Origin of the sequence: Pseudoalteromonas sp. KG3 (assembly GCF_030436385.1) — a bacterium.
In the GTDB taxonomy this organism is placed as follows: domain Bacteria; phylum Pseudomonadota; class Gammaproteobacteria; order Enterobacterales; family Alteromonadaceae; genus Pseudoalteromonas; species Pseudoalteromonas prydzensis.
The window spans coordinates 1,176,502-1,291,844 of the sequence record NZ_CP098523.1; the positions used below are offsets into that span (position 1 = coordinate 1,176,502).

Here is a 115,343-nt window from a genome sequence, read left to right on the forward strand (position 1 = left end):
TCGCTTACTCACTCCTAGGCGCTGGGCTTCAAATAAAATATAGCTAGATAAAATAAGCCCAGCTAGGTCTCCAACGCCTGGTAAAATACCGATCAGTGCCTCTACACCAAACTTAAATCGAGTAAAAGGGATGCCAATACTGCTGTCGGTAAAGCGACTAAACTTCTCTAACCGCTTTAAAGCAGCTTGGTGTGATAATTTAAGATCTTCCATACATCCTCATAACTTTAGCGATTAGCAAGTTAGGTTAAATAGCATCAATCCCTGCTTCATCGCAAGCCACAATATCCGTTTCTTTACTTGATTCAGTGATCCACTGTTGTAGTGTAGGGCAATTTAAAACATGCTGACAATATTGCTCTGCAGCTGTAGATAAGGATATTTGGTAAGTTTTTAATCTAAACACAACCGGTGCATACATAGCATCGGCAATACTAAATTCACCAAACAGCCAGGCATTTGGGTAACGTGCTTGTTGTATAGCAAAAATTTCATCGATGCGAGCGAGATCTTTTTTCGCCGCCGCAGATAACTCAACTTCACGCGTTGCACGAATATTCATAGGCATTTCATTACGAAGTGCCATAAAGCTTGAATGCATTTCTGCGCTTAAGCTACGGGCTGTCGCTCGCTGCGCACTATCAATCGGCCAAGCGGCATTAGATAAATAAGCATCATTGATGTATTCACAAATTGCTAGTGAATCCCATACCTGCAAGTCGCCATCAATTAAGGCTGGCACTTTTTGCACTGCAAAACTATTTTTAAGCGTGTCATAAAACTCAGGGGTATCGAGTACTAACTGCTGCTCAGCAAATTTAATATTGAATTTACTCATTAAATACCATGCTCTGAGCGACCAGGTCGAATAGTTTTTATTACCGATAAATAATTGCATTGGTGTTCCTTAGTAGTGTTTAATTACACTACTATAGAGCAGTAATAAACTAATTACTTGCCAATAGTTTTTATACAATACATAAACAAAATTGATAGGTTAGTTAACTATGGATTTAGATGCCCTACGTACTTTTTGCGCTTTTGTTGAAACAGGCAGTTTTACCCGTGCAGCGCAGCAAGTATGCCGCACCCAATCCGCAGTGAGCATGCAAATGAAAAAGCTCGAACAAGAGCTGGGTAATCCATTGTTTATCAAACAAGGCAGACAGCTTGTACTCTCTACCAGTGGCGTTCATTTAGCCAGTTATGCTAAACAATTATTAGCACTGCACGATGAAGCCTATAAGCAACTTAAAACCGGTGGCGGGCAAACCCGAGTACGTTTAGCCTGCCCAGACGATTATGCAGGCACTGTATTACCTAAAGTGGTGGCTTTATTGCATCAGCATATTACGCAACTTGATTTACAAATTAGCTGCGCTCCCACTAATCAACTCAAAGCACAGCTCGACCAAGGTTTACTTGATATAGTGATAGCAACGCGCTCGCCCAACTCTGAAGAAGGTTATTTTTTACAATCAAGTAAAGGTGTGTGGGTTAAAAGTGCCGAGTTTAACTATCAAGCTGATATGCCCTTGCCAGTTGCCATATTTCAACGTGATTGTAAATTTCATCAAGCAGCTGTTGAAGGGCTATTAAAAGCTGAACGCCAATTCAATATTATTGCTTGCTGCGGCTCAGTAAGCGCACTTACTGCACTGGTTAAAGCTAACTTAGCCGTAGGTGTATTGGCTGAGGTAAGTAATACCCAGGAGCTGGTGCTGGTTACTGACTCAACTCTGCCGCCCTTGCCCGTTATTGATATCGTGCTATTGCATGCAAATCATACTCATAACCCAATCAAACGAGAATTAGTAAAGCTAATTGCAGCAGACTATGCACTTACCTTCTGAACCTCAGTGTTTAAAGACTATCGCAGCCTTACCAAGGTGCGCGTTCTTTTTGGCTCAGTAAGATATAAAAACTGCGTACTATCGTGCGAGGCATTAATTAGCATATTGCCCTTTTCATTTGCTATATGCCTTATTTCTGAGCGGGCAGTTTGTAAATTAAGCTGATTGAGCTGATAGCCCGCTTCTTGCTCTAAGGTAATGTTCAATATTTGCTCATCGACCGCTAGACCAATAATATCGTGGTGATCAGTGCGCCATACTTGTGCAAACTTGCCATCTTGATCAAGCCGAAACACCTGTTTGTTGTTAGAAAAGTAAATCTGATCGTGTTTATCTAAAGCCATTGCATAACAAGCCAATCGCTCTCCTTGGCCTGTGAATGGTGTTAAGCTTAATGTTTGTAAGTCTAATTTTGCTGGGTGAAATGTAACGCCATCATCAGCCCGGTATGAGACCAAGATCGCCTCTTCATTATAAAACTTCTCTCTGAGGTAAAACGAATGATGGGGATGAGCCACTTCTTGATAATCACCTGTATTTAAATCAATTCGAAACAGTTTGTCTTTACTTGCGGTGATCACCTCTTCGCCATTTTTTGACCAAATAACCCCAAACAACTCTTCGTTATTAGGGTTTGCAAAAATCAGCGTTTGTGTACCCTTATCATATAAAAACAGCTGTTTTAAACCAAAGCGATGGGATTCAAAAACAAACCTCGATGAATCGGGCGAGAATACCGGTAAAAAATCCACCGAAGAGGTATCGACTAGTTTTTCATACTGCTGCGGTGCTGTATTTGTTGCCCGAATAATATCCACATCAATATTAACAAGCTCCATTAAGATTTCCTCACCAGAGGGCGTGAAGGCGGCATCGCGAATAATTTGATAGTTATTAAAGGCGATATCCGTTGAGTTACCTAGGCGATCAATGAGCAGTAAATTATTTCTTTTACTTAACAATAAATGCTCTCCATTAGGATGCCAACTAAGCCCTAGTATGCCATCTTCAACAGTAGCAATCGTTGCAGTACTAGCATCAGCCAGAGTAAGTAACTCAATTCGATACTGATTTTGCCCCGCCTCATAGCCCAGCGCTAACTGTGTTTGATCTGGCGATAACGCATGTAACAGCAACCAATCTTGGCCAACTGAGGGTTTAATTACCTGCTTTTGTTTCGTTTCTAAACTGACAACTGATAGCTGCGTAGCGTTATCGGCTTTTCGCCGTTCAATAAAATAAATCTGATTGCTATTCGTCCACTGTACTTGCTGACTGGTAACTACATATTCTTCGAATTCAATTACCTTGGCGTAATTTAAACTCGTTAAATTAACCAAATCCAAATTAAAATATGCAAGCTGACTGGTGTTATTTTGTTTATTAATAAACGCAAGCGCCCGATCGTCAGGGCTCCAACCTAAGCCATAATAAGTCGATGGATTTTCTGACAGTGGTACTTCTTTTCCCGTTGTTAACTCTTTTAACCAAATTTGCTGATGACCTTCATCACCGCGTACAAATGCTAAATACTTGCCGTTATGTGATTGCGATTGGTAGGATTCATTTTCTTCATGAGACGTGACCGGCACCAGCACGGAGAAGTCAGTTTTAACAGCCTGCGTTGCAAAAGCGAACCAACCACCGACTAAACATACGATTGTCACCGCAATAAAAACCAACAGAGGCCATTTTACTGTCTGCGAATTTTCTTCTTCATTAAGTTCAAGGCAGTAGCCCCGTTTTGGGTGAGTAATAATATATTGTGGTTTTTTAGAGTCTTCTTTTAATGCCTTTCGCAGCAGGGCAATACTGCGTTGCACATTACTCGGGCTAAACACTGAATTTGGCCACACAGCGGCAAAAATGTCTTCTTGGCTAACCACATTGCCTCTGTGAGAGTAAAGAAATTGCAGCACAGCCATGACTTTAGGTTCGACAATTTGCACGCCTTCAGCAGATGAAACTTTACCACGGCTGGCATCGACAGCAAAACGCCCTATTCGAAATTGACCCACTTAACAATCCAATAAGTTTTTATAAATCAAAGATTAAGGTTTTCTTAAGATAAATTCAAGGGTTATTACATTGCCCTGTAAATTAACTCGCAGAATGATTAGCCATCGTTTAATAATGAACTAAAAAGATGCAACGTATTCTATCCACATTAATCATTTTTGTAAGCGCGTTTTTACTATTTCAAATTCAGCCTATCCTCTCAAAAGAATTACTTCCCATGTTTGGTGGTGGCGCTTCAGTTTGGTCTAGTAGTATGCTTTTTTATCAAACTATGCTGTTAGTAGGCTATTTATATGCTCACCTATTGAGCCGCTATCCACTCAAACGACAATTACTCATTCACACGCTACTCGTTGTTTTATCAAGTATGATCACGTTTAACAAACTTGAACTCGGCTCCTTTTTTATACTGACACCTGCTTGGTCAGTCATTGCCAATTTATTCTCTCAAATTGGTTTGGTTTTTATGTTGCTCTCGGCGACGAGTGTACTCATGCAGCGTTGGTATATTGAATCGACCGATATGGCTGTGCCGTATCATTGGTATTCGTTTTCTAATCTAGGGTCATTGCTTGCCTTAATGAGCTACCCATTTATTTTTGAAGTGCTGTTTTCATTAGATGAACAAAAAAACTATTGGTCCATAGGCTTATTTGCTCACTGTTTTTTATTACTCACACTCGTTGCTGTACTATTTAAAAATAGTCATACTAACCAAAAACCAGTAACACCGCCAAAAACCATACGCTGGGTAAAACCAAATTATTTATGGATTGTGTTATCCGCAACAAGCTCAATCATGCTTATTGCGACAACACAAATGATCAGTACTAATATTCCACCTATGCCACTTGTGTGGACCTTACCATTAGCAATTTATTTACTGACCTTTGCTTACACTTTTGCATCAGCAAAAAACTACTGCCGTACTCATTGGCTATACTTATTATTGTTCGCAGCATTTGCTGGGCTGATCATGTTTTTCCTCGGTAGCCAGTTTAATGCTTTAGCTCAGCTTTTAATGTATAGCTTTATTTTATTGATTGTTTGTATGGTCTGTCACGGTGAACTTCGTAAACTCGCTCCAACAGAGTCATTACTTACCACATTTTACCTATACATCGCGCTTGGTGGGGCTATTGGCAGTTTACTCAGTACCTTACTCGCACCGCTACTGTTTGCGCAAATAACGGAGTATATTGTCGCGTTAGCTGCTGTACTTGCACTGGCTAGCTATATTCAGTTTACACAATGCAAGCAGCCATCAGCGCTATTCAAAATAAACCTACTTACTGTTGTCGCTATTTGGGGTGGCTGCTATGTCTATCTTTTTCTGAGCTTTAATCAATACAATTTAGCATCAGAGAGAAATTTTTATGGCTATGTGACCGTTAAAGACATTAACACCGCGACTCTTGCTGAGAGACGTTTAATCGATGGCACAACCATTCACGGCTCTGAGCCACTTAATCCTCAAGATGAGCTCACAAATAGTTATTACCATCAACATACTGGGGTTGCAAAATCACTGGCAATTCTGAAACAACAAGGCAATTTAAACATTGGTATTGTCGGCTTAGGGGCCGGTGTATTAGCAAAGTTTGGCGATCAACATGATAAAATCCGCTTTTATGAGCTAAACCCTGCGGTGTATAGCATGGCGCTAAATTATTTTTCATATTTAAAAGATAGCCCTGCACAAATTGAGGTTGCCATTGGCGACGGTAGAATAACCTTAACGGAAGAAGTAAAAAATAAAGCACCATTGATGAATGCACTGATCATTGATGCCTTTTCTAGTGATGTAATTCCAACTCACTTACTAACAGAGGAAGCATTTGCAGTTTATTGGCAACGTTTAACACAGGATGGTTTATTGATCCTGCATATATCCAATAACCATATAGATTTAATGCCAGTACTTAAAGCCCATAGTAAGCGCTTTGATAAGTCTCTGATCAAATTTAAATATACTGGCACACAGCTAGGCTCTGAATGGGTCGTAATGACTAATAACCAAGCATTTTTAAATTCGATTACGCTTAGTGACTTATCCCCTATTACAGCTTATTCAACAGCACCTTTAGCTCAGTGGACTGATCAAAAACATAGCCTTATTCCACTTATAAAACTTTAATCTTGTATTTTATAACCACAAAAAAGCGCGACATAATATCGCGCTTTCAATTAATGCATCAAAGCTCAAATAATTAAATTGAGCCTTTAATTGGCCCATGCTCATGATGAACATGCGGGTTTTGCCCGCGTTGGCGCAATAAATGGTCCATTAAGGTAATCGCCATCATGGCTTCGGCAATGGGGATTGCGCGAATGCCCACACAGGGATCGTGACGACCCTTAGTGATCATTTCCACCGCTTCGTTTTCAGTATTAATACTGTTACCTGGGATGGTAATACTCGATGTCGGTTTGAGTGCTATTGAAGCAATAATATCTTGCCCTGTAGAAATACCTGCCAATACGCCACCCGCATGATTTGAAGTAAAACCATCAGGTGTTAACTCGTCGCGATGCTCTGAGCCTTTTTGTTCGACCACATCAAAGCCATCGCCAATCTCAACACCTTTAACCGCGTTAATGCTCATTAGTGAATGTGCAAGTTCAGCGTCAAGCCTATCAAATACCGGTTCACCTAACCCAACAGGTACATTTTTAGCCACTACTTTTACTTTCGCACCGACTGAGTCACCTTGCTTTTTAAGGTCACGCATATAGTCGTCAAGGGCTTCAAGCTTGCTAGCATCAGGGAAGAAAAATAAATTGTTTTCAACTTCATCCCAATCGTAACTTTGTGCTTTAATTGGTCCTAACTGACTTAAACACGCACGTACTTCAATACCATGAAATTGTTTTAGGTATTTTTTGGCAATCGCACCTGCGGCTACACGTATTGCGGTTTCACGGGCAGATGAACGGCCACCACCGCGATAATCACGCAATCCGTATTTATGCCAATAGGTATAATCGCCATGCCCTGGACGAAAAACGTCTTTAATTTTGCCGTAATCTTTTGAGCGTTGATCGGTATTTTCAATCAATAAACCAATGCTGGTGCCTGTGGTTTTACCCTCAAATACACCAGAGAGAATTTTTATTTGATCGTCTTCGCGGCGCTGCGTGGTATAACGACTTTGCCCTGGCTTGCGACGATCTAAATCGATTTGTAAATCGGCCTCGGTGATTTCAAGACCTGCGGGCGTACCATCCACAACACCGCCGAGGGCGACGCCGTGGCTTTCGCCAAAGGTGGACACTTTAAATAACTGCCCAATACTATTACCTGCCATTAACTTTCCTCATTCCTAATGACTACTAAGTACCGAGCCTAAGGCTCGGCTTTAATTCTTGCTGTGACTAATCTGCGAAGTATTCAACCAACTGCTTTTTGCTGATCACAAATACGCCAAATCCACCTTGCTCAAATTCAACCCATTCAAAAGGCGCATTTGGATAAAGGGCATCCATGTGTACCATAGAATTACCAACTTCGACAAATAACAAACCGTTATCAGTTAGATGATCAGCCGCTTCACTCAAAATAGTACGGGTTACATCAAGACCATCATGGCCTGATGCTAAACCAAGCTCTGGCTCATGGTGGAACTCACGCGGTAAATCAGCCATGTCTTCGGCGTCTACATACGGAGGATTTGCCACGATCAGGTCATATTTTTGCCCGGGTACACCGCTGAATACGTCAGATTGAATAGGTAATACACGGTCACTTAACTGATAATCAGTGATATTGATATCAGCCACTTCGAGTGCTTCATAAGAAATATCAACAGCATCAACCTGCGCTTCTGCAAAAGTTTGTGCTAATGCAATGGCAATACAACCAGAGCCGGTACATAAGTCTAGAATACGAGTTACCGATTCAGGCTCAGCTAACCAAGGTGAAAAACGATTATGTATTAGCTCAGCAAAGGGTGAACGTGGGATCAATACGCGCTCATCGACATAAAATGGCATATTGGCAAACCATGCAATATTGGTTAAGTAAGGTACTGGCGTGAAATCGTTAATACGCTCTGCGATTAAGCCCGCAAGGCGATTCTTCTCAGTGCTAGTTAGCCTTGCATGCATTAATTCTTTTGGTGCATCAATGGGTAAGCTTAACGCGGGCAGTAATAGACTTACCGCTTCATCCCATGCATTATCAGTACCGTGACCAAAGAAAATACCACTGCTGGCAAACTGGCTAGTTGTCCAACGAAGCCAATCGTGTAACGTTGACAGTTCTGCTACAGCTTCATCTAAGGTTGCTTCTTCTATTAATAATTCGCTCATGTTCGTTATCTACCTGCTGCTTTAGAAAATATCAATTCAATCGAGGCGCAATTAAGGCCCCATGATTGCCCTATTGTAACGCTTTTTCACACAGTTTTTACTCTGTTTTATCTCGATTTTTAGCGTTTTTTTGTTTAGACTGCCGCTATGAAAAAAGATCCTCTCTCAAACGCAGATATTAGCCCTGACGACATCGATATGTTTCGTCAAAGTATTAATGGTGCCCGTATATTTAAACAAGACACGCATCGCTTTGCTAATAAGCCTAAAATCTCACAAGCTAAGCTGTTTGCCCAGCAAAAAAAACAACATCAGGCAGAATTTTTCTTTTCTGATGAATATGTGCCAGATATTGATACCAACGGTACGGTTAATTATGTGCGAGAAGGCGAAGATCGCTTTTTAGCAAAGCAATTACGCCGAGGTGACTTTATCCCTGATTTAACTCTTGATTTACATGGTTTAAATAAGGAATTGGCAAAAGATGAACTTGCTGGACTGATCCATGAATGCAAAAAAAAGCACTATTACTGTGCCTGTATAATACATGGTATTGGTGGCCATATCCTCAGACACAAAGTGCCGCAATATTTAGTACAGCATCCCGATGTTATTGCGATACACCAAGCGCCGCTTGAATACGGTGGTAAAGGTGCAGTACTTATTTTAATAAACTTACCACAAAGTGATGAATTTAGACGCTAAGCGTTAACGTTATCCCTATTTCAAGGCAACAGTGCAGTGCATATTTTCTCTATCATCTTTCCGCTGATTTTCATTGTTGCGCTTGGTTTTAGTTGTTGTAAATTAAAGTTTTTTCAGCAACAACATATAGCTGGACTCAGTAAATTTACTTTTTACATTAGCCTACCGGCATTTTTGTTGTTAAATATGTCGCAAATCGATTTACAGCAAAGTATTAGTTTATCGGCCTTTCTGAGTTTTTATATTCCTGTACTGTGCATATTTGCCTTAGGTATTTTGGTTGACCGCTTTTATTTAGCGAAACAAAAGAACTATCAGCAACACAGTGTGTTTGGCTTAGCAGCAAGTTACTCAAACATGGTGTTGGTGGGCATTCCTATCATCATCGCCTCGCTTGGCAAAGAAATGATCGCCATCGCTTTTATGATCATTACCTTTCATAGCACATTGCTGTTTGCACTCACATTTTTAATCGGTGCAAAAGGCAGCCAACATGCTTTTTCATGGTCAAATTTTGCGAAAAGTATGGTACTGAATCCGATTGTGTTGAGCATCGGCTGCGGGTTAGCTTTAAATGTCTTAGGGATTAAATTATTTACCAATTTAGCCAATAGTTTAGAGCTATTAGCAACCCCCGCTATTGCCTGCGCGTTATTTGTACTTGGTGCAAACCTGGCATTTTATAAAATTGCAGCAAACTGGCAACCAGCATTAGTAGCCTCGCTGTTAAAGATATTTTTGCTGCCAGCGTCTGTGCTGTTAATTGGTAGTTATGTATTTGCGTTAGAAACACAAATATTGACGGTATTGGTATTACTCAGCGCCTCTCCGGTAGGCGTAAACGCTTACCTTATTGCCTGCCAAGTAGGCCAACATCAAGTGACCCTTGCAAGCGCTGTGGTGTTATCTACGGTGCTGAGTGTAATTAGTTTTACATTTTGGTTAGCAATACTGTTGTGATCTATTACCCGTTAAAGCGGTCGTTAGCATGCAATCTTACAAACCGCCAGCAACATCGATAAAGCTACCTGTTGTAAACGAAGCTTGCGCTGAGGCTAAGAAGTAAATGGCAGCGGCAACTTCTTCTGGTGTACCACCTCGCCCTAGTGGTAAGTTCGATTTTAATCTATCAACTCGCCCCGCTTCGCCGCCATCACGGTGCATATCGGTGTAAATTAATCCAGGCCGTACTGAGTTAACGCGAATACCTAACTTAGCCACTTCTTTAGCTAAGCCAATTGTTAAAGTATCCATTGCCCCTTTAGAGGCGGCGTAGTCGATATACTCATTCGGCGAGCCTGTTTTAGCAGCCCCCGATGAAACATTCACGATACTGCCGCCACTGTGCATGCGCTTAATCGCTTCTCGCGCACATAAAAAAGCGCTCGTTACATTGGTTGTTAGCACTTCATTTATACGCGTGGCATCCATCTCAAGCAATGGCATTTGCGGCTTTAAAATACCGGCATTATTTATAAGCACGTCTAATTTGCCAAATAACTCGTCTACTTTTGCAAATAAAGCCAACACTTGCGTTTCTTCAGACACATCAGCTTAAACTGCTCACACACCAAAGGCATTTCAGGATGACATTGATAACCACTGCCTTCGAGCTCTCGCTGATAATAATCCCAATGCACACGCTGTCTATTACTTAACGGCTGCGACAACGGAAATCTCAACTAATAAGGCATCGCGTGCCATTTTAGCTTCAACACAGGCGCGTGCTGGTGCATGCCCCTCAGGCACCCAGGCATCCCATACCGCATTCATATCAGCAAAATATTCCATGCTTCTTACGTAAATAGTGGCACTGAGCATATGCTCTTTAGAACTACCCGCTTCGGTAAGTAATAGCTCGACTTTATCAAGCATAGTTTGCGTTTGTTCGGTGATGTTTTTTTCTGCGTCAGCACACACTTGGCCGCATAAATACACGGTGCCATTGTGCTTAACGATACGGCTCATTCGCGCACCTGTTTGCAGGCGTTCAATTGTCATAGTAAGTCTCAACTAAATTAATGTGGCGCTAATTTAGCAAATTTAAAAATCAACGCAAGGTTGGACAGTACTAAACTTCAACGTTATTAGGTGCATGAATACTGAGGTATTGGCTTTTTTGATTGTTTTCGTCGTAACTTATCACCGCAACGGCGCCAGTATTAAAGATAGGCATATTTCCGGCACTTAGTTGATCAACTAAATAACTCACAATTGGCATATGTGCCACCACTAACCAAGTATCACATTCAGGGTGCATGGCTATTAGGGTTTCTAAATAGTCCCCTGCAATTTGTGGATTGCCTTCTGGTACTATGTCCGCGCAGGTTTCTTCAAATAAAAATGCATTGTGCTTTTTTACACCCGCAGCCGTTTGTTGAGCACGAATGTAAGGACTCACCAACAAAGCGTTTGGTGCATGGCTTGCTTGCAACCATAAACCCATTTTTTCAGCCTGTTGCTGGCCAACCGAGGTCAAATTTCTACTTGCATCGTCAGCTTGCATTGGAGTCGCTTCGCCGTGGCGCATTATTAGGATTGTTTTCATAAAAAATCAACCAATTAAAGAATATAAAACAGTAGCCAGTTTGCCTATTTGTCCGCTATATTAATACAACGTCATACATTTTCGCTTATGGTATTCAGGTAGAAATCGCTAAGCAATTTAACCGCAGCCCTGAAGCTATCATTGTTGTTAACGAGTAAACTTAACGTTTCAGGAGCATCATTTGAATATCAGCCGCAATGATAACAGAACCTACCGTGCCCTTACACTGGACAATGGTCTAAAAGTACTGTTAGTGCAAGATAAAGATTCAACTAAAGCCGCCGCATCGATGGCTGTCAATGCCGGACACTTTGACGATCCGCTTGACAGGCAAGGGCTAGCGCACTTTTTAGAGCACATGCTCTTTTTAGGAACAGATCAGTTTCCTGAATCGGGTGGCTTTGGCAATTTTGTTTCCCAAGCAGGCGGTAATACCAATGCGTGGACAGGCACTGAACACACCTGTTATTTCTTTGATATTAACAATCAAGAATTTAAGCAGGCACTAAAGCAATTCAGTCGCTTTTTCATTGCCCCTTTGCTCAGCCCTGCCGAAACAGAAAAAGAACGAAATGCCATTGATGCGGAATTTAAATTAAAAATAAAAGATGATGGCCGCCGGATTTACCAAGCGCATAAAGAAACCGTTAACCCAGCCCACCCTTTTGCAAAATTCTCCGTGGGCAATCAGCAAACTTTGGCCGATCGTGATGGCTGTGTGAGCAAAGAGTTACGTCGCTTTTTTGACGAGCATTATCAAGCACAGTGGATGAGCTTAGTGATCTGCTCCGACGCAGCCATAGACACGATGGCGCAATGGGTCTACACCCTGTTTAGCGACATTAAAGGTCAACCACAAGCAAAGCCCGTTATTGCCGCATCGCTATATCGTTCACAAGATCTTTGTAAAGTGCTGCATATAGAGCCACATAAGCACATGCAAAAACTCATTGTTAGTTTTGCAATGCCAAATATTGATGAGTTCTATCGCCATAAAACAGTGAGTTTTATTGCCCACTTATTAGGTTACGAAGGGCAAGGCTCGCTGTATTCTATTTTAAAAGCGCAAGGATGGATCAATGCCCTCTCTGCGGGTGGTGGCATTAACGGCAGTAATTTTAAAGATTTTAATATCAGCATGGCATTGACCGACGAAGGCATTGAATATTATGAAGACATTGTGGAAATGGTGTTTGAGTATATTTGTTTAATTAATCAAAACATCGATAAGTTGCCACGCTTATATCAAGATAAAAAAAATCTGTTGCAAATTGCCTTTGATAACCAAGAAAAAGCACGATTGATCGATTGGGTTAGTAACCTAAGTATTAATATGCAGCACTATGATGAAGCCAATTATGTGCAAGGTGACTACCTGATGGATGGCTTTAATCAAACCGCGCACCAAACCGCAATGCAATGGTTAACCCCACATAATATGCGCTTAGTGTTGATCCACCCAGACGTTGAGCCTGAACATACCACTCAGTGGTACCATACACCTTATCGGATCGAAAGCATTTCGAGCTGCTGGCTTGAAGCATTATGTGAAATTAATACCCCATTACCGGAAATGCTGCTGCCCACTGCCAACCCTTATTTGAGTAAAGAAGTGTCGCTGTATGATGTTGAGCAACCGCAGTCAAAGCCACGACTGTTAGTAAAAGAGCCGGGCTTTGATTTTTGGTTCAAGCAAGACAACACTTTTCGAGTTGCCAAAGGTCATTTTTATTTAGCAATGGACTCAGATTTTGCCGTTAAAGATATTAAACATATGGCACTGACGCGGTTATTTGCCGATTTATTTATGGACAGTGTCGCAGAGCAGTTTTACCCAGCAGAATTAGCCGGTTTAAGTTACCATTTAACGTCACATCAAGGTGGCTTAACTTTACACACTGCAGGGCTTTCATCAAGCCAGTTAGAATTAGTTAATGAGTTGCTTGAAGCTTTATTTAATGTCGATATTTGCGCCAAACGGTTTGCTGAGTATAAAAAACAGTTAGTCCGTCATTGGCGTAACAGTAATCAAAATAAACCCGTTGGCGAATTATTTAGTGTGCTTGGTGCAAAAATAATGCCCTGGAATCCTGAACCAGAACAACTTGCTGTTGCACTTAAAGATACTAGTTTTCATCAGTTTAATTGTTTTCGTCGTGAATTTTTTAATGCCTTGCATGTGGAATCATTTTTACATGGTAATTGGCGCGAAAGTGATGCAATAGAGTTTCAAAAGAAAGTGGCTCACCATTTAGCCAAATCAGCCACTATCGAAGATTTGACGCGACCATTGTTTGAAATTGACCAAATTACTCGCTCACAACTAAGCCTTAATTGTAACGATTATGCGATGGTGATTTATTATCAAGCACAAACCGATGACGTTATTGAAAAAGTTAAAATGATGGCGCTCAATCATCTTATTAATCAAGACTACTTTAACGAGTTACGAACCAAACAACAGTTAGGCTATTTAGTGGGTGCCGGTTATGCACCTTTTAACACCCGCGCTGGGATTGCGTTTTATGTGCAATCACCAAATTATTCAGCAACCGCGCTACTTGAACGTCACAATGCATTTATTGAACACTATCTTGGCTCATTACAACAACTCGACGAAGACCAATGGCAGCAACAAAAGCATGGTTTAATCACTCATATTGCCGAAAAAGATAAAAATTTACGGCTGCGTTCACAACGCTTATGGCTTGCAATTGGTAATCAAGATCATCATTTTCATATGCAACAAAAACTGCTAGCGGCACTAGAGGATCTCAGTTTAGAGCAAATAATCTCCTATATTCGCCAGACTTTTTCTGAAGAAAGGCCAAGATATGAGCTAACGAGCGAGCCGAAAACAACTAAGTCAAAGAAAACAATGCTTTCTTCGCAATCTCTTTGACACAACCGCGCGCTTCAATTAGATTATCAGGTGCAAAAAACAGAAGTGCATAATGATAATAAAAAAAATAATAACTAACACATTCATATTCGTCATATTGTTGCTGTGCTATAGCCCATTGGGTTATAGCGAGCAGCTGGTCGATCTAGAAACCTTAATGGTGTATTTACCCAGTGCCTTCGTTGCACTGGTATTGCCGTACCTGTTATTCATAATTCATAAATTACGTCGCTCACGACAGCAATTAAGTATTTCTGAACGACGCTTAAAAAGTACAGTTGAAGGCAGTGGTGATACCCTTTGGGATTGGAATATAAAAACCGGTGAAGTACTGCGCATTAACGATAAATATAGGATGGATAAAAATACCATCATTGACGTCCCCCCAAACAAAGCACTGATCCACCCAAATGATATCGCCCATGTAGAGCTGCTCTTAAAGCAACACTTTGCAGAGCAAACCGCGTTCTTTGAAGCCAGCTATAGAATAAAAGACAGTTTTGACCGCTGGCATTGGGTGCTCGACAGAGGCAAAATAATTGAAAAAGACACCAATTTAAACCCGCTACGAATGACCGGCACAGTGCGTGATATCAGCCAATTAAAGTCAACCGAAGCACGACTTAACCTCTTTGCTAAATGCGTTGAATCACTCACTGATGCGTTGGCTATTTATGATAAAAACTTTAATCTAGTTGACCTTAACCCCAGTTTTTTGACCCAGTTTGGCGGTAACCGCGATAATTATTTAAATAAACCATTTACCCTACCCGGCTACGAACAAAGCTATATTGATGATATTAAAGACACTGTGCGTGCTACTGAGCACTGGCAGCAAGAAGTAAAATTACGTAACAGTGAGCGTAAATTACTACCGATTGAAATTTCAATTGATGAAATTAAAAACGAGCATAATCAAATTTGTAATTATGTAATTGTTTTTTCTGATTTAACCGAGCGGAAAAAAGCCGAGTCGCAGCTGCATAACTTATCAAATCGAGACCGTACTACTGGCCTGCCAAACCGCAATCTATTTTTTACCGACTTAAAAAAGCTGGCAAAAAAAGACAACCATCATGCGTTACTGGTGTTTGATTTAGATAACTTTAAAAAAATTAATGACTCTTTAGGCCATCAACTGGGCGACAGTTTACTTGCCAAACTGGCAATGCGGCTAAATAAACTGACCCGTGAAAAAGATGTATTTTACCGTTTAGGCGGCGATGAATTTGCGCTGGTAATGTCCGGCACTAACGATATTCATACCATCACCCGCATGGCAAAACAGTTTTTAGCCGCCATTGCCACACCATTCAAAATGGCTGGCCATGAATTGGTGATCACCTCCAGTGTGGGTATTGTGCTATTTCCTGAAGACGGCAATACCCCCGAATTGCTGCTTAAAAATGCCGACACGGCGATGTACCATGCGAAAAAGAAAGGCAACAGTTACTTATTCTTTAACGACACCATGAACCGCCAAGCTGTTAAACGTTTACAGATTGAAAACCTGATGCGCTTTGGTTTAAAGGAAGATCATTTTGAAGTGTACTATCAACCGAAAATGAATATTCGCACGGGTAAATTTACCGGTATGGAAGCCTTAGTCCGTTTTATTACCCCGAAAAAAGGCATTATCAGCCCTGGCGTGTTTATTCCTATCGCTGAAGAAACCGGGCAAATTATTGAAATTGGTGAAGTGGTATTACATAAAGCCTGTCGCGACGTTAAAGCTTGGCTAGACGAAGGTTTATTCAATGGCCGTGTTGCGGTGAACTTATCAGCTAAACAATTTAGCCTACCGGATTTAACCACCCGCATTGATGTGATTTTGCAAAACCATGCCTTACCATCGTACTTTTTAGAGCTTGAAATTACCGAAGGAACAGTAATGGACGATCCACAAGATGCGATTGCCATTATGCGCTCCCTCAGTGCCCGCGGTATTCATTTAGCGATGGATGACTTTGGTACTGGCTACTCTTCACTGGCGTATTTAAAGCAATTTCCACTGAATACCTTAAAAGTTGATAAAGCATTTATCGATGATATGCACAGCGAGCGCGGCCGTAATATGGTGGATTCTATCGTCACTATCGCCCATAACTTAGATTTGCATGTTGTGGCTGAAGGGGTCGAACAGGCGGATCAAATTGCGATTTTAAAAGAACTTAACTGTGAAACGATGCAAGGCTACTATTATTCAAAACCGCTTTCTCGTGCTGAATTTACTGAATTTTTAAAGAAGCAGCAAAACCAAGCTGCACTGAGTTTAGTGCACCAAGCATAACGCGCTTCCATTTAAGGTCGCCAAACACATGCTTGTATACCCACACAACGCAGCAATGCCCGACGATAATGTAAATTAAACAAACACCATGCAATTGGGCCCAATAACCCGCCAAGCACCACCCAGCGCTTAACTGGCATGCCTTTTTTGATCGCCTGTGAATACATAACAACAATAGATACTACACTGAGTAAAAAGTACAAAAGCAGCCTCGTTTGTTCTGTTTTAAAAATAAGCGCGCAGTGTAGCCAAAGCATGCACTGATTTAAAGTACTACGGACAAATAAGGAGCATAAATCATAGTCATATAAAAAAACCGACAATTGTCGGTTTTTTCAATGCACAGGCGTACTTTTACTTTTCAGCACGGCCCATAAATTTGTGCTCAGCGGTATTAATACGGATGCGGTCACCAGTAGAAATATGCTCAGGTACTTGAATTGTTAAACCCGTTGATAAACGAGCTGGTTTTGAACGAGCGCTTGCCGAAGCACCTTTGATTGATGGGTCTGTCTCTTCAACCACAAGTTCAACGCTTGAAGGTAAATCTAAGCCCACAGGCGCGCCATCAATAACAATAACGTGCACACCTTGGGTTTCTTCGTTTACGAATAAGATTTCTTCGCTGATCGCTTCTTTACTCAAGTTATATGGCGTGTAATCTTCGTTATCCATAAACACATACTCTTCGCCATCCACGTAAGAGAACATAGCTTCGCGACGCGTTAAATCAGCAAGCTTAAGCATGTCGCTGTCTTTAAATGTTTCGTCTACTTTGCTACCTGTTACAACATCGTACAAACGCATGCGATATAAGCTTCCACCAGCACGGCCTTGTGGCACAGAGCGAACAATATCCTTAACCACTAAAACGCGGCCATTAAACTCAATAGCAGTACCTTTTTTAACTTCACTTGCCTTTGGCATCAGTGTCTTCCTATAATTTATAAATCCCGAGAAACATACCACGAACTGGGTTTTCTTCAATAAGAAAATAGCGCTTATCACTGTTTTTCTATCCGCTGAGTAGAAAATAGAGCCAAGCCGCCCAGTGCCCAATAAAAACCCAAATATCTGCTAACAATTCAACCTCGAAAGATAAACAACCTTTTTATACCCAAACCACCTCAAGATGCAGAGTTCAGCGTTTCACAGGGGCTTAATATCAAGGCGTTACTTTGCAAGAATGGCTGTCCCTTTTAAGAAGTAACAACGATGAGAGTAAGTGCCTGTGAAGCGCCCTACGGGTTGGTTTAAAAGCGATTTATACTGCGTTATTGATTTTAACAAGGGAACAACCATTATTTGCAATCAATGCCTTGCCTAAATCGCTTTTAATTCCAACGACGCTCGCATATTGAGGTGGCTTGGGTATATAGCTTGTATTTACTAATAAATTTTACCTATTGGCCGATTTTTCATGACTAAACTACGAAAAAGCTGCTATTGTTAATTTACCATAAATGACTTCAAGGACTGGATCATGGATCAGCACACAGCACACGAGTATTTATCTAAAAAACCTCTGGTTATGGTTACCAAACCTTTTGGCCAAGAAGTTGATGTATATAAAGTAAACCACAAAATGTTTGCCACTTTATCGGTTGGCAACGAAGGGGAAACCGACGAAGACGGCAACCCTATTTGGTGGATGAATTTAAAATGCGACCCGGATGAGGCGCAAGCTTTACGGGATATTTTTCCTGCGGTAATACCTGGCTATCATATGAATAAACGGTTATGGAATACTGTTATTCTAGATGGTTCTATTCCACAAGGCGAAATCGAACGCATGATTGATAATTCATTTAACTTAGTGGTTGCTAACATGCCTGAAAAAGATCGTAAAGCGATTGAGATTCATATGTAATAACCCATTGTACTGTTCAGGCGATTGAACAGTACAAACTTAACTGTTATCTGTACAGTCTAATAAAAAATGATGATCATCAAGTAATACCCCAGCAATTTCGTAAGCTAACGGCTCAACCCTGACTAATTTAAAACCACATTTTTCCAGCACTTTTTCAGACCCTCTATTACCGGCACTGACAACGGCTTTTACCATCTGGATATTAAACTCTCCTCTGGCCCATGTTAAAAACGCTTGAAGTGATTCCGTGGCATAACCCCGCCCATAAAACTCAGGCAATAATAAGTACCCGACTTCTTGAATATCTGGCAATTGTGACGCGGTAAACCCAGTAACACCAACTTGCTTGCCACTACTCTTTTCGCTAATAACTAGACACAATGGGTGATTTGAAGCGGGCCGCCACGGCTTTAAACGTTCATTAAACTTTGCCCGTATTTGCGCCTCAGATGGCTTATTAAAGCATTTTTTAATCACCACAGAGTTATTATGCAATGCAAAGAACAGTGGCCAATCGTCGGCCGTGAGTAACCTGAGGGTGAGTCTAGCTGTAGAGAGGATCATAATAACCTTCCTTAGTTGCCCACTATGTAATCGTGAGTGTAGAGTCTATAAAAGTAATAAGCATAAAAAAACGCACTGTAATAAGTGCGTTTTTATAACAAATAAAGCCAAAAGACTATTTATTTTCTTTTGTACTCTCGTCGGTATCAGTGACTGCAACTTCTTCAGTTTCAGTTGTTGACACCTGCGTATTTTGCTCTTCAAGCTGTTCGCTATCTGTTTCACTGGTTGTACTTGGCTCAACAGTTACTTGCTCTGCCTCATCAAGCTCTGCTGCAGGTTTAGCCTGTTGTACAGGTGTTAGCTGGTAAAAGCTTGCCCCAGCATCCGCCATCGCAACTAAAGGCGCACACGGTGCGAACACCGAATTATAATTAGCAAAGGTAGCCATTTCTGAGCATACTTTATCGGCACCAAGCTTATCCATATAACTAAATGGCCCACCTAAAAATGGCGGGAAGCCAATACCAAATATAGCGCCAATATCGCCATCACGCGGACTTGCGATGATACCTTCATCTAAACAACGAGCGGCTTCATTAAGCATTTGCGATACACAACGTTTCGCAATTTCGCTTTTATTTAAGCGTGGCGATGGGCTAACACCTAGCAATTCATAAACTGATTCATCCACTTTTTTGCTCTTTTTATCATAAAGATAAAAGCCACGACCTGTTTTACGGCCTAAGCGTTTGGCGTCAATTAAACGTGCAAATGCATCTGGTGCTTTAAAACGCTCACCGAGTTCTTGTTCAAGAATTGGCGCAATCTTAGAGCCAATATCAATACCCACTTCATCCAGTAGCGCTAATGGCCCAACCGGAAAACCAAACTCGACTAATGCCGCATCAATCTTTTCAATTGGCTCACCTGCTAATAATAAATTAGCGGCTTCATTCACATATGGCGCTAAAATACGGTTCACATAAAAACCGGCTTTATCTTTAACCACAATAGGTGTTTTACCTTGCTTACGAGCAAAGTTAACAATTCGCGCTATGGTCTGTTCGGAGGTGCCTTCATGTGGAATGATTTCTACCAATGGCATTTTCTCAACGGGTGAGAAATAATGCAGACCAATAACATTTTCAGGACGCGCCGCTTGGGCTGCAATTTGTGAAATTGGCAGTGATGACGTGTTACTAGCAAAAATAGTGTTGCTTTGGCATTCTCGCTCAACATCCGCAACCATGCCTTGTTTTAGGCTGAGGTCTTCAAATACCGCTTCGATAACTAAATCAATGTGCTTAAAGCCACTGTAATTCGTCGTACCGGTAATTCTATTCATAGTCTGTTGCAGTTCAGCTTTAGATAAAATACGGCGTTTTTGCTTTTTATCTAAAATTTTATAACTGTAGTTCATGGCATTACTAATGCCCTGCTCGGCTACATCTTTAATGCGTACAGGCACACCGGCTTTAACAGCAGTTACATGCGCAATACCTGCGCCCATTAAACCGCCGCCTAACACCGCTGTTTTAGTGATTGCTGGCGCGTCATCATTGCGCCATTCTTTTTTCATCTCAGTGGTTGCAAAAAAGATCCCACGTAATGACTTAGACTCACTACTCATTACTAACGTAGCAAAGCCTTCAGCCTCTGTTTTATAGGCTTTAAGCTCATCAAGCTCAACACTTGCACGTATTGCTTTAATGATAGCCAGTGGTGCTGGATAATGACCACCGGTTTTTTTCAGCACATTTTCTTGGGCTTTTTTAAAGATAATATTACGGCCAAACGGATTAGACTCGAGTAATTGGCTTAAGCGGTCCAGCTTTGGCTTAGTCGCTTTTGCTTTACCTTTAACGGCAAATTCTTTGGCAACACGCAGTAACACAGTTTGCGGAACGCAGTCATCAACCAAGCCTGCTTTTTTGGCTTGTTTAGCACGAATTTGTTTACCTGTTAAGGTCCACTCAAGGGCTTTTTGCAAACCCACTAATTTAGGTAATCGTTGTGTACCACCGCCGCCAGGTAATAAACCAAGTTGCACTTCAGGCAAGCCAAGTTTAGTGATGTCGCTGTCAGAGCAGATACGGTAATCACAGGCTAACGCAAACTCTAAACCACCACCAAGCGCTGCACCATGAATGGCACTAACAGTTGCAAATGGCAATGCCTTCATATCAAAAAAAGCGCGGTGACATAGTTCGCTGATAGCCAATGCATCATCACGGTGCTCAACATTATCAAGCATTTTTACATCAGCACCGGCGATAAAGTTATCACTCTTGCCACTGATAAAAACCATGCCTTTCACTGACTGCTGCTTAGCCTCATCAAGCAATGCTTTTAAATCATCAGCAAAGCTGTCGCGCAGGGTATTCATTTTTTCACCCGGCACGTCGATAGTTACAACAGCAAGCTTTTGCTCATCTATTTCTAAACTAAATACTGAATCTGTCATTACGCACTCTCCAATACAAAGGCTGCACCTAACCCGCCTGCAGCACATGCAGTCGTTAGTGCTAAACCACCGCCACGGCGGTTAAGTTCATGTAAACTTTGGGTGATAAGTCGTGCGCCGGTTGCTGCAAATGGATGACCATATGCCAGCGAGCCGCCTAATACGTTAAACTTATCCATGTTAATTTCACCGATCGCTTTACTGCGACCAAGCTTTTCTTGAGCAAACTTATCAGACGCAAACATTTTCATATTCGCCAGCGTTTGCGCTGCAAATGCTTCATGCATTTCGATTAAATCAAGATCTGCCAGTGTAATACCCGCTCTCGCTAATGCAATTGGTGTTGAATGAGCAGGACCCATTAGCATATCTTCATGTACACCAATCGCTGAAAAGGCAAAGCTGCGCACATAACCTAAAATGTTATAGCCTAAAGCTTTGGCTTTGCTTTCACTCATCATTAGCACTGCTGCTGCACCATCTGTTAAAGGTGTTGAGTTGGCAGCGGTTACTGAGCCATGTTGGCGATCAAAGGCTGGCTTTAATTTAGCGTAACCTTCAACGGTTGAATTATGGCGAATGTTGTTGTCTTGCTCAATAAAGCTTTTATATGGCGGTACATGCGCGGTCATAACTTCTTCGCTAAGCTTACCATCTGCCCAAGCTTGACTTGCAAGCGTGTGTGAGCGATGAGCTAGCGCATCTTGATCTTCACGGCTAATGTTATGGGTTTTTGCCATTTGCTCAGCAGTTTGACCCATAGATAAACCCGTCGAATACTCAGCCACTGCAGGTGGAACTGGTAATAAATCTTTTAAACGCAGCTTTGAGAATATTTTTAAACGCTGGCCTAAAGTGCGTGCTTTATTTAAATCAACCAAACTACCCGCTAATTTTTTACTCACTCCGATTGGCAATACAGATGATGAATCAGCACCACCAGCAATACCCACTTGCACAGAGCCTGCCATAATCGATTCAGCCACATTAGCAATCGCTTGAAAACTGGTTGCACATGCACGCGATACTGAATAAGCATCAACAGAAACTGGCATACCAGTTCCTAACACGATTTCGCGGGCGATATTTGGTGCTTCTGGCATTTGCACTACTTGACCAAATACTAATTGATCAATTTCAGATTTATCAAAGTTAAGACGTTCTAGCATTTCGTTAACCACTAACTTGCCCATATCAAGGGCTGGTACATGGTGAAATGCAGTCGCTTGTTTAGCGAATGGCGTACGTAAACCACTGACGATGGCGATACGATCGCCCTTTGCTGTTTTTAGTATGTTTTGCTCAGACATTAATGCTCTCCCGCTGACAGGTCTGACCTGTTTGTTTTCCTCGATTCTAAACAACCCGTGTACTAAAGCCAATAGCGAAATTGAAAATAGTATAATTAGTTATCAACAATAGGCTTTTTTTAACGTATTTACAAAAAATAGTTTAATTTCTATGCTAGGGTAAAAATCCTTAAAAAATAACGAACTATTTTGTAAATTCAGGTCTAACACTTGTGTTATAAACTATTTACCCATATTACTAGTTAAGCTTTTATAAACCTTGCAAATCAGGACAGTTTTTTTACTATGGCCACTAACGTATTTTCACAATTAAAAACTTATTTAGATAGCCAAATCATTGGTCAGCCAGAATTAACGCAAGCACTACTTATTGCTATTTTAGCCGATGGTCACTTATTAGTTGAAGGCCCTCCAGGGCTTGCTAAAACCCGTGCAGTCAATGCCCTTGCTAAAGGGGTTGAAGGTTCATTCCAACGCGTCCAATTTACACCCGATTTATTACCTGCGGATGTTACTGGCACAGATATTTATCGTCAACAAACCAGTGAATTCGTGTTCGAAAAAGGCCCTTTATTTCATAACCTTATATTAGCCGATGAAATCAACCGTGCACCCGCTAAAGTACAATCTGCCTTATTAGAAGCGATGGCTGAACGTCAGGTTACAGTTGGCAAAAATACCTATCCGCTGTCTGATTTATTTATGGTAATGGCAACCCAAAACCCACTTGAGCAAGAAGGCACCTATCCGCTGCCTGAAGCGCAATTAGACCGCTTTTTGTTGCACTTAAGCATTGATTACCCAGGCGCCGAGCATGAGCTAGATATTTTACGTCTGACCCGTGGGGAAGCCTTGAGCGAACACCAAGCCCCTGCGCAACAAATTAGTCAAAGCGATTTATTTGCTTCTCGTAAAGCCATTTTAGGCCTGTATTTAGCTGAGCCACTTGAGCAATATTTAGTGCAACTTATTATTGCTACGCGTGAAGGCGCAAAACTGGACGCTCAATTAGGCAGTTGGATTGAATATGGTGCAAGCCCGCGTGCGACTATCGCGCTAGATAAATGTGCTCGTGCCCACGCATGGCTACAAGGCCGTGACTTTGTTGCACCGGATGATATTCAAGCCGTACTGCACAACGTGTTGCGTCATCGTATTATTTTAAGTTACGAGGCCCAAGCTGATGGTGTTACTAAAGACCAAGTCATTAGCCGTATTTTAGAACTTGTTGCCGTGCCATAAACTATGCAAAGCCAATTAGATAATCAACAGTGGCTGAATTTAAGTCATAGCCATGGGGTTGAGCTTGGGCTAAAAGAGCTAATGTATTATAAAGCAAAGGCTCGCTTACTCGAACTTGCCCCAAAAGTAAAAATTAGAAACAGCCTAACCGGCCAATATCTTGCCCCTCATAAAGGCCGCGGTATGGAATTTGCCGAAGTACGTCATTATCAGCAAGGTGATGATATTCGCTCGATTGATTGGCGCGTTACAGCACGTACAGGCGAAACCCACACTAAACTTTTTCAAGAAGAAAAAGAACGCCCGGTATTTGTGTTTAGCGATTTTTCTAATTCTATGTTGTTTGGTTCAAAGTTATTACTTAAGTCAGTGCAAGCTGCACATATTAGCGCTTTAGTTGCGTGGTCGGCGTGTCAACGCGGCGATCGCATCGGTGGGATTGTATTTAATCAACATTCTCATTTAGAGCTCAAACCCAGTGCTCGTGAAAAAGCCGTGTTAAAACTGTGCCACAATTTATGTGCCAGTCACCAACAAGCTCTGCATAAAATTGACGATGAAGTCCCCAACAAACTCAGTGATAACTTAAAGCGTTTAAATCATTTAGCCAAACCTGGTAGCTTGGTTTATCTGGTGTCAGATTTTAGTAGCTTAGATGATGCCAGCTTTAAACAACTCGAAATACTGAGTCGCCATTGTGAGTTAATTGGTTGCCATATTAGCGACCCATTTGAACACCAATTGCCTGCATTTAAACAAACAGTAACCGTGAGCGCCAACGGCAGTGACTTTGCCCTGCCGCTGATGGATAAAGGGTTTCGTGATAAGTTTGCGAAAACGGCCGAGCAAGCCTTCGCTTCACGTTTACAACGCTTAACAAAATCAGGCCTTAATTTAATATCATTCAATGCAGCCACACCGCTAGAGCTGCAATTAGTGAGAAAGTAACATGCAAACCTCCCCATTAGATGGCCTACATGATGTGATTGTGCCAAGCCAAGTTTCTTGGTGGCCATTGGCACCGATTTGGTGGGTCATTATTGCTACATTATTATTAGCTATTGGCTATCTCAGTTACACCTTGTATCGAGCTTATCAATTTAAAAAAGCCAAGCGACACGCGATTTTATTGAGTAATCAATATGATGACGATGCCCAACAACTGCATATTTTAATTAAACGGTTAGTTTTACATTACTACGCGCAAAGTGCGGCATCACAAGGGACTAAACAATGGTGTAACACGCTAAATAAGCTGACCGGACAACAATTTACTGAGCTTGAATTAATGAGCCTCTATCAAGAGCAAAGTAATCAAACTGCGTTGGCTACTAAATTAAAACTCGCCATTGCGCAATTTAAATTAAAGGAGCCGCTGAATGTTTGAATTTAGCTGGCCTTGGCTATTTATATTATTACCCTTACCTTGGTTATTGCGCTTACTTAAGCCTTTAGCGAGTGAGGGCAGCACCCGCTTACGTATACCAGGTTTTGCCAAGCACAACTTAGCATCACAGGTTGCCCAGCAACATACAAGCGGTATCAGTGTGTTCGAATGGTTAGTGTGGGCATTATTAGTATGCGCTATTGCGAATCCAACCTGGCTTGATGAACCTATCACCCTGCCTAATGAAGGCCGTGATATTATGCTTGCAGTGGATTTATCAGGTTCAATGACCGAGCAAGATATGGCTTATCAAGGCCAGTATGTTGACCGTTTAACGATGGTAAAAGCGGTATTGAGTGACTTTATAGAGCAGCGCCAAGGTGATCGTTTAGGATTGATTTTATTTGGTGATACTGCATTTTTGCAAACCCCCCTAACGCGGGACGTAAAAACAGTGAGTCAAATGCTGTCAGAGGCACAAATAGGTCTAGTAGGCCGCGCCACTGCCATTGGTGATGCACTGGGTTTATCAGTAAAACGTTTTGCCAGTAAAGATGAAAGTAACCGTATTGTGGTATTGCTTACCGATGGCCAAAATACCGCTGGAAACTTAGACCCAGAAGAAGCCCTACTGCTTGCCCGTGAAGAAGGCATTAAAGTGTACACCATCGGCGTAGGCTCAGATAATCCTCGTGGTTTTAGTTTATTTAATATGGGTGGTATGAGTGGCGGTAGCTTAGATGAATCGCTGCTAAAGCGTATTGCTGAGCAAACAGGTGGATTGTATTTTCGTGCCAAAGACGTCGCCGGCTTACAACAAATTTATCAAGAGCTTGATAAGCTTGAGCCTATCAGCGCAGATGAACAAACGTTTCGCCCGCAAAGTGCATTATTTTATTACCCATTACTCATTGCACTGGCCTTGATTAGTTTACGCGTTATATTCACCACCGCCAAAACATTTAGACAGGAGGCCTAATGGACTTTGAATTTATTCGCCCTGCAGTATTATGGCTATTGGTGCCGGTGTGCTTAATGTTTACTATTGCAATGTTGAAACACAAAAAAAGTAATCAAGGTGAATTAATTGCGCCTCACTTAGCTAAATTTGTGATCAGCACAAACAGCCAACAACATAGCCAACCTATTTGGCTGATTGCATTATTTGCAGTTTTGGCGGTTATTTTTAGCGCAGGCCCCAGCTTTGAAGAAAAACAAGTGCCGGTGTTTCAAAGCAAAAATGCCCGGGTGATTGTGATGGATATGTCACTATCGATGTACAGCACCGATATCGCGCCCAGTCGTTTAGTGCAAGCGCGCTTCAAGGCGCTGGATATGATCAAACTTTTTCAAGAAGGTGACACCGCTTTAGTCGCCTATGCCGGCACCGCGTATACTATTTCTCCGCTGACCAATGATGCTGCCACACTGGAAAATTTAATCCCCAGTTTAAGCCCAGAAATCATGCCCGATAAAGGCTCTAATGTGCTTGCGGGCCTTGATGCTGCAAAAGAGTTATTGACCCAAGCAGGCTACCTTGAAGGTGACATTATTTTAGTCACCGATGGTATTGAGCAAAGTGAACAAAGCGATATCAGTCAATTTACTAGCAACAATCCCTATCGCCTCAACATTTATGGTGTGGGGACCGAGCAAGGTGCGCCCATCAAACTTCCCGAGGGTGGTTTTTTAAAAGATAATTACGGACAAATTGTAGTGCCTACCATCAATATCAGTATGCTCAATAACCTAGCTAAAAACAGCGGTGGTAAATTTACCACTTATCAACCAAGTGAGCGTGATATTCAAGTATTTGCACCGAGTGCCAACAGTGAAATGCTAAAAAATGAGAAACAAAGCCAAGCGTTATGGCGCATTGATGCAGGCATTTATGGGCTCATTATTTTATTACCTATGATGATGTGGATTTTTCGCCGCGGTGCTTTTGCAGCTGCAATATTAGTGTTCAGCTTTTTACCACAGCAAAATGCTTATGCGCTCGAGTTACCTTCGGTCTTTAAAAATCAAGATCAACGCGCACTGGATGCCTACCAGCAAGGTGAGTATGCGCAAGCTACAAGCGCGCAATCGAGCCAATTAAAAGGCGCAGCGCTTTACCAGCAAGGTAATTTTGATGCTGCACTATCACAGTTTAACGAAGATAAAAGCGCCACTGGTTTATATAACTACGGCAATGCATTGGCCAAAGCTGGCAAGCTAGAAGAAGCAATTAGCGCCTACCAGCAAGCACAAAAGTTGCAAGATAACTTTACCCAAGCCAAAGAAAATCAGGCATTAGTTGAGCAATTACTGCAACAGCAGGAGCAACAACAGCAACAAGGTCAAGACGGCGAACAAAATCAAGATCAAGACTCACAAAATGGCGAGCAAAATCAAGATCAGCAAAATAAAGATAAGTCACAACAAGGTGAGCAGCCCTCAGAAGATCAGCAATCTCAACAAGGGGATGAGTCTGAGCAAAATGATCAGCAACAAGATGGTAAACCTGGCGATCAGCAATCTGGTGAAAAAAATGAGCCGCAAATGGAAGCTGAACCTGAGCAAACTGACAGTAATGATGCGCAGCAACAAGACAAGCCAAATGAGTCTGAGCAGGATCCCACAAGCGAAGAGCAACCAGCACAACCGCAAATGACCCCTGAGCAACAGCAACAAGCAGAAGACGCGGCGAAACAGCAAGCTATGCAAGCGCAAACTGCTGAGCTGACCAACGAGGAAAAAGAAAAAGCACAACAGTTAAGTCAATTGTTGCGCAAAGTACCCGATGATCCCGCTATTTTATTACGTAACAAAATGCAATTAGAAGCCCAAAAACGAAACTATCAACGCCGTCCACAAGGAGTCGAAAAATCATGGTAATGCGATTAATCTGTTGTTTATTGCTTATCAGCGCTATGCCCTCGTGGGCTGTTACACAGTTACAAGCCAGTGTTGATAAAAACCCAGTATTAGCTGGTGAGTTTTTTATGCTCACTATCAGCGCCGACGACACCATTAAAGATGATCAACCCGATACATCGGTGCTATTAAAAGACTTTGTGGTCGGCCGTACTACAGTCAGTACGCGCACCAATATTGTCAATGGCAGTATCTCTAAACAGACAAACTGGTCAGTTAAACTCATGACTCGCAGTGCTGGAGATTACACTATTCCTGCATTCAGTGTTGCTGGTGTCAGCTCTGAGCCGATCGCATTAAAAGTTGCACAGCGCAGTCAAGATACTGAGCAAAACAACGATATCTTTATCAAAGCCTCACTCTCTAGTGACAGTTTATTTGTACAAGAAGCCGGTGTTTATACGGTAAAGCTCTATCTTGCCAAAGAGTTACTTGATGGCAATTTAAGCACGCCCTCTATGCCTGACGCACAGCTTAGCCAAATTGGTAAACAAACTGAAAACTACGAGCTGATTGATGGCAAACGCTATTTAGTCATCACTCGTGAATATTTAGTGCAACCGCAAAAAAGTGGCAGTTATACAATTCAGGCTCCCGCCTTTCAAGGTCGCATTCGTCAGGACTACCGTCAGCTAGATGTCTCTGCCTTGGGCGAAGACGTAAACATTGAGATAAAACCCATTCCAAGTGATTATCAAGGTGCGTGGTTACCAAGCGAATTGGTGAATTTAGATGAGCAATGGCAGCCAGAGGATGACACTGTCGAGGTTGGCACCCCTATTACCCGCACGCTAACTTTAACAGCACTTGGTATTACCAAAGAGCAATTACCTGATATTGAACTTCCTGAAATAAAAGGGATCCGTAGCTATCCAGATGAAAAAGAAAATAACCACTTAGTTAGAGATGGTCGTGTTATATCACAACAAACCGCATCGTATGCCTTACTACCACAAACGCCTGGCACATATACACTGCCAGAGGTCAGCGTACCTTGGTATAACACTAAAATTAACCGTATTAGTTATGCAACATTACCTGCGCGTACCATTACCGTAACACCAAGCAGTAACGATGCAGTAAATCAGCTACCAGCAGCGCCGACCTCAGCATTGCCAATCACAGAGGATCCATCCTCGCTAAATCAACAGTCTATATTGGTAAATAACACCCCTACTTGGTTAATTATTGTTAGTGTGATTGGTTATTTACTGTGGTTGATCACATTAATTTTATGGTTACGTAGTCGCACTCAGCGCACTGTAGTTAGCAATCAGCCTAAAGTAGTAAACACAAAAACGTCAGGGTCATTTGATGAGCTTAAGAAAGCAAGCAAAAACAATGATATAAATAGGTTCTACCAAGCATTAAACCGTTACGCAATACAACAGACAAAACAATCGCATAGTGCGATAGACAAGTTAGTATTAGAGGTTGATAATATTCAACTTAGTCAACATATTGCTAAACTGCAGTCTGCACTCTATAGTCCTAGTAGTGCTGAGGTAGACTTAGCTGCGATTGTAAATCTGCTAGAAGCGCAAAGAAATCTCCAGGGAAAATCTCAACAAGCTGTATTAAAAGGACTTTATAAATAGAGTTTGAGTGTATTGGAATTATCCTCGCACTTAGACAGCGAATTACTTAAAATAAATAAAAAGTGCTTATGCTTGGAAATAAAAACGCTAATAGTCAGGTCTTAGTTGATATGGCAGAGAAAAAAACACGCTATGAAAAACTTGTTCATGTTTATCATAGCGAATTATATCGCTTTGCGTATTGGTTATGCCGTGACCCTAATATTGCCGAAGATCTTGTCCAAGAAACGTTTTTACGTGCTTGGCGTTCTCTTGATTCATTATTAGATCAAAAAGCAGCAAAACCATGGCTATTGACGATATTGCGCCGGGAAAATGCCCGTCGCTTTGAACGCAAACAATTTGATTATAGCGATGTTGAAAACGATACCTTAGTTGATGATAAGAGCGTCACTTTAGATGACGAAATGGAGCAAACAGTGATCCAACGTCAAATCGCTAAGCTTTCTGATGAATACCGTGAACCATTACTCCTACAAGTAGTTATGGGGTGCTCTGGTGATGAGATAGCTGAAATATTAGATTTAAATAAAAACACCGTGATGACGCGTTTATACCGCGCCAGAAACCAGTTAAAAGAGGCTTTAAGCCGTGATGATGAACAACTTAAAGGGGCATCATAATAATGGATGATCTCGAGTTTCGTCGCCGAGTTAGCGCACAGCCAAACAGCACAGATAAGGAACTTTTGGAGTTTGCAAAGCAACATCCTGAGCGACAAGCATATTTAGATGAGATGCAAGCGTTTGATAAACAGCTTTCAGACGCACTAGATATCCCAGTGCCTGCAGGCCTTGCTGAGCGTATTTTAGCAAATACCGCAGCACACGCACAAAACGAAGCGCCTGTTAGTGAGCCGCGTTTTACCGAGCAAACTGATGTAACCAAACAACAGCCTATAAATAATGTAGTTGAGGCAAGCTCACGATTTAAACTAGGTCGTTTACCTCTTGCTATGGCAGCGTCATTATTAGTCGCAGTAGGCGCATTTATCTTTAGCGGCAAACAAAATGTTGCGTACGCTGCTGGTGAACATGCACTTGCTCATGTTTATCATGAAATCAATTCATTGCAGAAAACACAAGCGATCAGCTTAGAAACGGTTAATGAAAAATTTGCAGTACTTGGCGGCCACTTAGATGAGCTCCCAGGTAAAGTAACGTATTTAATGTTTTGCGACTTTAAAGGCCAAAAAGGGCTGCATCTAGTTTTTGAATCAGAGCACGGCCCAATGACAGTATTTATTGTGCCATCAAAAGATCAATCGTTTGGTATCGGTGAAGATGATTTTCAAGATGATCGTTTTGAAGGCCATATAAATCGAGGCCCCGATGCTGACACTATTTTGGTTGCTAGCTTAGGCACACCATTAGAAAACTATAATGACCGCATTAATCATGCAATCCGCTGGTTACATTAATCTACTCACGCAACTTGTCGTTAATCTAAGGTAAGTATCGTGATCTTGGTGATAATCAAGAACAGCCTATCTTAGAGATATGGCATTTAGAACGTGCCACCAGCGCAGATGCACCTTGGCTAATTGTTGGCGTTGAAGACTTAATCGACGCGTAGTTCTAGGTTCTAGGTTCTAGGTTCTAGGTTCTAGGTTCTAGGTTAAAAAATAAAACCGCACAACAATAAGTTGTGCGGTTTTTTTGTTAATAAACATTATTTAAGTAAATTACTTACAAACGTCTGCAACAGCATTTGCAAAGTAATCGATATTTGCTTGGCTGATACCTGCCACGTTTACACGGCTAGAACCAACAATATAAATACCATACTCTTTTTGTAGGCGATCGATTTGCTCTTTATTAATTCCTAAGAAAGAGAACATACCGTGTTGACGGTCAATAAACGAGAAATCTTGCGCAATACCTTTAGTCGCTAAACTATCTTTGATCAATGTACGTAATCCATTGATACGGTTACGCATTTCATCAAGTTCGCTGTGCCACTGCTGTGTAAGCTCGGTGCTGCTTAAAATAGTGTTTACAATATCGGCACCGTGCGCAGGTGGCATTGAATAAATACTACGTACCACACTTAGCAATACTGAGTTTGAAATATCAGCTGTTGCGCTGTCTTTCGCAATAATTGAACAGGCACCAATACGCTCACGGTATAGACCAAAGTTTTTCGAACATGAAGAACAAATAATTAGTTCATCAACCGCATTAGCTAGAACACGTAAACCATTTGCATCTTCTTCAAGGCTTGAGCCAAAACCTTGGTACGCAATATCAACAAGTGGAGTAAAGCCAACATCTTTTGCCAGTTCAGCAACTGTCTTCCACTGCGTTTCGTTTAAGTCCATACCACTTGGGTTATGACAACACGCGTGTAATAAAACAACGTCACCTTTAGGCACTTGGCTAAGGGTTTCGATCATTTCATCAAATAATAAGTCTTTGTTTTCATAATCGTAGTATGGGTATTCTTTAACAGTCAGGCCCGCTGCTTCAAACAAGCTAATGTGATTTGCCCACGTTGGATTAGTCACCCACACTGTCGCACCTGGATTACAACGCACGATAAATTCAGCTGCAACACGCAATGCACCTGTACCACCTGGCGCTTGTGCTGTACGAACACGATTAGCTAATAATGCTTGGTGCTCACCTAATAATAGGTTTTCCATTTTTTGACAGTAATCTAAGTTACCTGCCAAACCAATGTATGATTTGCTGGTTTCGTTTTCAAGACGGAACGCTTCCGCTTTTTTTACTGCTTTTAATACTGGCGTATTACCTTGCTCGTCTTTATAAACACCAACCCCTAAGTCAATCTTATTTGGGTTAGTATCTTGCTTATAGGCCGCCATAAGGCCAAGAATAGGATCAGTTGGTAATGGTTTTAATACTGAGAACATTGACTATCTCTTTCATTATTTAGGGGTTAGCTGTTGCACTTAGCTTAACATAAAAGCTCACTAGATTGACTAGTGATATTTACACTAAAAAGTGAGGAATTTTAATACAGCACGCAATTAATAGCGCTAATGTTTGTTGATTGAAAAAATCGTTATTAAAGGCTTCACCATCGACAATACCAACGCAGCGATTTGCACTGTCAAAAAGCGGCAAACACGCTTCAGATTTTACTTTCGGATCGCAAGTATAGTATTCACCACCGCCAGCTAAATACTGCTCAACATTATTGATCACTCGGCCTTTACTACTTAGTGCCACCTGCACATTATTACTCCCGGCTGCAAATGCTTCGGTAAGTGGAAAAAGCGGTCGACTTGGCGCGCCAAAATAAGCCAGTTTAAGTAATTGCTCACCCTCAGGCGTTGCCGTACTTTGGTAAATACCGTACCAATCAACCTGAGTTTGCGCTACCACGTAGTCAACTATCAATTGTAATTGGGCAAGTTTCTCTGTGGTGTGTTGATCTTGCTTTACATAATCAGTGAGTTTAAACGGCTCATCTTGTAAATACCCAAATAAACTGCACGCGCCACCCTCGCCCAACTCTGGGATTTGGTACTGCCAACGCACAGCGGGGAGCGAATGGTTTGATAAATAATTTTCGAGCCGAGTAAGCTCATCAGTCACTAACTGAGCTGGCACATCTAGTTGTGCAAGAGATAAATAAGAAGAAACCATTTAGCCATCCAAACATCTAAAAAATGCATCATAGCATGGCTAAACTACCACGACTAGCTTTGTTGTGGCTGCAATTTATAACACATTTCAATTTGATTACCCGATGCGTTATAAGTCACTTGTTCGGCTATTTCTTCTAAAATAGATAGCCCACGCCCATGCTCTCGATTATTGCTGTTAGCAGTGCTATCCATACTTGCAAAGCCATTACCTGAATCACAAATGGTAAAGTAAAGGCTCAACGTATCAGGACAATATCGCATATCAACAATTATCAACGCATCTACCAGCTTAGCTAGCGTGGCTTCTCTGAGTTGATAATACTCAATAAAACCATCCTCTTTATTTTTAATTTCTGAGTCGAGCCCTAACACGCCATGATCGAGCGCATTATTATAAGCCTCAGACAGCAGCAAAAAAATATCCGAGCGATGCGCTTTTAATCCACCAACTTGGGTTATTACTTCAACAATTTCCAGCACCGGATCAGTTTGTTTGATCTGCCGAGAGTTAAGCGTTAAAGAAAAATTAAACGGTAATTTTGAGTATGGCTCTTGCTCTTCAGCCAAAGGAGGGATTGCTACACAATTAAACAGCACTAAACTGAGGTCATCCTGTTGTTCGCTACCATGGGCAAATTGTGTAACTTGGCTTATCACATCGTGACTGGTCACTTTGCGCTTACTCGCAAGTGTTTGGATAAAACGCTGCTCGCCAAAAAATTCATCCTGCGCATTGGTGGTTTCTATTATGCCATCAGTCGCTAATACCAAGCGCATACTTTTATCGACTTCAAAATGCACTAATTCGCGTTCAAATTCATCACGCTCTAAAATTCCCAGCGCCATATGTTGTGACTCTAAGGTTCTTAGTACTTTACCTTGTTGATCAATTAAGTAAGCATCAGGTAAGCCACCAAGCCAAGCCGAGACACTTTTCCCAGAACTGCTCAACTCAATAATCGTAGCTGCACAAAACATATGTCCAGGCAGTAATTGCGCTAATACCGCATTCACTTCCGCAGCAATATCACTCACCGCCATGCCTTTATTAACCATAGTATAAAACACTTTTGATGCTGGCATAGCTCCTACTGCAGCGGCCAAACCATGTCCGGTAAAATCGCCAAGCATACAATACAGGCTACCAATAGGGCTTTGCCCAACTAAGCACATATCACCGTTAAACATAGACGCGGGCGACAAATGAAAATCAATATTATCGGTAAACTGATGTTGGTTCTCAAGCGCATTGTTAAAGATGTGTTCAACTATTTCGTGTTCACGCTCGGTTTGATTGTAATGATATTCTAATAACTTATTTTGCTCATGAGTTTTGAGGCTTAATTTGCGAGTACGACTATGGGCTTTTATTTTTGCGGTTAAAATTACTTTATCAAATGGTTTATGAATAAAGTCATCGCCACCGACTTCTAAGCAACGTTCAATACTGCTCTGATCATCTAATGACGTTATAAAAATAATAGGGAGATGAACTTCATTATGGTGCAGCTTAATTTTAGCTGCCGTTTCATAGCCATCCATAATTGGCATTATGACATCAAGTAATACAATATCAATGCTTTGCTGATCTAATATTGCTAACGCTTCAACCCCATTGCTAGCAACAGATACCTGATAGTTTTGTTGCTCCAGCATCACTTTTAACAGCGTACAATTGAGTGGCTGATCATCAACAACAAGAACGTGCATCAATCAATATCAAACTTTTTATCGAAGCGAGATATTTGCAGGATCTTTTTCAGTTGCGGCTGACAATTACTAATTTGAATTGCGTCAACCGAACTGCCTAAGGTTTTTTTCATATTCAACAGCATGCCCAGCGCAGAGCTGTCCATGTAATCGGTTTCGCGTAGATCAATCACGATCTTACCGGTCTTGTCACTTATATCGGCGTACGCCTGTCGAAACGACTGTACTAAATTAAAGTCAAACTTCCCTTTAATTTGAATAGTCAGCGTAGCACCATCAGCTGATGCACTCTTACTTAGACTCATTTACTTCACTCCTGCTCAGATTATCCATTCTTATTGCTTTAAATATAACTGCTTAAAAGTAATTAGCCAAAAATAAAAACACCTAAGCGCAAATTTGTGATTAGATTTGATATTATAACTGCCATTGTTATTTAACTTTTTCAACGCAGGTTAAGCATGAGTGATAGTAATTTAGTTTATTCAACCGAAACAGGCCGTATCAGCCAACCAAAGCCCAGCAAAGAAGTGGCAGGTAAGGTATTTAAAGACGGCGCCCTGCGCATTGAACGCCAAACCAAAGGCCGTAAAGGTAAAGGCGTGATGCTAGTAACGGGTATTGACAGCGAACAACACGACTTAAAAAAGCTCGCCAAAACCATTAAAAGCAAAATGGGCCAAGGCGGCGCAGTAAAAGACGGCATCATCGAAGTACAAGGCGACGACCGCGAAAAACTCAAAGCCATCCTAGAAGCTCTGAAATTCAAAGTAAAAATTGCCGGCGGCTAAACCCCGGCTTCTGCGGTTTAGTGATATAAAATGAGTTGTTCATGACAATCTGAAATGCATCGTATTTTCACGTATCAATATTAGCCTTCAAGTTCATCCTCATTTACTTCTCATTCTCTTCTCTTTGTGCAAAAGATCTTTAATTGAATTATTCACAAAGAAGTTAAGAGGTGCTGCGCTTTAGAGTAATACAGATTCTAAATCCAGATGTATTTACTCGGTTGAAATACTATTACCTAACAGCCAACGCTTATCAGCTAACGGGAGATTTAGAACACTGGATCTGTAGGCAATGACTACTTAGCTTCACAAGGTTTAGTGTCATTGAGGGATATTTGGAGCAATATTCATTACTGGAGATGAACCGCCCATTGCACTTACTATTAATAAAAAGCACATATGGTTGGTGTGGGGGCTGGAGGAGACCTCCGGCTACCCGATTATACGAATTTACATTTGCTTTGTTCATGGCTGCCACTTGCTTTTAGGTGCACGTCTTTAACTGAAGGGTTTGCATTTGCAATTGCTACATAAACCTCAGCAACCATAACTGGGCCCGCACAATAATCAACGTCTAACGTTACCAATGAAAACTTAAGTTGTTTCAGCTTGCTTTCCAATTCTGCTGAGTTCAGCTTTTCATCCGAGGTGTTTATTGAATAGCTGGTTTCCTTTACAAAAATTGTGACTGACTGTTCGGCAAGTGCTTTGCCACTCGTTATGAAAAGAAAAACTAAAACCAAAATGTAACGCATGAATCCCCCTTAAACTTATAGACATAATGACTCCCACACGGTGTTAGCCTCCGCTTTTCGTGGGTTAGCTTAATTCAAAGCCAGAGCCATAATTAGTTTGTCAATTAACTAAACAGCAGAGGCTAACATGAATAAACATAGCATACTTTTTATCGGACTTGATACACATAAAGAATTCAATGAAGTCGCCTATATTGAAGGGTCAAAAAGGTCCAAAAAAGGGTCAAATCTTGACTTCAAAAAAGGGTCAAATCTTGACTTCAGATATCAAACACTCTCGAAGTTTTTCCAATTGTAATTTAACCTTTTTATCTTCAATCATTAATTCATTCAATCTACCGACAGTTTTTGATATCGCCGAATAATGTTTAACATTAAAAACATCTGCTAATGCCTGTAAATTTAACCCCGTTAAATCTTGACATAATTTTATAGCAAACCAGCGTGGTAAGTTTTTCTCTTTTCGCCCCTTTTTAACCGTTATAATGCCATCTACTTCAACACTAAAATGTTTAGCTAAGTAAGCAATAACATCATCTGCTGAATGCTTTTTACTAATCAGCTTTCTTTCACTATCTGATGTTGTAATATGTTCCTTTATGTTTTCAATAAAGTCCTCACAACCTAAAACCGACAATAACTTTTTAGCACTATAAAAAGCGCTTATTTCTTTATTGTTTTCAAATTCAACAAATTGCTTATAAGCCTCATATTTACGCTTTTTGCCTTGCAGCGAAAATATAAAGTCTCGAACGAGCCATTTAGGCGTCGCTCCCCTTTTAATGAAAGCGGGATAGCTAGACCATTTATACTTAGCAAGGTCTTCTACCAACGGTGTGTTCGTTTCAATTGGGTTACGATGAATATACCGACTAACATGTAATAAGTAGTTATCAGCATCCACCAGCACCGCTTTGTAGCGCCCTCTAAACAGGGCACCATCTGTGTTATGTGATCTATTAAAGTATTGAGTATAAAGACCATTAATATGCTTCATGGCTCGACCTAAATTAGCATCAGGGGTTTTGATTAGCAGATGGTAGTGATTGGTCATTAAACAATATGAATGCACTTCAATATTAAAGCGAAGGCTTGCTTGCTCAATGCAATATAAAAAATACTTAAAGTCGTCATCGCTCAAAAAGGTATTCTCACGTCCCCTTCCACGATTCATTACATGATAAAACGCATTCTCATACTCTATTCGCAGCGGCCTAGACATAATAATTAACTCAATGACCAACACACAATAAATCTAGACTATAAATGTCTGAAGTCAAGATTTGACCCTTTGGTTTTGACCCAATATTAAAGCGAAGGCTTGCTTGCTCAATGCAATATAAAAAATACTTAAAGTCGTCATCGCTCAAAAAGGTATTCTCACGTCCCCTTCCACGATTCATTACATGATAAAACGCATTCTCATACTCTATTCGCAGCGGCCTAGACATAATAATTAACTCAATGACCAACACACAATAAATCTAGACTATAAATGTCTGAAGTCAAGATTTGACCCTTTGGTTTTGACCCTTTGGTTTTTTTTGCCGAGTTAAGTGAACAACTTGCTGAAAAATAAAACGAACTGTTTATAGTTAAAATCTATCGGCACCGAGTGAAGATAGACTTTAAGTACGCCTTCTGCTTAAATAACCTTGGAATAAATAACTTTATGATGTAAACGGAGATTAAATGACAGATATAAGAGCTGAACTACGTGAGTATTTACTGGGGTGGTTTGGCCAATATTTACCCGCCAACCCTCTTTTATGGTACGACATTTTAGTACTTTGCTGGCTCGCCATTTTTGCCATAATTTTACATTTAATTATCAGAAACTCAGCTAAGCACTTTCTTAAAGGTCGCTTTAGCGAAAGAATTGTTCAGCCTGATGCAAAAACTCCCGCCGATTTAGCATTTAAACTTGCAAAACATATCTCTTTTGTAATTCAAGGTGCGGTTGTCGTTATTCAAGCTAGGCTTTGGATCCCCGAAGGGAGTAGCTTTTTACATATTATTGAAATGGTTACCGACCAATGGATCATTCTCTTCTCTTTACTATCACTGTTTTCGTTGCTCGATATTTTTCAGGTTATTTCTGATAGGCGCGCAGTCAGAGCCCACTTCCCGATACGAGGGTTATTTCAAACCATTAAGTTAATTGCCAGTGTATTAACCGGTATTTTAGCTGTGTCGGTATTAATGAATAAATCACCATTAATTTTATTAAGTGGTTTAGGTGCGTTATCAGCCGTTATGCTGTTGGTGTTTAAGGATGCTATTTTAGGTTTAGTGGCAGGTATTCAGCTCTCTGCTAATAATATGTTAGCGGTAGGTGATTGGCTAGAAATGCCCAAGTATGGCGCTGATGGCGATGTAATTGACATTGCACTTACCACGGTAAAGGTAAGAAACTGGGATAAAACCATCACTACAATACCTACGTATGCGCTTATTTCTGATTCATTCAAAAACTGGCGCGGCATGTCGGAATCGGGCGGTCGTAGAATAAAACGTAGTATTCATTTAGAAATGAACAGTGTGCGCTTTTTAAATGAACAAGAGCTCACTGAGCTTAGAAAAGCAAATTTACTAACCAAATATATAGATACCACAATATCATCTATTAGCGCCGAAAACGCTAGCAAAGATATGAGTTGCCTACTTAATGGCCGCCGCTTAACTAACGTCGGTACCTTTAGGCATTATTTAATAGAACTGTTAAAACAACACCCTAAAATCCATCAAAATATGACCCTAATGGTAAGGCAATTAGAGCCAACTAATAAAGGCTTACCTATCGAGATTTACACCTTTACCAACACCACAGTGTGGGCAGAGTACGAAGGTATTCAAGCTGATATTTTTGACCATATACTGGCTATTTTACCGGTGTTTTACCTTAAAGCACATGAGTCGCCAACAGGTAACGATGTGCGATCTTTGTCGATAGGTAAGCTCTAAAATTACGGCTTACTTTATCGTTAGCTCCTTATATTAGCGAGTAACACTATAAAACGAGTGTTGCTCGCTAAAATTTATTCACACTTCAAATTACTTTTAATTGCTCCAGTATCCAGCGATGAATTGGGCTTTCACTGGTACGTGGATGCCATGCAGCGTAAGCGTCCGGCAATCCACACCTAGCTTTTGATATTCCAAAACGAAGAAAAAGGACAGGCATATATTTTGTCAAATAAACTAACAACTGTATCGTTATAGGCCACCTTACCAGTGTTTTTTAAACACTAACTTATAACAAACTGAAGAATTGAGTAGCTTGGAAGGGAGTTTAGCCAACAAATATAGTTTAGAGATTTAATTTTTCATCAACTACTTAAGGAAGCTGCAACTCTTCTATCAGCCTGCGCCTTTGTACCATTTCACATCGTTGTTGGCAGCTTGTTGTTTTAACCGTTGTTTGCTGCCTGCGAAATTTGAGTACTGCTGCCTAAATCGCATTATTGATTCAAGCCATTGCGCTTCTTCTATATTTAAAGTGAGTAGCATTTTTGGTACAGCGTTCTTGATATGCCCTTTTTTCTTTGGATCTATGTGACGACCACTCCAATCAACTAATTCAATGTAATCAAGTAAGGCAAAAGGGATCGTGTTTTTGATATGGTTGCCACCAAATGGTTTTAGCTGAGATGGCTGGCTTTCATACTGAATATTATCTTTTTGTTTGATAGGCTGATCCACTTTAACTTTGTCCATAGTGAAGGCTTTGAAATGCGCTATACGCTCTTGAATTGAGGTAAAATCACTGTCTTCAAGCGTATCGGCTATGTTTGCTCTGATAGGATTCAAATCAACGTAGGCCATGCAACTAAGCACTGCGGTTTCATCTAATAATGCTTGTGATTTATAGCGCCCTTCCCAGTACTTGCCCTTGCAGTTATCTTCTTTATTGGCTTCGCGGGCAATGTATTCATTGAGGTTTTTCATATACCAGCTTATGTCATACAGTCTTTCTCGCCATTTAGCGATGATCTCGTTGAAAAAGAGTAAACTTACCTTATCTAACTGCTCTCCATTTAAGTAGCGATCAACCAAAACATGGCCATTATAAAGCTGATACCAACGGTTAATTACTTCATCATCAGACCAATCAAGTGCTTGACGCCGATTAACGTTCACAACAAGATGGTAGTGATTGCTCATAATCGCGTAGGCTGCTATTTCTATGGCAAATACACTACTTAAAAACTTTATTCGCTCTACTAACCACTCCCGACGATGATCAAAGTTTTTACCTGTGTATTTATCGTCACCACACAAAAACGCTCGCCTAACGCATCGTGAGATTAAGTGATAATAAGGTGTGGACGCTAAATCAATAAGCTTTTTTCTTGCCCGGGTCATACATATCAACTCCAGTCAAACTGTATATAACAACAGTGGTTGATACTATGGATTTTGCAAAAAATTTGCAAAGAAATGTGCCTGTCCTATTTTTCTGCTTTAAAATATGGCTAATAGGTTGCTGCATAGATAACGCTTTAGGCGTTGGCACCATGCTATTTCCTTGGCGAATAAACAAACGATCGTCAAATAAGTCACGTAGTTTACGCAGTTGCTCGCTAATTGCTTGCTGGGTTAAGCCCATTTTACGTGCAACCTGCGACAAGCTTTTTAAATCAAGCAAGGCATTTAGTACCCTGAGCTGTTTAATATCGAGCCTATTAATACCATTCATAATTGTATCTAAAACAATAAAGTGTTGTTTCAAATTGTACCCATAAAGCTCTACGCTTACCAACATTGCTTAAACAGCTAAGCATCAACATACTTTGCCCTCCAATTCTCAACATGGAATAACGCCTTAGTTCAGCCGCCGCGTAGGCGGTCGGCTGGAACGATTTGTGTACGCCCGACATGGGCATTGACTTATGAGGTGAAAGTCCTCTGTAGGAAGATCACCGTTTAAATAACATACTGTTATTAAACGATAACTACTAGCGAATGGCAAGGGCTAAATCGCGAGAGATAGTCTGAAGGAAGCCGCTAGCAAATCTGTGAGCTGATGAACAAAAACATCATATGAGGCGTAGGCTGGAGACGAGCTAGCACAAGATAGCGAAGTCATGTGATCTAACGGCCACCGTAAATGATGCAGTTGTGCAGAGAAAGTCGATGCATCTTATTCGGGGAGATCTGATAAACACGCATCCGCGCTAACGCTTGGAGATTACCAGTTAGGGACTGGTTGTTCAACCCTTGGCGCTTTGGTTGCTGCGACCTACAGCGAGCGAAATAGCAGTAAACAAGCGTTAGTTTTAGACGCGCTTTATCGAGTAATCGCTAGAGTGATTTATCAGAAGTCAGCAGACGGCATAGTAGCCAAACGCCCATCGTAATGGAGGGGACACGGTGAAGGCCTGAACATCTTAACCAGAGGAGACACTACAAATGAACTTGAATTCACATAGATCACCGTGTTGTGATAGTGATGAACAGCGTTCGACTGTGAATAATACCTCGAATGAATATAACCAAATAGATCATGACCTTATGGCAAAGGTACTAAGCAACCACAATATTAGCGCAGCATGGCAACATGTTAAGCGCAATAAAGGGGCTGCGGGTATTGATAATATGAGTATTGAGGAATTTAATGACTTCGCTAAGTTACATTGGCTGGGTATTAAACAACAATTACTTAACGGCACTTATCAACCCTTGCCAGTCAAACGCGTGATGATACCCAAACCTGATGGCGGTGAGCGAATGCTTGGGATCCCTGCTGTTATCGACAGAGTGATCCAACAAGCCATTGCTCAAGTGATCAGCCCTTACTTTGAGCCTCAATTTTCACCACATAGTTATGGTTATCGCCCTCATAAAAGAGCCAGTCAAGCAGTGAACCATGTTCAGTCTTGTGTTAAACAAGGTTATAAAACAGCGGTTGATATCGACTTGTCTAAGTTCTTTGATGAAGTAGATCATGACATGCTGATGAATCGTGTTAGCCGTAAAATCAAAGACAAAGCACTCATGCGCCTACTCGGTAAATACTTACGAGCGGGGATCGCAGAGCGCGAAACAGGTCTGTGGTTTGAGTCAACCAAAGGAGTCCCTCAAGGTGGGCCATTATCCCCTTTGCTTTCCAACATCTTACTCGATGAATTAGATAAGAAGCTAACCTACAAACACCTTAAGTTTGCACGTTACGCTGATGACATAATCATTTTAGTAAAAACGAAAAGCGAAGGATTAATAATCCAGCGGGAAATTACTGCGTTCATCACTAAGCGATTAAAGCTCAAAGTGAACGAATCGAAAAGTCGAGTGGGTCCAGTATCAGGCTCAAAATTTCTCGGGTTCACATTCCGTTACGGTCAAGTGCAGATCCACGAACAGGCGCTAAAGAAATTCAAAGCAAATGTCAGGGAACTCACTAACCGCAACTGGGGGATCTCAATGACCCTACAAATTCATAAACTCACGCAGTATTTGCGCGGCTGGGGACACTACTACCTGATAGCCAACGCTTATCAGCTAACGGTGGATTTAGATCATTGGATCCGACGTAGGATAAGAATGTGCTACTGGCGGCAATGGCGTAAACCTCGCACCAAAGTACGCAGTTTAATGAAATTGGGTGTTAGCGAACGACTCGCCATAGCCTGTGGTATCACCAGTAAAGGCCCTTGTAGAAGCTCAAAAACAAAAGGTATTAACATTGCGCTAGGCAATAACTACTTAGCTTCACAAGGTTTAGTGTCATTGAGGGATATTTGGATCAACATTCATTACGGGAGATGAACCGCCCATTGCGGACCCGCATGATGGGTGGTGTGGGGGCTGGAGGTTAGAGACCTCCGGCTACCCGATTAGGTGTTTGAACTGATTAGAGTTTATGCCACCTAAACTTACCAAACCACAATAAAGTAATTGGCAAAGTCTTGCACGAAATTTTGCAGTAAAAACTGAGAAATTAACGCACCAGAAAGTTAAATAAACTGCTTTGCTCAATTTTATGTAACACCGCGAAACAATAATATACGTGCGATAATCACAAAACTTAATGACGTTTTAGAATACGTAATTGATGCACTAAACGTGAATCAAATAATAAACTTTACGCAAATAACCCAATACACCTAACGCCTCAATCACGCGCTTGTCGCGTGCATTGAATTGTTAGCCGAAAACTGACGCGAACCTAGCATGTAAGCAGCAATACCGAACCAACCCATTGTTGGGATGGCCCACATACGCTGTACCAACCCATTAATTTCTGACGGGATGAAGCCAGCATAAATCAGCCAAAACATGAACACATGCAGAAACGACACTGCTGCTGAAAAAAGTTCAAACGAAGGCGACTTGATGATGTTTTTGAACTCAAGTGAAAACGAAAGAGGTGCGATAATCATGAAGATTGACAGGTTGTAGAGCAAGTGCAGGGGTGTCTCTAACGTCCAAATTCCCGCACTGATCATGCTAAGACCAAGCAATAAAACAGATGCCATGGAAAAAGAAATGCGACTGGGTGAGGTCAGCTGTATTCCAATGGCAAAAAAGCACATGGAGATTCCGATCATGATATCAGCAATCCTGTGAGTATATGCAAATACAGGCGCTTCAAGTGCGACATGACTGATGCTCTTGGCAAAAACATCAAACCCAGGGATAACAAAGCCAAGGCCAATGTTGATAATCGAAGCGATCCAAATCAGGTGCGCCTGCTTTACTGAAGCTTTTGTAAAAAAATTCACTGGGTATCCTTTTCGGCTAACAATTTTATAGTGCGCGAAGGGCGGATCTTTCTGCCAACGATACGCTCATGTATTTTATAAATCATTTTTACCAAATAACTTAACACATTGCTATATATATTTTTTTATTAGCACTCAAACTCTCAATAAAAGAGAAAATGCGCTCGCCGCTCATTTTCTTGAATATGTGAGCATCACAACTACACTGTATATTTATACAGCATTTTGTATTGGTGATGACATGAAAACGCGCTCCCCATTTTTAAATTATATCGCTGATTATATATTGGTACGTCAGTATTCATTACGTACCGTGGACACGTACCTGAGGTGGATTGCATCTTATATCCATTTTCATGATAAGCGCCACCCCGCCTCAATGGGAGACAATGAAGTCGAACGCTATCTAGAACACTTAGTGTTAAAGCAAAATGTTGCACCACGAACGCAAGCCACAGCACTCAATTCATTGTCATTTTTATACAAGCATATAATAAAAAATGAACTGTCGTTAAACTTAAATTTTGCCCGCAGTAAGAAACAAGCAAAACTACCTGTAGTTATGACGCCAGAAGAAGTTAAGCTGCTTATGACTCATTTGAATAAGCGCTATTATCTTATTGCAGGCCTTATGTATGGTAGTGGTTTAAGAGTAATGGAAGCGGTGCAATTAAGAGTGAAAGATATTGATTTTGATTATAAATGCATTCAAGTATGGAATGGCAAAGGTAATAAACACCGTATTGTAACGCTAGCCACAGAGCTAATTCCTATGCTGAGAAATCAAATTTTGCACGTTGATGACTATTTAAAACTTGATTTAAAGAATACCGATTATGCTGGCGTATGGATGCCATATGCTTTAACAAAAAAATATCCTTGCGCCGCAAAATCACTTGCGTGGCAGTATTTATTTCCCTCTCATATATTAAGTACAGATCCTCAAAGTGGGGAGATAAGGCGACATCATTTTCATCACTCGTGTATAAGAAAAGAAGTAAAGAAAGCCGTTCAGAAATCGGGATTAACAAAAATTATAACACCGCATACCTTGCGTCATTCATTTGCAACGCATCTATTGCAAAGTGGCGCCGATATCAGAACAGTTCAAGCTCAGCTTGGCCATTCTGATGTCAAAACAACACAAATATATACGCATGTTTTGCAGCAGGGAGCGAGCGGTGTTGTAAGCCCATTAAGCAAAATTTTCTAGTTAACATTACTATGAGGCGGAAAATGCGTTAGCGGAACGTCCGCTTTGTAGAATGGCCAGTCGCTCACTAACATCCAATTACATTAAACTGCGTACTGCGCGAGGTAAACTCGCGCCTACGAGTCACTCCCCTAACACCTAGTTACCTAGCCCCTAAAACCTTTTTGTAGCTGGGCTTGGCTATGCTCAACCCAACTACAACCGCTTAATTTAACACCGTGCAAACTTACAGCTTACGCCTAACCACTTAAAGCTGCGATCAAAACACCATCGCTTTACCGCGCCCTGACGCTTCTGAGCCGGCATCTAGTTTGCCATCACGTTCGATGATCACATGCATATCACCAAAACGGCGCTCGTCGAGTGTATAACCCATTTTCTCTAGTGCTTTAACAACGCCTGTATCTAAACCTGGATGATGGCGGATCACATTTTTAGGCCAAAGTTGATGGTGAAAACGCGGGCTATTCACGACCTGCTCTGCGGTCATATTAAATTCCACAGCATTTAAAATAGATTCATACACAGAACTAATAATGGTGGTACCACCTGGTGAGCCGGTGACCATTTTCACTTTATTGTCTTTGAGTAAAATGGTTGGCGTCATTGAGCTAAGCATACGTTTATGCGGCTGGATTTCATTGGCTTTACCACCGAGCGCGCCAAACACATTCATCACCCCTGGTTTGGCACTAAAGTCATCCATTTCATCGTTGAGCAAAAAGCCTGCGCCTGCGACCACTACACCGCTGCCATAACCTAAATTAATGGTGGTGGTATTCGATACTGCATTGCCCCATTTATCAACTATAGAAAAATGCGTGGTTTGTTCGCTTTCATGTAACCCAGGTTTGATGTTTTCAGTCGTCGATATTTTATCGAGTGTGATGCTGCTACTGCGCTGTTTAAGATAATCCATGGCGATTAGTTCGCTCTTTGGCACATCATAAAAGTCTGGATCGCCTAAGTACTCTGCTCTATCAGCAAATACGCGTTTGCCAATTTCTGCTAATAAATGAATATATGGAGTGGAGTTATGCTCAAGCCCTGCTTTGGGTTTAGTCAGCTCGTACATTTTTAACCATTGAATTATTGCAATACCGCCTGAGCTTGGTGGTGGTGATGTAAGCACTTGGTAACCGTTCCAAGCCGCTTTCATGGGAGTACGTGATTTTGCTTGATAGGCTTTTAAATCAGCTTGCGTGATGATGCCGCCATGTTCAGCCATAAAGTCGGCAATGATCTTGGCAGTTTCGCCTTCATAAAATCCTGCCTTACCTTGCTCGCGAATTCGTTTTAACGTGGCTGCAAGCTCAGGTTGCTTAAAGTTTTGCTTCGCTTTAGCGCTGGCAAAATAATCAGCAAAGTTAATTGTTACGTCTTTTTTAGCCATGCGGGTAATGTAACGTTCAATACTGCTGGCTAATTTAGGATGAACAATAAAACCCTGCTCGGCTAACTTTACTGCAGGTTCAACAAGGGTTTTCCAATCAAGTGTGCCGTGTTTTTGATGAGCAAGCCACATGCCAGCCACACTACCGGGTACACCACTGGCGTGAATGCCGTATACCGATTTATTGGCAACCACATTGCCTTTGTCATCCAAGTACATATCGCGATGCGCGGCAGCTGGGGCTGTTTCGCGGTAATCAATAAAATCACCTTGCCCGTCTTTTTGGATCAGCATAAAGCCACCACCGCCAATGTTCCCCGCTTCAGGCAAGGTAACCGCTAACACAAATTGGGCTGCAATTGCTGCATCAACCGCATTTCCGCCTTGCTCTAAAATAGCTCTGGCTGTATCACTACTATAACTATCAGGCATGGCAACAGCGGCTTGCGCGGTTTTATCTGCCGCTAATACCGTTATTTGTAATTGCATAACGACCATACTGAAAATCAGTAAATACTTAATGCCTGACAACATATTAAATTCCTTATAAACTCTATTCTTTAATTACTTTATTACACCCATTGATACACGCTCTGTGAACATGGGTCAAACGACTCTGCGTTTGATCAGACAGATTTACGGTATAACACAGCCGGTAACTCGCCGAACTCGTCGCTATGGGTATAGTGTTCAACAAATTGCATACCCAGCCTTTTCATCACTTTAATCGAGCCGTTATTGTCTTTTAGTGCAGTGGCGCTGAGTGCCTTGATATCAGCATTAGCGGTGATCACATCGGCTACGGCTTGCGCGGCTTCACTGGCGTAACCTTTACCCCAACTTGTTCGTTTAAAGCGCCAGCCTATTTCGATATCGCTATAATCAGCTTGCTCTGTAAAAAAGCCCATGGGTCGAATGAGGATCCAGCCGATAAAAGTATCACTTTCGTTAAGGTTAACTTGCCATAACCCCCATCCTTGCTGCGGGTTTCGATAAGCTTGCATTCTCGGAATAAATACTTCTTTGATGGTGTTCATGGTGCTTACCTTGCCCCGCGTGAGGTGCTCCATGACCGCAGGGTCATTGTCCAGATCAAATAATAATGCGCCGTCATTTTCATCCATTAATTTAAAATTAAGTCGTGCTGTTCGAGGTATGTTCATTTTCCAGCCTGTATATTGCTTGTTTTGAGATTGTCATCAATACTGTACCAGAGGAAATATTCCTTGGGACATAATTATTATACAAGGGAACAAATATGAACAAATTAGCAAGTTTAGTTTTATTAGGCTGTGTAGCGCTAACAGGTTGTGAAGATGCCAAAGAAGTAAAAGAAGATGCAGCAGAAGCCAAAGCTGAAGCTCAACAAGCATTAGGTGATGCATGGGACGAAGTTAAAGAAACCACCAATGAGTTTAAAGGTGAGTCTCTTGATGAGCTACTGCAAGAAAGTAAAAAACTAGGCCTTGATATGTACGACGATGGCAAAGAAGTTGCCCTTGATGCTTGGCTGGAAAGTAAAGAAGCCGCTGGTGAATTAACAGAGAAAACCAAGCAAAAAGCGCAACAGCTCGTTGACGAATTACAAGCTGCACGTGAAGAACGTGAAAAAGAAAGTAATAACTAATTTCAATAGGCTGCCTATTGTAGGCGAGCCTGTAACGGATTCTGTGTAACTGCCCGTTTTACATTTTAAATATGCTTGCTGAGTCGTTCCTCAAATTCAATGATAAAACGACTCATTGCATTTCGCCAGTCACGAATTGGCATCGTCCATTTTTTCGATGCCTCTTTTATTGCCAAATAAATCATTTTTCTCGCAGAGTCGTCATTTGGAAATATCTTACGCTTTTTAATCGCTCGGCGAATAACGCTGTTGAGTGACTCAATGGCATTCGTTGTATAAATGGCTTTTCGTATTGCATCCGGATAATTAAATAACGTGTTTAAATTGTCCCAATTCGCACGCCATGACTTTGCTATTTGAGGATATTGATTGTCCCATTTCTCTGCAAATCGCTCCAACTCCAGCAACGCCTCCTCTTCTGTCGACGAGCGGTAAATCAGCTTCAAATCAGCCGTCACGGCTTTATAATCTTTCCATGAGACATATTTCAATGAGTTGCGAACCATATGCACTATACACAATTGAACATGAGTTTGCGGGTAAGCAGTATTAATTGCATCAGGAAATCCCTTCAGGCCATCTACGCACGCGATTAAGATATCTTCAACGCCCCGTTGGCTTAATTCGGTGAGCACGCTCAACCAAAACTTAGCCCCTTCATTTTCTGAAATCCACATGCCAAGCAATTCTTTATGGCCGTCAATATTAATACCTAAAGCAAGGTAAATAGACTTTTTGATAACGCGCTTATCTTGGCGTATTTTTACAACCAGGCAATCCAAATAAACAATAGGATAAATCGCATCCAGGGGGCGAGATTGCCATTCAGTGACCTGCTCCATAACAGCACTGGTAACACGTGACACCAATGTGGGAGAGATATCAGCGCCATACCACTCATGAAAAGCATTCACGATATCGCGTGTGCTCATTCCTTGGGCATACAGCCATAAAATTTTATTATCCATTGAGGTGAATCGAGATTGATGCTTTTTAACAAGCTGCGGCTCAAAAGAGCCTTCACGGTCGCGGGGCGTATCAAGCTCAAACTCACCGTCTTCTGTCTTGATACGCTTACTTGTTTTACCGTTTCGGCTATTACTGCTCGTGGATTTACTGTGTTTTTGATAGCCTAAATGTTCATCCATTTCTGCATTAAGTGCGGCTTCAACGGTTATCTTTTTTAACATCTGACTAAATTGATTTAAATCGTCAGGTGTTTTAATGCTTTTAGCTGCTTCTTTTGCAAACGCTTCAAGTTCTTCTTTATTCATGTTCATCGCCTAATCCTTAAACTCTTGATAGAGTAAATTATGATAGGCATTTACACAAAATTAGTTACATCCTCTTGTAGGCAGCCTATTTTGATCATAAATAAACATTATTTGTTACCCACACACTTCCCTTTCAAGTTAAAAAACACAAACACTTTCCACCCAGCTGGAATAAACCAAAGCAGTGTTTATTGAACATATGCTTATTGCATCCAAATAAAGCAAACTAAATTTTTAAAACTACCGCTTACTTTGTGATTTATAGACTATTCTTTAAGCGTTGAATTATTTGCAAAGATTGGCAATATAAACCGCCTCAATAAATATAAATGACTATTGAGATTGTGTAGAGATTATTACTCTGCTGGAAATATAAATGAAAGGAGTATCACCTTGGCTATTAAACAATTTTTAAAACCTTTGCTGTTAAGCGGCGCGTTAGCTGCTGCTTTAACTGGCTGTCAGCTTACGCAAATCAGCTTACCCGCTATCAGCGATAGTGGTACTAAACAGCTAGGACATGTTGTTTGGCATGACTTAGTTACACCGGATCTAAAACAATCCCAAGCTTTTTACAAAGCGGTCTTTGATTAGCAATTTCAAGCAGTTAACGAAGACTATCTGTTAGTCAGCAGCAATGGCCAAATTATTGCCGGTATGGCTGAGCTTGATAACAGTCAAAATAATAGCCATTGGTTAGCGCTGGTGTCTGTCGCTGATGTTGATGGCGTGGTCAAAGCCACAAATTCCGCTGGTGGTAAAACATTGATTGCTAAAACAACCATTGAAGGACGTGGCGAGGTTGCAGTATTAGAAGACCCACAAGGTGCTTTATTCTCAGTGATAAATACAATCAATGGCGATCCAGCCCTAACAGTAAATAATAATAGCTGGATCTGGCAAGAAGTCTGGAGCGGTGATCCCGCTGCCAGCAGCGCCTTTTACCAACAACTTGCAGGTTATAGTACGGCACAAAAAACCCTGTTTGGCACTAACTATTCGTTCTTAAAAATCAACAATAGCCCTGCTTTTGGGTTTGTCAAAAAACCGGATGCTGAAATAGGCAATACGTGGGTTAACTACATTAAGGTAGCCGATGTGGATGCAACTATATTAAAAGTAACCGCTGCAGGAGGGCAAGTGCTGATGGCCCCTGATGATGCAGTGCGTAACGGTACTGTTGCAATAATTCGTGATCCAGCGGGCGCTGGTTTAGTAATTCAGGAGACTCTAAAATGAAAAAACGATTGATAAAAATAGCCAGCGTAAGCGCTATGACACTGTTGTTAGCTTCGTGCAGCCCTTACGCTAGCCTAAATGTTAGCGCCCCTTTTAAAGTGGGCCCTGTTTATGTAAACCCAAGCATTGGTATGGGTGGTTCATTATAAAAATAGCGGGCACTTAAACTATGAGCCAACTGAAAGTAATAATTTATAAAAAAGCAAAAAGCCAGTAACATCGCTGTTACTGGCTTTTCTAATATGGTGCGGTTGGGGGGACTTGAACCCCCACGCCCGAAAGCACTACCCCCTCAAGGTAGCGTGTCTACCAATTCCACCACAACCGCATTGTTAAAGCTTTCGCTTTAGGTGTTAAACTCAATGATTTACTTGAGGAATAGTAAATCGTTTAACAATACTTAGAAAAGTATTAATTAGGTACGTCAGATTCCTCTTTCGTTGATGTTACTGGAACATCATCAGCTGCAGGAGCAACAGTTTCAACTGCTGGAGCTGCTTCTAGGTTTTCCCACTCGTCAGTCTTTTTGAACTGACCTGCGGTTAAGTTACCTAATACAATACTTAGCACAAAGAAAACACTGGCTAAGATTGTCGTTGTCTTAGTCATAAAGTTACCTGCACCTGATGAACCGAATACAGTTCCAGACGCGCCAGCACCAAATGATGAACCCATATCTGCGCCTTTACCTTGTTGAATTAAAACCATACCAACAAGCGCTAAGGCGACAACTAAATAAACTACTAATAAAATTTCGTACATCTTATACGGTCCCTTTTGCACTTTCACAGATTGCAGTAAATAAATCTGCTTTTAGACTAGCGCCACCAATAAGCCCGCCGTCTATATCTGGTTGTGCAAATAATAATTCGCTATTTTTTTCATTTACGCTGCCACCGTAAAGAATGGTCAGCCCTTGTGCTAAATCACTGCTTATGGCAGCAATTTTATCACGGATAAATTTGTGCACATGTTGTGCTTGTTCAGGCGATGCAGTCTTACCTGTGCCAATGGCCCAAACGGGCTCGTATGCTATCACAGAATCTTTCAGTGCTGCTAGACCTAATTTATCAATTACTGCATCAATTTGTGCAGCAACCACTAATTCAGTTTGACCTTGCTCTCGCTGTTGTTCACTTTCACCAACACATAAAATAGGCGTTAAACCTACTTGTTGTGCGCGAGCAAACTTAGCAGCAACAGTGTCATTGCTTTCGCCATAAATACTGCGGCGTTCAGAATGGCCAACTAAGGTATATTCGCCACCTAAATCTTTAATCAATTGTGCATCAACTTCACCAGTAAATGCACCCGGTTCATTTTCAGAAACCGTCTGTGCCCCTGTTGTTACACCTGTTGCGATTAGCATAGATAACAATGGGTAAGGTGGAAACACCACAACGTCTATCTCTGCTGATTTTACGTTGTTGATTGCGTCAGATAATTGCTGAACTAACTCCTTTGAGCCGTTCATTTTCCAATTGCCTGCGACCATTGGCTTGCGTATTGCCATTTTTCCACTCCACATTAGAAAGCGGGCGAGATAGTAACTCGACTCGCCCAAAGTTACAAGAGGTTATTGTTCTTAATCAGTTTGTTTGCTCATAGATTCAACAACTGCGGCAATTTTTTGTGCACTATCAAGCACTACTTTCTCTTCTTCGGCTTCGACCATGACACGCACAACCGGCTCAGTGCCAGATTTACGTAATAATACACGGCCTTTACCAGCAAGTTGCTCTTCAACGTTAGCAACGGCTGCAATCACTTCTGGCGCTTGCGTTGGATCGGTGCCCGCTTTGTAGCGTACATTAATCATCTTCATTGGGTATTTAACAAAACCCGCACCTAAATCTTTGAGTGTGCGGTTTTGTGCAACCATTGCAGCAAGTACTTGCAAGCTTGAGATAATACCGTCGCCGGTGCTGATCAAGTCAAGATTCAATACATGGCCTGAACTTTCACCACCGATTTTCCAGCCTTTCTCTTGCAGTAATTCCATTACATAGCGGTCACCCACTTTACTGCGGGCAAACTCAATACCTTTAGTTTTGAGTGCATTTTCAAGCCCCATATTTGACATCACAGTGCCGACAACGCCACCGCCTAGCATGTCATCATTAGCTGCTTGGCAGGCAATAATGTAAACAATATCGTCGCCATCAAATACACGGCCATTATGATCGACCATCATTACGCGGTCGCCATCACCGTCGTAGGCAATACCTACATCCGCATTATGCTCTAATACTTTGCGTTTTAATGCATCAACATGGGTTGCACCACATTCAAGATTTATATTGACACCATTGGGCTCGCAAGCATGGCAAATAATCTCAGCGCCAAGCTCGCGCATCACTGATGGCGCAATATGATAGGTTGCACCATTGGCACAATCTAAAACAATTTTTAAGCCTTCTAAGGACAAACCTTGCGGAAACTGGCTTTTACAAAACTCAATATAACGGCCATCTGCGCTTTCTAAACGGCGGGCTTTACCTAGCTTATCTGACGCAACACAGGTCATCGGTTCATCAAGCATCGCTTCAATTTGTAATTCTACTTCATCAGCCAGTTTTAAGCCTCGTCCGCAAAAAAACTTGATGCCGTTATCGTGATATGGATTATGAGAGGCGCTGATCACTATACCCGCTTCGGCGCGAAACGTTTGCGTTAGGTACGCAACGGCGGGGGTTGGCATTGGGCCAAGTAACACCACATCGATGCCAGCGGCAATTAAGCCTGCCTCAAGCGAGGTTTCTAACATATAACCTGAAATACGGGTATCTTTACCAATGATGACTTTTTTAGTGCCATTTTTTGATAACACCTTACCTGCCGCCCAGCCTAACTTAAGCGCAAATTCAGGAGTAATTGGGTATTCACCCACCATGCCACGCACACCATCGGTGCCAAAATATTTTCTTTCATTCATTTTTTAATTCCTTGTTCGCAGGCTTGCCATACGCCAAGCACATCTGCGGTTTCTTTTACATCATGTACACGAATAATCTTTGCGCCGTTTTGCGCTGCAATTAATGCCCCAGCTAAACTACCTGCAAGGCGTTCGTTTGTTTGTCTATTTAATAAGTTGCCAAGCATTGACTTGCGCGAGAGTCCTGCCAAAACAGGTAAACCAAAGTGGTTAAATTCATTAAACCGCGCCAGTATTTGAAAATTGTGACTAAGGGTTTTACCAAAGCCAAATCCGGGGTCTAGAATAAGTCGCTGACGCTGAATCCCCGCTGTTTCGCACGCCTTGATCCGCTGCGTGAAAAACAGATTTATATCATCAAATAAATCATCATACTGAGGATCGCTTTGCATGGTGCGCGGTTGACCTTGCATGTGCATTAAGCACACTGCAACGTCTGGAAACTGCGCAACCGTTGCTAGCGCATTGGCTTCTTGTAAGGCACGCACATCATTTACGATGTCAGCCCCAGCTAAAATCGCTTGGCGCATTACTTCACTTTTACTGGTATCAATCGAAATGATGCATTCATTCACGGCACTATCGGTGTGAGCACGAATAGCCTCAATTGCCGGTATAACTCTGGCTAATTCATCCTCCAGGCTTACATCAGGCGCACCTGGACGTGTCGATTCACCACCAATATCGAGTATCGTAGCGCCATCGGCTAATAAGGCTTGGGCTTTTATGACAGCGCTGTCTGTTTGATAGTAGCGTCCGCCGTCTGAGAAAGAATCTGGAGTGACATTCAAAATCCCCATTATCACTGGGGTGTCGAGGTGTAAACTGCGACCTCTAGGTAAATCAACTGTGGTCATCTATCACCTTCAATACATCCATTGCATTGATATTAATAGTTTAATTCAAAACTACAAAAAAGCCCCGACAATCGGGGCTTTTGATAGTGCTATTTTAACGGTTATTCAGCTTTGTCATCAAGATTTGTTTCATCTTTTTGTGCTGGTTTGTCGTCTTTTTCAGCAACTGGCTCTGCTTTTGTCTCAGCAGAAGCCGGTTTATCCGTATTATCACGACGGTCATGCGCATCGCGCGGTTCGCGCACAGGCTGACGTGCCATTAAGTCATCAATTTGCTTTGCATCAATTGTTTCATATTTCATTAATGCATCTTTCATTGAATGCAAAATATCAATATGATCTTTTAAGATTTGCTCAGCACGTTGATAGTTACGATCTGATAACGAACGAACTTCTGCATCAATTACTTTGGCTGTTTCATCTGACATGCTCATAGCACGGCCACCGCCGCCACCCATGTACATCTCATTTTGATCTTCAGTGTACATTAGTGGACCTAACTTCTCACTTAGACCCCACTGAGTAACCATTTTACGGGCAATATCTGTTGCGCGTTCAATATCGTTACTTGCACCTGTAGTCACTTTATCTTCACCATAAATAAGTGCTTCAGCGATACGACCACCATATAAGCTTGAAATCATTGATTCCAGTAGCTCTTTAGAGTGGCTAACACGGTCTTGTTCAGGTAAGTACATAGTCACACCAAGGGCACGGCCGCGTGGAATAATAGATACTTTATAAACAGGATCATGCTCAGGCACGATACGACCCACGATTGCGTGACCCGCTTCGTGGTACGCAGTCATTTCTTTTTCTTTCTCGCTCATCACCATGGTCTTGCGCTCTGCGCCCATCATGATTTTATCTTTAGCGGCATCAAATTCAGCCATGCTAACAACACGTTTATTACCACGTGCGGCATAAAGTGCAGCTTCGTTGACTAAGTTTGCTAAATCAGCACCAGAGAAACCAGGTGTACCACGCGCAATAACTGACGCTTCAACGTTGTCACCTAATGGTACTTTACGCATGTGTACTTTTAGGATCTGCTCACGGCCACGAATATCTGGTAAACCAACCACAACTTGACGGTCAAAACGACCAGGACGAAGTAGCGCAGGATCAAGTACATCTGGACGGTTAGTCGCAGCAATGACGATAATCCCTTCGTTACCTTCAAAACCATCCATCTCAACAAGCATTTGGTTAAGTGTTTGCTCACGCTCATCGTGACCACCACCCATACCAGCGCCACGTTTGCGACCAACAGCATCAATCTCATCGATAAAGATGATACACGGCGCTGCTTTTTTCGCTTGTTCAAACATATCACGAACACGCGATGCACCAACACCGACAAACATTTCTACAAAATCAGAACCTGAGATAGTAAAAAACGGCACTTTCGCTTCACCTGCAACCGCTTTAGCAAGCAAGGTTTTACCCGTACCTGGAGGGCCTACCATTAGTACGCCTTTAGGAATACTACCACCGAGTTTTTGGAACTTTGACGGATCACGTAAGAAATCCACCAGCTCTGTCACATCTTCTTTTGCTTCGTCACAACCGGCAACATCAGCAAACGTGGTTTTAATTTGGTCTTCGCTCATTAAGCGTGCTTTACTTTTACCAAACGACATAGCACCTTTGCCACCGCCGCCTTGCATTTGACGCATGAAGAAAATCCATACCCCAATCAGTAATAACATTGGGAACCATGAAATTAAGATGCTCGCTAAGAAAGATTGCTCTTCAGGCTTAACACCTTTGACATTCACATCACTTTTTAATAAGTCATTAAGAATGTCTTTGTCATAAATAGGCATGATCGTTTGAAAACGCTCGCCATTGGTCTTAGTACCAGTAATTGTGCCACTGGTGCTTTCTATTGCCACTTCTTGTATAGCGCCACTTCGAGCATCTTTTACAAATTGACTGTAACTAGTTTGACGATCTACTTGATCGCCACCATTAAAGCTCTGAAACACTGACATTAGCACTACTGCAATGACCAGCCAGAGTATTAGATTTTTCGCCATATCGCTCAAGGGGTTAACCTCTTGTATCCAATTAATTTAAATTCAACTAAACGCCTGACAACTGTACTACAGTTTGTAGCCGGTCGCTACTATATAAACTTCACGTGATCGTGGACGTGAGGCGTCGGGTTTACGGATTTTTACAGTTTTAAAGCTATCACGCACTGTTTTTAAGAATTCATCAAAGCCTTCACCTTGGAATACTTTTACCACAAATGCACCATTTTTCTTTAAAACCTGGCTACACATATCTAATGCTAATTCCACTAAATACATACTACCAGCTTGGTCAACTGAGCTATTACCACTCATATTGGGTGCCATATCTGAAAGCACCACATCAACATTTTTACCATCAATGCGATTTAATAACGCATCTAAAACAGCTTCTTCTCGGAAATCTCCTTGTAAAAAATCAACGCCAGCCAGTGAATCCATAGGTAATATATCACAAGCAATAACTTGCCCTTTATCACCTACTTTTTCTGCTAAATACTGTGACCAGCTTCCCGGGGCAGCTCCCAAATCAACCACAGTCATGGCTGGGCGTAGTAATTTATCTTTATTTTGGATCTCGTCGAGTTTAAAAATCGCACGAGAACGCCAACCTTTCTTTTGTGCCTCGTGAACATAAGGATCATCAAAATGTTCCTTCAACCATCGCTGTGAACTGGCCGAAAGTTTTTTATTCGTCATAAATTATCACGCAACTAATTAGTAATATTCTCTAGATGGCGTTAGAATACCCTTAATTCAAGCCATATTCAGCAAAATTTGTAACAACATGAAATTATCGAACAAACAAAAGCAGTTTTTAAAAGGTCAAGCACACTCTCTAAAACCTGTAGTATTACTAGGTTCTAACGGTTTAACAGAAGGTGTATTAGTTGAAATTCAAAGCGCTTTAGAAATTCACGAACTTATCAAAGTAAAAGTGCCAACTGATGATCGTGAGACTAAAGCCCTGATTTTTGAAGCTATTATCCGTGAAACCGGTGCAGAGAAATTACAGACAATCGGTCACACCCTTGTGCTTTATCGTCAAAGTGAAGAAAAGAAAATTCAATTACCACGTAATTAATTATTTCTATGCTTTGCAAAAAAACCAGCTGCTGCTGGTTTTTTTATGCCTGCGGCTAGACGCCAATAAATTGTAAAGAAATATATCGTGGTGCTCAAAAATTCATCTTTAAACGACTCAATTGATAGCCTTGCCCTACTTTTTGTAAGATAAAATAACGGTCAAACTCAGTTTCTGGCATTTTTTCAACCGCGACTTGTGCTATTAATGCCGCTAATTCCGGTGTGGTATTACTATGCCCGACAATAACAACCACACCGTTTTCTGCCATCACAGTTTGTTTAAACTCGGCCAAATCACGTGGGTCATAGGTTTTTATTGGTAAGCCGAAATGCTCAGCCAAAGGTGTTGCTGTTTCAATCGTGCGATTATAAGCAGTACTATATACAGCGTTTGGTTTTTCCTCACTGAACAAATTCAACAGCTGTTTTGCTCTGTTATTGCCTACTTCAGATAGGTGAGGATCGCTGCCGGTTAACTTTTCACTATGGCGAAATAAAAAAATAGTCTCTGGTGCCGCGCTCACATTAGCAGCAAATAACAATAATAAACTCGCTAAAACATATTTCATTTATTTTCCTCTTTATACCAATTCGCTTAATTAAGGAGTCAACTTTGAGGCAAGAAAACCTCGTCGATAACAAGGCAAAAATTTCGTTATTTAGTTGTTCTAAATCAGAAATTTTTAACGCCGTTAGCGTCAGGTTTAATCCCTCAAAATGATTTAGTATTATTGCGGCTTGGTATTATGTGCTGCAACTTGCTGCGCACGTTTATACGCCAATGCACGGTCGATAAATTCTGTGGTTAATTCATTAATAACACCCGTTTCTGCATTCAGGATCAGGCTAAAACCAATATTTAAATGGGGTATAACAACAAGGTCACTTCGGTAACCCTGCACCCAGCCACTGTGATAATAGAGGGTTTCATTGTCATAATCGTATACCCGCCAACCTAAACCATAATAGGCTTCTGTTAAGTGTTTTTTCCATACTCTGCGACGTAACTCTTTTTTGTATGTGTATAAGGCCTGGTTTGCGTTGCTAACTCATCGCTTGATAAAACGGTTGGGTAATAACCTAACTGTGCCTTTAACCAAATAGCCATATCGCTGGCACTTGCGTTAACCCCAGCGGCTGGTAATACTTTATAGTAATTTCTTTTCAATCTTGCTGTATGCCAGCGCTTGCGACCCCTTACATGTGGATACGCATAATTATTATCTTTGATCATAGCTGCATAACCGAGGCTAGCATCATTCATATTAAGTGGAGAGAAGATAAATTCATTCAGCCACCGAGAATAATCCATTTTCGTACTGGCTTTGATCACTTCATCAATCAAGCTAAACATCACATTTTGATAACCATAACACTGCCCTGGCTGACAGATAGGCTTAACACTGAGCAACTTCTCAACTATATCAGGGTAGCTCATTCTTGATTCAATCAAGTTGTCATACGCATTAGGGACCAAATCACTGGAGTGACTAAGTAAATGAAAAACTTTTAAATGATTTTTATATCCAGTACTTGCAAAAGCAGGTATAAATTTACTGACAGGATCATCTAAAGAAAATTTTCCTTCACTAGTAAGCTTTGCCGTTAATGAGCCTGCAAACGTTTTTGAAACAGAGGCTAAGCGAAATCGAGTATGCGCATTGACTGCTTGGCCTTTATTAATTTTTGTAACACCAAAGCCCTGCACATAACTATCGTCGGGGCCGTTGACTATCGACAATGCAGCACCAGGAATGCCTTTGCTTTTTAATTTATGTTCAAGGTGTTGGTTATAGTCACTGATAAGCTCATGCCATTGTTGGTCACGCGCATAAACGTGCGTCTGAAATAACGCTAAACAGGCGAGCAATAAAAAAGAGTATATAAACGGTACTTGGGTCTTCATTATTTTATTATTTTAATCTAAATTAAGACGTTCGTAGCTTCATAATACCATGAAGTTTTACTAAGACTAACGTACAATATCGCGATTATTGAGTTTTTAAAGGGTTTTACAGTGTTTATTCGTTATATATTAATTGTGCTTTTCACTTTCATAACAACAGCTTGTGTCACTGCACCGCAACCTGCTGCGCCTTTAGAAATGCCGCTCAAGCCGCAATTAAAAAGTCAAAGCTTTCAAGTTTCCTATGAGACAGAGCACGCTTCGCCGAAAGTAAAATCAGTACAGTTACCTGCGCATAAAATAACGCGTAACCAAACGGTGAGAGTGGTTGCAGACAAAGCAAGTGTTACTGATACCCTGTTTAAACAGATTACCGATGCATTAACAACAATGAGTTTGCGTGTCGTAGAGCAAGGCGATAGCGATTACACGCTTGCTATCCATCAGCTCGAGTTAAACTTTATTGAAGATACGAAATATCAAGTTCAGCCACCGGTTAAACCGTATGCCTTATTTGATGAAATTGCCAAGTTATATCCAATTCAACAGTGCGCAACAATTAATGGCGAAGTTAGCATGCGACTGATCCATCGAGCATCTGGCGATGTGGTATGGTTTGGTAAATCATCAATTGATAGTGCAAGCTTCCATCGGGAACCACTTATCTTTAGCTTTAGTGAAGAGCAAGTTGTCAGTAATGAGTTAGAAGTTGCGACATTTGTTCATCAACAAAATACCGAGCAAGCACGCCTTGCCAGAGCGTCTCAAGATGTCAACATCCCAAGCTATAAAACTATTTCAAAAATGACCAGTTTAACAAAGTTGCAAGGTCCCTGTAATCGTACTGAAGTAAGCGCCCTAACGCCTATGATGCACTATTATTTAAGCAGTATTTTAATCGATAAAATTAAAGTACATTGAGTTAATGTTTAAATAATGACTACTGGCTACAATTTTTTACAGTTCAAGGGTACTCTTTGACAATATAATACACATAATAACTGCTGCTTAATTTATTTGGATCATGGATGCAATATAACCAACACACTCTACAGAAACTACTGTTATTATTGATCTGTGTCGGTTTATGGAGCACCTCGAGCTATGCCAGTAACCGTTATTATGCTGATAACACCTTAGAACCCACTTCGGGCTTTGCGTGGGATTGGAGTGCCGGTGCTGGTTATTATATCGAAGATTCTTATCTCGTTGGCATGGACTCGTACAGTGACGGCCTAGAACTGGATATTAACTTAGCTGTTTCCTACGAACGTTTTTACTTAGATATTGACCATAGCCAACTTAGTGGTGGGATTATTATTGGTTATAGCATTATCAATAAGTATGATTGGGATCTCGATATTCTTGGTACTAATATCCAAGCTGGATTTGATGAAACAGGGCTCGATTTCTATAACAGTGGCACTGTTCCTGAACTCGCAGGAATACGCAGTCGCAAGTATGATTTTGATACTGGCCTGCGACTTACCCGCCGCTTTGAAAACTCACAAATTTCTTTTGAGTACCTTCACGATATTTCCAATGCCCACAACGGCTGGGTCATCAATAGCTTTTTTAGTCATATCTTACCTTGGCAAAACTGGGAGTTTCGTACCGGTGTTGGTATCAGTGCGTACTCTGCTGACTTTACCAACTATTATTTTGGCATTACCGCAGATGAAGCAACAGCTCAACGGCCAGTTTATCAAACAGATAACTCTGTCAGTGTTATTTTTGAATTCCATGCCGAGTATCCGCTAAATCAACACTGGGTCTTCCTTGGTGGCTTATTATCTACATGGTTTTCGGATGAAATTACTAACAGCCCTATCGTATCACAAGGCTATCAACACAAAGCCATGGTAGGCGTACGCTATGTTTTTTAAAGCTTCCGTCATCCTCTTTTTGCTATTAAGGGCTAGCCCCTTATTTGCCAATGACGAACAAGCCCAAGATCCGGCTTTAATTGCTTTGCCCGACACCTGTGTGGCACTACGTGAAGGGCGTAACTGCTATGCTGATATAGAACTAAACTGGCAACAAGACAACATTGGCAATTACTGTCTACGGGATGCGACGTCTAAACATATAATGCAATGTTGGCTCAGACAAAAAAGTGGCCAGCTTCACTATGCTTTTGACTCTGTTGAAAGTATTTCATTTGAATTAATTAACAGCGATACCGGCAAAACCATTGCTACAACACAAGTACAGTTGCAATGGGTTTATCAAAACCGCCAAAAGAAACGCCGCTGGCGCCTTTTTTAAAACGAGAATAGTATGAATAATTACGGCACAATATTACTTGTTGAAGATGATAGCTCGTTAGCCCAATGGGTGGCAGAGTATTTAACTGGCCAAGGTTACACAACACATATTTGTGAACGTGGCGATCAAGTGGTAAGCCATGTTAAAGAGCTTAAGCCTGACTTAATTTTACTCGATATTATGTTACCGGGCCAAGACGGTATCAGTGTGTGTCGTGAGCTGCGCCAGTTTTACCAAAGCCCTATTATTATGCTAACCGCCAGAGACGAAGAGATGGATGAAGTCATTGGTCTTGAAGTGGGTGCCAGTGATTACATTATGAAGCCCGTCCGACCACGCGCTTTATTAGCTCGCATAAAAGCCGCACTACGGACAACAAGCGACAGCTCTGAGCCAAAAGCGGATGAAACTGTTGTGCAAGTAGGCTGTTTAAAAATTGACACTCAATCTCGCAATGTCTTTATTAATGACATTGAGCAAGGTGTTTCTAGCGCCGAATATTTATTACTGCATTACTTAGCCTGTAATGCAGGTCAAGTGGTCTCCCGCGATGCTGTATTTAAAGCCACTAAAGGTCGAGAATACGATGGCCTCGATCGCAGCGTTGATGTGCTTATTTCTGCACTGCGCAAAAAATTTAATGATGATCCACAACACCCTGAAAAAATTAAAACAATTTGGGGCCGAGGCTACTTACTGGTCGCAAGCGCATGGTAACAACCATTAACAAAGCTTGGTTCATCATGTTATGAAAAAGTTTTATTTATCTTTATTAGCCAGCGCGCTACTGTCAATCGTAGTTTTAGGTTGGTTAATTGATGCATTCAGCCAAAGCACCCACAACAGCGAAGATGAATTTGCACTGCAAAGCAAATTGTTAATGGGCTTTAGCAAGCAAATTGCCGCACAAGCCGAACAACAACGCGCAGACTATACAGCCCTGCTAGCTGAGCAATTTTCATTAGGGCTTAGCTATCGGGCCACACAGTCATTAGCACTGCCCCCTTCGCTGCTAGAACAGATCAACGCCAAAGGCGGATTAACGTTACAAGATCAGGAAGGGTTTTATCTTCTATACAGCAATGAATCTCTCGCCCCTTTTCATCTGAAACTGCGTTTAGATAAACCCCATGAGCAAGACCAACAAAATGATATGCTGCTTACCTTATTATTTTATGCGGGCTTATGTGTGTTTATGGGGTTTATTATCGCGCCATTAGCGAAACGATTAGGCGTGGTCAACGAAGCCGCTAAAAAGTTTGCCAATGGCGATTTGCATGCCCGTATTCGAGTGTCACATTTTACCTACATAAAAGATGTTGAGCTTACATTTAACCGCATGGCAAGTCAGATTGAAAAACTACTTGATGAAAATAAGCTCATGGCAACCAGTTTATCTCATGATATTCGCACCCCTATTGCTTGCTTACAGTTTGGCCTTGATGCTGCACTAGATAGTCCTAACGAAAAAAAACGAGAGCACTATCTTCATCGTATGGAAGCTGACTTAGACCAAATGGAATCAATGCTGAAAAGCTATTTAACATTTGCTACTTTAGAACAAAAAGCCAATCAACTGACTTATTCAGTTACCGAATCAAGGAGTTACTTAAACACCATAGTACAACAGCTTGAGCCAAAATTAATGCAGCGACAACTAGATTTGCAAGTGATCTGCGATAACAGCCAGATCCATGCTGATTTGCATTGGCTGGCTCGCGCCATTACTAACTTATTATCTAATGCCTGTGACTTTGCAAAACACAAAATCATTTTAACCGCCTATAGTAAAGAACAGACGCTCATCATAACCGTTGAAGATGATGGCTCAGGTATCGCAGAAAAAAATTGGCATAAAGTGTTCAGCCCTTTCTTTCAAGAGCAAACTCATCGTAACCGAGCGGATAAAAGTTATGGCTTAGGTCTGGCTATAGTTGCTAAAGTGGTTGATTGGCACCACGGTGAAATCACAGTAAACCGCAGTACAAAACTAGCAGGAGCGTGTTTTACGCTGAAAATACATAATGCACAGCAATTGTAACTTTAATGTTACAGTTTACAGAAGCAAACTTTGAATATATTAATATAAAACAAATGGATAGCGTGTTTTCATGGATACCACTAAATAGCGACCATTATTTATAAATTGCTATCGCATACAGTACCTTGAAAATCTACTCAATAAGAGCTTTTTATTTTTTAACAATTACAGTAGATTGTCAGCGCCGTCACAAAATAGAGAAGAATTTATAATTATGAGCGCAGTCAGAGGGGAGTTTAGCTCCCGTTTTGGATTCATTATGGCTGCAGCAGGTTCTGCTGTCGGGCTTGGTAATATTTGGGGCTTCCCAACCCAAACCGCGAGCAATGGGGGCGCCGCTTTTTTAATTGCGTATCTTATTTTAGCATTTTGTTTAGCGTACCCAGCATTGATGGCAGAACTTACAATTGGTCGTCACGGCCAAGCTAATGCAGTGAGTTCATTACGCAAAATTTCAAATACCGCAAGCCAAAATCGCTTTGCATTTATAGTCGGTTTTGGTGGTATTATTTGCGCAGGTTTGATTCTTAGCTTTTATGCTATTGTGGCTGGTTGGATGATCAGTGCAACCATTGAACCTATTGCGACCTTAGCAGGCAGCGAAACCGCATCTATATGGTTAAGTGAACAATCACTCTCGAGAAACCTCATATTTACAGCTGGGTTTATCATTCTGACTGTGGCAATTATTAGTCGCGGTGTTGAAAATGGCATAGAAAAGTGGTCAAAGCGTTTAATGCCAGCCTTGTTGTCTATTTTATTTGCATTAATTGTTTATGTGATGATGCAAGAAGGCGCTATGACCGGGCTTAAAGCTTACTTAGTGCCTGATTTCAAGTCGATTTTAGATCCTGGCCTACTTGTCAGCGCTCTCGGCCAAGCCTTTTTCTCATTATCGCTAGGCACCAGTGTAATGATTATTTACGGCTCTTATATCAGTAAAAAGGAAAACCTCGTTTCCCTTGGTGCATACGTGACTCTGATTGATGTATTTATCGCCTTTGTTGCCGGGTTACTTATTATCCCTGCCATGTATGTTGCACAAGCGCAAGGAGTTGAAATATTCTCGGCCAGCGGCGAGTTACTTTCTGAAGACACCTTAGTATTTCAAGTATTACCTGCACTATTTGATGGCATGGGCGCTATAGGCTTATTCGTTGGCTTTGCATTTTTTGCACTGATGAGTATTGCCGCATTAACCTCATCTATTTCAATGCTAGAAGCGCCAGTTTCCTATGCGGTCGAGCGTTTTGCCATGGGTCGTGTTACTGCAACTTGGTTGATTGGCGCTGTGATTGCCTTAGTCAGCTTTACCATACTACTGAATTTTGAAAGTTTGTTTGGTTTGGTTATTGCGCTAACCACTAAGTTTGGTCAGCCAATCCTAGGCTTGATGTGCTGTTTATTTGTCGGCTGGATCTGGTATCGCAATTCATTACTTAATGAAATTAAGCAAGGTTGCCCAGACGTAGCTAACAGCCTATTTTGGAAAATATGGCCGTGGTACATTAAGTTTATTTGCCCTATAGCCATTGGTTTAGTGTTTATCACTTCACTGCTGGGCTAACTAAGCTACCCTCAAAATAAACCGCTCATTACATTGAGCGGTTTATTAAAATCATATCTTGGTGTTCTATGCCATCTTCTAAGTAGACTTCACCTGTACATTGAAAGCCCAGTGACTGATAAAAACCAAGCAAGTATGTTTGCGCTCCTATATAGATATCTTTGTCAGGCCATTGCTTAAAGCATAGCTGGATCGCTTCATTAACCAACAGCGGGGCAAGCCCCTTCCCCCTTTGCGATTGCTCCACTAAAACGCGGCCAATAGCACTGTACTGTGCATTTTTGTTATAGCATCGAGCATAAGCACCTAGTTGCTGCCCATTAAGCCAATAAAGATGCGCAGTGTCCGCCATACAATCAACATTATCTAGCTCTGGGTATGGACATTGCTGCTCAACCACAAACACATCGACGCGAGTGCGCATAATAGCAAACAACTCGTCAGTACTAAGCTCGGAAAATAGCTTACTAACTAATTGCATAAAAACTCCTAACATAAAAAAGCCCAGTCGATACTGGGCTATTCTTGCGCTTAATTTGCAAGTGGCTCAATTAACCGCTAAGCAAACAAACGTTCTAACTGATCGCATAGACGGGACAGATTTACATGATCATGTTCGATGGTTAAATCAACATAACCATCGCCACGAAAACCACGGTCAAGTTCGATTAAAACATGGGTTTTGTGGGCTTCTGGCACAAATGATAATTCAATTTCTTGGATGCCAAATAAGCTGCGGCTATTTGGCTTATATTCAAGTTCTTGATAACAGCCAGAAACAGAATTAAATGTGCTGGCGCGTAAAAAGCCTTTTTCAACATCCGCTTTCACTAGACTAAACCCAAGTCTATCCATAGCTTCCATAAAGGTCGTTACCGCATCATTTGGATAAATATGTAGCTGATCTTTATCTTTAGGATCGAGCGCTAAGTCAATATCCAGTCCGGTTTCAAGCCAAACATGTGATTGGTTATAACCGGCATTAATTTCGGTGATTGGGGTTTCAGAATGTAAGCGTGCTTCAAATGGAATGTGTTTTTGCTGACCTGGCTCAATCGTGCCGATATCAGTTATACGCCACTTATCGATAATATGATTCGTAAAATAAGCGCCGTCTTCACCTTCAACTTTCACACGTGTCATTAATGCTAAATCAAGGCCTGTAATTTCTTGGCTTACGTCTCCTGCGGTGATCACGATTTGGGCATTAAATAATTGCCCAGGTTGTAAGTGCTCAGTTTCAAGCACGGTATCCACTTTTGCAGCACCAATACCGACTGATGCTAATATTTTTTTAAACATCTATTTCTCCTTAAGCCTAACTCACTTAAATCTGAATCACGCTTAAATTCCTTTGTTATTGCATCTTAACCATATTTAAAAGCTGCTGTCAGTGAAAAAATAGCTATTTATTGACTTTTTATATCAATAACTGACTAACTGCGCATTTTTCATACACACGTCATCGCTATGAGCCTACTTTATACTCACAATATGCACGAATGATTTTCATAAATGCTGATATTTCGCTACACTGACACCCCAAATGAAGTGATACTAAGAATTATGGAACTATTATATTTTGCAGTCGCATTTGTGTGTGGCTTTGCCGTTTATCAACTGAAACTTCCCCCACTAATCGGCTTTCTAATTGCCGGCTTTGTGCTCAACTTATCAGGCTTTAAAACCACAGAGTTACTTAATACGATAGCTAATTTAGGGGTCACATTACTGCTATTTAGTATTGGTTTAAAACTAAAGGTAGGTCAGCTTATCAAACCGCAGGTCTGGGCGCCTGCCTCGTTACATATTATTATTAGCAGCGCTATTTTTTGCAGTTTAATGCTCCTACTTGGTGCTCTTTCATTGCCATTATTTGTTGATCTTAGTTGGCAAAGTGCCTTACTTGTTGGTTTTGCTTTTAGCTTTTCCAGTACCGTATTTGCCGTTAAAGTGCTTGAAGAGCGCGGAGAAATGGCCAGCCTCCATGGTAAGATAGCCATTGGTATTTTGGTCATGCAAGATATTTTCGCGGTCATTTTTCTCGCCATTAGTACAGGTAAAACGCCTAATGGTTGGGCTTTTGCACTGTTAGTTGCCTTGCCTCTGTTGCGTCCTGTGATGTTTTGGGTATTGAACCGCTCTAAACACGGTGAACTGCTGCCGTTGTTTGGCTTTTTCTTTGCCCTGGTTGTTGGTTACCACGCATTTGAATTTGCAGGCTTAAAAGGCGATTTAGGGGCACTGATCATCGGGATGATTTTTGCACCCCATAAAAAAGCCAGTGAACTTGCCAAATCATTACTTAATCTTAAGGAAATTCTCTTAGTCGGGTTTTTCTTAACCATAGGCTTAGGTGCTGAGCTTACTGTAAATTCACTAATGATAGCGACTATTATCGTATTGGTTCTACCAATTAAAGTGGTTTTATATTATGCATTAACAAATGCCTTTAAATTACGCGCACGAACTTCTTTATTAACCTCGTTTAGCCTTGCTAATTATAGTGAGTTTGGTCTTATCGTCTGCATGGTAGCAGCCAGTAGTGGTTTAATTACCGCTGAATGGCTTGCTGTGATGGCGATTGCTGTTTCCATTACTTTTATTGTTGCTTCTCCATTAAATAAACGCTCAAACGAAATTTATGTCAAGATCGAAGCGTGGTTGCTGCGTTTTGAAAGCCCAACCCGTTTAGCAAAAGAACTCCCCGTGAATCTAAATGATACCAAAATAGTTATTTTTGGTATGGGTCGCATCGGTACAGGGGCATACGAAACAATCCATATAACTCACCCAGGCGTTGTTGCAGGTGTTGATATCAAACCCGAAGTAGTTGAAAAGCATGTTAGTCGCGGCCGTAAGGCACTCTTAGCCGATGCCACCGATCCAGACTTTTGGCAACGGGTGAACCATTCTCATGTAGAAATGATCATGCTGGCGATGCCAAAGCACATGCAAAATATTTTTGCCTTAGAGCAACTAAAAGCATCGGGCTATCAAGGTCAAGTAACAGCCATTGCAAATTACCCAGATCAGCAAAAAGAATTAGAAGATATGGGTGTTGATTCCACCTATAACTTCTATTTAGAGGCCGGTAGTGGCTTTGCTGAACACGTAAAACAAAAATTATTTCCTTAATATAAATAGCGTTCTCAGTACTGTGTAAGGTACTGAGAACTATTTTCATCTAATTTTCATAATCTTACATCTAGACGTCTAAAAACCCCTCGTAAAAGTTCCGAAATAAGAGTCAAGCGCATTTACAAAGCTTTACATCCAAATTGGTAATTAGCCACAAAAAAAGAGTACACTTCATTTGTTGGTTAATCCGTAAGTATCTCTTTTTAGAAACATAAATAGTTCTTTAGTACTTTTGCATACGAATTCATCAGCATTTTACTCTTTGCTATTAAATAAGGTTTTTAGATGAAAAATAAGTTTGCTACACAATTTCAAGCCGTGGCGGATGATGTAAGCAACCCAAAACTGGTTGAACTTCAAAATCGCCTTGATGAAATACAAAGAAATGGGATGACAGCATTAACAATGCGCGCTGTATTATTTCAAAAAATGCTCGATGCTTACCAAGTACCAGAAGATCATTTCTTGCGTGATAGCGAAACCCCAAATCGTATTGATGATCCTTCGATTATAAACAGACTTGAACAACTCGGATTTTCTAAAAAACGACAACACCAGATCCACTAGTAAAAAATGAGGGCCTACTCCCCTCATTAAATAGGCTGTTTCATGCCCGTCACAGCCTATTTTCTTCCCTTCTTTTATAATACACTGCTTATCAAATTCAACTGCTAAAGTCCTCTCATGGATCCAGAACTATTAAAAATAGCGATCAATACTAAAATGCCATTCGGGAAATATGCAGGCCGTCCCCTATTGTTACTGCCTGAACCCTATTTAGTTTGGTTTAAGCAGCAAGGCTTTCCAAAGGGCGCCTTAGGTGCGCAATTAGCGATGATGTATGAAGTGAAGCTCAATGGTTTAGAACAGATGCTAATGCCGTTATTAGAAAATTATAAAAGAAATTAAAAATCATGGAACTTAACCACATTCAGTGGGTCTATTAATTTGCTACTTGTTGATTTTTGGTTTTAACCGTGGAAAAGCGCCTATATGGCGCTTTTTTTTTTGCATAATAAGAAATTAATAGGCTCGTTACTTAGGTAAGCTAATCGTAAATTTAGCACCGCCGAGTTCTGAATGCGATAACGCACAACTGCCTTGATGCCAAGAAACAATTTTCGCCACAATGGCTAAGCCGAGTCCAAACCCGCCGGTTTTTTTATCGCGGCTTTTATCAAGTCGAGCAAAGGGTTTAAATACCGTATCCCATTGTGCTTGGTCAATACCTGGGCCATCATCTTCTACACTTATAATAACCTGCTGGGCATTTTCGATGAGGCTAACTCTGACTTCATGGCGGGCATATTTAAGTGCATTACCCACTAAGTTTTGCACACTACGGGCAATAAAATGGCTATCACAAATGTAAGTGCAGTTTAGTGGTAATTGCGTATTGAGCTGGATCTGGGTTGCAAAATCAAGTTTAGTTATAACACTTTCTAACAACTGGACTAAGTTACATGTTTGCACCTTAAGGTTTGGCTGTTGGCTATCAAGACGCGCATAATCGAGCATTTCTTTTACCAAGGATTCCAGCTCAACAATATCCAACTGCATATTATCGATGTAATCAAAAGCTTTTTCGTCTGTCACTTTATCTTCTAACATAGCTAACGCAAATTTTAAACGCGCCAGTGGGGTTCTGAATTCATGAGAGACCGATGAAGTAAGCTCTTGCTGCGCGGTTAATAAATGTTGTATCCGTTGTTGCATCGCGCTTAAAGTGTCTGTGATTGGTAAGAAAAATGATTTCGAGGTAGCGCTCAGTTCAAAGTCTTGTGAGCCATCGACGGCTTCACACGCCAAGCGTAATTTGGCAAAATCCCGCCATAATAAAAAGCTCCATAAACCAACCGGAACTCCCACCACACACAACAATAATAGATAAGGCCAAACCGATGGAAATACCGGTGATAGCACAGTAATTGGACCTACTTGCAATAATTTTTCAGCGTCAAGTGCAATATACCAAATAGCACGTTGTTGCTGATCAAAAACATAAATATAGTGGTGCTTTGTAAGCGCTTCACGTTGCTCTTTTGGCAGCATAAGGTCTTGCTTTTGCACAACCTTACTTTGGAACCGAGAGCCAATGTTGTCGATACCTTCGGGGCTTTGAGTTAACAACCAAAGAGATTGGCCGAACTCATCATCGAGAGAAAGTTGTTGCTGGGTATCTTCGTAGGGCCAAAGTTGTTCTATCACCCCACTTACTAAAAACAAGGAAACTATAATATACAAATACAAACTTGCGAATAGTTTCCCCATTAACAGTTACATACCCCATGCATCGGAGACAAATAGGTAACCTTGCCCCCAAACCGTTTTAATGCGGTAAGGTTTATCACTGTTATCACCCAATTTTTTACGAATGCGTGAGACACGAACGTCAACCGTACGGTCTAAACCATCATACTGACGACCTATCATGTGTTGGTGTACATGTTCGCGGCTCAGCACTTCTCCAGCGTTTGAAGCTAATAACCAAAGTAATTCAAATTCATGGGAAGTCAGGGTAATTTCGTTATTTCTCAATCGCACAATACGGCTGGTTTTATCTATCGCTAAATCACCAAATTGTAATTCTTCCGGTGCTTTTACAGATGCTTGACCACGGCGTAATAGCGCACTAATACGGGCAAGTAAAACTCTTGGCTCTGCTGGTTTTATAACATAATCATCGGCGCCTAATTCTAAACCTATTACTTGGTCAAAATCTTCGCCTTTGGCTGTCAACATTAAGATAGGTAAGCTGAACTTATCACGCACTTGTCGACAAACACTAAAGCCATCTTTACCTGGCAGCATAACGTCAAGGATCATTAAATCAACGGGATTATTCTCAAGGTAAGTAAATACTTCATCGCCACGGTCTAACACCGCCACTTCAAGGCCATTATTTTCAAGATAATCACGAGTTAATTGCTGTAACCCTAAATCATCTTCTACAAGTAAGATCTTTGCCATTTGCAGCTCCAAGATTAAAAAAAGCTCCACGGTGAACGTAATCGGCGCCGAGTGGTTTTAGCGCGAGTACTCTGTACTTCAATACGTGTGGTCGCCAGCAGTTCATCCGTGTGAGGATTGACTAGGGAGTATATGGTTTCAACCTGAACACGCGCTTTATGATTGAATCGTTCTTTGGTAAGTTGTTGCCAACACTGCAGTTGTTGCTTTTCATGATACAAACATACATCCATTTTATAGGGCAAATTTATCGCAAATTTCAAATCAAGATCACAAAATTCTTGTTGTTCGGAAACCACACAGACTTTTGGAGTTACTGTTAATATATCTTTCTTTGCGACAGCCTGCTCTGGCAAAATCAACAAAAAAACGATGCACACACCAAGTTGTAAATACTTCATATTAAAAAATATGATCGAATCCTATAAAGGCAGTCATTGAATACGTTTGCTCAAACAGCGGACTGTCATCTAAGGCCGAATAATCATAGTAAGCCAAATGAAAACGCAAAGAATTGGCATCATTTAAGGGCCAACGGGCATCTATTTTAGCATAAGGCTGCCAACTACTACCAACCTCAATTGCACCATTTGCAGACTCTTTCGCCGATACACCATAGAAATACGTATTCAATGCAGCCGATTTATACCAGATCCCCATACTTGGTTTAATAACTAGCTCACCAATGTTGTTATGCATTTGCCATTGCAAGGCACTGCGCCACCCTTCATATACACCTGACACATCGGCTAATGCTTGCACTGAGAAAACATGCTGCTTGAATACATAATGATAGCTCATGCCTGCATCCAGCGCCCATTTGCGTTTATCTAGCTGTTCTATATCAAGGCGAGGTTGCTGACTTTGTAACTCATTATTACTCGTCGATAATGAATTAGCAGATGTTAATGCAAAAATATTGCTTGGATGCCAATCGACAAAAAAACGCGTTTCAGGATTAAATTCGCTGACCAAGTTAAATATATGTGGCGTGTCTTGTGAGAGGCTATAGCCTAAACGGCCATTGTCAAAAAAGAATTGTTCGCCATAATAGGCTACTTCGGGGATCACAACTAGCGGTAAGTCATCTCCCCCTTTTAAAGGATTACTCATCACACCCAAGCCAAGGTTTAGGCTCAGGTGCCACTGATCTATTGTGATGTTTTGCACCGGATCAATTTCTGACTGCTGCGCAAAACAAGGCGAAGCAAACCACAAAGACACGCAAAGTGCAGTAAGGGTGTTAATATTTAACGTCATTATTATTATGTATGCCAAGAAAACCCAAGCTAGTGACTGTATAATAGCAAGCTATTAATAACTAATCCCTAGCTGATTACAATCATTCACACTTTTGATACATGTGGATTTGTTTTAGGTAAAAATAACAACTATTCGAAGCAGTAGTTTATACTCAGATCAACTTGCTAAGCTATTGACATCTTTCAATGATTGCGCAATTTCCCATAATGCTTTTAATGCTGCATCTGGCAGCGCTTTATGTAACACAGCTAAGCCAATTTCAAAACCTGGCGGTGCTTCTTTTTGATCGCTTAACACCTGAACACGATCTTTTAACGGGCTGTTGTCTAATACAATCTTTGGCACCATCGCAATGCCAAGCCCTAAACTTACCATAGATACCATGGCTTCATGCCCTGCCACTTGTGCGTATATTTTGGCATTAATACCATGCTTTCGCCACCACTGCTCTAACCGCTGACGGGTAAAACCTTGCTCCGGCACAATAAACTCAAGCTCAGACCAATCAATATTATCGCCAAACCGAGCCAGCTTTTCGGTGAGCAATGATGCATTGCGTGGCGCAATAAACACCAATGACGAGTAGCCAATACTGGCAAATGCAATTTGTGGCGGTAACTTATCGGGTTTGGCTGCAATGGCCATCGCTTCATGACCATCCAAAACACGATTAATGGCAACTGCTGGGTCGCCTGTATTCAGTTTTATTTCTATATGTTGATGTTGCAAGCGCAATTGCTCTAACATTTGATGTAAAAAACTATAGGACGCCGTAACTGAGCAATAAATACTTACTTTGCCATAAATTGTTTGCTCTGGATCTTGTACATTCGAGCGAAAACGCTGCCAATTAGTCAGTGTCGCATTGGCATAATCAATAAAAGACTCTCCTTCGCGAGTTAGTTTTACGCTGCGATTATCACGGCTAAACAGTGTTACCCCCACCTCATCTTCTAGTTGCTTGATATTGCGACTGAGCGTTGGCGCACTAATGTGGCACAGTTCACTTGCGCGGGCAAAGTGCAACGTTTTAGCAAGTGCTAAGAAATAATGTAAGCGCTTATGATCCATTCGGGTCTCTCATTCTGATTTTTAAAACTGCCACGTTTCACTTTATGAAATACTTTAATTCAAATATATCATTTTACGCAAGGTTAAATTTTCCTTATGGTAGTTTCAAGCAAGGCAAAATGCTTTGCATCTAACAAAATATGAAATAGATAGGATACTAACAATGGCGAATTATTTTAATACTCTTCCTTTACGTGAGCAGCTAGCTCAGCTAGCACAATGTGAATTTATGGATCCGGCTGAATTTGCCGATGGCGTTGCTGCACTGAAAGGCAAAAAACTTGTTATTGTTGGTTGTGGTGCACAAGGTTTAAACCAAGGTCTAAACTTACGCGATTCAGGCTTAGACGTGTCTTACACATTACGTGATTCTGCCATCATTGAACGCCGTCAATCTTTTTTAAATGCATCTGAAAACGGTTTTACTGTAGGTACTTACGAAGAATTGATTCCAACCGCTGATGTCGTTTTAAACTTAACACCTGATAAACAACATACCGCGGTTGTTAACGCGATTATGCCAATGATGAAGCAAGGTTCAACACTTGCCTACTCACATGGTTTCAACATTGTTGAAGAAGGCATGCAAGTACGTGACGATATCACCGTAATAATGGTTGCGCCTAAATGCCCAGGTTCTGAAGTACGTGAAGAGTATAAGCGCGGTTTTGGTGTACCAACACTGATTGCCGTTCATCCTGAAAATGACCCTCAAGGCCATGGCTTAGCACAAGCAAAAGCGTATGCAGCAGGTACTGGTGGCCACCGTGCAGGTGTATTGAAATCATCATTTATTGCTGAGGTTAAGTCAGACTTAATGGGTGAGCAAACCATCCTTTGCGGTATGCTACAAACCGGTTCTATTTTATGTTTTGATAAAATGATCGAAAAAGGTGTTGATGCTGGTTACGCATCAAAGCTAATTCAATACGGCTGGGAAGTTGTAACTGAAGCGCTAAAATACGGCGGTGTGACCAACATGCTAGACCGTTTATCGAACCCTGCAAAAGTAAAAGCATTTGAGTTAAGTGAAGAATTAAAAGTAATTATGCGCCCGCTTTACAATAAACACCAAGACGACATCATCGATGGTACTTTCTCTCGGGTAATGATGGAAGATTGGGCCAATGATGATGCAAACCTTTTAAAATGGCGTGCAGAAACCGCAGAAACTAATTTTGAGAAAACCCCAGCAGGTGATGTTGAAATTACTGAGCAAGAGTTTTTTGATAACGGTATTTTAATGGTTGCAATGGTTAAGGCCGGTGTTGAACTCGCATTTGAAACCATGACGGCAGCAGGCATTATCGCTGAATCTGCCTACTATGAGTCATTACATGAGACACCACTTATTGCTAACACCATTGCGCGTAAAAAGTTATTTGAAATGAACCGCACCATTTCTGATACTGCTGAATATGGCTGTTACTTGTATAACCATGCCTGTTTACCGCTATTACAAGACTTTATGCAAAATATCGATACCGATGTTATTGGTCGCGGTTTAGGTGAGCGCAGCAACCATGTGGATAACCAAACACTAATTGCAATCAACAAGTCACTGCGTGAGCACCCTGTTGAGATCATTGGCACTAAATTACGCGGCTATATGTCAGCGATGAAAAAGATTGTTTAATACCCTGGACAATAAAAGTTTCGCTTGTTAGAAACCAAGCCCACATGCTCAATGCAGTGGGCTTTTTCATTTCGTTGCCAAATTACAACTTAGAAAAGTTAGGTTGTGAGCTATTACTCTACTCGATGATAGAACTATCCGAAAAAACCATGCTAAAATGTACCCAATAATTTGTAACTTTAGTGCCCACAATGTCTTATCAAAGCCTCAGTATCACCCGTAAAATCACTATTTTAGGGATCGTCATTGCGTTATCCGTTGCCAGTTTTATTGGTATTACCGCACTGCTATCAGCCAAAACCATTATTGAACAACGGATGATCCAATCAGAGCTACCAAGTAAATTACAAGCGATCGATAATTACATTAGCCTAGAAATCAATAAATTACTCAGCGCTGCCGAGCAACTATCGAGTAACCAGTTCATTGTAGCGTGGGCTAAAAGTGGCGATAACAATGATCAAACATTAGTTAGTGAGCTAAATCGCGTGGTAAAACAATACGATTTAGCGACTGCTTCGTGGGCTAACCGCGATACAGCTCAATATTGGAATCAAGAGGGCTTTTTACGCGTATTAGATCATCAGCAAGATGGCTGGTTTTTTGATTTTAAAGAATCGCAGCTCCCCTATTCAATCAGCCTGTACCAAGAGCCAAATGGTGATATGAAAATGTTTGTGAATCATCAGCAAACAAATGGCATTGGTTTAACAGGACTTGCAAAAAGTATTGATGATATGCAAGCGCTACTGAACAGATTTACAATAGAGCAAACTGGTTTTGTATTTATTGTTGATAATGATGGCCTAATTAAACTCCATCAAAACGTCAACACCGTAGGTAAAACAAACCTAGATACCTTATATGGTGCGCAAATTAGCCGCCGCTTATTAACAGGTAATGAATTTAACTTACAAGAAATCCAACTCAATGGCGATGCGTTTTTCATAGCAGCGAGTCCGATTAAAAACACCCAACTTTATGTCGTTGCACAAGTACCAAAAGCAGAAGTGTTTGCTGGGATCACCACATTACAATGGCAGATTTTAAGTTTTGCGATTGTTATTGCACTACTTGCGTGTGTGATCAGTTTCTTGTTAGCTCGTTCATTGTCATCACCGCTGTCAAAAATGGCTGAATTATTTACTCGCTTAGGCTCGGGGGATGCTAATTTAGCATATAGGTTGCCACACAGTGAGCAACCAGAACTTGCAGCATTAAGTAATGGCTTTAATCAATTCATTGATAAAATTGAAACAGCGATTGCCCAAGTCTCACACGAAAGTTTAGAAATTCGTCAAAGCTCAGATCAGGTATTTGCCCAAGCCAAACGCAATTCTCAAGCTATGGATAATCAAAAAGAGCAAACAATTTCAGTTGCAGCTGCAATCAACGAAATGGGGGCAACAGTACAAGAAATTGCCCACAGCGCTGCAACTGCTGCAAAGCTAACCGAAGACAGCAAAGCGAATACATTGCAAAGCCACCAGCAAGTAGTGCAAAGCCAGCAAAGTATTACTGCCCTTGCTAGTGATATTGATACAATTACAGGGCAAGTGACCGAGCTTGCAAATAAAACTCAAACAATCGCGAGTATCGTAGATTCTATCCGTGGTATCTCAGAGCAAACTAACTTACTTGCACTAAATGCTGCCATTGAGTCGGCGCGCGCTGGTGAGCACGGCCGTGGCTTTGCTGTCGTCGCAGATGAAGTGAGGGCACTGGCCAATCGTACCTCGCAATCAACCACTGAAATTCAAACAATGATTGAAGAGCTGGCAAAAACAGCGACAAATGTAGTTGAGCAAATTGCACTTTCAAAAAACAAAGCGCAACACAGTGTTGCCAACATGCAAAGCTCTGTGCAGCTACTTGACGCTATTACTAATACCGCTAATGAAATAAATGATATGGCAACCTTGATTGCAACAGCCACTGAAGAGCAAAGTAGCGTAGTTGCTGATGTTGGTCGTAATATTGAACAAATCAGTGAGATCAGTGATATGGCAATGCGCGAGCAAATCGATACCGAGCAAGCAATCAAAGACCTCGCGACTAGTGCGCAAACACTAGCAAGTTTAGTCGCCACCTTTGAAAAACACTGACACAGTTTGTAACAGTTAATATCCACTCCATCTAAAAATAGGCTAAACTTAATAAGTCAGTCTTTAGTTGGGGTGTGATTATGACAACACTAACGTTACCTACTAAGTTAGTCGCTATATTGTTGCTGTGCAGTTTATCAGCGTGTACTAATACCCATAAAAAACCGGCATTGATTGCACCAGAGATGACAAATAACCCATCCTTCACCGTATTGCCTGTTGAAAATAGTACTGAAATATTTGTTTTAAACGATAAAATAACCCAGCAACTTGATTTAGCCTTCCCAACTCATAAACGTGATTTAAATAACACCAAAAAGCTATTAAACTTTTTATTAGAAAATGGTGATGCGTCTTTGTCATATCAAGCTGGAGCAACGCTAACGGCCAATCAAGCTTATAGCGACTTAAATGCCAATTGTTTATCTTTATCGATTTTAGCTTATAGCATGGCAGAATATTTAGGGCTAGATGGGCAATTTCAAACAGTACATATCCCTGAATATTGGGCAGTTAGTAACGGCTATAACTTATTAACTGGTCACATAAATTTAGTCGTTACACAGCGTCGCAATAGCAATACCAATAGCAATATCACTTACCTTTATACTAGCGAAAATTCACTCGTCATTGATTTTGATCCTAATTCACGTGGGGAAAAATTTAAAACGACACCAATCACTAAACAACGAATTACCGCTATGTTTTATAACAACAAAGGCGCAACAGCGATGCTAAATGGGCAACATGACTTGGCCTATAGCTACTTTTTAGCTGCCACAAAGACGGATGAAAACTATTCTGGTGCTTGGGGGAACTTAGCGGTATTACTGCGCTTACATTCACAATACGCGAACGCCGAACTAGCCTATAACTTTGCAATAGCACTAAACCCTGACAATAACACTGCACTGGGCAATTTAGCACTGCTGTATCAACTTACCGAACGGGGTGAGCTTGCTGATGAGATTTTGACTAAGCTTGACTTAAAACGGCAAACTAATCCATATTATCATGTTGCTTTAGGTAACGATGCGTACCTGATTAAAAACTATCAAGATGCTATTAAACACTTTAACAAAGCCAAACTTATTGATAGACAGATCCATGATAGCTACTTTGGCTTAGCGCGCACCTATTATCAATTAGGTGATTTTAAACAAGCCTATACGCAACTACGTTTTGCTAATAAGCACGCTGATTTTGAGCACGATAAACAACGTTATCACAACAAATTACAGGCTCTCAGGGCCATGACTGTGAAGGTAAATAACCATTAAACTGATTACTTTATTTGTAATTGTTTTACTATCTATCCCAGCGCATGGACACGTTGCAAGCCAGCAACTCATTAGTGATTTAAATTACCTCAGCTCAGCGGCCTTAAATGGCCGTAAAACCAATACAGATGATGCTATTGCAACTGCTCAATTCATTAATCAACGCTTGCAGCAACTTGACTATGACAGTCAGTTACAACCATTTAAGTACACCGCTGGTTTTTTTACTGAAATGTCAGGACAAAATGTAGTAGCGACCTTAATGCCTAAGCACCCGGTTAAAGCACATGTGATACTCACAGCCCATTACGATCATTTAGGTAAGCAAGGCCATAACTTGTATGCCGGCGCTAACGACAATGCCAGTGGCGTCAGTGCACTACTATTTATCGCCGCTCAATTTGCTGGGGCGCCACTGCCCTTTCAACTTAGCTTTGTTGCCACCGATGCTGAAGAAAATGGCTTACATGGCGCGGAGTTTTTTGTTAGCCAATTACAGCTTGACGACTCCATAACCGTGCTCAATATTAATTTAGATATGTTAGCCGTTAGTCGCCCAAAAAAAACCTTGTATGCCTTTATTGCAAATGCGCAGCGCCAGGCGTTACAGCATCAACTCGCTGCAATATCCAGCGATACAATAAAAGTTAAAGTAACCAGCTCGTCAAATATTATGAATCGCCTAAACACAGGCGAAAAGATAGATTGGCGTCGCGCTAGCGACCATTACGCATTTGCTAAAGCGGGGTTTGCGTATATCTATTTTGGCATGGGGTATGATCCACATCACCACAAAAGTTCTGATCAGCTCAGTAATATCGATCAGCAGCTATATATAGAGGCCGTCAATTATATTACACAATTTATTGCTCAACTTGATATGACTAAGTTTTAGGCTGCTGTCCTGTAGCAACAAACACGCGTTTTTGTGCTTTACTTAACTGTTTAATTTTAATTTCAAGTTTCGTCGCCTCACTACGAGTACCCACTTCACATTGATAAATTAGCGTTAATGGTCCTTTTCCTTTTAAGTTTTTAGCGCCCTTACCCGCTTGATGCACAGTAAAACGTTTCTCAACATCCGTACTTATTCCTGTATACCAGTGACCTAAACGTGTTTGTACAATATAGAGCGACCAAGTAGAGAGATTGATTTGCGTACTATTTTCCGAGTTAGTTAAACTTTTAGCGGGCTGCGAGGTCAAAATTACGCTCCAAACATCAATAGTTAAAATTAAGTCACAAACATTTGCCTAAAGGGGTTTTACCTTAGGTGACTAATCGGTATCATGCAGTTTATAAAAAATAAGGATCCAAACAAACAATGCAGTCGTTAAAAACTTTTTCTCTTTGGTTTATCGTTGCTCTCACATTAAGTGCAACCGCAGGTTGTTCTAGTTGGGTTTATCGTATCAATATCCCACAAGGTAACTTTTTAGAACAAAGCGATGTTGATAAACTTCGTGTCAATATGAGCCGAGAGCAAGTGCTTTATGTATTAGGTAAACCGGTAGCTGAAGACGCTTTCGATAAAAACACCTGGCACTATTTATATTCATTCAATCTTGGCCGTGATAATGAACAACGCAAATCACTGACCATTGTGTTTGAAAATGAAAAGTTGCAGTCAATTAGTGGTGACTACGAACAACCCGCCGAATTTAACACGCCGCTTGAACAGTAATCACGAAAACACGCAAGATTAAAATGAGAAGGTTAGCTACGGCTAACCTTTTTTGTTTAGTTTAATTATTTCGCTTTATCAAGTGGTCGTCCACCGGTGATTTTATTTGCACGCCCTTCATCTTTAGCTTTTTCCGCACGTTTGCGTCTGGCATCTTTAGGATCGGCAATTAAAGGCCGGTAAATTTCAATTCTATCACCATCTTCAACGACTTGACTCAGCTTACAAGTACGGTTCCAAATTCCTAATGTAAGCGCTAAACCATCAATTTCTGGGCACTTTGCAAGAATACCCGATTGGATCACCGCCTCTTCAGCGGTTGTTCCTGTAGGCACTTCAACCAGTAAACAGGTTGCTGTGGTCGGTAAGGCATATACTACTTCAACTTTTATCATAATCGTGGACCATATACTTGTTTCGCTCGCTGAGTAAATGCATTCACCATGTTTTTTGCGACATCATTAAACACCCGGCCAAACGCCAGCTCAATGAGCTTACTGGAAAATTCAAACTCAAGCTGTAACTGCACTTTACATGCGTTATCATCCAGCACCTGAAAATGCCAACGCCCTTGCAACGCTTTAAATGGTCCATCCACCAAACGTAATGTCACGGTATTTTCGTCTGCAAATGTGTTTTCAGTGGTAAACCACTTTTTTATACCCGCTTTAGAGATTTCTAAACTCGCGGTCATAGTATTATCTTGCTGAGCAATAATTTTCGCATCGGAGCAATGTGGTAAAAATTCAGGATAAGCATCCACATCATTGACTAAATCAAACATTTCTTTGCTGCTATACATTACTAGCGCACTTTTTTCTATTTGTGGCATACTCACTCCCAACTGTGTGGGCGAATTTTAGCAAGCTTTGCGTTTTTCCCCAAACTTTCCTGGCGCTTTATTTACTGACACTTTTTTATTGGCAAAAATAAAAAATCGATGTAAAAAGCAGAGCTTTACGTATAATATGGGCCACTATGGCTAAGAAAAATTCATCTAAATCGACAAGTAATACTATCGCGCTCAATAAAAAGGCGCGTCATGAGTATTTTTTACACGACAAGTTTGAGGCTGGTGTTGAACTGCAAGGCTGGGAAGTAAAAAGCATCCGAGCTGGTAAAGTAAACATCTCTGAAACGTACATTCACCTTAAAAATGGCGAAGCGTTTTTGCTTGGCAGTCAAATACAGCCACTCAATAGCGCTTCAACCCATGTTATTTGCGATCCATTACGTTATCGCAAGTTATTATTAAGCAGACGCGAGCTAGATCGTTTAGTTGGTGCAACTGAGCGCGACGGCTATTCATTGATCGCCACTGCCATGTATTGGAAAAAATGCTGGGTGAAATTAGAGTTTCACTTAGGCAAAGGTAAGAAAATGCATGACAAACGTGAAGACGGCAAAAACAAAGACTGGTCTCGCGAAAAAGAACGGTTAATGAAACATAAAGTTTAATATACCCAAACAACCTCAAAAGCGCCTAACTCAGTTAGGCGTTTTTATTTTCCTCCCTAAATTCTCGTAACTGTATCGATTTTAGTACACAACCAAACCAAACAATTTGCTAACACAATATTTACATGGTATTGATATTACTGGTTGATTTAACCAGATAAAATTAACATGACAACAAGGATTTAAGGATGAAGAACAGAATACTCCCATTTAAACCTAAGCTAATCGCTTGTGTAACACTGGCACTTGCAACGACAGGTTATACTTCTCAATCATTAGCTGCTGACGAAGCAAAAAAAGTTGAACGCATTGAAGTAACGGGTTCTCGGATAAAACGTACTGATATTGAAGGTCCTTCCCCAGTACAATCAATTAGTCGTGCCGATATCGATAATATGGGCTATGACAACCTACAACAATTACTGGAAAGAATGCCTGTTGCCGGTAATGGTACTTTTTCTACTCGCGGTAATAATCAGGATTCGACCGCTAACGGCTCTGCAGCAGTATCGCTACGCGGTTTAGGCGCTGATGCAACACTGGTGTTAATTAATGGTCGTCGAGTGGCTATCAGCGCATTCGCTGAGAGCATCACTAATTCATTTGTTGATATCAACAGCATTCCAGTCTCTGCTATTGAGCGTATTGATATTCTTAAAGATGGTGCATCGGCAATTTATGGCTCAGATGCCGTTGCAGGTGTGGTAAATATTATCTTAAAAAAGGATATCGATGGTTTAGAGGTTAATTTAGGCTACGGCGGCACCGATGGCCCTAACTACGAAGAAACCTCGGCAAGCATTGTATGGGGAACATCAAACGAAAAAAGCAGTGCGTCAGTGATAGTTGATTATTTTAAAAACACCTCTTTATCATCAGATGAAATGGGCCGTTTAGGTACTGCTGATCAAACAGCAAATGGTGGCCAAGATTTCCGTTCATCACGCGGATTCCCGGGTTATTTCTACGTTGACGGCGTAAAAACTATAGATCCTGATTGTCCTGCTGAAAGCGCCACATCTAGCGGCAGCTGTTTATTTGATTATGGGCCATTTGGCTATATTGCTCCTGCTTCTGAACGAGTGGGTGCAATTTCCCAGTTTGAATATAACTTTGATAATGGTATTACTGCCTTTATGGAAATGGCCGTACAACATAATACCTCGATTGCCGCAGGTGCACCTACCCCGCTAGATGAAGATGCCGGTTTAACTGTTCCAGGTAATCATCCTAACAATCCATTTGGTCAAGACATCGAAATTGGCCGCTATCGTACTGTGGATGCGGGTGCCCGTCAGTGGGATATTGAATCTGATACACTGCGTTTTGTTGCAGGCCTACGTGGTGAAATTAGCGATTGGAGCTGGGAAGCGGCGGTACAAAAAGGCCGTAGTAAATCAATGCAAACTGGTGATAGAACTCAAGGCTGGGTAAGAACTGATTTTTTACAGCAAGAAATAGATGCCGGCAACTACAACCCATTTGGCGGCACATATAACGATCCTGCTGTCATTGACCGTATAACCACCAGCTTAGTTCGCCGTGGTGAATCTCATATGACCTCCTTTGATGCCAATATTACTGGTGAAGCATTTAGTTTTGGCGACAGTGTTGTGATGATGGCTGCGGGTATTGAGTATCGTGAAGAAGATGTTAGTGACATCCCGGATGATCAATTTCAGCGCGGTCTAATTTTTGGTACTGAGTCTGTTTCTGCGGCCGCTGAACGCGACCAATATGCAGCATACGTTGAATTCTCAATTCCCCTTGCAGATAGCTTAGAACTACAACTGGCAGGTCGCTATGATGATTACAGTGACTTTGGCACCACAACCAACCCTAAAGTAGCACTACGTTGGGCTCCTAGCGATGAAATTACCGTTCGCGGCTCATGGGCACAAGGTTTTAGAGCGCCGTCACTAGCACAAATAGGCCTAGGCCCTTCAGAAGAAAGTCAATTTTTTGTCGATAGCTATCGCTGTGCAGCAACGGGAGAGGATTGTGATGTACTTGATTACAACATCCAATTTGCTGGTAACCCTGATTTGCAAGCTGAAGAATCGGAATCATGGAACCTTGGTTTTATTTGGGCGCCAATGGCTGAACTTGGCTTTAGCATTGATGTATGGAGTATTACCCAAGATAACAAAATTGATGAACAAGCCTTTGGCCCTATTTATGATGCAGAATGTAACAACCAAAATAGTACCGTCTGCGTTCGTCTGCCGCCACAAGGTGGACAAAGCTTAGGGGTGATCCAAAAAATTCACAGTACCTTTGAGAACGTCTCTTCACAAGAAGTGTCTGGCGTTGATTTCTCTGCAAATTATAACCACTCATTGGATGATTTAGGTTTACTTAAGTTCAACTTAGAATGGGCATACCAAGACAAGTTTGAAAAGGACGGCCGCGATTATACCGGTGAATATGGCTACCCTGAGCACCGCTGGATGTTTTCAACCAATTGGGAGCTTGGCGAATTCAATACTAATGTAAATATCAGTTATATCGGTGAATTTGAAGATACGCCTGATATTGATTTTGATGGCACGCTGGATTTTGATAGTAACACATCGAGAATGGTTGATTCACAAGTTTTAGTTGATTTGCAAACCGCTTATCGTATTACCGAGTCAACCAAAATTTCGATTGGTGTAAATAACTTATTTGACGAAGAGCCACCATTTGCGATCGGTGATGGCGATAGTGATTTATATGGCTATGTATCGGCGGTACATAATCCCCGCGGGCGTTATATTTATACTAAAGTTTCGTTTTCTTTCTAACTATTATCGCTAACAAAAAACCCGCCAGTTGGCGGGTTTCTTATTTAAAAACTAGGGCCTAAATTATAGGTCGCCTTCGTTTTCAGAAAGGAACTTAGCAACGCCTGCAGGGCTTGCATCCATACCTTTTTTACCTTCAGTCCAACCAGCAGGACATACTTCACCGTGCTCGCTGTGGAACGCTAGCGCGTCAACCATACGTAGCATTTCATCGATGTTACGACCAAGTGGTAAGTCATTTACTACTTGGTGACGTACATTACCTTCTTCATCAATTAAGAATGAACCACGAAATGCAACGCCCGCTTCTGGATGCTCAACGTCATACGCTTTACAGATTTCGTGTTTAACATCTGCAACTAGTGCATATTTAACTGCGCCAATACCACCGTCAGCAACAGCAGTGTTACGCCATGCGTTGTGTGAGAATTGTGAATCAATTGAAACACCAATTACTTCAACGCCACGCTTTTGGAATTCTTCATAACGCTTGTCAAAAGCAATTAGTTCAGAAGGACATACGAAAGTGAAATCTAGTGGGTAAAAGAAGATTACTGCTTTTTTACCTTTGATTTTTTCGTGAAGATTGTAGCTATCTACGATCTCGCCGTTACCTAATACTGCTGCAGCGGTAAAGTCTGGTGCCTGGCGGCCTACTAATACACCCATTTTATTCTCCAAATATTTGAGTTTGCTTTTTATTGCTTACGCAATGCTTGCCTTTAATATGGGATCTAAAAACAAAATACCAAGGGCTGGCATGCATAATTGTCAAAATATTTTAGAGAGTAATGACTTAAAAGAACAATCGTATTTTCCGATGTCTACCATCGAAAATACAGAACACTACGTAAAAGGAATAAAAAAGCCTGCATGAGCAGGCTATTAACGAGTGATAATGACTAATCCATAATATTTTCAGGCATATCACCACGGATCTTTTGCCAAATTTCACCGGTTTGATGACCATATTTACGCATCATTGAAATAGCGCCATCATGTTCACGCTTTTCAGCAAGTATAGTTAAGTCTTTATAAAACTGACGTGCTAGTTGACGAGTGCCCGGATCGGAGAAGTAATGGCAACCAATTTTCGAATAGAAGCCTTTAAAGCCATTCAGAATAAGCACATAAATTCGGTTATTGCCTGCCACAGCTAACTCATGGTGTACTTTATAATCATAATCAGCAAAAGCCTGTGCGCTGTCTTCTAACTCGTCACTTTGCGATAAGATTTCAATCACACGATCTGGTGCTAACTTAATTGCCGCACGGGTATAAATGGCACTGATATTAGTTCGTGCAGATAGAAGTTGGTCGGTAAGCTCTGGCATTTTGTCTTCATCAAGACGGGCTAATGTTTCGAGAATATTTAAGCCTGATGTTTCCCAAAAATTATTAACTCGGGTTGGCTTACCATGTTGAATAGTCAGCCAGCCATCACGCGCTAGACGTTGTAATACTTCACGTAGTGTAGTGCGTGTAACACCTATTAATTCTGATAACTCGCGCTCAGCAGGGAGTATAGAACCAGGAGGGAAATCGCCGTTCCAAATTGATTCAACAATATACTCTTCTGCAAATCCAGCTGGACTTTTCGCTTTAAAAATTCTCATTCAATTCCCACTCGAGTTATCACATTACTTCATTTAAAAACCATTAACCGACTGATTGTACCAGATGAAGCAAAACTAACAAGTAAAGTCACTTCATTAAATCATTTAAGCAGGCTGTTAAATATCTGCCAGCAGCTTTTATCGTCACAAAGCATATTTACCCTTGCGCCTAGTTTAATGACTAAGTCATAATCTCATTGAGATATTAATATTTGGAAATACTATGAATTGGTTAGCAAATTTAGCGCAGCAACGCACACCTTGGGTTTTATTAGCATTAACTGCATTTACATTTGAAGTGGTTGCTTTATTTTTCCAATATCAAATGGGCTTAGAGCCATGCATTATGTGTATCTATCAACGAACTGCGATGCTAGGTTTGCTGCTCGCAGGCATTATTGGCGCAATAAATCCCACTAATAGGGTGATCCGCGTTACTGCTTTATTGAGCTGGGCTGTTGCTAGTATTTGGGGTTATTTGATTGCTCGCGAACATATCGAGATGCAAACCACAACTGATCCTTTTGCTTTTAGCTGTGAGTTTGAACCAAACTTTCCCGTGCCGTTACATGAATGGATACCGCAATTTTTCGCCGCCACCGGTGATTGTGGCAATATTGATTGGCAGTTTGCAGGATTAAGTATGCCCGCTTGGATGGAAGTAATTTTTGCCGCATTCACACTGGTACTAATAAGCGTTGTCGCAAGCCGTTTAATCATTAAAAAGTCACTGTGATGATGACATTTTTTTCAAGCCAAGTAACGTCATTAAAACCATTTAAAATACGCCAACGTCAGCAAATTATTGCCTTAGCTTTAAGTCGCTTAACACCAATGCAAAAAATCAGTTTGCGTATTTTAAAGTTACTTTTATTGACCCCTGTATTTTTATCACTAGCATATATTGAAGGTTGGTTACTGTTACCTGCATTACTGATCACCGGTATGGCGTACCCCTTACTGACGACGCCAGTAGAGATCATGTTTGCTAAAGGTTATTTGCAGCAAGCAATTGCAGAGTTTACACAGGGCGAATAATTCGCCCTGTTACTTATTAAAATATAACTTATTTAAATTTAACTTTTCCCTCTAGTTTTGCGACGAGCTTATCGCCAATGCCTTTCACCTGCGCCAGATCAGCAACGGATTTAAATTTACCTTGCGTAGTACGATAATCAACGATCGCTTGTGCTTTTGATTTACCAATGCCAGGTAACTGGCTCAGCTGCTCAACGGTTGCTTGATTAACATTGACTAGCTGAGGTTTTCCGGCACTTTCAGTCGCCTCTACTTTATTTACAGCTGCATTGCTGGGCAATGAAATAGCAAGACCAAATAGTAATACTATTAAAGTTAAAAACTTCATGTTTCTCCTCCATGATATCCATACGTGGACTCAGTTAATAGTTGAATTAAATGTCCTCACTTTTGGACTACATCCAAATAAAGCCATACTGAAAAAGTGTGACAATTTAAATAAAGTAAAGTTGTCCCCATTTGTCAATATACCTATAGTGAAAAAATAAAAATGTTCACTTGCAAAAAGGCCAACAAACTATTACTGTACATAAAAACAGTAATCAATCAAGGTGAACGTATTATTCACCAAGCAAATTGGCAGGAGAAATCATGGCTGTTGTTGTTAAATATGTTGTAGAAAGAAACGGAGTCGAGCGTATGACGTTTACTACTAAAAAAGAAGCAGATGCGTATGACAAAATGCTTGATATAGCAGAGTCACTCGAGATAATGCTAGAGAAAGTGGATGTCCCTTTAAGTGAACAACAAATTGAATCGCTTGCGCTTGAGATTGCTAAAAGTAAAGACGACTTTATCAATGTACTTAAAGGCGCTAAAGATGTTGCTCCTGCTAAAGCTGCACCAGCTAAAACGAAGAAAACAGCAGAAAACGTTGCAGATATAAAAGCAAGCACTGACAAAGCCGCGAGCTAATACCAACAAGTTAACAAATAAAAAGGAGCTTATTAAAGCTCCTTTTTTGTTGGTCTATTAGCTCAACGAGCCCTCAACTTCATCAAATAACTGCGTGATCTCTTTACTCGGAGGTGGTGTTGATAAACTCACCACTACAATTGCGATACTTGATAAAATAAAGCCCGGTATAATTTCATAAATAAGACTGCTAAGAGTCTCACCATTAATGGTTATTGGCGCATATATCCACACCAACACAGTACCAGCACCGACAACCATACCGCTGATCGCACCTTGTAGATTCATGCGCTTCCAATATAAGCTTAATAATACTAATGGCCCAAATGCAGCACCAAAACCAGCCCATGCATTACTAACCAAATCTAAAATCGAACTATCGCGATCATACGCTAAGTAAATAGCAAATAATGCCACTAGCAATACACTAATTCGACCGACTAAAACCAATTCTGTTTGTGAGGCACTGCGATTTAAATAGATTTTGTAAAAGTCTTCAGTTAGTGAGCTTGAGCAAACTAATAGCTGCGACGAAATAGTACTCATAATCGCAGCTAAAATAGCGGCAAGTAAAAAGCCTGCAATTAACGGATGGAATACTAATTCAGATAACACTAAAAAGATTGTTTCTTTATCATCAATCAGCATTTGGTTTTCAATCATGTATGCGGCACCAAATAATCCAGTTAGCACTGCACCAATTGCCGAAAGTGTCATCCACGACATACCAATACGACGCATAGTTGGCATATCTTTAACAGATCGAACTGACATAAAACGAACGATAATATGCGGTTGTCCGAAATAACCTAAGCCCCATGCCATCGCAGAAATAATCGCGATGGTAGAGCCGCCGGCAAACCAATCAAGCATATTAAGTGCGTGGATCTCACTCTCTTTGGGCGAACTCAATAAGAGATCATAACGTGCGTTAGCCAATGTATCCATAACAGGTTGATCTAACATCGTATATGTTACAATAGGGACCGCTAGCAAGGAGATAAACATAATGCAGCCTTGCACAAAGTCCGTCAAACTAACCGCTAAAAAGCCACCAAACAAAGTATAAAGTACAACAACTCCCGTCGTAACGTATAACCCTGTTTCATAACTCATTTGGAACGAGTTTTCGAATAATTTCCCACCGGCAACAACCCCCGATGAGGTATAAAGTGTAAAGAACACAATAATTACAATTGCCGAGATCACCCGTAATATATTTTTATTATCAGCAAAACGGTTAGCAAAATAATCAGGGATGGTAATTGAATCGTTTGCTTTTTCAGTGTAAACACGCAGTCGTGGTGCGACTAAAAAGTAGTTGGCCCAAGCACCTAGTACCAAACCAATAGCAATCCACACTTTACTTAAACCAAATAGATACATTGCACCTGGTAAACCCATCAGTAGCCAACCACTCATGTCCGATGCGCCGGCAGATAACGCCGCAACTGCTGGAGATAAACTTCTTCCACCCAGCATATAACCAGATACGTCGGCGGTAGATTGCTTATATGCATATAAACCAATACCTAGCATTACGATAAAATACGCAGCTAAAGAAATAATCATTCCAGTTTCCAAACTCGCCTCCAATTCTGAAGTTAAAATCTGGCTTTTAATCCTAATAATGACTCACAAACCAGTATTAAATCAATACGATACAAAGTCATTATTGGTGTAAAAACCATCCTAGAAGTTGACTATAGCATGCCAAGGGTGAATAACTCCAATTACAGAGGTAACCACGCAACTATTTGAGGTAAAGTTGTTTTTACGCGTTGAAAACAATTTCATACTTGAATATGGTAATTAATGCTTAATTACCCTAGGATTAGATCAATGATTTCTCAAATAATCAATACTTTAGTATTTATATTGCAAATATAGTTAATGCTATTTATGTTGTTTTACCTTATATTGCCCAAGAACTCGTTTAACTGATGTGGATCCATTGTTTATGTATTTTTATGCTGCACGCCAACCAATTTTAGACCGAAACAAACAACTCGTAGGTTATGAGTTACTCTTTCGTGACGGCGTTGATAATGTATTCCCAGATATTGATGGTGATGAAGCAACCACGCGATTGATTGAAGGCAGTCAATTTAATTTTGGCTTAGAAGATCTCACCGATAACAAGCCAGCGTATATCAACTTTACTCTGGAAACATTGCAAAAAGGCTACCCAACACTGCTGGGTAAAGACCAAATTGTCGTTGAAATACTCGAAACAATTCAACCTGGTAAGCGCTTATTAGCAATCGTCAAAGAATTAAAAGAAAAAGGCTACACATTAGCATTGGATGATTATATTCATCAGCCTGTGTGGCGTCACTTTTATCCCTTTATTGATATTATAAAAATAGATTTTCTCAGTTGCGAACTGGACACTATCCATACCATTATTGAGGAAGTTAAGCCTTATCCGCATATAAAGTTATTAGCTGAAAAAGTAGAAACCTATGAAAAATACCAATTAGCTTTAGATCTAGGTTTTGCTTACTTTCAAGGGTTTTTCTTTTCAAAACCAGAAATGGTGCAAAGCAAAACCCTGCCACCTTCCGAAATTGCCTTAGCTGAGCTACTGTATGAGACATCAGCTGTTGAAGTTAATTTAAAGAAAATTACCGAAGTATTTGAACGAGATGTAAATCTTTCTTATAAATTATTACGATACAGTAATTCAGCAGCATTTAAACGCAGAGCGGAGATCAGCACCATCAAGCAAGCGCTTATTGTGTTAGGTGCAGAGGAAATTAAAAAGTTTTTATCGTTATTATTTGCCGCTCAAGTTGCTGGTGATAAACCGGCTGAGTTAATTCGCCTTTCGTTAACCAGAGCACGTTTTACTGAATTGCTGGCTATTAACCATAATAAACTCAAAGATACTGGGATGGCTTTTCTGACCGGGATGATGTCATTAATGGATGCCATACTTGATGAAGATATGGCTGGTGTCATGAAAAAACTGCCATTATCAAATGATATCAAGTTAGCCTTAGTTGATGATGAAGGTTTGCTGGCGCAATATCTACGCTTAGTAAAACTGTATGAGCAAGCTAACTGGCAAGGCGCGAATGCAATTCAAGATGAGTTAGGCTTAGCTGCTGAAAAAGTGCCCGGAGCCTACCATGACGCCGTTCATTGGGCGAATGAGCAAATGAAAGTACTGGGTTAATAGTCCGCTTTAAAATAACAAAAATGCCAGCTTAGATGCTGGCATTTTGTTTATTCTGTACGGAAAATTAAAGGCTTTCTAAAAAGTCTTCATCGAAATCTTCAGGCTCTTCCTCAATCGGTGGATTACCGTCATGTAGTTCATAGAGTTGACGTTGAAAATAAATGTCTTTCATAAAAATATACGGATCAAGCGATTCATTTAATAAGCTTTCTTGTGGAATTAATGAAGCGCGCGCCTCAACAGCCTTCAATGCAAAAACGAGTACCGTTTGTGGTGTTGTTAGGGCTATCTCAGGTAGCACAAAATTATCAACCACATCACCGGTTAGGTTACGAGCTGTTGAAGGTCCCATGCCGGGTAGCATTAAATAAGCCCCATCGCCAATTCCCCATACCCCCAGAGTTTGGCCAAAGTCTTCATCAACAATATTTAAACCAAGTGATGTAGCCACATCAAACAAGCCAAAAATACCGACCGTTGAATTAACTAAAAACCGCGCAACACTAATTCCTGCATTACCAGCCTTACCTTGTAAAGTAGCATTAATGACATCGGTTGGCGCACTAATGTTATCAGTAAAATTGACCACACTGCGACGAACCGGTGTCGGCGTGACCGCTACATAACCAACAGCAACTGGACGTAATACATATGCATCAAGTACATCCATATTAAAATCGTACATTGGGCGGTTAAAGGATTGTAATGGATCCCGCTCATCTATTTTTTCATCAGGAACTTGCGCGCATCCTGCAAGTACAAGTAAACCTAATAAAACAAAGCTCTGTCTTAACATCTTTGGTCCTTTTAAGGTATTAATTCATTGATAAGTAACTCATAAGCTTGAGTTTGGCTACGCTCTAAGACGTCAGAACGTCCTTCTAACTCACCCGTTGCAGGCATTACCGAGGCATCTTTTGAAATACGCGCGGTTAAAATGATTTGCTCTACACTTGAAAGTGTTAAACCTGCAACCATGGCATTACTATCACTTAGTTGCACTTCAATTGGAAAACGATAGTCTGTCAATTTAACCACTGCCAATGGCATTGGCGGGCCATTGGCTGCTTTTGCAAATACAAACAAGGTACCTTGAGCTGGTAACTTATCCACTAAGTCTGGTGCAAGCTTAATAGTAACGTTAATTGCTGATGGTGCTGCAGGGTTGTTTGAGGCGTTAGCATTACTGCCCTGCTGCGCTGTTGCAACGGGTGTAAGTTGGCTATTTTGTTGCTCATTCTCAGCACTTATATTTTGCTCAATTTCAGAGATCCGCTGAGCAATCATACTATAACGTGAGTCTTCCTTATCCATACTCTTTAACAATACTTCAAAAGCAGCTTTTGCTTGTAGCCAATCGTGCCGCTCGTAGGCAATTAACGCCAATAATGAAATTGCATCAAGGTTAGTTGGATCATCTTTAAGTACTTTAGAAAGCATACCTGCGGCACGGGTCATATTCGCATCACTTCCCTCAAGTAATAACACTTGGCTATAACTTATCAATACAGGGAGGTTGTCAGGATCCAGACGCAATACTTTATCAAATGATTGTTGTGCCATATCGTATTCGTTTAGCGACATAGCGACTCGACCAAGTAACATCCACGCCACTTTATCATCACCACTTTGAGCAAGTTTAGTACGTAACCCTAACGCAAACGCCTGTAATTCATTTTGAGTTAAAGGCTCACCTTGTTGCATCACCGCGCGCTCACCATAGGCAGGTAAATTATCCATCGCGCTTTGCCAATTCTGCAATTGTTGTTGAGAGCCCGTCGCTGTATAAAATATCACTGTAAAGGCCACCAAAAAGGCACAGCCTGTTAATGCAAAAATACGGTTATTACCTTTACTCATCAGCGACTTTTCAGGTGATAACTCATTAAGTAAACGTCGTTTAAGTTCAACCACTGATTCATCATGGTTAACTTGATCGATACGCTGTTCAGCCAAATCATTCGCCAACTCACCAAGGCGCTGATGGAAAATAGCAATAAGCTCTGAGTTAGCATTATAAGTGAGGCCTTGTACGCGCTCTTTACTCAAAAAAGGCAGAGCTACAAACGCCATAGCTAATAAGGTTAATACTGCAAAAGCAACCCACATTAGTATCATTTAAATCTGCTCCTGACGTTCATTTTGAGCAATGAGTTTGGCTAATAGCGCCTCATCTTGCTCACTCCATGTTTGTTTAACCGCCGCTTTTCGCTGGCGAAAAATAATAAAACCAAAGCCAAATATCACAATCAACACAGGTAATACCCACAGCACTAGTGTTGCTGGCGTAACCGGCGGATCGTAATGAACAAAGTAACCATAACGGTCAATCATATATTCAATAACATCGTCTTTCGATTTGCCTTCTTTCACTAAAGCCAGTACTTTTTCACGGAGATCTTTAGCAACCACAGCATCAGAATCAGCAATATTTTGATTTTGACATTTAGGGCAACGTAATTCTTTGGTCAACTCTGAAAAACGCTGTGCTTGTTGATTATTATCAAACTGATAACGGTCTTGCTCAGCCATAGCAGCGCCACTGATAAACATGAACAATACAACTAAACAATATTTCATGGCTGTAACTCCTGCATTAAGGGCGCAAATTTAGCACGCCAAACTCGCGGGTTTATATCACCGGTATGATGCAATAAAATAGTGCCTTTACTGTCCACTAAAAAAGTCTCCGGCGCCCCCGACACACCTAAGTCAAGGGATAAAGTACGGTGTAAATCAAGAATATTAAACTGATACGGATCACCTGCACGACTTAGCATTGATTTAACTTCTTCACGCAGCGCTGGCAAATCAAATTCACCGTCAAAATCAGCGTCATAACTTTGTACATAGTAAAGCCCGATAATTTTAACGCCTTGCTCTCGCAGTTTGGTTAAATAATCTAATTCAGCTAAACAAGTAGGACACCAAGTACCCCATACATTAAGTAGGTAAACATCGCCTTTTAATTGGCTATCCTGCCAACGCTTTGAATCCTGCATTAAATCAGGTAAATCGAAGGTCGGCATCGGCTGACCTAAACGACCAGTTTGAATTTCTCGTGGATTAGAAAACAAGCCTTGGAATAAAAACACACACACTAAAGCAAATGCCAGCAGGGGGAGCAGCGCTAATAATTTGCGATTCATACTAACTGCTCCTTTGATTTATTAGACTTCTTTTTGCTGGTGCGATAGCGTCTATCACCCAAAATCATAAAGCCAGCGAGTGAAATCAACACACCACCAATCCACATCCAACGTACATAGGGCTTATGGTAAATTCGCAGTGACCAGCCACCGTTACTTAACTGCTCACCTAGCGCCAAATATAAATCGCGAGTAAAACCGGCATCAATTGCCGCTTCAGTCATAAATTGCATACCAATATCATAACGACGCTTTTCAGCATGTAATACGGTCACTAGTTTTTCATTTTTAAGTACGCTAACTTCTCCCGCATGGCCGCTGTAGTTAGCCCCACGTATGTTGTTAACACCCTCAAAACGATACTGATATTGATTTAACTGCACGATCTCACCTGATTTCATTGAGACATCACGCTCAACAGAGTATGCCGAGGTTAACGTAACGCCCGCAATAACAAAGGCGATACCAACGTGCCCTAACACCATTGCCCAATAGCTCAGCCCTAAACGTTTCAGACCTTGGCTAAAATTAGTTTGCACGGTTGCTTTTACGTATAGGTCAACAGCGGTTGTCATGATAATCCATACTGCCAGTGTGGTTGCTAATAACGTTAAAGGTGCAACAACGGCATAACTTGAATACAACCAAGCTGCTGTGAAAACAACGCTCATTAGCGCAGCAATAAGTAATTTATTTTGCAGAAAAGACCACTTATTTTGCTTCCAACGTAATAAAGGTCCAATACCCATTAAAATGGCAAATGGTACCAAAAGAATGGCAAACATTTTATTAAAAAACGGTTCGCCAATCGAGATACTGCCTAAGCCCATTTCTTTATGCACCATAGGTAATAGAGTACCTAGTAACACTATAAATGTAGCCACCACTAAAAATATATTATTAAGCCATAATGCCACTTCACGTGATACCAGCTTATAGCGTCCTTCACTGCGCACTTGCGACACTCTAAAAGCGTATAGAGTTAATGCGCCACCGACGACGATAGCTAAGAATGCCAAGATAAATAACCCACGATCAGGGTCTGTCGCAAAAGCATGTACCGACACAATAATGCCAGAGCGCACAATAAAGGTGCCCAGCAAGCTTAATGAAAACGCCGCGATAGCAAGTAGCACAGTCCAAGATTTAAACACGCCGCGTTTTTCAGTTACCGACAATGAGTGTAATAATGCCGTTGCCACGAGCCATGGCATGAGTGATGCGTTTTCAACTGGATCCCAGAACCACCAACCGCCCCAGCCAAGCTCAGAATAAGCCCACCAGCTACCAATTGTAATGCCTAAGGTTAAAAAGCCCCATGCAGTCATGGTCCATGGACGCGACCATTTAGCCCAAGTATTATCAAGCTTGCCGGTTAATAGCGCGGCAATAGCAAATGAGAATGATACTGATAGTCCCACATAGCCCATATACAGCAAAGGGGGATGAATGATCATGCCTGGATCTTGCAATAACGGGTTGAGATCGCGACCCTCTACAGGAAAATACGGTAACAATAATTCAAACGGGTTTGACATCCACAGGGTATAAAGCATAAAGCCAACCCCTAAAAAGCCTAACACACCTAATACCCTTGCTCGTAATATCCAAGGCAGTGAATTAGAACGCACAGCAACAACCGCAGTCCAACCTGCTTGCATCACTAACCACAACAAAATAGCGCCTTCATGACCGCCCCAAGTTGAAGTGATTTTATAATACCAAGGTAAAGTACTACTTGAATGATAGGCCACATATGCGACGGTAAAATCATCCGTTAAACTTGCGTAAATAAGGGCTGCGAATGACAACAGCACAAATATAAACTGGCCAACAGCTAATGAAGGCGCTGCGCGCATTAGTCGTAAATTGCCAGTGTGTGCGCCCCATAAAGGAAAAATACACAATAAAACACTCAGCACCATGGCCAGTGTTAGGGAAAAATAACCGATTTCTGGGATCATCTTAATTGCCACTTTCTAAGTTATATTTAGGTTTTTCATGTTTGATCCCCTTTACCGCTTCAGCAACTTCAGCTGGCATGTATTCTTCATCATGCTTTGCCAACACTTCAAACGCTTCTATGACATTCGGTTCAACCAACACCCCTTGCGCCACAATCCCTTGTCCCTCACGAAATAAATCAGGCAAAATACCTTGGTATTTAATTGTCACTAAAGGGCCCGTATCAATTAACTTAAAGCTCACTTGTAAGCTCGATTCATCTCTGATCACAGAGCCCGGCACCACCATGCCACCAATACGCAGTTTTTGACCAATATGCGGTTTTTCTTTATTTGGACCTTTACCTTCGACTAATTCACTCGGGGTATAAAATAAATTAATGTTCTCTTGTAGCGCATACAGCACTAACCCAATTGTCGCCCCAACACCAAATACAATGGCTGTTACAGCTAACAGACGTTTTTTGCGTCTTGGATTCATAGTTGTTGCTCCTGTTTAGCCTGCTGAATACGTGCTTCTCGATCAGCTTGTTGCTGTACAGAAGCCATAATGCGCTTGGTATCATTTAAAGAACTAACTAAAATACCTAATAAAATCAGTGCACATGTGCCAAAAGAGAGCCATACATAAAAACCGTAACCGCCCATGGCAATAAAATCAGAAAAAGAATCAAACTGCATAACTAGCCCCTATTTAACAACTGACGCACCCAAGGGCGGTGCTTCTCACGTTGTAAAATTTCATTTTTAAGACGCATCAACGTCACCGTGCCAACGAAACCAGCAAAGGCGACTATATTTACCATTAATGGCCAAAACATACTGGAATCAATGGCTTTCGTGTCAAACTTAGTGATAGTGGCACCTTGATGCAGGGTGTTCCACCACTCAACCGAAAAATGGATAATTGGCAGGTTAATCACCCCGACAATAGCCAAAATAGATGCAGCACGACCCGCTGCTTTTTTATCTTCAAAGGCGTGATATAAAGACAACACTCCTAAGTATAAAAATAATAGAATGAGCTCAGAGGTAAGCCGAGCATCCCATACCCACCATGCACCCCACATAGGTTTGCCCCATGCAGCGCCAGTAATTAGTGCAATAGCCGTCACACACGCACCAACTGGAGCAATTGCAATCACAGCTAACTCTGCATTACGTAATTGCCATACTAAAGCGATCACTGCCGCAATAGCCATGGATGAATAAGCCCCCATCGACAAAATAGCTGAAGGAACATGAATGAAAATAATGCGATAACTGTCTTTTTGCTGATAGTCGGCAGGCGCATAGGCTAACCCCCAGACCCAACCAACGAGCATACAGACAACCGTTATCACGGCAAAATAGGGCAGTAACGTATTGCATAATTGATATGCACGATCTGCTTTAGCGTAGGGATGTAACCACTTCCACATATTAACTTACACTCACTTTCAATGCTGACGATATGGCAATTGGTGCGCTGATAATAGCAATGACGAGCATCGCACCAAGGATAGCAAGCTGACCACTATAATCCAGCGACATAGTGCTGGTATCAATAGCGGACGTTGCAAAAATTAGAACCGGGATATATAAAGGTAGAACCAATAGGCTCATTAAAATGCCCCCTTTTTGTAACCCCACGGTAAGACCAGCGCCAATTGCGCCGATAAAACTCAATAATGGTGTACCTAATAATAAAGTAAGCACAGTTGCGACTAATGCTTGATTGTCTAGGTTTAATAACAGTGCAAAAAGCGGTGTCATTAATACCAATGGCAAACCAGTAATCAACCAATGAGCGACAACTTTGCCAAGCACTGTTAGCGGTAATGGGTATGACGAAGCAATGAGTTGCTCTAAACTACCATCATTAAAATCATCACGAAATAGCTTATCTAACCCTAACATGGTTGATAGTAACGCAGCGACCCAAATAATACCGGGTGCCATTCGAGCAAGTAGACCGGGCTCTGGACCTATCGCTAACGGGAATAAAGTGATTACAATCAAAAAGAACAAAATGGGATTAACAATTTCAGCACGCTGACGAAAGGCCAACTGTACGTCTTTTTTACAAACGGCACTAAATAGCTGCCAATATGAATGTTGGCGTAACATCAGTGTCGGTACTCCAAAGTCACGGTTTGTAACTGTGCAAAGTGGGTAGTTAAGTCTTGATGGGTGGTTAATAAAATCGCCCCACCTTGCTCAAGGTGAGTTAAAAAACGTTGCTGCAAAAAGGCAACACCGGCTTTATCTAGCGCTGTAAAAGGTTCATCAAGTACCCATAACTTCGCATCATTAAGCCATAGCCTAATCAATGCAACACGACGTTGTTGCCCAGCGGATAAAGTGCGTACAGGCACATCTTCAAGACCAACCAAGCCGATTTTAGCCAGTAATGAGTACAGTTCTTGATCTGTGTCGTAACCTTGTATTTGTAACCAAAAGCGCAGATTTTCAATTGCACTAAGTTGATTATTTACGCCGGTTTTATGACCGATAAACAACAACTCGCGGGCAAACTCATCATAATTTTTTGCAATCGATTCACCTTGCCACATCACTTGCCCTTCATCAGGCGCAGAAAAACCCGCAATTATACGTAATAATGATGTTTTACCAGCCCCGTTTGGGCCTGCTAATTGCATGATTTGACCGGATTTCAAGCGGAAATTAAGATCCGCAAATAAACAACGGTCTTGCTTGATGCAGGTGACGGACTTAATGTGTAACAAGATGATGATTCTCTATACCCAAAATTAGGCGTTAGTCTAGCATAATGATAGGGTAATACGAATAATGCTTTACACCGATTAATGAAAAACTTGATTCAAAATAATGAATAAACCGACACAGATAACATTAGCCAATTCGCTTTCTGTCAGTCATTCGTCGCACAATGGCGCGGGACAGCAAATACCAGTCCTGAGCGAGCAAACGCTTAGCGCCAAAAATATTGTCTTTGCGAAAGGCTCAGTGCAAATGGAAGTGTATGTTGATAAACATTGGCAAACGTTACGCTTAGCCACCACACAGTCGCAAACTCCTCCGGCAAAAATTGCCAGTGCGGATATTCAGCTTAGTCATGATGGTAAGCAACTGACTATTTTGCCAACACAAACTGATATAAGCCTACGCCAAACAACTCAATTGCAAAGTATTTTGAATTTTATTAACAGCGGTGATCAGCTCAACAATAAACCATTATCAGTACAGGTTATTCTGCAGCCTGCTGCAAAATTACTGTTAGACCAATTAAACGCCAGTATTCCGGTTAACAAAGAGCTTGCTCAACTATTACATAACGAAGCGGGACTAAAAGCCGTTATCACCCCAAACAGTGGTAACTTTACATTGAACATCATTAACCAGTTTGCAGATACCTTGCATCAACAACCAATCAGCCAAGCAAAACTTGCGCTTTGGTTAAGCAAGCTAGTGCCGCAAGGGCAACTACAATTAGATAAAAATACCATCACCCTGAATTTTAATAATTATAACGGGAATATAAAGCTCGCTGTTCAGCCCCCTGCTAATCATCAACTTGCTCCCCAAAACCAAGCCAGTACAGTTGCACAAAAAGTGCAGCTTATAGCAGTTAATGAACAACTTATAATTAAAACTCAACTGCCTAAAATGGCTTTGTTACTAAAAAATTCACTCGCCAATACTTTTCAGTCACTGGTCCAGAAAAGCCAACAGTCAACTCCTGTAAATTTGCCTGCTACACCAGCTAGTCCATTGCTGGTCAGTAGCAGTCCGATTAGCTCTTGGCTACAACACAGTTTCGCCGATTTAAAAACCCGTATCAACGATGCAGTACGCTACTTTGAAAGTAAACCATTTAGTCAGCATAACCTAACTAGCACTAAGCCGAGTAACGCAACATCAGCTAAGCAGCTAACGCAAGCCCTGCCAACGGCACAAAGCGTATTACCAACATCGTTAACCCGAATAAATCTGGCGGCACTGGCAGTCAATCACACCCTGCCATTGCAAGCAGATATTAGTAAAGCGACATCATTACCTAAACACTTTCATCAATCCCCGCCATTAGTGCAGCTGCTACAACAATTAAAAGCGGGCTTAGCCAGCATTACACAACCAACACCATTACCCGTAGCAGTAGCAGCTAAACTACCGCCAAGCAAAACGGCACTGATTGAACAAGTACATAAAAATACACCAGCAGTTAATCCACAAAATAGTGCTGCTACATCAGCACAAAAACAGCAACAAGCCGGCCCTTTACTATCTAACTTAAACCTAAGCAGTGACAGTAAAGCTATTGACACAGCGACTAACCACGGCGAAGCTCTCGCAAAAACAGTAAAAAACGCTGTTGCTGGTCAAAGCCTCCAAAAAAATGACGGACGACAAACACTGCTTGAAGCCACAGCTAAAGTGAGCACTAACAAAACAGAGCAATTTGTAGCACTTTCATTACCCACGCCATTAAAAGGGCCGCTTACAACAGATTTGCCAATCAGTCAGTTAAGCTTACCACTGGAAGCCAAATTACTGGCGTCGCTACTAAAAACGCCTCACGAAAAACCGTTGCCTAATTTTAACACCAGCACAGCCAGTGATAGGCAGCAAGTTGCGGCGCAAATCGATAAATTTGTAAACATTAAAGTCAGTGATAATGTTGATTTAAATAGATTAGTTAATCAGGCATTTAGTCGCATGATTGATAGCCAGTCGCTGCAACCGTTAACCATACAACGAGAGATACTGAGCGTTTTACGCCCACAAAGCTTAACCCCGAGCGCACTGCAAAATAGTTTTAGCCAATCCTTAGAGCATTTAGCTGTGGGTATTTTAGCCACGCCGAGCTTGGCCAATATTAGTGCCTTAAATTTTAACAGTCAGAGTTCACTCGATGCCCTACTACAAGTATTAGTACCAAATTTTAAAACGACTAATTCGCAAAAACTGCAAGAGCACTTACTGCAACCGCAGTCTCAGGCATTGGCTGCGGAGCTCAGCCAAATCAAAACGGCAATCAGCCAAGTAAACAGCACTCCTATTAATCAACAGCCGGATACAAATCCGCTGGTACAATTTTTATTACCTATGCGGCTGCCGCCGGAAGCTGCGCAAACTGAAATATCATTAGGGCAATATAAAAAACCCAGTAAAGATCAACTCGAAGGAAAAAATGTTTGGTTTGTTCGACTTAATTTTGATTATGCCGAGCTTGGTCAGTTGCAGATCACCGCGGAGTTAATGGATAAAGCGCTTGATTGCCAATTGCTTGCATCAAGCCAGGAGGTCACAGCAATGGCGCATCCCCACCTTGAAAGCCTGCGCCATAAACTCACAGCTCATGGCTTACAGGTAGGTGAACTAGCACTTAGTCAAGGCGCGCCACAGCATCAAGCGTTTTACCAATCCCATGCCATTATTAATATAAAGGTTTAGACTATGAGTGAAAGTTCTCAACATAAATCTGCAATTGGCTTACTTTACGAAGCGGGCCGCGCACCAACAGTAGCCAGTAAAGGATTTGGCAAGCTGGCAGAAGACATTATTAAGGTGGCGGAAGAAAAAGGTATTTTGATCCACAAAGATGAAGCTTTAGCAAAAACATTATCGCATTTAGAACTCGGTGAGGAGATCCCCAAAGAATTATATTATGTGATTGCTGAGTTAATCGCTTTTTCGTATGTATTGCGGGGAAAATTCCCACCAGGCTGGCAAGACTTTCAAGGTAAGTTAAATATTAAAGCGTAGAAAAGTAAAAAGGCGCTAACTCGCGCCTTTTTGATGATGTAACGACATTAATAACTCAGCTTCAGCGCGAGGCAACTCGCATTCACGAATGATCTCTTCGAGATCCGCGCCTAGCTCAATCATTTTTACTGCACGTGAATAAATTTTCGCATCAGGATCATCATACTTCTGCGCATCTTGTAATTGCGCTAACTCCTGATTGCGTTGCTCTACAGCAACTAACCGCTTGCCAATACTTAACATGCCAGTGCGCATTTCAGCAACTTCGCTGCGTAAAATACTCAGCTGGTGTTGTGCTTCTTGCAGTTGCTGCGCCCGACTTTTTAACGCGGCAGCATGTTTGTTATTATTAATGAAAATTAGCCCCAAGCATACTAAGAACAGTAATAGTGAGGCGCCTAACAACGAGTATACCAACATAGTTTTTCCGTAAGCGTTATAAACCGCTTAGCTCGTCCCACTCTTCATCATTTAGCAATTTATTTAAATCAACTAAAATCAATAGTTCACCATCGCGGTTACTCACACCTTGGATAAATTTAGCACTTTCTTCAGTGCCAATATTTGGTGCGCTGTCGATTTCAGAGCTGCGTAAATAAACGACTTCTGCCACACTATCTGCAAGAATACCAATAACTTGCTCTTCTGCTTCGATGATCAAAACCCGTGAATTATCGGTAGCCTCAGCAGACATTAGACCAAATCGTGCACGAGTATCAATAACCGTTACAACGTTGCCACGTAAGTTAATGATCCCTAATACATAGCTTGGCGCACCAGGTACTGGCGCAATCTCTGTGTAACGCAAGATCTCTTGTACTTGCATCACATTTACGCCGTAGGTTTCTGATTCCAGCTTAAAGGTGACCCATTGCAGCACTTCATCGTTGCCATCGGTATTTTTACTGGTTGATAATAATCTTTGTTCACTCATGTTAGTACTCCGAATATCGTTACTGCTCGCGGCTATCTAAACCTTGCTCTAATAATTGATTTAAGCTTTGCACATCAATTAAGGCACACATTTTTTCTTTAATTACCCCTGCAAGCCAAGGCCGCTTGCCACTTTTAGCTCGCCATTTCACATCTTCACTTCGTAGTGTGATGTTATTTACCAGCTTTTCTGCCAACAATCCCCATTGGCTATCACCTAAAGTGATCAAGTATTGGTAGTTTAATTTGTCTTCTAACTCTTGGGTATACTTTTCTGGCATCACCCAACGAGCGGTATCAACCACATTCAGGTTTTCCTCACGATTGAGCATAACCCCTTTAAACCATTTAGGTTTACCGAATAGTTGGTTCACTTCACCTAATTGATGGATCCCACCAAGCGCCTTAAGAGGCACTGCAAGGGTTAACCCCGCGACCTCAAAGAATAATGCTTGAAATTCGCCATCAAAATAATCCTCTTGACGCTGCACAGGCGTTTTTGCCTCAACGGCATCAGCGTGTGTAGCAACTTTAGCTATATCATTGATATTAGCTTGGATCTGCGGTTTCTCAAGGGGCGGTGTAATTTGTTCGGGTATTTTTGCTTGCGCAGTTGGTTTTGGCTCGTCCAGTGCATTTGGCTGTACAATCGTTTGCTGCGACGCCTTCGCTGGCATTTTATTGTTAGTGTCTGTCGGTGACACTTGTTCGAGTAATTTTGCAACCGGCTCTAAGTCTGTTGACTCTTCCTCTTCGCACAGTAAAGCCCCCAAGTACTGGGTCATTACTTTTTCATTAGCAAATAATTGCTTACTCATTCATTAACCTTGTTCAATCAAATAATCGAGTAATGCGCGATATGCATACACACCTCGTGAGCGCGGACAATACTGAATAGGTACTTGCTGGGCTAAACTTGCATCACGAAACTTGGTATCTACCGGTATTACCCCTGGCCATACTTTTTCTTGGTACGTTTGCTGTAATGTTTTATATGCTTCTAAAGATGCATTGGTGCGCTTATCATACATTGTCGGGATAATGGTATATTGATACTGCTTTGATTGCGAGCTTTGCATTAACTCCATCGTTCGCATCATCCGGTCAAGTCCTTTTAGCGCTAAAAACTCTGTTTGCACCGGCACTAAAATACGCTCACTGGCGGCCAACGCATTGACCATTAAAACACCCAGCACTGGCGGACAATCTAATATTGCATAATCATAATGTTCACTGATTTTTGTTAATGCTTTTTTTAATATCAGCCCCATCCCCGTTTTATTGCCCATACTGCGGTCAAGGGTGGCAATTGCCATAGTTGCAGGCAAAATGTCCAAATTATCAATATTTGATGGGCACAGCGCTTGTAAAATTTCTTCACTGGCCATGGCGTTACCACGAGCAAATATATCATAAACACTGACTTCTAAATCTTCAGAGTCAATGCCAAAGTAATAGGTTAAAGATGCATGGGGATCAGTATCAATCAGTAATACTCGCTTTCCTTGCAGCGCTAATATGCCAGCTAAACTTACGGCCGTGGTGGTTTTCCCTACTCCGCCTTTTTGATTCGCTACCGTCCAGATTTTCACATCACACCTTATTTTTTTTCATTGCGCGTTGTAATTCGTATGCCACCATGTGGGAGTTGGATCACTTTAATGCTGTTATCATCACTTGGCAACTCAATTGCTTGCGGCTCTGCTGCTAGTTGCTGCACAGCTTGCTCTTCTGTGACCTCAGGTTTCGGTGGTAAACCATATTTAGATAATGCCACCACTACTTTACGATTTTCTGCACGGCCTTGCTCGGTGTCATTCTCAGCAAAAGGCGAATATTGCCCATAGCCTTCGATGGCCATACGAGCTGGGTTTATGCCTAAACTCTCAAGCTCTACTAACATAGACGTTGCCCGAGCGACCGACAATTCCCAATTAGAGCGAAACATTTCATTTCGAATTGTTTCGTTATCAGTATAGCCACGTACGCGAATGTAATTATCAACCGGGGCAATAATATCTTTTACTTGTTTGATCACTTGCTTTGCACGTAAGTGAGCCACGGCACTACCACTTGAAAACAACATCCCAGAGCTTAATTCAATAATCAACCAATCTTGGTGTAGCTCTAAGCTGGCTTCACCGTCGCGTATTTCATCAATTAACGCTGATTGCAGTTTAGTCTGTAAACTATCCAGAGGTTTACCTAAATGCTTTTGTTTTATATTACTTGTATCACTTTGGCCATCAAGCAGTTCTGGGCCAACTTCTTGCTTTTGAATGCTTTCACCAAACAGCAGCTCTTTCTCGGGGCTAACCCTATCAGTTAATAAGCCAGACCCAGTGACGCCTTGGCCTTCTTGGGAATGCTGACGAGCTGATTTATCAAACACTTGTTCTAGTGAGTCAGATAAAATTTGAAAGCTTTCTTCTTTATTGATGGCAATAGCATACATCACCACAAAAAACGCAAACATAATGGTCATGTAATCAGCATAGGAAACTAGCCAACGTTCAGTATGTTGGTTTTTACTCGACGAATGACGAAGGCGGCGACGCATCATTATTGTTGTAACTGAGTTGGTCGCTCAACGCGATACGCTTCAAGTTTGAGCTCTATATTAACAGGGCTATCTCCTTGGCTCATCGCAATAATGCCTTCAGCGAGTAACTCGTGGTAAAGCATTTTTTGTTCAACTTGCTGCTGCAGCTTGTTAGCCATTGGCAGAAATAATAAATTTGCTAAGCCAACACCATAAATTGTAGCGATAAAAGCAGTTGCAACACCCGCGCCTAATTTTTCAGGATCGGTAATAAACGACATTGCCTGAATCAATCCAAGTACTGCGCCTAAAATACCAATAGTTGGGCTGTAACCACCCAATGCTTCATAGACACGGCTGGCTTCAAGCAGGCGTTCGCGCTCTAGTAATAAATCAATTTCTAGTGTGTCTCTGAGCTTTTGCTCACTATGACCATCAACCAGTAAACTCAAGCCTTTGGCAACGTAAGGATCAGAGTGCGTCAACGCAATCTCTTCTAGTGCCAAATAACCTTCTTGACGCGCTTTCTGTGACCAACTTTTAACTTGTTCAATTGCCCCATCAATATCATGACGCGGCGGGAAAAACACCCAATGACTAATCTTTAATACTTTGTTGAATGTGCTGGCAGGGGTTTGCAGCATCACTGCGCCGAGCGTGCCACCGAGTACAATTATCAATGCTGGGCCATTAAATAACGCACTAACGACCCCGCCCTCCAATGAATATCCGAAGCCAATTGCACACAATGCAACTATCAGGCCTAAAAATGACAACTTATCCACAACCAATCTCACGAACTAATCGAGTTGCAACATCGCTCAGCGCGATACTTGCCGATGATAAACCAGCACTTGCAACCGCTTGCGGCATACCATAAACCACACTGGTTTTTTCATCTTGTGCCCAAATTGTCGCACCTGCTTGTTTCAGCATTCTTGCGCCATCGCGTCCATCGGCTCCCATTCCAGTTAACACAACAGCGAGTACATCACCTTGATAGGCTTTAGCTGTACTAGCAAAGGTTACATCAACACTCGGCTTATAGGTGATCCGTGCACTATCGTCTTCAAAAACCCGTAAAGTGCGACTTCCACCTCGCCCTTCAATCAACATTTGCTGACCACCTGGTGCCAAATAAGCCACGCCTGGCATTAATTTATCACCCTGTTGAGCTTCTTTTACTTGTATTTTACATAACCCATTTAAACGCGCTGCAAATGCTGGCGTAAATGCTGCAGGCATGTGTTGAATTAACAAAATAGGGTGTGGGAAATTAGCCGGTAACTGAGTCAAAATCGTTTGTAGTGCAACAGGCCCACCAGTAGAAGTACCAATAGCGACAATTTGATATTTCTTTCCTGAGGCACGAATACTCGCAGCTGGACCAGCGCTCGGCGTAGCACTACGGTTAAAACTTATATCCGGCTGAGTAATTGCAGGCCGCGAGGTAGTTGCTGTAGACGTAGATGAAGGCGTTGCTGGTGCAGGCCGGCTAAAACGTGATAACCGTCTACGGCCAATTTCTTTTACTTTATTTTGGAGTAGTTTAATTGCATCTTCATTATTGCGAGCAATATCTTCAAACTTTTTCGGTAAAAAATCTAAAGCGCCCGCGTCAAGTGCATCTAAGGTCGCTGTTGCGCCATCACGTGTGAGTGACGAAAACATCAGGATTGGCGTTGGGTTAGCTGCCATGATCTCTTTTACAGCGCTAATACCATCAAGCACTGGCATTTCAACGTCCATGGTGATTACATCTGGTCGTAATTGATTTGCTTTGTCTACGGCTTCTCGGCCATTTACCGCAAAACCAATGACTTCAATATCCTTATCTTGCTCGAGTATTTCGCTCACTCTGCGGCGAAAAAAACTTGAATCATCAACAACTAAAACTTTAACTGCCATTGGCATACTCTTGTTAAATTTTATCTGCGAGAGCCAAAAATGGCTCCCGCGTTAAGATAAGAATGGACTAGCGTGCGTAGTGCTTTAACAGGTTTGGCACATCTAAAATTAGCGCTATACCACCATCAGAGGTAATTGTTGCCCCCGCCATACCCGGTGTACCTTGTAATAAAGCATCAAGCGGTTTAATAACCACTTCTTCTTGACCAATCAATGAATCCACAACAAAACCGACTTGCTGTGTACCAATTTGCACAATCACCACATGACCTTGCGCTTTGCGTTGTGAACGATCGGCACCTTTGACTAACCAGTGCTCTAAATAAAATAACGGCAGCGCTTTTTTACGCACTATGATGGTTAATTGGCCATCAACAACATTTGTTTTGGTTAAATCAAGATGGAATATTTCATTCACACCAGCCAGCGGTAATGCAAATGTCTGCTCGCCAACTATCACCATCAATGTTGGCAAAATAGCCAATGTTAACGGCACTTTAATTTCTAAAATAGTACCCACACCGAGCTCAGATTGAATACTCACAGAACCATTAAGTTGGGTAATTTTGGTTTTCACCACATCCATACCCACACCACGGCCTGAAATATCCGAGATCTGTTCTTTAGTCGAAAAGCCTGGCGCAAAAATCAGGTTGTATGCTTCGGTATCAGACAAGCGTGCAGCTTGCTCGTGATCAAGCACCCCTTTACTAATAGCGATTTTTTTCAGCTTTTCAGGATCCATACCCGCACCATCATCACGAATGGTAAGCAAGATATGATCACCCTCTTGAGATGCTGAAAGTGTCACTGTACCTGTACGCGATTTACCTGCGGCTTCACGCACATCCGGCATTTCAATACCATGGTCAACTGAGTTACGTACTAAGTGGACTAGTGGATCGGCCAGTGCCTCAACTAAGTTTTTATCTAAATCAGTTTCTTCACCAACCAATAACAAATTGATGTCTTTTTTCAAGCTCCGCGCTAAATCTCGTACTACGCGAGGGAAGCGACCAAACACTTTTTTGATTGGTTGCATTCGCGTTTTCATCACCGCACCTTGTAAATCTGCTGTCACTACATCAAGGTTTGAGATGGCTTTACCCATCGCTTCACTTTCAGTATTGGTGGCAAGGCTCACGAGACGATTACGAACTAATACTAACTCACCAACCATATTCATTATTTGGTCAAGACGCTTAGTATCAACGCGTACTGTGGTATCAGCTTGAGGCGGTGGCGCTTTTTTAGCCGCAGCAGGGGCTGGCGCAGGCGTTGCTGTAGGGGTTGGCTTTTCAACCACCTTACTTACCTCACTTGGAGCTGGTGTTTTAGCTTCAGGCTTAGCAATAGGAGCAGATGGCTTAACTGCGGGGGCTGGCGTAGGTGTTGACTCTGTTGCTTGGGGAGCAGTCCCTTTACCATGTAGCTCATCAAGCAGGGCTTCAAATTCATCATCACTGATTTCATCTGGGCTGCTGCTTTTTGCTGCATCAACTGGCGAGGGGGTTGGCTCTGCAACTTCTTTGCTACTTGCAGTATTATTGCTCACCATACCAAAGCTACCAACACCATGTAATTCATCTAATAAGTTATCAAACTCATCATCGGTAATATCACTACTCGATGAATCACTAGTCACTGAGCCCGTTGTGGTTATTGGGCTTTGGCCTTTACCATGTAACTCATCAAGTAAGCTTTCAAATTCATCTTCAGTAATTTCATCAATCTGCACATCACTGGCATCGCTATCAACTTGGCCATCGAATAATAAGTCAAATGCAAATGGATCGTCATCATCTAAAATAGCATCCGCATCGACAACCGGAGTCGGTGTATCCTCAACTGAAGATGCACCACTTATTTCATCAGCAGTTGGTGGCATGCCTAATTTATGTAATACAGCGAGTAATTCAGGATCTGCAGGCTCTGGCTTTTCTCTACTTTGAATAGTCGCGAACATTTCATTAATTGTGTCGAGCGCTTGCAGGATAACATCCATCAGCTCAGAATTAACTTTACGTACACCTTGGCGTAATAAGTCGAACACGTTCTCAGCACCATGACAAGCATCAACCAACTCGGTCATACTTAAAAAGCCAGCGCCGCCTTTGACCGTATGAAAACCACGGAAAATTGCATTGAGTAATTCGGTATCATCTGGGTTATTTTCAAGCTCCACCAGCTGTTCTGACAAAAGCTCAAGAATTTCTCCAGCCTCTACTAGAAAATCTTGTAAAATATCTTCATCGACTTCAAAGCTCATGCAGTTTTCTCCTCTTAGAAGCCCAAGCTTGATAATAAATCATCTACATCATCTTGCCCGTTGACAACATCATCACGAGATTCTTTATCAATAATTGGCCCTTCTGGGCCTGCAAGTGTATTTTCAGCAGGCGGTTTTTCAATGGCTGGTGCTACTATTTTTGTTTCGCTGTCATCTTGGCTACCAAATGCTGTCAACAAGTGGATCAAGCTGTCTTCTACTTCTCTAACTAATTCGATTACCCGGCGAATAACTTGACCGGTTAAATCTTGGAAATCTTGCGCCATTAACACATTGGTCATTAGCCCTTGCAATTCATCCGTTTTAGTCTGCGAGTTATTCATAAACTTATCTAAGCTATGACACAGTGTTTTAAACTCTCCCAGTTCAATTTCACGATTCATGAGACGGTCCCATGTCGGCTTAATATGTGAAATTTCATCAGCGAGTTGTTGAGCAATAGGTAAACTTGCTTCTACCGCATCCATAGTTTTATTAGCAGCGTTTTCTGTCATTTCCATAACATAATTAAGGCGCTGCTTAGCGTCAGGGATAGCTTCAGTCGTCAAATCAGCTAAACGTGTATCAAGCTCAAAATTTTTCAACGCGTCATGCAGCTGACGCGTCAGTTTGCCAACTTCGGCAAATAATTCTGATTGCTCTTTTGACGCCGCATCAATAATTAATTGATCAGCTTTATCTTGTTCACCGTTTTCAAGGTAAACCACAAGCTGACGGGCTTGTTCTAAACTGATCTGAGGCGCAGCTGGTGCTGACATAAGCCTCTCCTATTTATTTAACCTAAACGCTCAAACACTTTTTCCAATTTGGTCTTAAGTGTTGCAGCTGTAAATGGTTTAACGATATAACCGTTAACACCCGCTTGGGCAGCAGCAACAATTTGTTCTTTTTTAGCTTCTGCTGTTACCATTAAAACTGGAATATGTTTGAGGCTGTCATCAGCCCTGATAGCACGCAACAAATCAATCCCTTGCATGCCCGGCATGTTCCAATCTGTTACCACAAAATCAAACTCCTGATTCTGTAACATTGGTAGCGCTGTTGAGCCATCATCAGCTTCTTGTACATTTGTAAAACCTAAATCTCTTAACAGATTTTTGATAATACGTCTCATCGTCGAAAAATCATCAACAACAAGAATTTTCATGTTTTTATCCAAAACATCCTCCGGTGAGGTCTGAACCTATATTTACTTACTACTAATTTATCCAGTCATTGATTTTTGCTTTGAGCTTAATCATCGCCTGACCATGTATCTGACTCACACGCGATTCGCTTACATCGAGTATATGTCCAATCTCTTTTAAATTCATTTCATCGTTATAATACAATGACAATACTAACCCATCTCGTTCAGGTAAGGATTGTATAGCTGCTAACAATGATTGATTAAAGCGTTCATTTTTAACGTTATTAAAGGGCTTGTCTAGCGCTAAATCATGTCCGACTGGGGTAATAACATCTTCATCAACCCCTAAATCTTCTATTCCAAGCACTTTACTGGAATTTACATCACTAAGAATATGATGGTACTCATCTAGTGTAATATCAAGTTTTTCAGCAACTTCAATGTCTTTGGGTTCGCGATTAAGTTCACTTTCAAGTTCACTAATAGCCTCTGCTACTCTGCGGCTATTACGGTGCACAGAACGAGGTGCCCAATCGCCACGGCGCATTTCATCAAGCATCGCGCCGCGAATACGAATGCCTGCGAAGGTTTCAAAGCTTGCGCCCTTGCTTGCATCAAAATTCTTTGATGCTTCAATTAACCCTATCATTCCCGATTGAATCAAATCGTCAAGTTGCACACTCGCAGGTAAACGAGCAATTAAATGGCACGCCACTTTTTTGACAAGTGAAGCATGTCGTTCAACAATCACATTTAAATTTTGTGTAGATTGATATCCCATCGCTTTATTCACCGATGCCGTCATAGTTAGCCGTTTACTAGTTTTTCTATGAAAAATTCTAAATGACCAGAAGGTTGATTAGGTATAGGCCATTTAACTGCTTTTGTCGCTAATGTTTTAAATGCTATTGCTGCTGGAGAATTTGGAAATAAATCAACAATCACTTTTTGCCGGCGCGTTGCTTTACGCATGTTTTCATCATAAGGGACGGTTGCCACCAACTCCATCGATACATCCAAAAAGCGATCTGTTACTTTTGAGAGTTTAGCAAATAGTTCATGGCCTTCACGCATACTGCGCACCATATTAGCCACGATTTTAAATTTATATACGCCATGCTCACGGCTTAATACCTTGATTAATGCATAAGCATCGGTGATTGAGGTTGGTTCATCGCATACGACCACCATGACATCTTGCGCTGCGCGCGAAAAACTTAACACCATGTCAGAAATACCAGCAGCGGTATCTACGATTAATATATCAAATTCAGTATTTAATTCGCTAAAAGCACGGATCAAACCGGCATGCTCAGAGGGAGAAAGTTCGACCATGCTTTGTGAGCCAGAAGTTGCAGGCACTATTTTTATGCCTGCAGGACCTTCAACTAAAATTTCATCAAGTTCACATTCACCTGATAATACATGAGAGAGGTTGCGCTCTACTCGCAGTCCTAACATCACATCACAATTTGCCAAACCTAAATCGGCATCCAGTACTAATACTCGGTTTCCGAGTTGACCTAACGCAATCGCAGTGTTTAGTGAGACGTTAGTTTTACCAACCCCTCCTTTACCACCTGTGACAGCGATAACTTTAACGCCGTTATTATTGTTTTGACTCATTTTACGCAGGCCACTTGCTTGATCTAATACTGTGTTAATCATACATCCCTACTGTGCTTGACGCTACTGCTTGACGTCTTGAATGTTGTGCTTTTGTTCTTTTTAAATACAATTGTTCAGCTTTTTTTACTAATTTCTCTGCATTAGCGACCCGAATGTCCTCAGGAACGCGCTGACCGTTAGTAAGATACCCTATTGGGAGGCGATTTTGAATCGCTATACTAATAATCTCACCTAAACTTAGCGATTCATCTAATTTAGTGAAAATACAGCCACTTAATTGTACTTTTTTAAAGTGTCTTACCGTCTCTTGCAATACGTTAATTTGTGCTGTGGCGCTGAGCACTAAATAGTTACGAATATCGACACGTTGATTACGCATGAGCGTGTTTAATTGCTCAGTTAAGCGTAAATCGCGTTGGCTCATACCAGCAGTATCTATTAATACTAGACGCTTATTACGTAAATGATATAAAACTTCTGCTAATTCATTGGCATCTTTTACTTGTTTAACACCACAGCCTATAATACGGCCATAAGTGGCTAATTGCTCATAAGCACCAATACGGTAGGTGTCAGTTGTAATAAGGGCTACTTTATCAGCACCATATTTCTGTGCACCAAGGGCTGCAAGTTTAGCCACCGTGGTTGTTTTACCCACTCCGGTCGGGCCAACAAGTGCATAAACACCACCTTGGCGTAAAATTTCGTTATTAGTGGTATGCATTTGGTTTTCAACCATTTGCAACAGTGCTTGCCATGCTTGCTGACGCGACACATCATCAGGAATGAAACACGCCATTTGCTCTGCTACTTCGCTGTCGATGCCCATACCCACTAAACGATCAATCATGCAAGCACGGGTTGGGTCGCGACGAGCCATATCTTGTTGCATTAAACCAGAGACCTGATATTCAAGTAATTGACGCATCGCAGCCATTTCATCTCGCATGGCGGTCATTTCATCGGTTTTGGCTGCACTTTTGTTTGGCATTGGCGCATCGAGGTCATCAAAACCACTTTCAAGTTCATCATCAAACCCTAAGCTGTGTGCTTGTGTTTGTGGACGCGGCGCGTTATCGCGACGTGTAAAATCATGATGAGCTTGTGCTTCATGACGCGCAGGCTGTGTTTGCGATTGTTGCTGCGGCTGATACTGGGTTGCTGTATCGATGCCTGATTGGCTAAACATAGAAGCAAGCTCTGGTGAGCGCGGACGAGGAGACTGGCGTTCTAATAATGCTTGTAGGCTATCTGCTACCGGTGCAGTTGGTTCCGACTGGCTACGTTGCGGCGCTGGTTTAACAAAGTGTGCATTGCTTTGCGCTTGCGCCGTTGTAGCTTGTGGCTGTGCAGGAGCTTTAGGGGCAGCTTTTTCATAATCAACCGCGGCGACAATTTCGACCCCATTGGCTAACTTTTTATTTGACATGATCACCGCATCAACACCGAGTTCATCTTTAACTTCTTTTAGTGCGGTACGCATATCTTTAGCAAAAAAACGTTTTATTTTCATGGTTCAACCCCTTTAAAATCCGGTTATTGGCCTACTGAGCTGACAATCTTGATCTGTCTTTCGTCTGGTACCTCTTGGTAAGACATCACTCGCAATCCTGGAATGGTGTACTTAACAAAACGAGATAACACAGTGCGTAACATTCCTGACGTTAGCAATATCGAAGGTTCACCGGCCATTTCTTGATTTTGATGCGCTTCATTTAAAGATTGTTGAAGTCGCTCTGCAAGTCCTGGTTCTATTCCGGCCCCTTCGTCGCCTGCATTTTGCAGTGACTGATGCAACATCTGTTCCAACTCAGGCGCCAAGGTTATGACAGGGATTTCTGATGACATACCCACAGCGTCTTGAACAATTAATCTACGTAACGAAATGCGCACTGCAGCCGTCAATACGTCTGGGTCTTGGCTACGTGGACCATACTCAACAAGGGTTTGCAC

Annotated in this window: 113 protein-coding genes, 1 tRNA gene and 4 pseudogenes (2 of these 118 only partly in view); 47 read left to right on the plus strand and 71 right to left on the minus strand. The window is 41.4% G+C overall.

All coding sequences use genetic code 11. The annotated features are described in order from the left end of the window. Both NDQ71_RS05620 and NDQ71_RS05625 read right to left on the minus strand, forming a co-directional pair. Positions 1–213, minus strand: partial view of a DUF4112 domain-containing protein gene (locus NDQ71_RS05620; protein WP_192542803.1) — the 5' portion only. Its footprint begins 141 nt before the window's first position; the window shows 213 of its 354 coding nt (coding positions 1–213); its start codon is at positions 211–213; its stop codon lies beyond the left edge, outside the window. Positions 214–247: 34 nt separating this feature from the next. After that, on the minus strand, positions 248–898 hold the full coding sequence (locus NDQ71_RS05625) for a glutathione S-transferase family protein (RefSeq protein WP_192542802.1): 651 nt from the start codon (positions 896–898) through the stop codon (positions 248–250). Between the two features lie 109 nt (positions 899–1,007). Here NDQ71_RS05625 and NDQ71_RS05630 point away from each other — a divergent pair, with 109 nt between their 5' ends. Then, entirely contained in the window at positions 1,008–1,853 is an 846-nt protein-coding gene (locus NDQ71_RS05630) for a LysR family transcriptional regulator (RefSeq protein WP_192542801.1), read from the plus strand. Positions 1,854–1,870: 17 nt separating this feature from the next. Here the strand turns inward: NDQ71_RS05630 and NDQ71_RS05635 are convergent, their stop codons facing one another. Then, positions 1,871–3,871: a winged helix-turn-helix domain-containing protein gene (locus tag NDQ71_RS05635; RefSeq protein ID WP_192542800.1), complete on the minus strand. Its 2,001-nt coding sequence runs from the start codon at positions 3,869–3,871 to the stop codon at positions 1,871–1,873. Positions 3,872–3,999: 128 nt separating this feature from the next. On the opposite strand from NDQ71_RS05635, the gene NDQ71_RS05640 reads away from it, so the two are divergent. Next, positions 4,000–6,009: a fused MFS/spermidine synthase gene (locus NDQ71_RS05640; RefSeq protein WP_301562390.1), complete on the plus strand. Its 2,010-nt coding sequence runs from the start codon at positions 4,000–4,002 to the stop codon at positions 6,007–6,009. A gap of 73 nt (positions 6,010–6,082) precedes the next feature. Here NDQ71_RS05640 and aroC read toward each other — a convergent pair whose 3' ends face one another. Together aroC and prmB are read right to left on the minus strand one after the other, a co-directional pair. Next, a complete protein-coding gene (gene aroC / locus NDQ71_RS05645; protein ID WP_301562391.1) occupies positions 6,083–7,180 on the minus strand; it encodes a chorismate synthase in 1,098 nt (365 codons plus the stop codon). A gap of 67 nt (positions 7,181–7,247) precedes the next feature. Beyond that, positions 7,248–8,183, minus strand: coding sequence for a 50S ribosomal protein L3 N(5)-glutamine methyltransferase (gene prmB, locus NDQ71_RS05650; RefSeq protein WP_064667648.1), 936 nt, complete (start codon positions 8,181–8,183; stop codon positions 7,248–7,250). Between the two features lie 147 nt (positions 8,184–8,330). On the opposite strand from prmB, the gene smrB reads away from it, so the two are divergent. Together smrB and NDQ71_RS05660 are read left to right on the plus strand one after the other, a co-directional pair. After that, entirely contained in the window at positions 8,331–8,888 is a 558-nt protein-coding gene (smrB, locus tag NDQ71_RS05655; protein ID WP_301562392.1) for an endonuclease SmrB, read from the plus strand. Positions 8,889–8,924: 36 nt separating this feature from the next. After that, positions 8,925–9,848: an AEC family transporter gene (locus NDQ71_RS05660; RefSeq protein ID WP_301562393.1), complete on the plus strand. Its 924-nt coding sequence runs from the start codon at positions 8,925–8,927 to the stop codon at positions 9,846–9,848. 36 nt (positions 9,849–9,884) lie between these two features. Here the strand turns inward: NDQ71_RS05660 and NDQ71_RS05665 are convergent. The 3 genes and pseudogenes from NDQ71_RS05665 to sixA all read right to left on the minus strand — a co-directional run. Further along, positions 9,885–10,442: pseudogene (locus tag NDQ71_RS05665) on the minus strand (SDR family oxidoreductase); the annotation flags it as partial. 96 nt (positions 10,443–10,538) lie between these two features. Further along, positions 10,539–10,889, minus strand: coding sequence for a RidA family protein (locus tag NDQ71_RS05670; protein WP_192542331.1), 351 nt, complete (start codon positions 10,887–10,889; stop codon positions 10,539–10,541). A gap of 70 nt (positions 10,890–10,959) precedes the next feature. Then, positions 10,960–11,436, minus strand: coding sequence for a phosphohistidine phosphatase SixA (gene sixA, locus NDQ71_RS05675; protein WP_192542332.1), 477 nt, complete (start codon positions 11,434–11,436; stop codon positions 10,960–10,962). A gap of 181 nt (positions 11,437–11,617) precedes the next feature. Between sixA and NDQ71_RS05680 the strand changes: the two genes are divergently transcribed. After that, positions 11,618–14,338 carry an insulinase family protein gene (locus NDQ71_RS05680; protein WP_283710400.1) on the plus strand — a complete coding sequence of 907 codons (2,721 nt, stop codon included), beginning with the start codon at positions 11,618–11,620 and terminating at the stop codon, positions 14,336–14,338. A gap of 157 nt (positions 14,339–14,495) precedes the next feature. Beyond that, positions 14,496–16,628, plus strand: a complete 2,133-nt coding sequence (locus NDQ71_RS05685) for a bifunctional diguanylate cyclase/phosphodiesterase (protein ID WP_225736690.1) — start codon at positions 14,496–14,498, stop codon at positions 16,626–16,628. A 354-nt stretch (positions 16,629–16,982) separates the two neighbouring features. Here the strand turns inward: NDQ71_RS05685 and yeiP are convergent, their stop codons facing one another. After that, complete coding sequence (gene yeiP / locus NDQ71_RS05690; RefSeq protein ID WP_064667656.1) at positions 16,983–17,555, minus strand: elongation factor P-like protein YeiP; 573 nt, start codon at positions 17,553–17,555, stop codon at positions 16,983–16,985. A 556-nt stretch (positions 17,556–18,111) separates the two neighbouring features. On the opposite strand from yeiP, the gene NDQ71_RS05695 reads away from it, so the two are divergent. Beyond that, positions 18,112–18,498, plus strand: a complete 387-nt coding sequence (locus NDQ71_RS05695; protein ID WP_064667657.1) for an MmcQ/YjbR family DNA-binding protein — start codon at positions 18,112–18,114, stop codon at positions 18,496–18,498. A gap of 39 nt (positions 18,499–18,537) precedes the next feature. Here the strand turns inward: NDQ71_RS05695 and NDQ71_RS05700 are convergent, their stop codons facing one another. The 3 genes from NDQ71_RS05700 to fadI all read right to left on the minus strand — a co-directional run bounded on the left by NDQ71_RS05700 (position 18,538) and on the right by fadI (position 22,782). Then, positions 18,538–19,065: a GNAT family N-acetyltransferase gene (locus tag NDQ71_RS05700; RefSeq protein ID WP_283710398.1), complete on the minus strand. Its 528-nt coding sequence runs from the start codon at positions 19,063–19,065 to the stop codon at positions 18,538–18,540. A 115-nt stretch (positions 19,066–19,180) separates the two neighbouring features. Then, on the minus strand, positions 19,181–21,472 hold the full coding sequence (gene fadJ, locus NDQ71_RS05705; RefSeq protein WP_301562394.1) for a fatty acid oxidation complex subunit alpha FadJ: 2,292 nt from the start codon (positions 21,470–21,472) through the stop codon (positions 19,181–19,183). Then, positions 21,472–22,782, minus strand: coding sequence for an acetyl-CoA C-acyltransferase FadI (fadI, locus tag NDQ71_RS05710; RefSeq protein ID WP_192542337.1), 1,311 nt, complete (start codon positions 22,780–22,782; stop codon positions 21,472–21,474). Before fadI ends, fadJ begins: the two co-directional genes overlap by 1 nt. A gap of 285 nt (positions 22,783–23,067) precedes the next feature. On the opposite strand from fadI, the gene NDQ71_RS05715 reads away from it, so the two are divergent. From NDQ71_RS05715 to NDQ71_RS05755, 9 genes and pseudogenes are all read left to right on the plus strand, one after another. Continuing rightward, positions 23,068–24,024 carry a MoxR family ATPase gene (locus NDQ71_RS05715; RefSeq protein ID WP_064667661.1) on the plus strand — a complete coding sequence of 319 codons (957 nt, stop codon included), beginning with the start codon at positions 23,068–23,070 and terminating at the stop codon, positions 24,022–24,024. A 3-nt stretch (positions 24,025–24,027) separates the two neighbouring features. Further along, entirely contained in the window at positions 24,028–24,972 is a 945-nt protein-coding gene (locus NDQ71_RS05720) for a DUF58 domain-containing protein (RefSeq protein WP_192542338.1), read from the plus strand. Between the two features lies 1 nt (position 24,973). Further along, entirely contained in the window at positions 24,974–25,411 is a 438-nt protein-coding gene (locus tag NDQ71_RS05725; protein WP_064667663.1) for a DUF4381 domain-containing protein, read from the plus strand. Beyond that, complete coding sequence (locus NDQ71_RS05730) at positions 25,404–26,390, plus strand: VWA domain-containing protein (RefSeq protein ID WP_301562395.1); 987 nt, start codon at positions 25,404–25,406, stop codon at positions 26,388–26,390. Before NDQ71_RS05725 ends, NDQ71_RS05730 begins: the two co-directional genes overlap by 8 nt. Beyond that, the gene (locus NDQ71_RS05735) at positions 26,390–28,291 is read left to right on the plus strand and encodes a VWA domain-containing protein (protein ID WP_301562396.1); all 1,902 of its coding nucleotides are present in this window, start codon (positions 26,390–26,392) and stop codon (positions 28,289–28,291) included. The genes NDQ71_RS05730 and NDQ71_RS05735 overlap by 1 nt, the downstream gene beginning before the upstream one ends. Then, positions 28,285–29,928, plus strand: a complete 1,644-nt coding sequence (locus tag NDQ71_RS05740; protein WP_301562397.1) for a BatD family protein — start codon at positions 28,285–28,287, stop codon at positions 29,926–29,928. Before NDQ71_RS05735 ends, NDQ71_RS05740 begins: the two co-directional genes overlap by 7 nt. 110 nt (positions 29,929–30,038) lie before the next feature. Beyond that, the gene (locus tag NDQ71_RS05745) at positions 30,039–30,551 is read left to right on the plus strand and encodes a sigma-70 family RNA polymerase sigma factor (protein ID WP_244270414.1); all 513 of its coding nucleotides are present in this window, start codon (positions 30,039–30,041) and stop codon (positions 30,549–30,551) included. Between the two features lie 2 nt (positions 30,552–30,553). Beyond that, positions 30,554–31,348 (plus strand): DUF3379 family protein, encoded by a 795-nt coding sequence (locus NDQ71_RS05750; protein ID WP_064667668.1) that lies wholly within the window; start codon positions 30,554–30,556, stop codon positions 31,346–31,348. Positions 31,349–31,377: 29 nt separating this feature from the next. Next, positions 31,378–31,503 (plus strand): annotated as a pseudogene (locus tag NDQ71_RS05755) (Tim44 domain-containing protein); the annotation flags it as partial. A 109-nt stretch (positions 31,504–31,612) separates the two neighbouring features. Here the strand turns inward: NDQ71_RS05755 and NDQ71_RS05760 are convergent. The 4 genes from NDQ71_RS05760 to NDQ71_RS05775 form a co-directional block, all read right to left on the minus strand. Continuing rightward, positions 31,613–32,803, minus strand: coding sequence for an amino acid aminotransferase (locus tag NDQ71_RS05760; RefSeq protein ID WP_301562398.1), 1,191 nt, complete (start codon positions 32,801–32,803; stop codon positions 31,613–31,615). Between the two features lie 79 nt (positions 32,804–32,882). Beyond that, positions 32,883–33,542, minus strand: a complete 660-nt coding sequence (locus tag NDQ71_RS05765; RefSeq protein ID WP_064667670.1) for a hypothetical protein — start codon at positions 33,540–33,542, stop codon at positions 32,883–32,885. Positions 33,543–33,595: 53 nt separating this feature from the next. Beyond that, the gene (locus NDQ71_RS05770; protein WP_192542346.1) at positions 33,596–35,254 is read right to left on the minus strand and encodes a fused response regulator/phosphatase; all 1,659 of its coding nucleotides are present in this window, start codon (positions 35,252–35,254) and stop codon (positions 33,596–33,598) included. Continuing rightward, positions 35,254–35,559, minus strand: a complete 306-nt coding sequence (locus NDQ71_RS05775) for an STAS domain-containing protein (RefSeq protein ID WP_192542342.1) — start codon at positions 35,557–35,559, stop codon at positions 35,254–35,256. Before NDQ71_RS05775 ends, NDQ71_RS05770 begins: the two co-directional genes overlap by 1 nt. A 156-nt stretch (positions 35,560–35,715) precedes the next feature. Between NDQ71_RS05775 and NDQ71_RS05780 the strand changes: the two genes are divergently transcribed. Beyond that, complete coding sequence (locus NDQ71_RS05780; RefSeq protein WP_064667673.1) at positions 35,716–36,045, plus strand: translation initiation factor SUI1; 330 nt, start codon at positions 35,716–35,718, stop codon at positions 36,043–36,045. Positions 36,046–36,485: 440 nt separating this feature from the next. Here the strand turns inward: NDQ71_RS05780 and NDQ71_RS05785 are convergent, their stop codons facing one another. Together NDQ71_RS05785 and NDQ71_RS05790 are read right to left on the minus strand one after the other, a co-directional pair. Next, the gene (locus NDQ71_RS05785; RefSeq protein WP_192542343.1) at positions 36,486–36,800 is read right to left on the minus strand and encodes a hypothetical protein; all 315 of its coding nucleotides are present in this window, start codon (positions 36,798–36,800) and stop codon (positions 36,486–36,488) included. Between the two features lie 247 nt (positions 36,801–37,047). Beyond that, positions 37,048–38,022: a transposase gene (locus tag NDQ71_RS05790; protein WP_301562655.1), complete on the minus strand. Its 975-nt coding sequence runs from the start codon at positions 38,020–38,022 to the stop codon at positions 37,048–37,050. A gap of 470 nt (positions 38,023–38,492) precedes the next feature. On the opposite strand from NDQ71_RS05790, the gene NDQ71_RS05795 reads away from it, so the two are divergent. Next, positions 38,493–39,764, plus strand: a complete 1,272-nt coding sequence (locus tag NDQ71_RS05795; RefSeq protein ID WP_301562399.1) for a mechanosensitive ion channel family protein — start codon at positions 38,493–38,495, stop codon at positions 39,762–39,764. Positions 39,765–40,160: 396 nt separating this feature from the next. Here NDQ71_RS05795 and NDQ71_RS05800 read toward each other — a convergent pair whose 3' ends face one another. Next, positions 40,161–41,165, minus strand: a complete 1,005-nt coding sequence (locus tag NDQ71_RS05800; protein WP_301562400.1) for a transposase — start codon at positions 41,163–41,165, stop codon at positions 40,161–40,163. A 94-nt stretch (positions 41,166–41,259) separates the two neighbouring features. Next, positions 41,260–41,532: pseudogene (locus NDQ71_RS05805) on the minus strand (LysR family transcriptional regulator); the annotation flags it as partial. A gap of 680 nt (positions 41,533–42,212) precedes the next feature. Between NDQ71_RS05805 and ltrA the strand changes: the two are divergent. Continuing rightward, on the plus strand, positions 42,213–43,568 hold the full coding sequence (ltrA, locus tag NDQ71_RS05810) for a group II intron reverse transcriptase/maturase (protein ID WP_301561782.1): 1,356 nt from the start codon (positions 42,213–42,215) through the stop codon (positions 43,566–43,568). Between the two features lie 350 nt (positions 43,569–43,918). Here ltrA and NDQ71_RS05815 read toward each other — a convergent pair whose 3' ends face one another. Then, positions 43,919–44,524 (minus strand): DUF998 domain-containing protein, encoded by a 606-nt coding sequence (locus tag NDQ71_RS05815; RefSeq protein ID WP_192542988.1) that lies wholly within the window; start codon positions 44,522–44,524, stop codon positions 43,919–43,921. A 241-nt stretch (positions 44,525–44,765) separates the two neighbouring features. On the opposite strand from NDQ71_RS05815, the gene NDQ71_RS05820 reads away from it, so the two are divergent. Then, on the plus strand, positions 44,766–45,737 hold the full coding sequence (locus NDQ71_RS05820) for an integron integrase (RefSeq protein WP_301562401.1): 972 nt from the start codon (positions 44,766–44,768) through the stop codon (positions 45,735–45,737). Positions 45,738–45,996: 259 nt separating this feature from the next. Here the strand turns inward: NDQ71_RS05820 and ggt are convergent, their stop codons facing one another. After that, positions 45,997–47,664, minus strand: coding sequence for a gamma-glutamyltransferase (gene ggt / locus NDQ71_RS05825; protein WP_301562402.1), 1,668 nt, complete (start codon positions 47,662–47,664; stop codon positions 45,997–45,999). A gap of 92 nt (positions 47,665–47,756) precedes the next feature. Beyond that, positions 47,757–48,293: a GNAT family N-acetyltransferase gene (locus NDQ71_RS05830; protein ID WP_301562403.1), complete on the minus strand. Its 537-nt coding sequence runs from the start codon at positions 48,291–48,293 to the stop codon at positions 47,757–47,759. Between the two features lie 95 nt (positions 48,294–48,388). On the opposite strand from NDQ71_RS05830, the gene NDQ71_RS05835 reads away from it, so the two are divergent. Then, the gene (locus NDQ71_RS05835) at positions 48,389–48,757 is read left to right on the plus strand and encodes a hypothetical protein (RefSeq protein WP_301562404.1); all 369 of its coding nucleotides are present in this window, start codon (positions 48,389–48,391) and stop codon (positions 48,755–48,757) included. Between the two features lie 65 nt (positions 48,758–48,822). On the opposite strand, the gene NDQ71_RS05840 is transcribed toward NDQ71_RS05835, so the two are convergent. Further along, positions 48,823–50,031, minus strand: a complete 1,209-nt coding sequence (locus tag NDQ71_RS05840) for an IS256 family transposase (RefSeq protein WP_192543251.1) — start codon at positions 50,029–50,031, stop codon at positions 48,823–48,825. A 393-nt stretch (positions 50,032–50,424) separates the two neighbouring features. On the opposite strand from NDQ71_RS05840, the gene NDQ71_RS05845 reads away from it, so the two are divergent. The 3 genes from NDQ71_RS05845 (at position 50,425) to NDQ71_RS05855 (ending at position 51,419) form a co-directional block, all read left to right on the plus strand. After that, the gene (locus NDQ71_RS05845; protein WP_301562405.1) at positions 50,425–50,625 is read left to right on the plus strand and encodes a hypothetical protein; all 201 of its coding nucleotides are present in this window, start codon (positions 50,425–50,427) and stop codon (positions 50,623–50,625) included. Between the two features lie 63 nt (positions 50,626–50,688). Beyond that, positions 50,689–51,270 (plus strand): VOC family protein, encoded by a 582-nt coding sequence (locus tag NDQ71_RS05850; RefSeq protein WP_192543101.1) that lies wholly within the window; start codon positions 50,689–50,691, stop codon positions 51,268–51,270. Further along, a complete protein-coding gene (locus NDQ71_RS05855) occupies positions 51,267–51,419 on the plus strand; it encodes a hypothetical protein (RefSeq protein ID WP_167542973.1) in 153 nt (50 codons plus the stop codon). The genes NDQ71_RS05850 and NDQ71_RS05855 overlap by 4 nt, the downstream gene beginning before the upstream one ends. 94 nt (positions 51,420–51,513) lie before the next feature. On the opposite strand, the gene NDQ71_RS05860 is transcribed toward NDQ71_RS05855, so the two are convergent. From NDQ71_RS05860 to rlmE, 7 genes are all read right to left on the minus strand, one after another. Next, positions 51,514–51,598 (minus strand) — tRNA-Leu (locus tag NDQ71_RS05860). An 83-nt stretch (positions 51,599–51,681) separates the two neighbouring features. Next, positions 51,682–52,032, minus strand: coding sequence for a preprotein translocase subunit SecG (gene secG / locus NDQ71_RS05865; protein ID WP_301562406.1), 351 nt, complete (start codon positions 52,030–52,032; stop codon positions 51,682–51,684). A gap of 1 nt (position 52,033) precedes the next feature. Next, positions 52,034–52,783 (minus strand): triose-phosphate isomerase, encoded by a 750-nt coding sequence (tpiA, locus tag NDQ71_RS05870; protein ID WP_064666606.1) that lies wholly within the window; start codon positions 52,781–52,783, stop codon positions 52,034–52,036. A gap of 72 nt (positions 52,784–52,855) precedes the next feature. Continuing rightward, positions 52,856–54,205, minus strand: coding sequence for a phosphoglucosamine mutase (gene glmM / locus NDQ71_RS05875; protein WP_064666605.1), 1,350 nt, complete (start codon positions 54,203–54,205; stop codon positions 52,856–52,858). Further along, a complete protein-coding gene (gene folP / locus NDQ71_RS05880) occupies positions 54,202–55,062 on the minus strand; it encodes a dihydropteroate synthase (RefSeq protein ID WP_192543099.1) in 861 nt (286 codons plus the stop codon). Before folP ends, glmM begins: the two co-directional genes overlap by 4 nt. 101 nt (positions 55,063–55,163) lie before the next feature. Beyond that, positions 55,164–57,113 carry an ATP-dependent zinc metalloprotease FtsH gene (ftsH, locus tag NDQ71_RS05885; RefSeq protein ID WP_192543098.1) on the minus strand — a complete coding sequence of 650 codons (1,950 nt, stop codon included), beginning with the start codon at positions 57,111–57,113 and terminating at the stop codon, positions 55,164–55,166. A 57-nt stretch (positions 57,114–57,170) separates the two neighbouring features. Continuing rightward, positions 57,171–57,800: a 23S rRNA (uridine(2552)-2'-O)-methyltransferase RlmE gene (gene rlmE / locus NDQ71_RS05890; RefSeq protein ID WP_064666602.1), complete on the minus strand. Its 630-nt coding sequence runs from the start codon at positions 57,798–57,800 to the stop codon at positions 57,171–57,173. A gap of 88 nt (positions 57,801–57,888) precedes the next feature. On the opposite strand from rlmE, the gene yhbY reads away from it, so the two are divergent. Continuing rightward, positions 57,889–58,185 (plus strand): ribosome assembly RNA-binding protein YhbY, encoded by a 297-nt coding sequence (gene yhbY, locus NDQ71_RS05895; RefSeq protein WP_064666601.1) that lies wholly within the window; start codon positions 57,889–57,891, stop codon positions 58,183–58,185. A gap of 94 nt (positions 58,186–58,279) precedes the next feature. On the opposite strand, the gene NDQ71_RS05900 is transcribed toward yhbY, so the two are convergent. Both NDQ71_RS05900 and NDQ71_RS05905 read right to left on the minus strand, forming a co-directional pair. Next, positions 58,280–58,756: a histidine phosphatase family protein gene (locus tag NDQ71_RS05900; protein WP_192543097.1), complete on the minus strand. Its 477-nt coding sequence runs from the start codon at positions 58,754–58,756 to the stop codon at positions 58,280–58,282. A gap of 159 nt (positions 58,757–58,915) precedes the next feature. After that, positions 58,916–60,093: pseudogene (locus NDQ71_RS05905) on the minus strand (serine hydrolase domain-containing protein). A gap of 117 nt (positions 60,094–60,210) precedes the next feature. Here NDQ71_RS05905 and NDQ71_RS05910 point away from each other — a divergent pair. The 6 genes from NDQ71_RS05910 to NDQ71_RS05935 all read left to right on the plus strand — a co-directional run bounded on the left by NDQ71_RS05910 (position 60,211) and on the right by NDQ71_RS05935 (position 65,969). Then, complete coding sequence (locus NDQ71_RS05910) at positions 60,211–61,014, plus strand: hypothetical protein (RefSeq protein ID WP_192543059.1); 804 nt, start codon at positions 60,211–60,213, stop codon at positions 61,012–61,014. 107 nt (positions 61,015–61,121) lie between these two features. Beyond that, positions 61,122–61,979 carry a MipA/OmpV family protein gene (locus NDQ71_RS05915; protein ID WP_064666598.1) on the plus strand — a complete coding sequence of 286 codons (858 nt, stop codon included), beginning with the start codon at positions 61,122–61,124 and terminating at the stop codon, positions 61,977–61,979. Beyond that, the gene (locus NDQ71_RS05920) at positions 61,969–62,361 is read left to right on the plus strand and encodes a DUF3019 domain-containing protein (RefSeq protein WP_192543052.1); all 393 of its coding nucleotides are present in this window, start codon (positions 61,969–61,971) and stop codon (positions 62,359–62,361) included. The genes NDQ71_RS05915 and NDQ71_RS05920 overlap by 11 nt, the downstream gene beginning before the upstream one ends. Before the next feature lie 12 nt (positions 62,362–62,373). Further along, on the plus strand, positions 62,374–63,078 hold the full coding sequence (locus NDQ71_RS05925; RefSeq protein WP_301562407.1) for a response regulator transcription factor: 705 nt from the start codon (positions 62,374–62,376) through the stop codon (positions 63,076–63,078). A gap of 31 nt (positions 63,079–63,109) precedes the next feature. Further along, complete coding sequence (locus NDQ71_RS05930) at positions 63,110–64,402, plus strand: ATP-binding protein (RefSeq protein WP_301562408.1); 1,293 nt, start codon at positions 63,110–63,112, stop codon at positions 64,400–64,402. Positions 64,403–64,616: 214 nt separating this feature from the next. Next, the gene (locus NDQ71_RS05935) at positions 64,617–65,969 is read left to right on the plus strand and encodes a sodium-dependent transporter (RefSeq protein ID WP_192543055.1); all 1,353 of its coding nucleotides are present in this window, start codon (positions 64,617–64,619) and stop codon (positions 65,967–65,969) included. A 28-nt stretch (positions 65,970–65,997) separates the two neighbouring features. On the opposite strand, the gene NDQ71_RS05940 is transcribed toward NDQ71_RS05935, so the two are convergent. Next, positions 65,998–66,450: a GNAT family N-acetyltransferase gene (locus NDQ71_RS05940; protein ID WP_301562409.1), complete on the minus strand. Its 453-nt coding sequence runs from the start codon at positions 66,448–66,450 to the stop codon at positions 65,998–66,000. 77 nt (positions 66,451–66,527) lie between these two features. Continuing rightward, positions 66,528–67,271, minus strand: a complete 744-nt coding sequence (locus NDQ71_RS05945; RefSeq protein WP_192543057.1) for a sporulation protein — start codon at positions 67,269–67,271, stop codon at positions 66,528–66,530. A 264-nt stretch (positions 67,272–67,535) separates the two neighbouring features. On the opposite strand from NDQ71_RS05945, the gene NDQ71_RS05950 reads away from it, so the two are divergent. The 3 genes from NDQ71_RS05950 to NDQ71_RS05960 all read left to right on the plus strand — a co-directional run bounded on the left by NDQ71_RS05950 (position 67,536) and on the right by NDQ71_RS05960 (position 70,019). Beyond that, the gene (locus NDQ71_RS05950) at positions 67,536–69,107 is read left to right on the plus strand and encodes a cation:proton antiporter family protein (RefSeq protein ID WP_301562410.1); all 1,572 of its coding nucleotides are present in this window, start codon (positions 67,536–67,538) and stop codon (positions 69,105–69,107) included. Positions 69,108–69,395: 288 nt separating this feature from the next. Continuing rightward, positions 69,396–69,677 carry a hypothetical protein gene (locus NDQ71_RS05955; RefSeq protein WP_192540911.1) on the plus strand — a complete coding sequence of 94 codons (282 nt, stop codon included), beginning with the start codon at positions 69,396–69,398 and terminating at the stop codon, positions 69,675–69,677. A gap of 117 nt (positions 69,678–69,794) precedes the next feature. Further along, positions 69,795–70,019, plus strand: coding sequence for a DUF3820 family protein (locus NDQ71_RS05960; protein ID WP_301562411.1), 225 nt, complete (start codon positions 69,795–69,797; stop codon positions 70,017–70,019). 126 nt (positions 70,020–70,145) lie between these two features. Here NDQ71_RS05960 and NDQ71_RS05965 read toward each other — a convergent pair whose 3' ends face one another. The 5 genes from NDQ71_RS05965 to ilvY all read right to left on the minus strand — a co-directional run bounded on the left by NDQ71_RS05965 (position 70,146) and on the right by ilvY (position 74,414). Then, positions 70,146–71,381 carry an ATP-binding protein gene (locus NDQ71_RS05965; RefSeq protein ID WP_064666590.1) on the minus strand — a complete coding sequence of 412 codons (1,236 nt, stop codon included), beginning with the start codon at positions 71,379–71,381 and terminating at the stop codon, positions 70,146–70,148. Between the two features lie 6 nt (positions 71,382–71,387). Then, a complete protein-coding gene (locus NDQ71_RS05970; RefSeq protein ID WP_064666589.1) occupies positions 71,388–72,080 on the minus strand; it encodes a response regulator in 693 nt (230 codons plus the stop codon). Positions 72,081–72,094: 14 nt separating this feature from the next. After that, on the minus strand, positions 72,095–72,481 hold the full coding sequence (locus tag NDQ71_RS05975; protein ID WP_301562412.1) for a DUF3019 domain-containing protein: 387 nt from the start codon (positions 72,479–72,481) through the stop codon (positions 72,095–72,097). Position 72,482: 1 nt separating this feature from the next. Further along, positions 72,483–73,340, minus strand: coding sequence for a MipA/OmpV family protein (locus tag NDQ71_RS05980; RefSeq protein WP_192540915.1), 858 nt, complete (start codon positions 73,338–73,340; stop codon positions 72,483–72,485). Positions 73,341–73,499: 159 nt separating this feature from the next. After that, a complete protein-coding gene (gene ilvY, locus NDQ71_RS05985) occupies positions 73,500–74,414 on the minus strand; it encodes an HTH-type transcriptional activator IlvY (protein WP_192540916.1) in 915 nt (304 codons plus the stop codon). A gap of 163 nt (positions 74,415–74,577) precedes the next feature. Between ilvY and ilvC the strand changes: the two genes are divergently transcribed. From ilvC to NDQ71_RS06005, 4 genes are all read left to right on the plus strand, one after another. After that, on the plus strand, positions 74,578–76,050 hold the full coding sequence (ilvC, locus tag NDQ71_RS05990) for a ketol-acid reductoisomerase (protein WP_064666586.1): 1,473 nt from the start codon (positions 74,578–74,580) through the stop codon (positions 76,048–76,050). Positions 76,051–76,241: 191 nt separating this feature from the next. Further along, positions 76,242–78,155: a methyl-accepting chemotaxis protein gene (locus NDQ71_RS05995; protein ID WP_192540917.1), complete on the plus strand. Its 1,914-nt coding sequence runs from the start codon at positions 76,242–76,244 to the stop codon at positions 78,153–78,155. 80 nt (positions 78,156–78,235) lie between these two features. Continuing rightward, positions 78,236–79,435 carry a tetratricopeptide repeat protein gene (locus NDQ71_RS06000; protein ID WP_192540918.1) on the plus strand — a complete coding sequence of 400 codons (1,200 nt, stop codon included), beginning with the start codon at positions 78,236–78,238 and terminating at the stop codon, positions 79,433–79,435. A gap of 166 nt (positions 79,436–79,601) precedes the next feature. Continuing rightward, the gene (locus tag NDQ71_RS06005) at positions 79,602–80,330 is read left to right on the plus strand and encodes a M28 family peptidase (RefSeq protein ID WP_192540919.1); all 729 of its coding nucleotides are present in this window, start codon (positions 79,602–79,604) and stop codon (positions 80,328–80,330) included. On the opposite strand, the gene NDQ71_RS06010 is transcribed toward NDQ71_RS06005, so the two are convergent. Beyond that, positions 80,320–80,640 (minus strand): GIY-YIG nuclease family protein, encoded by a 321-nt coding sequence (locus tag NDQ71_RS06010; RefSeq protein ID WP_192540920.1) that lies wholly within the window; start codon positions 80,638–80,640, stop codon positions 80,320–80,322. The two genes, NDQ71_RS06005 and NDQ71_RS06010, sit on opposite strands and share 11 nt — an antisense overlap. A gap of 119 nt (positions 80,641–80,759) precedes the next feature. On the opposite strand from NDQ71_RS06010, the gene NDQ71_RS06015 reads away from it, so the two are divergent. Next, on the plus strand, positions 80,760–81,119 hold the full coding sequence (locus NDQ71_RS06015) for an outer membrane protein assembly factor BamE (RefSeq protein WP_192540921.1): 360 nt from the start codon (positions 80,760–80,762) through the stop codon (positions 81,117–81,119). Between the two features lie 65 nt (positions 81,120–81,184). Here the strand turns inward: NDQ71_RS06015 and NDQ71_RS06020 are convergent, their stop codons facing one another. Together NDQ71_RS06020 and NDQ71_RS06025 are read right to left on the minus strand one after the other, a co-directional pair. After that, positions 81,185–81,514, minus strand: a complete 330-nt coding sequence (locus tag NDQ71_RS06020; protein ID WP_192540922.1) for an RnfH family protein — start codon at positions 81,512–81,514, stop codon at positions 81,185–81,187. Continuing rightward, positions 81,511–81,951: a type II toxin-antitoxin system RatA family toxin gene (locus NDQ71_RS06025; protein WP_064666580.1), complete on the minus strand. Its 441-nt coding sequence runs from the start codon at positions 81,949–81,951 to the stop codon at positions 81,511–81,513. The genes NDQ71_RS06020 and NDQ71_RS06025 overlap by 4 nt, the downstream gene beginning before the upstream one ends. 146 nt (positions 81,952–82,097) lie before the next feature. Between NDQ71_RS06025 and smpB the strand changes: the two genes are divergently transcribed. Both smpB and NDQ71_RS06035 read left to right on the plus strand, forming a co-directional pair. After that, positions 82,098–82,577, plus strand: a complete 480-nt coding sequence (smpB, locus tag NDQ71_RS06030; RefSeq protein ID WP_064666579.1) for an SsrA-binding protein SmpB — start codon at positions 82,098–82,100, stop codon at positions 82,575–82,577. Between the two features lie 188 nt (positions 82,578–82,765). Beyond that, on the plus strand, positions 82,766–85,363 hold the full coding sequence (locus tag NDQ71_RS06035) for a TonB-dependent receptor (protein ID WP_192540923.1): 2,598 nt from the start codon (positions 82,766–82,768) through the stop codon (positions 85,361–85,363). A gap of 63 nt (positions 85,364–85,426) precedes the next feature. Here NDQ71_RS06035 and NDQ71_RS06040 read toward each other — a convergent pair whose 3' ends face one another. Both NDQ71_RS06040 and fadR read right to left on the minus strand, forming a co-directional pair. Beyond that, positions 85,427–86,032, minus strand: a complete 606-nt coding sequence (locus NDQ71_RS06040) for a peroxiredoxin C (RefSeq protein WP_192540924.1) — start codon at positions 86,030–86,032, stop codon at positions 85,427–85,429. Between the two features lie 233 nt (positions 86,033–86,265). Beyond that, the gene (fadR, locus tag NDQ71_RS06045; protein WP_064666576.1) at positions 86,266–86,979 is read right to left on the minus strand and encodes a fatty acid metabolism transcriptional regulator FadR; all 714 of its coding nucleotides are present in this window, start codon (positions 86,977–86,979) and stop codon (positions 86,266–86,268) included. A 223-nt stretch (positions 86,980–87,202) separates the two neighbouring features. On the opposite strand from fadR, the gene dsbB reads away from it, so the two are divergent. Continuing rightward, the gene (gene dsbB, locus NDQ71_RS06050) at positions 87,203–87,715 is read left to right on the plus strand and encodes a disulfide bond formation protein DsbB (protein WP_064666575.1); all 513 of its coding nucleotides are present in this window, start codon (positions 87,203–87,205) and stop codon (positions 87,713–87,715) included. Then, the gene (locus NDQ71_RS06055; protein WP_064666574.1) at positions 87,715–88,017 is read left to right on the plus strand and encodes a DUF6170 family protein; all 303 of its coding nucleotides are present in this window, start codon (positions 87,715–87,717) and stop codon (positions 88,015–88,017) included. The genes dsbB and NDQ71_RS06055 overlap by 1 nt, the downstream gene beginning before the upstream one ends. A 28-nt stretch (positions 88,018–88,045) precedes the next feature. On the opposite strand, the gene NDQ71_RS06060 is transcribed toward NDQ71_RS06055, so the two are convergent. After that, positions 88,046–88,345 (minus strand): ComEA family DNA-binding protein, encoded by a 300-nt coding sequence (locus tag NDQ71_RS06060; protein ID WP_192540925.1) that lies wholly within the window; start codon positions 88,343–88,345, stop codon positions 88,046–88,048. Positions 88,346–88,608: 263 nt separating this feature from the next. Between NDQ71_RS06060 and NDQ71_RS06065 the strand changes: the two genes are divergently transcribed. Further along, complete coding sequence (locus tag NDQ71_RS06065) at positions 88,609–88,932, plus strand: YebG family protein (protein WP_064666572.1); 324 nt, start codon at positions 88,609–88,611, stop codon at positions 88,930–88,932. Between the two features lie 57 nt (positions 88,933–88,989). Here NDQ71_RS06065 and putP read toward each other — a convergent pair whose 3' ends face one another. Further along, a complete protein-coding gene (gene putP, locus NDQ71_RS06070; protein ID WP_064666571.1) occupies positions 88,990–90,504 on the minus strand; it encodes a sodium/proline symporter PutP in 1,515 nt (504 codons plus the stop codon). 388 nt (positions 90,505–90,892) lie between these two features. On the opposite strand from putP, the gene NDQ71_RS06075 reads away from it, so the two are divergent. Then, complete coding sequence (locus NDQ71_RS06075) at positions 90,893–92,113, plus strand: EAL and HDOD domain-containing protein (protein WP_301562413.1); 1,221 nt, start codon at positions 90,893–90,895, stop codon at positions 92,111–92,113. A gap of 67 nt (positions 92,114–92,180) precedes the next feature. Here the strand turns inward: NDQ71_RS06075 and NDQ71_RS06080 are convergent, their stop codons facing one another. From NDQ71_RS06080 to ccmA, 10 genes are read right to left on the minus strand one after another with little or no spacing between them, the layout of a single operon-like run. Beyond that, positions 92,181–92,912, minus strand: coding sequence for a VacJ family lipoprotein (locus NDQ71_RS06080; RefSeq protein ID WP_064666569.1), 732 nt, complete (start codon positions 92,910–92,912; stop codon positions 92,181–92,183). A gap of 11 nt (positions 92,913–92,923) precedes the next feature. Further along, a complete protein-coding gene (ccmI, locus tag NDQ71_RS06085; protein WP_192540927.1) occupies positions 92,924–94,234 on the minus strand; it encodes a c-type cytochrome biogenesis protein CcmI in 1,311 nt (436 codons plus the stop codon). Then, on the minus strand, positions 94,235–94,696 hold the full coding sequence (locus tag NDQ71_RS06090) for a cytochrome c-type biogenesis protein (protein ID WP_064666567.1): 462 nt from the start codon (positions 94,694–94,696) through the stop codon (positions 94,235–94,237). It lies immediately after the preceding gene. Continuing rightward, a complete protein-coding gene (locus NDQ71_RS06095; protein ID WP_301562414.1) occupies positions 94,693–95,265 on the minus strand; it encodes a redoxin family protein in 573 nt (190 codons plus the stop codon). The genes NDQ71_RS06090 and NDQ71_RS06095 overlap by 4 nt, the downstream gene beginning before the upstream one ends. Continuing rightward, positions 95,262–97,229: a heme lyase CcmF/NrfE family subunit gene (locus NDQ71_RS06100; protein ID WP_301562415.1), complete on the minus strand. Its 1,968-nt coding sequence runs from the start codon at positions 97,227–97,229 to the stop codon at positions 95,262–95,264. Before NDQ71_RS06100 ends, NDQ71_RS06095 begins: the two co-directional genes overlap by 4 nt. Before the next feature lies 1 nt (position 97,230). After that, positions 97,231–97,710, minus strand: coding sequence for a cytochrome c maturation protein CcmE (ccmE, locus tag NDQ71_RS06105; protein WP_192540931.1), 480 nt, complete (start codon positions 97,708–97,710; stop codon positions 97,231–97,233). Further along, positions 97,707–97,910: a heme exporter protein CcmD gene (gene ccmD, locus NDQ71_RS06110; protein WP_064666563.1), complete on the minus strand. Its 204-nt coding sequence runs from the start codon at positions 97,908–97,910 to the stop codon at positions 97,707–97,709. Before ccmD ends, ccmE begins: the two co-directional genes overlap by 4 nt. A gap of 2 nt (positions 97,911–97,912) precedes the next feature. Continuing rightward, positions 97,913–98,650, minus strand: coding sequence for a heme ABC transporter permease (locus tag NDQ71_RS06115; RefSeq protein ID WP_064666562.1), 738 nt, complete (start codon positions 98,648–98,650; stop codon positions 97,913–97,915). Between the two features lies 1 nt (position 98,651). After that, positions 98,652–99,338: a heme exporter protein CcmB gene (gene ccmB / locus NDQ71_RS06120; protein ID WP_301562416.1), complete on the minus strand. Its 687-nt coding sequence runs from the start codon at positions 99,336–99,338 to the stop codon at positions 98,652–98,654. Beyond that, on the minus strand, positions 99,338–99,958 hold the full coding sequence (ccmA, locus tag NDQ71_RS06125; RefSeq protein WP_192540932.1) for a cytochrome c biogenesis heme-transporting ATPase CcmA: 621 nt from the start codon (positions 99,956–99,958) through the stop codon (positions 99,338–99,340). The genes ccmB and ccmA overlap by 1 nt, the downstream gene beginning before the upstream one ends. A 103-nt stretch (positions 99,959–100,061) precedes the next feature. Here ccmA and NDQ71_RS06130 point away from each other — a divergent pair, with 103 nt between their 5' ends. After that, entirely contained in the window at positions 100,062–102,647 is a 2,586-nt protein-coding gene (locus tag NDQ71_RS06130; protein ID WP_301562417.1) for a flagellar hook-length control protein FliK, read from the plus strand. A 3-nt stretch (positions 102,648–102,650) separates the two neighbouring features. Then, positions 102,651–102,959: an EscU/YscU/HrcU family type III secretion system export apparatus switch protein gene (locus NDQ71_RS06135; protein WP_064666558.1), complete on the plus strand. Its 309-nt coding sequence runs from the start codon at positions 102,651–102,653 to the stop codon at positions 102,957–102,959. Between the two features lie 15 nt (positions 102,960–102,974). Here the strand turns inward: NDQ71_RS06135 and NDQ71_RS06140 are convergent, their stop codons facing one another. The 14 genes from NDQ71_RS06140 to flhA all read right to left on the minus strand — a co-directional run. After that, positions 102,975–103,379: a DUF2802 domain-containing protein gene (locus NDQ71_RS06140; RefSeq protein ID WP_192540934.1), complete on the minus strand. Its 405-nt coding sequence runs from the start codon at positions 103,377–103,379 to the stop codon at positions 102,975–102,977. Between the two features lie 16 nt (positions 103,380–103,395). Beyond that, positions 103,396–103,893, minus strand: coding sequence for a chemotaxis protein CheW (locus tag NDQ71_RS06145; RefSeq protein ID WP_064666556.1), 498 nt, complete (start codon positions 103,891–103,893; stop codon positions 103,396–103,398). 19 nt (positions 103,894–103,912) lie between these two features. Next, a complete protein-coding gene (locus tag NDQ71_RS06150; protein ID WP_283710351.1) occupies positions 103,913–104,710 on the minus strand; it encodes a chemotaxis protein CheW in 798 nt (265 codons plus the stop codon). Between the two features lie 3 nt (positions 104,711–104,713). After that, positions 104,714–105,484, minus strand: coding sequence for a ParA family protein (locus tag NDQ71_RS06155; protein ID WP_064666554.1), 771 nt, complete (start codon positions 105,482–105,484; stop codon positions 104,714–104,716). A gap of 8 nt (positions 105,485–105,492) precedes the next feature. Next, entirely contained in the window at positions 105,493–106,455 is a 963-nt protein-coding gene (locus NDQ71_RS06160; protein ID WP_192540937.1) for a flagellar motor protein MotB, read from the minus strand. Continuing rightward, positions 106,455–107,219 (minus strand): flagellar motor protein, encoded by a 765-nt coding sequence (locus NDQ71_RS06165; protein ID WP_064666552.1) that lies wholly within the window; start codon positions 107,217–107,219, stop codon positions 106,455–106,457. Before NDQ71_RS06165 ends, NDQ71_RS06160 begins: the two co-directional genes overlap by 1 nt. Further along, positions 107,212–108,342 carry a chemotaxis response regulator protein-glutamate methylesterase gene (locus NDQ71_RS06170; RefSeq protein ID WP_283710348.1) on the minus strand — a complete coding sequence of 377 codons (1,131 nt, stop codon included), beginning with the start codon at positions 108,340–108,342 and terminating at the stop codon, positions 107,212–107,214. The genes NDQ71_RS06165 and NDQ71_RS06170 overlap by 8 nt, the downstream gene beginning before the upstream one ends. 67 nt (positions 108,343–108,409) lie before the next feature. Beyond that, entirely contained in the window at positions 108,410–110,611 is a 2,202-nt protein-coding gene (locus NDQ71_RS06175; protein ID WP_301562418.1) for a chemotaxis protein CheA, read from the minus strand. A gap of 14 nt (positions 110,612–110,625) precedes the next feature. After that, on the minus strand, positions 110,626–111,390 hold the full coding sequence (locus NDQ71_RS06180; protein ID WP_301562419.1) for a protein phosphatase CheZ: 765 nt from the start codon (positions 111,388–111,390) through the stop codon (positions 110,626–110,628). A gap of 17 nt (positions 111,391–111,407) precedes the next feature. Continuing rightward, positions 111,408–111,791: a chemotaxis response regulator CheY gene (gene cheY, locus NDQ71_RS06185; protein WP_016708035.1), complete on the minus strand. Its 384-nt coding sequence runs from the start codon at positions 111,789–111,791 to the stop codon at positions 111,408–111,410. A 40-nt stretch (positions 111,792–111,831) separates the two neighbouring features. Then, positions 111,832–112,542 carry an RNA polymerase sigma factor FliA gene (locus NDQ71_RS06190; protein WP_064666638.1) on the minus strand — a complete coding sequence of 237 codons (711 nt, stop codon included), beginning with the start codon at positions 112,540–112,542 and terminating at the stop codon, positions 111,832–111,834. Between the two features lie 26 nt (positions 112,543–112,568). Further along, positions 112,569–113,429 (minus strand): MinD/ParA family protein, encoded by an 861-nt coding sequence (locus NDQ71_RS06195; RefSeq protein WP_145239360.1) that lies wholly within the window; start codon positions 113,427–113,429, stop codon positions 112,569–112,571. Then, the gene (gene flhF, locus NDQ71_RS06200) at positions 113,422–114,903 is read right to left on the minus strand and encodes a flagellar biosynthesis protein FlhF (protein WP_064666547.1); all 1,482 of its coding nucleotides are present in this window, start codon (positions 114,901–114,903) and stop codon (positions 113,422–113,424) included. Before flhF ends, NDQ71_RS06195 begins: the two co-directional genes overlap by 8 nt. 23 nt (positions 114,904–114,926) lie before the next feature. Beyond that, positions 114,927–115,343: the 3' end of a flagellar biosynthesis protein FlhA gene (gene flhA / locus NDQ71_RS06205; protein WP_064666546.1), read on the minus strand. Its footprint extends 1,692 nt past the window's final position; only the last 417 of its 2,109 coding nucleotides appear in the window; its start codon lies off the right edge, out of view; the stop codon is at positions 114,927–114,929.

Bases quoted from the DNA above. Each gene is read 5' to 3' on its own strand.
- NDQ71_RS05720 (WP_192542338.1), top strand. From the start codon at position 24,028: ATGCAAAGCCAATTAGATAATCAACAGTGGCTGAATTTAAGTCATAGC.
- NDQ71_RS05930 (WP_301562408.1), top strand. From the start codon at position 63,110: ATGAAAAAGTTTTATTTATCTTTATTAGCCAGCGCGCTACTGTCAATC.
- NDQ71_RS05945 (WP_192543057.1), bottom strand. From the start codon at position 67,271: ATGTTTAAAAAAATATTAGCATCAGTCGGTATTGGTGCTGCAAAAGTG.
- NDQ71_RS05695 (WP_064667657.1), top strand. From the start codon at position 18,112: ATGGATCAGCACACAGCACACGAGTATTTATCTAAAAAACCTCTGGTT.
- NDQ71_RS05830 (WP_301562403.1), bottom strand. From the start codon at position 48,293: ATGAACATACCTCGAACAGCACGACTTAATTTTAAATTAATGGATGAA.
- yeiP (WP_064667656.1), bottom strand. From the start codon at position 17,555: ATGCCAAAGGCAAGTGAAGTTAAAAAAGGTACTGCTATTGAGTTTAAT.
- secG (WP_301562406.1), bottom strand. From the start codon at position 52,032: ATGTACGAAATTTTATTAGTAGTTTATTTAGTTGTCGCCTTAGCGCTT.
- NDQ71_RS06080 (WP_064666569.1), bottom strand. From the start codon at position 92,912: ATGTTAAGACAGAGCTTTGTTTTATTAGGTTTACTTGTACTTGCAGGA.
- NDQ71_RS05750 (WP_064667668.1), top strand. From the start codon at position 30,554: ATGGATGATCTCGAGTTTCGTCGCCGAGTTAGCGCACAGCCAAACAGC.
- ccmB (WP_301562416.1), bottom strand. From the start codon at position 99,338: ATGTTACGCCAACATTCATATTGGCAGCTATTTAGTGCCGTTTGTAAA.
- ilvC (WP_064666586.1), top strand. From the start codon at position 74,578: ATGGCGAATTATTTTAATACTCTTCCTTTACGTGAGCAGCTAGCTCAG.
- NDQ71_RS06020 (WP_192540922.1), bottom strand. From the start codon at position 81,514: ATGATAAAAGTTGAAGTAGTATATGCCTTACCGACCACAGCAACCTGT.
- NDQ71_RS06180 (WP_301562419.1), bottom strand. From the start codon at position 111,390: ATGTCAGCACCAGCTGCGCCTCAGATCAGTTTAGAACAAGCCCGTCAG.
- NDQ71_RS06060 (WP_192540925.1), bottom strand. From the start codon at position 88,345: ATGAAGTTTTTAACTTTAATAGTATTACTATTTGGTCTTGCTATTTCA.
- NDQ71_RS06015 (WP_192540921.1), top strand. From the start codon at position 80,760: ATGCAGTCGTTAAAAACTTTTTCTCTTTGGTTTATCGTTGCTCTCACA.
- NDQ71_RS06175 (WP_301562418.1), bottom strand. From the start codon at position 110,611: ATGAGCTTTGAAGTCGATGAAGATATTTTACAAGATTTTCTAGTAGAG.
- NDQ71_RS05745 (WP_244270414.1), top strand. From the start codon at position 30,039: ATGGCAGAGAAAAAAACACGCTATGAAAAACTTGTTCATGTTTATCAT.
- ilvY (WP_192540916.1), bottom strand. From the start codon at position 74,414: ATGGATCATAAGCGCTTACATTATTTCTTAGCACTTGCTAAAACGTTG.
- NDQ71_RS05800 (WP_301562400.1), bottom strand. From the start codon at position 41,165: ATGACCCGGGCAAGAAAAAAGCTTATTGATTTAGCGTCCACACCTTAT.
- NDQ71_RS05855 (WP_167542973.1), top strand. From the start codon at position 51,267: ATGAAAAAACGATTGATAAAAATAGCCAGCGTAAGCGCTATGACACTG.
- NDQ71_RS05995 (WP_192540917.1), top strand. From the start codon at position 76,242: ATGTCTTATCAAAGCCTCAGTATCACCCGTAAAATCACTATTTTAGGG.
- NDQ71_RS05790 (WP_301562655.1), bottom strand. From the start codon at position 38,022: ATGTCTAGGCCGCTGCGAATAGAGTATGAGAATGCGTTTTATCATGTA.
- NDQ71_RS05640 (WP_301562390.1), top strand. From the start codon at position 4,000: ATGCAACGTATTCTATCCACATTAATCATTTTTGTAAGCGCGTTTTTA.
- fadJ (WP_301562394.1), bottom strand. From the start codon at position 21,472: ATGACAGATTCAGTATTTAGTTTAGAAATAGATGAGCAAAAGCTTGCT.
- NDQ71_RS05925 (WP_301562407.1), top strand. From the start codon at position 62,374: ATGAATAATTACGGCACAATATTACTTGTTGAAGATGATAGCTCGTTA.
- NDQ71_RS06195 (WP_145239360.1), bottom strand. From the start codon at position 113,429: ATGATTAACACAGTATTAGATCAAGCAAGTGGCCTGCGTAAAATGAGT.
- ccmE (WP_192540931.1), bottom strand. From the start codon at position 97,710: ATGAATCCAAGACGCAAAAAACGTCTGTTAGCTGTAACAGCCATTGTA.
- NDQ71_RS05940 (WP_301562409.1), bottom strand. From the start codon at position 66,450: ATGCAATTAGTTAGTAAGCTATTTTCCGAGCTTAGTACTGACGAGTTG.
- fadR (WP_064666576.1), bottom strand. From the start codon at position 86,979: ATGAGAATTTTTAAAGCGAAAAGTCCAGCTGGATTTGCAGAAGAGTAT.
- NDQ71_RS06135 (WP_064666558.1), top strand. From the start codon at position 102,651: ATGAGTGAAAGTTCTCAACATAAATCTGCAATTGGCTTACTTTACGAA.
- NDQ71_RS05960 (WP_301562411.1), top strand. From the start codon at position 69,795: ATGGATCCAGAACTATTAAAAATAGCGATCAATACTAAAATGCCATTC.
- NDQ71_RS06095 (WP_301562414.1), bottom strand. From the start codon at position 95,265: ATGAATCGCAAATTATTAGCGCTGCTCCCCCTGCTGGCATTTGCTTTA.
- NDQ71_RS06160 (WP_192540937.1), bottom strand. From the start codon at position 106,455: ATGATGCGTCGCCGCCTTCGTCATTCGTCGAGTAAAAACCAACATACT.
- ccmI (WP_192540927.1), bottom strand. From the start codon at position 94,234: ATGATACTAATGTGGGTTGCTTTTGCAGTATTAACCTTATTAGCTATG.
- aroC (WP_301562391.1), bottom strand. From the start codon at position 7,180: ATGGCAGGTAATAGTATTGGGCAGTTATTTAAAGTGTCCACCTTTGGC.
- NDQ71_RS05765 (WP_064667670.1), bottom strand. From the start codon at position 33,542: ATGGTTTCTTCTTATTTATCTCTTGCACAACTAGATGTGCCAGCTCAG.
- flhF (WP_064666547.1), bottom strand. From the start codon at position 114,903: ATGAAAATAAAACGTTTTTTTGCTAAAGATATGCGTACCGCACTAAAA.
- NDQ71_RS05900 (WP_192543097.1), bottom strand. From the start codon at position 58,756: ATGAAATATGTTTTAGCGAGTTTATTATTGTTATTTGCTGCTAATGTG.
- NDQ71_RS06065 (WP_064666572.1), top strand. From the start codon at position 88,609: ATGGCTGTTGTTGTTAAATATGTTGTAGAAAGAAACGGAGTCGAGCGT.
- NDQ71_RS05760 (WP_301562398.1), bottom strand. From the start codon at position 32,803: ATGTTCTCAGTATTAAAACCATTACCAACTGATCCTATTCTTGGCCTT.
- NDQ71_RS05950 (WP_301562410.1), top strand. From the start codon at position 67,536: ATGGAACTATTATATTTTGCAGTCGCATTTGTGTGTGGCTTTGCCGTT.
- NDQ71_RS06140 (WP_192540934.1), bottom strand. From the start codon at position 103,379: ATGTTGGTATACTCGTTGTTAGGCGCCTCACTATTACTGTTCTTAGTA.
- NDQ71_RS06075 (WP_301562413.1), top strand. From the start codon at position 90,893: ATGTATTTTTATGCTGCACGCCAACCAATTTTAGACCGAAACAAACAA.
- NDQ71_RS05735 (WP_301562396.1), top strand. From the start codon at position 26,390: ATGGACTTTGAATTTATTCGCCCTGCAGTATTATGGCTATTGGTGCCG.
- putP (WP_064666571.1), bottom strand. From the start codon at position 90,504: ATGATTATTTCTTTAGCTGCGTATTTTATCGTAATGCTAGGTATTGGT.
- NDQ71_RS05920 (WP_192543052.1), top strand. From the start codon at position 61,969: ATGTTTTTTAAAGCTTCCGTCATCCTCTTTTTGCTATTAAGGGCTAGC.
- NDQ71_RS05835 (WP_301562404.1), top strand. From the start codon at position 48,389: ATGAACAAATTAGCAAGTTTAGTTTTATTAGGCTGTGTAGCGCTAACA.
- smrB (WP_301562392.1), top strand. From the start codon at position 8,331: ATGAAAAAAGATCCTCTCTCAAACGCAGATATTAGCCCTGACGACATC.
- NDQ71_RS06145 (WP_064666556.1), bottom strand. From the start codon at position 103,893: ATGAGTGAACAAAGATTATTATCAACCAGTAAAAATACCGATGGCAAC.
- smpB (WP_064666579.1), top strand. From the start codon at position 82,098: ATGGCTAAGAAAAATTCATCTAAATCGACAAGTAATACTATCGCGCTC.
- prmB (WP_064667648.1), bottom strand. From the start codon at position 8,183: ATGAGCGAATTATTAATAGAAGAAGCAACCTTAGATGAAGCTGTAGCA.
- rlmE (WP_064666602.1), bottom strand. From the start codon at position 57,800: ATGACGAATAAAAAACTTTCGGCCAGTTCACAGCGATGGTTGAAGGAA.
- ccmD (WP_064666563.1), bottom strand. From the start codon at position 97,910: ATGCAGTTTGATTCTTTTTCTGATTTTATTGCCATGGGCGGTTACGGT.
- NDQ71_RS05730 (WP_301562395.1), top strand. From the start codon at position 25,404: ATGTTTGAATTTAGCTGGCCTTGGCTATTTATATTATTACCCTTACCT.
- NDQ71_RS05715 (WP_064667661.1), top strand. From the start codon at position 23,068: ATGGCCACTAACGTATTTTCACAATTAAAAACTTATTTAGATAGCCAA.
- NDQ71_RS05700 (WP_283710398.1), bottom strand. From the start codon at position 19,065: ATGATCCTCTCTACAGCTAGACTCACCCTCAGGTTACTCACGGCCGAC.
- NDQ71_RS05770 (WP_192542346.1), bottom strand. From the start codon at position 35,254: ATGCACGTTCTTGTTGTTGATGATCAGCCACTCAATTGTACGCTGTTA.
- glmM (WP_064666605.1), bottom strand. From the start codon at position 54,205: ATGAATGAAAGAAAATATTTTGGCACCGATGGTGTGCGTGGCATGGTG.
- NDQ71_RS06025 (WP_064666580.1), bottom strand. From the start codon at position 81,951: ATGCCACAAATAGAAAAAAGTGCGCTAGTAATGTATAGCAGCAAAGAA.
- NDQ71_RS05785 (WP_192542343.1), bottom strand. From the start codon at position 36,800: ATGCGTTACATTTTGGTTTTAGTTTTTCTTTTCATAACGAGTGGCAAA.
- fadI (WP_192542337.1), bottom strand. From the start codon at position 22,782: ATGTCTGAGCAAAACATACTAAAAACAGCAAAGGGCGATCGTATCGCC.
- NDQ71_RS05915 (WP_064666598.1), top strand. From the start codon at position 61,122: ATGCAATATAACCAACACACTCTACAGAAACTACTGTTATTATTGATC.
- NDQ71_RS06170 (WP_283710348.1), bottom strand. From the start codon at position 108,342: ATGGCAGTTAAAGTTTTAGTTGTTGATGATTCAAGTTTTTTTCGCCGC.
- NDQ71_RS05670 (WP_192542331.1), bottom strand. From the start codon at position 10,889: ATGACAATTGAACGCCTGCAAACAGGTGCGCGAATGAGCCGTATCGTT.
- NDQ71_RS06035 (WP_192540923.1), top strand. From the start codon at position 82,766: ATGAAGAACAGAATACTCCCATTTAAACCTAAGCTAATCGCTTGTGTA.
- NDQ71_RS05965 (WP_064666590.1), bottom strand. From the start codon at position 71,381: ATGGGGAAACTATTCGCAAGTTTGTATTTGTATATTATAGTTTCCTTG.
- NDQ71_RS06100 (WP_301562415.1), bottom strand. From the start codon at position 97,229: ATGATCCCAGAAATCGGTTATTTTTCCCTAACACTGGCCATGGTGCTG.
- NDQ71_RS06190 (WP_064666638.1), bottom strand. From the start codon at position 112,542: ATGGGATATCAATCTACACAAAATTTAAATGTGATTGTTGAACGACAT.
- NDQ71_RS05630 (WP_192542801.1), top strand. From the start codon at position 1,008: ATGGATTTAGATGCCCTACGTACTTTTTGCGCTTTTGTTGAAACAGGC.
- NDQ71_RS06115 (WP_064666562.1), bottom strand. From the start codon at position 98,650: ATGTGGAAGTGGTTACATCCCTACGCTAAAGCAGATCGTGCATATCAA.
- folP (WP_192543099.1), bottom strand. From the start codon at position 55,062: ATGACCACAGTTGATTTACCTAGAGGTCGCAGTTTACACCTCGACACC.
- NDQ71_RS05935 (WP_192543055.1), top strand. From the start codon at position 64,617: ATGAGCGCAGTCAGAGGGGAGTTTAGCTCCCGTTTTGGATTCATTATG.
- NDQ71_RS06090 (WP_064666567.1), bottom strand. From the start codon at position 94,696: ATGAAATATTGTTTAGTTGTATTGTTCATGTTTATCAGTGGCGCTGCT.
- NDQ71_RS05850 (WP_192543101.1), top strand. From the start codon at position 50,689: ATGGCTGAGCTTGATAACAGTCAAAATAATAGCCATTGGTTAGCGCTG.
- ggt (WP_301562402.1), bottom strand. From the start codon at position 47,664: ATGTTGTCAGGCATTAAGTATTTACTGATTTTCAGTATGGTCGTTATG.
- tpiA (WP_064666606.1), bottom strand. From the start codon at position 52,783: ATGGCAATACGCAAGCCAATGGTCGCAGGCAATTGGAAAATGAACGGC.
- NDQ71_RS05820 (WP_301562401.1), top strand. From the start codon at position 44,766: ATGAAAACGCGCTCCCCATTTTTAAATTATATCGCTGATTATATATTG.
- NDQ71_RS06150 (WP_283710351.1), bottom strand. From the start codon at position 104,710: ATGAGTAAGCAATTATTTGCTAATGAAAAAGTAATGACCCAGTACTTG.
- yhbY (WP_064666601.1), top strand. From the start codon at position 57,889: ATGAAATTATCGAACAAACAAAAGCAGTTTTTAAAAGGTCAAGCACAC.
- NDQ71_RS05980 (WP_192540915.1), bottom strand. From the start codon at position 73,340: ATGACGTTAAATATTAACACCCTTACTGCACTTTGCGTGTCTTTGTGG.
- NDQ71_RS06055 (WP_064666574.1), top strand. From the start codon at position 87,715: ATGATGACATTTTTTTCAAGCCAAGTAACGTCATTAAAACCATTTAAA.
- NDQ71_RS05780 (WP_064667673.1), top strand. From the start codon at position 35,716: ATGAGTGATAGTAATTTAGTTTATTCAACCGAAACAGGCCGTATCAGC.
- NDQ71_RS05840 (WP_192543251.1), bottom strand. From the start codon at position 50,031: ATGAATAAAGAAGAACTTGAAGCGTTTGCAAAAGAAGCAGCTAAAAGC.
- NDQ71_RS06000 (WP_192540918.1), top strand. From the start codon at position 78,236: ATGACAACACTAACGTTACCTACTAAGTTAGTCGCTATATTGTTGCTG.
- NDQ71_RS05740 (WP_301562397.1), top strand. From the start codon at position 28,285: ATGGTAATGCGATTAATCTGTTGTTTATTGCTTATCAGCGCTATGCCC.
- NDQ71_RS06040 (WP_192540924.1), bottom strand. From the start codon at position 86,032: ATGGGTGTATTAGTAGGCCGCCAGGCACCAGACTTTACCGCTGCAGCA.
- NDQ71_RS05725 (WP_064667663.1), top strand. From the start codon at position 24,974: ATGCAAACCTCCCCATTAGATGGCCTACATGATGTGATTGTGCCAAGC.
- NDQ71_RS05685 (WP_225736690.1), top strand. From the start codon at position 14,496: ATGGTGTATTTACCCAGTGCCTTCGTTGCACTGGTATTGCCGTACCTG.
- dsbB (WP_064666575.1), top strand. From the start codon at position 87,203: ATGAATTGGTTAGCAAATTTAGCGCAGCAACGCACACCTTGGGTTTTA.
- NDQ71_RS05775 (WP_192542342.1), bottom strand. From the start codon at position 35,559: ATGAGTCTAAGTAAGAGTGCATCAGCTGATGGTGCTACGCTGACTATT.
- NDQ71_RS05795 (WP_301562399.1), top strand. From the start codon at position 38,493: ATGACAGATATAAGAGCTGAACTACGTGAGTATTTACTGGGGTGGTTT.
- ltrA (WP_301561782.1), top strand. From the start codon at position 42,213: ATGAACTTGAATTCACATAGATCACCGTGTTGTGATAGTGATGAACAG.
- NDQ71_RS05970 (WP_064666589.1), bottom strand. From the start codon at position 72,080: ATGGCAAAGATCTTACTTGTAGAAGATGATTTAGGGTTACAGCAATTA.
- sixA (WP_192542332.1), bottom strand. From the start codon at position 11,436: ATGAAAACAATCCTAATAATGCGCCACGGCGAAGCGACTCCAATGCAA.
- NDQ71_RS06130 (WP_301562417.1), top strand. From the start codon at position 100,062: ATGAATAAACCGACACAGATAACATTAGCCAATTCGCTTTCTGTCAGT.
- NDQ71_RS05975 (WP_301562412.1), bottom strand. From the start codon at position 72,481: ATGAAGTATTTACAACTTGGTGTGTGCATCGTTTTTTTGTTGATTTTG.
- NDQ71_RS05625 (WP_192542802.1), bottom strand. From the start codon at position 898: ATGCAATTATTTATCGGTAATAAAAACTATTCGACCTGGTCGCTCAGA.
- NDQ71_RS05955 (WP_192540911.1), top strand. From the start codon at position 69,396: ATGAAAAATAAGTTTGCTACACAATTTCAAGCCGTGGCGGATGATGTA.